This is a genomic window from Cutibacterium sp. (assembly GCF_030525615.1).
In the GTDB taxonomy this organism is placed as follows: Bacteria; Actinomycetota; Actinomycetes; order Propionibacteriales; family Propionibacteriaceae; genus Cutibacterium.
On record NZ_JAUNEJ010000003.1, the window covers coordinates 44,711 to 160,053 of the forward strand.

Annotated in this window: 87 protein-coding genes, 1 tRNA gene, 1 pseudogene and 1 riboswitch (1 of these 90 cut by a window edge); of the genes and pseudogenes, 40 read left to right on the forward strand and 49 right to left on the reverse strand. The window is 59.7% G+C overall.

Going from position 1 to position 115,343, the window contains the following annotated elements; translation table 11 throughout:
* The 9 genes from Q4B98_RS05770 to Q4B98_RS05810 form a co-directional block, all read right to left on the reverse strand.
* Window positions 1-2,558 (reverse strand): YPDG domain-containing protein (locus Q4B98_RS05770; RefSeq protein ID WP_303196177.1); only part of this gene is annotated, 2,558 nt, incomplete at its 3' end.
* A gap of 561 nt (window positions 2,559-3,119) precedes the next feature.
* Window positions 3,120-3,193: transfer RNA gene (locus tag Q4B98_RS05775), tRNA-Ile, on the reverse strand.
* 132 nt (window positions 3,194-3,325) lie between these two features.
* The gene (locus Q4B98_RS05780) at window positions 3,326-4,264 is read right to left on the reverse strand and encodes a ribokinase (protein ID WP_303196178.1); all 939 of its coding nucleotides are present in this window, start codon (window positions 4,262-4,264) and stop codon (window positions 3,326-3,328) included.
* Window positions 4,265-4,515: 251 nt separating this feature from the next.
* A complete protein-coding gene (locus Q4B98_RS05785; protein WP_303196179.1) occupies window positions 4,516-5,136 on the reverse strand; it encodes a DUF3566 domain-containing protein in 621 nt (206 codons plus the stop codon).
* Window positions 5,129-7,804, reverse strand: a complete 2,676-nt coding sequence (gene gyrA, locus Q4B98_RS05790) for a DNA gyrase subunit A (protein ID WP_303196180.1) — start codon at window positions 7,802-7,804, stop codon at window positions 5,129-5,131. The genes Q4B98_RS05785 and gyrA overlap by 8 nt, the downstream gene beginning before the upstream one ends.
* 45 nt (window positions 7,805-7,849) lie before the next feature.
* Window positions 7,850-9,907, reverse strand: coding sequence for a DNA topoisomerase (ATP-hydrolyzing) subunit B (gene gyrB, locus Q4B98_RS05795; RefSeq protein WP_303196377.1), 2,058 nt, complete (start codon window positions 9,905-9,907; stop codon window positions 7,850-7,852).
* 296 nt (window positions 9,908-10,203) lie between these two features.
* Entirely contained in the window at window positions 10,204-11,427 is a 1,224-nt protein-coding gene (gene manA, locus Q4B98_RS05800) for a mannose-6-phosphate isomerase, class I (protein ID WP_303196181.1), read from the reverse strand.
* 12 nt (window positions 11,428-11,439) lie between these two features.
* Complete coding sequence (locus tag Q4B98_RS05805; protein ID WP_303196182.1) at window positions 11,440-11,811, reverse strand: hypothetical protein; 372 nt, start codon at window positions 11,809-11,811, stop codon at window positions 11,440-11,442.
* Entirely contained in the window at window positions 11,811-12,725 is a 915-nt protein-coding gene (locus Q4B98_RS05810) for a hypothetical protein (protein WP_303196183.1), read from the reverse strand. The genes Q4B98_RS05805 and Q4B98_RS05810 overlap by 1 nt, the downstream gene beginning before the upstream one ends.
* A gap of 902 nt (window positions 12,726-13,627) precedes the next feature.
* Between Q4B98_RS05810 and Q4B98_RS05815 the strand changes: the two genes are divergently transcribed.
* Window positions 13,628-14,329, forward strand: a complete 702-nt coding sequence (locus Q4B98_RS05815; protein ID WP_303196184.1) for an ATP-binding cassette domain-containing protein — start codon at window positions 13,628-13,630, stop codon at window positions 14,327-14,329.
* A 1,701-nt stretch (window positions 14,330-16,030) separates the two neighbouring features.
* Here Q4B98_RS05815 and Q4B98_RS05820 read toward each other — a convergent pair.
* The 5 genes from Q4B98_RS05820 to dnaA all read right to left on the reverse strand — a co-directional run bounded on the left by Q4B98_RS05820 (window position 16,031) and on the right by dnaA (window position 22,726).
* Window positions 16,031-17,590 (reverse strand): ABC transporter ATP-binding protein, encoded by a 1,560-nt coding sequence (locus Q4B98_RS05820; RefSeq protein WP_303196185.1) that lies wholly within the window; start codon window positions 17,588-17,590, stop codon window positions 16,031-16,033.
* Window positions 17,591-17,762: 172 nt separating this feature from the next.
* A complete protein-coding gene (locus tag Q4B98_RS05825) occupies window positions 17,763-18,365 on the reverse strand; it encodes a DUF721 domain-containing protein (protein WP_303196186.1) in 603 nt (200 codons plus the stop codon).
* Window positions 18,358-19,542, reverse strand: a complete 1,185-nt coding sequence (recF, locus tag Q4B98_RS05830; RefSeq protein WP_303196187.1) for a DNA replication/repair protein RecF — start codon at window positions 19,540-19,542, stop codon at window positions 18,358-18,360. The genes Q4B98_RS05825 and recF overlap by 8 nt, the downstream gene beginning before the upstream one ends.
* 91 nt (window positions 19,543-19,633) lie before the next feature.
* Window positions 19,634-20,794, reverse strand: coding sequence for a DNA polymerase III subunit beta (dnaN, locus tag Q4B98_RS05835; RefSeq protein ID WP_303196188.1), 1,161 nt, complete (start codon window positions 20,792-20,794; stop codon window positions 19,634-19,636).
* A gap of 432 nt (window positions 20,795-21,226) precedes the next feature.
* The gene (gene dnaA, locus Q4B98_RS05840; protein ID WP_303196189.1) at window positions 21,227-22,726 is read right to left on the reverse strand and encodes a chromosomal replication initiator protein DnaA; all 1,500 of its coding nucleotides are present in this window, start codon (window positions 22,724-22,726) and stop codon (window positions 21,227-21,229) included.
* A gap of 364 nt (window positions 22,727-23,090) precedes the next feature.
* On the opposite strand from dnaA, the gene rpmH reads away from it, so the two are divergent.
* The 8 genes from rpmH to Q4B98_RS05880 all read left to right on the forward strand — a co-directional run bounded on the left by rpmH (window position 23,091) and on the right by Q4B98_RS05880 (window position 31,740).
* Window positions 23,091-23,225, forward strand: a complete 135-nt coding sequence (gene rpmH / locus Q4B98_RS05845) for a 50S ribosomal protein L34 (RefSeq protein WP_303196190.1) — start codon at window positions 23,091-23,093, stop codon at window positions 23,223-23,225.
* 7 nt (window positions 23,226-23,232) lie between these two features.
* Window positions 23,233-23,679, forward strand: a complete 447-nt coding sequence (rnpA, locus tag Q4B98_RS05850; protein ID WP_303196191.1) for a ribonuclease P protein component — start codon at window positions 23,233-23,235, stop codon at window positions 23,677-23,679.
* Window positions 23,676-24,149: a membrane protein insertion efficiency factor YidD gene (yidD, locus tag Q4B98_RS05855; protein ID WP_303196378.1), complete on the forward strand. Its 474-nt coding sequence runs from the start codon at window positions 23,676-23,678 to the stop codon at window positions 24,147-24,149. The genes rnpA and yidD overlap by 4 nt, the downstream gene beginning before the upstream one ends.
* On the forward strand, window positions 24,149-25,228 hold the full coding sequence (yidC, locus tag Q4B98_RS05860) for a membrane protein insertase YidC (RefSeq protein ID WP_303196192.1): 1,080 nt from the start codon (window positions 24,149-24,151) through the stop codon (window positions 25,226-25,228). The genes yidD and yidC overlap by 1 nt, the downstream gene beginning before the upstream one ends.
* A gap of 117 nt (window positions 25,229-25,345) precedes the next feature.
* Entirely contained in the window at window positions 25,346-26,074 is a 729-nt protein-coding gene (locus Q4B98_RS05865; RefSeq protein WP_303196193.1) for a R3H domain-containing nucleic acid-binding protein, read from the forward strand.
* A gap of 1,771 nt (window positions 26,075-27,845) precedes the next feature.
* Window positions 27,846-28,475 carry a 16S rRNA (guanine(527)-N(7))-methyltransferase RsmG gene (gene rsmG / locus Q4B98_RS05870; RefSeq protein WP_303196194.1) on the forward strand — a complete coding sequence of 210 codons (630 nt, stop codon included), beginning with the start codon at window positions 27,846-27,848 and terminating at the stop codon, window positions 28,473-28,475.
* A 1,355-nt stretch (window positions 28,476-29,830) separates the two neighbouring features.
* Complete coding sequence (locus Q4B98_RS05875) at window positions 29,831-30,823, forward strand: ParA family protein (protein WP_303196195.1); 993 nt, start codon at window positions 29,831-29,833, stop codon at window positions 30,821-30,823.
* Window positions 30,820-31,740: a ParB/RepB/Spo0J family partition protein gene (locus Q4B98_RS05880; RefSeq protein WP_303196196.1), complete on the forward strand. Its 921-nt coding sequence runs from the start codon at window positions 30,820-30,822 to the stop codon at window positions 31,738-31,740. Before Q4B98_RS05875 ends, Q4B98_RS05880 begins: the two co-directional genes overlap by 4 nt.
* Before the next feature lie 210 nt (window positions 31,741-31,950).
* On the opposite strand, the gene Q4B98_RS05885 is transcribed toward Q4B98_RS05880, so the two are convergent.
* The 4 genes from Q4B98_RS05885 to Q4B98_RS05900 form a co-directional block, all read right to left on the reverse strand.
* Complete coding sequence (locus tag Q4B98_RS05885; RefSeq protein ID WP_303196197.1) at window positions 31,951-32,505, reverse strand: DUF3817 domain-containing protein; 555 nt, start codon at window positions 32,503-32,505, stop codon at window positions 31,951-31,953.
* Between the two features lie 9 nt (window positions 32,506-32,514).
* Entirely contained in the window at window positions 32,515-33,231 is a 717-nt protein-coding gene (locus Q4B98_RS05890) for an SURF1 family protein (RefSeq protein ID WP_303196198.1), read from the reverse strand.
* Entirely contained in the window at window positions 33,224-34,171 is a 948-nt protein-coding gene (locus tag Q4B98_RS05895) for a D-alanine--D-alanine ligase (protein ID WP_303196199.1), read from the reverse strand. Before Q4B98_RS05895 ends, Q4B98_RS05890 begins: the two co-directional genes overlap by 8 nt.
* Window positions 34,172-34,394: 223 nt before the next feature.
* Window positions 34,395-35,792, reverse strand: a complete 1,398-nt coding sequence (locus Q4B98_RS05900) for a PLP-dependent aminotransferase family protein (RefSeq protein WP_303196200.1) — start codon at window positions 35,790-35,792, stop codon at window positions 34,395-34,397.
* A gap of 146 nt (window positions 35,793-35,938) precedes the next feature.
* Between Q4B98_RS05900 and Q4B98_RS05905 the strand changes: the two genes are divergently transcribed.
* Window positions 35,939-36,622: a hypothetical protein gene (locus Q4B98_RS05905; RefSeq protein ID WP_303196201.1), complete on the forward strand. Its 684-nt coding sequence runs from the start codon at window positions 35,939-35,941 to the stop codon at window positions 36,620-36,622.
* On the opposite strand, the gene Q4B98_RS05910 is transcribed toward Q4B98_RS05905, so the two are convergent.
* Both Q4B98_RS05910 and Q4B98_RS05915 read right to left on the reverse strand, forming a co-directional pair.
* The gene (locus Q4B98_RS05910; protein WP_303196202.1) at window positions 36,571-37,272 is read right to left on the reverse strand and encodes a (2Fe-2S)-binding protein; all 702 of its coding nucleotides are present in this window, start codon (window positions 37,270-37,272) and stop codon (window positions 36,571-36,573) included. The two genes, Q4B98_RS05905 and Q4B98_RS05910, sit on opposite strands and share 52 nt — an antisense overlap.
* Before the next feature lie 368 nt (window positions 37,273-37,640).
* Window positions 37,641-41,021, reverse strand: coding sequence for a hypothetical protein (locus Q4B98_RS05915; protein ID WP_303196203.1), 3,381 nt, complete (start codon window positions 41,019-41,021; stop codon window positions 37,641-37,643).
* 828 nt (window positions 41,022-41,849) lie between these two features.
* Here Q4B98_RS05915 and hisC point away from each other — a divergent pair.
* Entirely contained in the window at window positions 41,850-42,899 is a 1,050-nt protein-coding gene (hisC, locus tag Q4B98_RS05920; protein ID WP_303196204.1) for a histidinol-phosphate transaminase, read from the forward strand.
* A gap of 3 nt (window positions 42,900-42,902) precedes the next feature.
* Here hisC and Q4B98_RS05925 read toward each other — a convergent pair whose 3' ends face one another.
* Entirely contained in the window at window positions 42,903-43,781 is an 879-nt protein-coding gene (locus Q4B98_RS05925; protein ID WP_303196205.1) for a patatin family protein, read from the reverse strand.
* Window positions 43,782-43,848: 67 nt separating this feature from the next.
* Between Q4B98_RS05925 and Q4B98_RS05930 the strand changes: the two genes are divergently transcribed.
* The 12 genes from Q4B98_RS05930 (at window position 43,849) to Q4B98_RS05985 (ending at window position 54,385) form a co-directional block, all read left to right on the forward strand.
* Entirely contained in the window at window positions 43,849-44,421 is a 573-nt protein-coding gene (locus Q4B98_RS05930) for a GNAT family N-acetyltransferase (protein ID WP_303196206.1), read from the forward strand.
* A 19-nt stretch (window positions 44,422-44,440) separates the two neighbouring features.
* The gene (locus Q4B98_RS05935) at window positions 44,441-45,097 is read left to right on the forward strand and encodes a hypothetical protein (RefSeq protein ID WP_303196207.1); all 657 of its coding nucleotides are present in this window, start codon (window positions 44,441-44,443) and stop codon (window positions 45,095-45,097) included.
* Between the two features lie 194 nt (window positions 45,098-45,291).
* Window positions 45,292-45,582 carry a hypothetical protein gene (locus Q4B98_RS05940; protein ID WP_303196208.1) on the forward strand — a complete coding sequence of 97 codons (291 nt, stop codon included), beginning with the start codon at window positions 45,292-45,294 and terminating at the stop codon, window positions 45,580-45,582.
* Window positions 45,583-45,927: 345 nt separating this feature from the next.
* Entirely contained in the window at window positions 45,928-46,455 is a 528-nt protein-coding gene (locus Q4B98_RS05945) for an SAF domain-containing protein (protein ID WP_303196379.1), read from the forward strand.
* The gene (locus Q4B98_RS05950; RefSeq protein ID WP_303196209.1) at window positions 46,455-47,267 is read left to right on the forward strand and encodes a hypothetical protein; all 813 of its coding nucleotides are present in this window, start codon (window positions 46,455-46,457) and stop codon (window positions 47,265-47,267) included. Before Q4B98_RS05945 ends, Q4B98_RS05950 begins: the two co-directional genes overlap by 1 nt.
* A 278-nt stretch (window positions 47,268-47,545) precedes the next feature.
* Window positions 47,546-48,742: a CpaF family protein gene (locus Q4B98_RS05955; protein WP_303196380.1), complete on the forward strand. Its 1,197-nt coding sequence runs from the start codon at window positions 47,546-47,548 to the stop codon at window positions 48,740-48,742.
* Window positions 48,733-49,608: a type II secretion system F family protein gene (locus Q4B98_RS05960; protein WP_303196210.1), complete on the forward strand. Its 876-nt coding sequence runs from the start codon at window positions 48,733-48,735 to the stop codon at window positions 49,606-49,608. Before Q4B98_RS05955 ends, Q4B98_RS05960 begins: the two co-directional genes overlap by 10 nt.
* Entirely contained in the window at window positions 49,601-50,503 is a 903-nt protein-coding gene (locus Q4B98_RS05965; RefSeq protein ID WP_303196211.1) for a type II secretion system F family protein, read from the forward strand. The genes Q4B98_RS05960 and Q4B98_RS05965 overlap by 8 nt, the downstream gene beginning before the upstream one ends.
* An 84-nt stretch (window positions 50,504-50,587) precedes the next feature.
* On the forward strand, window positions 50,588-50,800 hold the full coding sequence (locus Q4B98_RS05970) for a hypothetical protein (protein ID WP_303196212.1): 213 nt from the start codon (window positions 50,588-50,590) through the stop codon (window positions 50,798-50,800).
* Between the two features lie 32 nt (window positions 50,801-50,832).
* Window positions 50,833-51,168: a TadE/TadG family type IV pilus assembly protein gene (locus Q4B98_RS05975; protein ID WP_303196213.1), complete on the forward strand. Its 336-nt coding sequence runs from the start codon at window positions 50,833-50,835 to the stop codon at window positions 51,166-51,168.
* Window positions 51,165-51,602 carry a TadE/TadG family type IV pilus assembly protein gene (locus Q4B98_RS05980; protein WP_303196214.1) on the forward strand — a complete coding sequence of 146 codons (438 nt, stop codon included), beginning with the start codon at window positions 51,165-51,167 and terminating at the stop codon, window positions 51,600-51,602. Before Q4B98_RS05975 ends, Q4B98_RS05980 begins: the two co-directional genes overlap by 4 nt.
* Window positions 51,599-54,385 (forward strand): LysM peptidoglycan-binding domain-containing protein, encoded by a 2,787-nt coding sequence (locus Q4B98_RS05985; protein WP_303196215.1) that lies wholly within the window; start codon window positions 51,599-51,601, stop codon window positions 54,383-54,385. Before Q4B98_RS05980 ends, Q4B98_RS05985 begins: the two co-directional genes overlap by 4 nt.
* Window position 54,386: 1 nt before the next feature.
* Here Q4B98_RS05985 and Q4B98_RS05990 read toward each other — a convergent pair whose 3' ends face one another.
* A complete protein-coding gene (locus tag Q4B98_RS05990) occupies window positions 54,387-55,730 on the reverse strand; it encodes an MFS transporter (protein WP_303196216.1) in 1,344 nt (447 codons plus the stop codon).
* A 204-nt stretch (window positions 55,731-55,934) separates the two neighbouring features.
* Between Q4B98_RS05990 and Q4B98_RS05995 the strand changes: the two genes are divergently transcribed.
* The gene (locus tag Q4B98_RS05995; RefSeq protein ID WP_303196217.1) at window positions 55,935-57,644 is read left to right on the forward strand and encodes a formate--tetrahydrofolate ligase; all 1,710 of its coding nucleotides are present in this window, start codon (window positions 55,935-55,937) and stop codon (window positions 57,642-57,644) included.
* Between the two features lie 112 nt (window positions 57,645-57,756).
* Here the strand turns inward: Q4B98_RS05995 and Q4B98_RS06000 are convergent, their stop codons facing one another.
* Genes Q4B98_RS06000 through Q4B98_RS06020 form a run of 5 tightly spaced genes read right to left on the reverse strand, consistent with a single transcriptional unit; the run spans window position 57,757 to window position 63,347 of the window.
* Window positions 57,757-59,235, reverse strand: a complete 1,479-nt coding sequence (locus Q4B98_RS06000; protein ID WP_303196218.1) for an arylsulfatase — start codon at window positions 59,233-59,235, stop codon at window positions 57,757-57,759.
* 18 nt (window positions 59,236-59,253) lie between these two features.
* Complete coding sequence (locus tag Q4B98_RS06005; protein ID WP_303196219.1) at window positions 59,254-60,111, reverse strand: carbohydrate ABC transporter permease; 858 nt, start codon at window positions 60,109-60,111, stop codon at window positions 59,254-59,256.
* Window positions 60,108-61,001: a carbohydrate ABC transporter permease gene (locus tag Q4B98_RS06010; RefSeq protein ID WP_303196220.1), complete on the reverse strand. Its 894-nt coding sequence runs from the start codon at window positions 60,999-61,001 to the stop codon at window positions 60,108-60,110. Before Q4B98_RS06010 ends, Q4B98_RS06005 begins: the two co-directional genes overlap by 4 nt.
* A gap of 5 nt (window positions 61,002-61,006) precedes the next feature.
* Entirely contained in the window at window positions 61,007-62,314 is a 1,308-nt protein-coding gene (locus Q4B98_RS06015) for an ABC transporter substrate-binding protein (RefSeq protein ID WP_303196221.1), read from the reverse strand.
* Between the two features lie 25 nt (window positions 62,315-62,339).
* The gene (locus tag Q4B98_RS06020; protein ID WP_303196222.1) at window positions 62,340-63,347 is read right to left on the reverse strand and encodes a LacI family DNA-binding transcriptional regulator; all 1,008 of its coding nucleotides are present in this window, start codon (window positions 63,345-63,347) and stop codon (window positions 62,340-62,342) included.
* A gap of 162 nt (window positions 63,348-63,509) precedes the next feature.
* On the opposite strand from Q4B98_RS06020, the gene Q4B98_RS06025 reads away from it, so the two are divergent.
* Window positions 63,510-63,920 (forward strand): hypothetical protein, encoded by a 411-nt coding sequence (locus tag Q4B98_RS06025; protein ID WP_303196223.1) that lies wholly within the window; start codon window positions 63,510-63,512, stop codon window positions 63,918-63,920.
* A gap of 99 nt (window positions 63,921-64,019) precedes the next feature.
* On the opposite strand, the gene Q4B98_RS06030 is transcribed toward Q4B98_RS06025, so the two are convergent.
* The 5 genes and pseudogenes from Q4B98_RS06030 to Q4B98_RS06050 all read right to left on the reverse strand — a co-directional run.
* Window positions 64,020-64,688, reverse strand: a complete 669-nt coding sequence (locus Q4B98_RS06030; protein ID WP_303196224.1) for a hypothetical protein — start codon at window positions 64,686-64,688, stop codon at window positions 64,020-64,022.
* A gap of 241 nt (window positions 64,689-64,929) precedes the next feature.
* Window positions 64,930-67,413 carry an ABC transporter permease gene (locus Q4B98_RS06035; protein WP_303196225.1) on the reverse strand — a complete coding sequence of 828 codons (2,484 nt, stop codon included), beginning with the start codon at window positions 67,411-67,413 and terminating at the stop codon, window positions 64,930-64,932.
* A complete protein-coding gene (locus tag Q4B98_RS06040) occupies window positions 67,413-68,423 on the reverse strand; it encodes an ABC transporter ATP-binding protein (protein WP_303196226.1) in 1,011 nt (336 codons plus the stop codon). The genes Q4B98_RS06035 and Q4B98_RS06040 overlap by 1 nt, the downstream gene beginning before the upstream one ends.
* Before the next feature lie 85 nt (window positions 68,424-68,508).
* Window positions 68,509-69,165, reverse strand: a complete 657-nt coding sequence (locus Q4B98_RS06045; RefSeq protein ID WP_303196227.1) for a response regulator transcription factor — start codon at window positions 69,163-69,165, stop codon at window positions 68,509-68,511.
* 586 nt (window positions 69,166-69,751) lie between these two features.
* Window positions 69,752-69,841: pseudogene (locus Q4B98_RS06050) on the reverse strand (carbohydrate ABC transporter permease); the annotation flags it as partial.
* 332 nt (window positions 69,842-70,173) lie between these two features.
* On the opposite strand from Q4B98_RS06050, the gene Q4B98_RS06055 reads away from it, so the two are divergent.
* The 3 genes from Q4B98_RS06055 (at window position 70,174) to Q4B98_RS06065 (ending at window position 73,593) form a co-directional block, all read left to right on the forward strand.
* Entirely contained in the window at window positions 70,174-71,514 is a 1,341-nt protein-coding gene (locus tag Q4B98_RS06055; protein WP_303196228.1) for a carbohydrate ABC transporter substrate-binding protein, read from the forward strand.
* 152 nt (window positions 71,515-71,666) lie between these two features.
* Complete coding sequence (locus tag Q4B98_RS06060) at window positions 71,667-72,707, forward strand: carbohydrate ABC transporter permease (protein WP_303196229.1); 1,041 nt, start codon at window positions 71,667-71,669, stop codon at window positions 72,705-72,707.
* 16 nt (window positions 72,708-72,723) lie between these two features.
* Window positions 72,724-73,593: a carbohydrate ABC transporter permease gene (locus Q4B98_RS06065; protein WP_303196230.1), complete on the forward strand. Its 870-nt coding sequence runs from the start codon at window positions 72,724-72,726 to the stop codon at window positions 73,591-73,593.
* Window positions 73,594-73,973: 380 nt separating this feature from the next.
* Here the strand turns inward: Q4B98_RS06065 and Q4B98_RS06070 are convergent, their stop codons facing one another.
* Entirely contained in the window at window positions 73,974-75,518 is a 1,545-nt protein-coding gene (locus tag Q4B98_RS06070) for a beta-N-acetylhexosaminidase (protein WP_303196231.1), read from the reverse strand.
* Window positions 75,519-75,675: 157 nt separating this feature from the next.
* Entirely contained in the window at window positions 75,676-77,046 is a 1,371-nt protein-coding gene (locus Q4B98_RS06075) for a sensor histidine kinase (protein WP_303196232.1), read from the reverse strand.
* 186 nt (window positions 77,047-77,232) lie between these two features.
* Between Q4B98_RS06075 and galE the strand changes: the two genes are divergently transcribed.
* Window positions 77,233-78,222: a UDP-glucose 4-epimerase GalE gene (gene galE, locus Q4B98_RS06080; RefSeq protein ID WP_303196233.1), complete on the forward strand. Its 990-nt coding sequence runs from the start codon at window positions 77,233-77,235 to the stop codon at window positions 78,220-78,222.
* A gap of 98 nt (window positions 78,223-78,320) precedes the next feature.
* Here the strand turns inward: galE and Q4B98_RS06085 are convergent, their stop codons facing one another.
* Window positions 78,321-78,941, reverse strand: a complete 621-nt coding sequence (locus Q4B98_RS06085) for a TetR/AcrR family transcriptional regulator (protein WP_303196234.1) — start codon at window positions 78,939-78,941, stop codon at window positions 78,321-78,323.
* Window positions 78,942-79,151: 210 nt separating this feature from the next.
* Between Q4B98_RS06085 and Q4B98_RS06090 the strand changes: the two genes are divergently transcribed.
* The 6 genes from Q4B98_RS06090 to Q4B98_RS06115 all read left to right on the forward strand — a co-directional run bounded on the left by Q4B98_RS06090 (window position 79,152) and on the right by Q4B98_RS06115 (window position 89,189).
* Complete coding sequence (locus Q4B98_RS06090; protein ID WP_368492321.1) at window positions 79,152-82,007, forward strand: MMPL family transporter; 2,856 nt, start codon at window positions 79,152-79,154, stop codon at window positions 82,005-82,007.
* Entirely contained in the window at window positions 82,004-84,379 is a 2,376-nt protein-coding gene (locus Q4B98_RS06095) for a YhgE/Pip domain-containing protein (protein ID WP_303196236.1), read from the forward strand. Before Q4B98_RS06090 ends, Q4B98_RS06095 begins: the two co-directional genes overlap by 4 nt.
* A gap of 39 nt (window positions 84,380-84,418) precedes the next feature.
* On the forward strand, window positions 84,419-84,574 hold the full coding sequence (locus Q4B98_RS06100) for a hypothetical protein (protein ID WP_303196237.1): 156 nt from the start codon (window positions 84,419-84,421) through the stop codon (window positions 84,572-84,574).
* A 134-nt stretch (window positions 84,575-84,708) separates the two neighbouring features.
* On the forward strand, window positions 84,709-86,166 hold the full coding sequence (locus tag Q4B98_RS06105) for an NAD-dependent succinate-semialdehyde dehydrogenase (RefSeq protein ID WP_303196238.1): 1,458 nt from the start codon (window positions 84,709-84,711) through the stop codon (window positions 86,164-86,166).
* Between the two features lie 245 nt (window positions 86,167-86,411).
* Complete coding sequence (locus Q4B98_RS06110; RefSeq protein WP_303196239.1) at window positions 86,412-88,778, forward strand: glycogen/starch/alpha-glucan phosphorylase; 2,367 nt, start codon at window positions 86,412-86,414, stop codon at window positions 88,776-88,778.
* Window positions 88,779-89,006: 228 nt separating this feature from the next.
* Window positions 89,007-89,189, forward strand: coding sequence for a hypothetical protein (locus Q4B98_RS06115; protein ID WP_303196240.1), 183 nt, complete (start codon window positions 89,007-89,009; stop codon window positions 89,187-89,189).
* A 628-nt stretch (window positions 89,190-89,817) separates the two neighbouring features.
* Here Q4B98_RS06115 and Q4B98_RS06120 read toward each other — a convergent pair.
* A complete protein-coding gene (locus Q4B98_RS06120) occupies window positions 89,818-90,030 on the reverse strand; it encodes a helix-turn-helix domain-containing protein (protein WP_368492322.1) in 213 nt (70 codons plus the stop codon).
* Between the two features lie 575 nt (window positions 90,031-90,605).
* On the opposite strand from Q4B98_RS06120, the gene Q4B98_RS10570 reads away from it, so the two are divergent.
* The 3 genes from Q4B98_RS10570 to Q4B98_RS06130 all read left to right on the forward strand — a co-directional run bounded on the left by Q4B98_RS10570 (window position 90,606) and on the right by Q4B98_RS06130 (window position 93,131).
* A complete protein-coding gene (locus Q4B98_RS10570) occupies window positions 90,606-91,094 on the forward strand; it encodes an MFS transporter (RefSeq protein WP_368492317.1) in 489 nt (162 codons plus the stop codon).
* Entirely contained in the window at window positions 91,036-91,770 is a 735-nt protein-coding gene (locus tag Q4B98_RS06125; protein ID WP_303196241.1) for an MFS transporter, read from the forward strand. The genes Q4B98_RS10570 and Q4B98_RS06125 overlap by 59 nt, the downstream gene beginning before the upstream one ends.
* Window positions 91,771-92,003: 233 nt before the next feature.
* Window positions 92,004-93,131: a 6-phosphofructokinase gene (locus tag Q4B98_RS06130; RefSeq protein ID WP_303196242.1), complete on the forward strand. Its 1,128-nt coding sequence runs from the start codon at window positions 92,004-92,006 to the stop codon at window positions 93,129-93,131.
* A gap of 50 nt (window positions 93,132-93,181) precedes the next feature.
* Here the strand turns inward: Q4B98_RS06130 and Q4B98_RS06135 are convergent, their stop codons facing one another.
* Together Q4B98_RS06135 and Q4B98_RS06140 are read right to left on the reverse strand one after the other, a co-directional pair.
* Window positions 93,182-93,793 (reverse strand): metalloregulator ArsR/SmtB family transcription factor, encoded by a 612-nt coding sequence (locus Q4B98_RS06135; protein ID WP_303196243.1) that lies wholly within the window; start codon window positions 93,791-93,793, stop codon window positions 93,182-93,184.
* On the reverse strand, window positions 93,790-96,522 hold the full coding sequence (locus Q4B98_RS06140; protein ID WP_303196244.1) for a multicopper oxidase domain-containing protein: 2,733 nt from the start codon (window positions 96,520-96,522) through the stop codon (window positions 93,790-93,792). Before Q4B98_RS06140 ends, Q4B98_RS06135 begins: the two co-directional genes overlap by 4 nt.
* 294 nt (window positions 96,523-96,816) lie before the next feature.
* Here Q4B98_RS06140 and Q4B98_RS06145 point away from each other — a divergent pair, with 294 nt between their 5' ends.
* Window positions 96,817-97,695: a Dyp-type peroxidase gene (locus Q4B98_RS06145; RefSeq protein ID WP_303196245.1), complete on the forward strand. Its 879-nt coding sequence runs from the start codon at window positions 96,817-96,819 to the stop codon at window positions 97,693-97,695.
* 72 nt (window positions 97,696-97,767) lie between these two features.
* Here Q4B98_RS06145 and Q4B98_RS06150 read toward each other — a convergent pair whose 3' ends face one another.
* On the reverse strand, window positions 97,768-98,049 hold the full coding sequence (locus Q4B98_RS06150; RefSeq protein WP_303196246.1) for a GNAT family N-acetyltransferase: 282 nt from the start codon (window positions 98,047-98,049) through the stop codon (window positions 97,768-97,770).
* A 135-nt stretch (window positions 98,050-98,184) separates the two neighbouring features.
* On the opposite strand from Q4B98_RS06150, the gene Q4B98_RS06155 reads away from it, so the two are divergent.
* Entirely contained in the window at window positions 98,185-99,636 is a 1,452-nt protein-coding gene (locus tag Q4B98_RS06155; RefSeq protein ID WP_303196247.1) for a catalase, read from the forward strand.
* A gap of 140 nt (window positions 99,637-99,776) precedes the next feature.
* Here the strand turns inward: Q4B98_RS06155 and Q4B98_RS06160 are convergent, their stop codons facing one another.
* The 10 genes from Q4B98_RS06160 to Q4B98_RS06205 all read right to left on the reverse strand — a co-directional run.
* Window positions 99,777-101,522: an ABC transporter ATP-binding protein gene (locus tag Q4B98_RS06160; RefSeq protein WP_303196248.1), complete on the reverse strand. Its 1,746-nt coding sequence runs from the start codon at window positions 101,520-101,522 to the stop codon at window positions 99,777-99,779.
* Window positions 101,519-103,153, reverse strand: coding sequence for an ABC transporter ATP-binding protein (locus Q4B98_RS06165; RefSeq protein ID WP_303196382.1), 1,635 nt, complete (start codon window positions 103,151-103,153; stop codon window positions 101,519-101,521). Before Q4B98_RS06165 ends, Q4B98_RS06160 begins: the two co-directional genes overlap by 4 nt.
* Before the next feature lie 134 nt (window positions 103,154-103,287).
* A complete protein-coding gene (locus tag Q4B98_RS06170) occupies window positions 103,288-104,280 on the reverse strand; it encodes an ATP-binding protein (RefSeq protein ID WP_303196249.1) in 993 nt (330 codons plus the stop codon).
* A 13-nt stretch (window positions 104,281-104,293) separates the two neighbouring features.
* A complete protein-coding gene (locus tag Q4B98_RS06175) occupies window positions 104,294-106,228 on the reverse strand; it encodes a magnesium chelatase subunit D family protein (RefSeq protein ID WP_303196250.1) in 1,935 nt (644 codons plus the stop codon).
* A complete protein-coding gene (cobN, locus tag Q4B98_RS06180) occupies window positions 106,228-110,115 on the reverse strand; it encodes a cobaltochelatase subunit CobN (RefSeq protein ID WP_303196251.1) in 3,888 nt (1,295 codons plus the stop codon). Before cobN ends, Q4B98_RS06175 begins: the two co-directional genes overlap by 1 nt.
* Window positions 110,112-111,209: a radical SAM protein gene (locus Q4B98_RS06185; RefSeq protein ID WP_303196252.1), complete on the reverse strand. Its 1,098-nt coding sequence runs from the start codon at window positions 111,207-111,209 to the stop codon at window positions 110,112-110,114. Before Q4B98_RS06185 ends, cobN begins: the two co-directional genes overlap by 4 nt.
* Window positions 111,206-112,204: an ABC transporter ATP-binding protein gene (locus tag Q4B98_RS06190; RefSeq protein ID WP_303196253.1), complete on the reverse strand. Its 999-nt coding sequence runs from the start codon at window positions 112,202-112,204 to the stop codon at window positions 111,206-111,208. Before Q4B98_RS06190 ends, Q4B98_RS06185 begins: the two co-directional genes overlap by 4 nt.
* The gene (locus Q4B98_RS06195) at window positions 112,201-113,274 is read right to left on the reverse strand and encodes an iron ABC transporter permease (protein WP_303196254.1); all 1,074 of its coding nucleotides are present in this window, start codon (window positions 113,272-113,274) and stop codon (window positions 112,201-112,203) included. Before Q4B98_RS06195 ends, Q4B98_RS06190 begins: the two co-directional genes overlap by 4 nt.
* Window positions 113,271-114,539, reverse strand: a complete 1,269-nt coding sequence (locus Q4B98_RS06200) for an ABC transporter substrate-binding protein (RefSeq protein WP_303196255.1) — start codon at window positions 114,537-114,539, stop codon at window positions 113,271-113,273. Before Q4B98_RS06200 ends, Q4B98_RS06195 begins: the two co-directional genes overlap by 4 nt.
* Window positions 114,540-114,618: 79 nt before the next feature.
* A riboswitch (cobalamin riboswitch) is annotated at window positions 114,619-114,740 on the reverse strand.
* A gap of 144 nt (window positions 114,741-114,884) precedes the next feature.
* Window positions 114,885-115,343, reverse strand: partial view of an AIR synthase related protein gene (locus Q4B98_RS06205; protein WP_303196256.1) — the 3' portion only. The gene runs 312 nt beyond the window's last position; only the last 459 of its 771 coding nucleotides appear in the window; its start codon lies off the right edge, out of view; the stop codon is at window positions 114,885-114,887.

Consider the following 115,343-nt stretch of genomic DNA (forward strand, 5'->3'; position numbering starts at 1 on the left):
GGCGTACCAGCGCACTGATCCTTATCATCGGCAACACCATCACCATCAGCGTCAGGCTTTTCACCCACAGTCACCACAGCGTTGGCGTTATCCGTGCCACCGTTATCCGGGTACGTCACCACGACGGGAACGGTGATCTTGTCACCCTTCTTCGCACCCTCAGCAACCGGAACCGTCACAGCACCAGTCTTCGGATCCACCGTCACACCAGCAGGAGCATCCTTACCGGCAGCAAACGTAGTCCCCTCAGGAGCCTTACCCTTCTCCACCTCATCAGTGGCCGGGTTATCGAACGTCGGGGCAGGAACAGTCGCATTCGTGCCAGGAATACCCTCAACACCGGCATACTTCGGATCATTCAGATCCGTCAAAGCACACCCATTCGCGTCCACCTTCAAACCGGCAGGCGTACCAGCGCACTGATCCTTATCATCGGCAACACCATCACCATCAGCGTCAGCCTTTGGCACCACGAAGCGGGCAGTACCACCCACATGCGTGTCGTCTTCGAAGGTGACAGTGACCGGCACATTCAGCTCGGTCTCCGGCTTGGCGTCAGCGGGGAACGTGGCGGTAACTTTACCGGTCTTTGGATCAACCGAAACGGTGTAGCCATCAGGCTGATTGAAGCTGTCGCTCAACGCGTAGCTCTTGACCTTGGCCTCCGTCAGATCCTCAGCGGCAATCTTTTCGACCTCTTTGGTCGTGTAGTTGTCGAACAGCGGCGCATCCGAGGTCACCGGCTTGCCAGGAGCAGCCTGAGTATCTTCATAAACAGGCTTGTAACCAACCAGCGCCAAGAACGAATCAACACTCAGGTAGTTATCCGACAACTGACCTTTATCATCTTCAGCGTAAAGGTAGGCAGTGTAAATAGTCGACTTATCCAGTTCCTTAGGCACCGTGAAGTCACACGACTGCAAAGTACCATTACTTTCAGGATGAAGACCCTTGCATTCGGCAATTACTTTGTCAGACCCTGCCGCTTTCCACTGAATACGGTAGTTCAGATTATCCGAGAACTTCGTCGGAATATTCACCGCAGTCGTATGCGCAGTATCTCCAGGATGAGCCGGCTTATCCGTGGTATTAAACGGCGTCACTTCAAAATCGATGTCACCAGCAGCGATAGCGAAATCAATATTCCGCATATCATAATTGGTGGTAGCCATATTAATGGTCGTCCAGCCAGCCCCGTGGGAATTCCAGTTACCACCAGAATACGACGAGTAGTAGTTCTGGTAGAACGGGCTAGTCTTGATGACACCCGGAATATCCTCAGTGGACACAAACAACCAATCACGATTGATATGCTTGTGATCCTTGTTGATATTCGGCAGAGTCCACGATCCGGCATCCGGATTATCGGCAATGGTATGCCACATATCTTCCGGAACGTTTCCACGCTCCGTTGCCGACTTCCCGTAAGTGCCATTGAACCGCAGCCGGTACTCACCATCCTGGCCGGTAAAACCACTGACAGTCTCAGCGATCCACTTCTCCTTGCCCTCCTGAGCCATCTTGGCGTGGATCCAGTTCTGCAGCTCAGCCTCTTTCTGAGCCGTCCAGTCAGAACCGCGAACATCCGGGTACTTCTTGTTGATCTGCTGCACCGCATAATCAGAAAGGTACGAAGCATAGACCTTCACATTCGGGGCAACAAAATCGCCGTTCTGGCTACGCGACGCGTACAACGCCCACGTCTCAGAACCATTCGCAATACCATAGTTCCACTGGACATGGCCCTGAACCTGGCCGCCCGTCTTTTCCGCCGGATTATCCTTAGCCAGGATCGAGCCATCAGGGTTAGTCAAGTGCATCACCGAATTATCGATGCGCTCACCAAACTTGAAGTCCGCCCCCTCAATAACATTCGAATCAATTTTCTGAACGAGGTTTCCAGACAAGTCATAGACGGCAGTCTTCGGGAACACCACAGAGTTACCCGGGGCAGACAGCATCTGATACGTGCCATCATCAGGATTAACAGCCCAGATACGCCACTTCTCAAACTCCGGCTTATTCGGATCAGCGTCAAACTGGACAGGATCACCCAAAGCCGTAAAGAAATTCTTCATATGGATAGCAAACGTGCCATCCGAGTTCGTCACACTGCTGTAGATAGGTGACGCAATTCCCTCAGACTTATCCTGGCTCTGGAACCACTGAGCGTACACACGTACGCCCTTCATCGGGATCGGCAGCGGCTCCTTCCTAGACTCACTGTTGACGTCATACTGTCCGCCACGCTGGAACACCACAGACCCACGAATAGTCTCAGTCGACTCCTGACTACCCGGAGACTCAATAGCACCATCAATCAACTCAGGAGTCGAATCGGAAAAATCCAACACCTGATCGTCAGTCGGATGCTGATACGCATCATACGACTTACCGTCTACCGCAACCTTAGCGATACCAGGCTCAGCAGCAAACGCAGAAGCAGACGGATACACCAAACCCGTCACAGTCAGCGTTCCACCGAGCGCCAACGCGCACAACCCTGCAACGGACCTACGCGCACGCTTACCCGTTGCGGACGTCGTCAAAAAACTCACGACACTCCTTTTATCGTTTCATTGACTTACTTGTTTGATTGGTTTGACTTAAGGTGCGTCACCCGACGGGATCGTGGCAGCCTGCACTTCGAACACCACCAGCATCCGTAACACTCCGGAGCGACGCCTCCATCACATAGCACGAACTTGTGGCTCGTCAGTACCCCCCCCCCCGCGTCATGGCCTCAACCTGAACCTGTAGCATACAGGCGTGACCTCTGTGTGTCTGGACGACTTAAGAGTGACACTCTTTATTCCGGACCCCAAATTCATCCCACCATCTGGACAGTGTTAGCATTGCGCTGTGTCAAGATTTTCTTGGCTGTTGCGTTTTGCCCGTAATAAATCAGACTATTGCGCGGTGTTGAATACCTTCTTCGGTTCTTGTCCTCACGTGACACGCAGTCGTGATGTACCCGCTGGACGTCTATGAGGACCTTCAATCAGCACGTGGACGCGGTAGCGGAATCCCTGGAAGTGCTGCAGTCCTCATGCGGACAGCAGTCGTCATAGATTGCTCAAGAAACCTCGGAATAGGACACCTGACTAGGTGATTTACGGTGGGCCTAACTGGACTTGAACCAGTGACCTCCGCCTTATCAGGGCGGCGCTCTAACCAACTGAGCTATAGGCCCGAACCTCGATCGGTTTCCCGACCGCGAGTAAGAACTCTACTGGATGACTCTCGGTGGGAGCAAATCAAGGCCCGGTGGAAGCGTCAGAACGCCACCCCACATTGCACGATGACGTTGGAGTACGGGGTCGTCTCACCCGTACAACAACCGAATGCCCCCGATCTCTTCAACGCTGGGGTATGAGGCTTGTGCCCCCGGCCTCGTGACCGTCAGAGCGGCTACCGCAGTAGCAAAATGACAGCCGTCGAGAAGGCTGCGCCCGCGAGCCAGCTCGGCAGCCAAGGCCCCTACGAAAGCGTCACCCGCACCAACGGTATCGACAGCCGCGGCTTTCACGGCGGGCACACGGTTACACCCCTCAGGTCCTCCAACGACACAGCCAGCCGATCCCAGGGTGATGACGACGCTGCAACACCCCCGATCCAACAACTCGCGCAGGGTAGCGTCAGGGTCCTCCTCCAGACCAGGCATCGTCGACCCCAGCGCAGCAGCGACGAGGGCCGCTTCATGCTCGTTGACTACCAACGGATCAGCCATCCGAATGACGGCTGAATCAACGTCAATGACCGGAGCCAGATTGAACACGAACCGGTTAGCCCGGCGCGCCGCCTCTGCGATGCCGTCTCGCGGGGTCTCACCCTGACATACCACGACGTCAGCGCCCTCAACCCGTTCAGCTTGGGCACGTACACTCTCGGCGTCGAGGGTCCCGTTCGCGGCCGCAATGACAATGATCGAGTTCTCCCCAGAATCAGCCACCATGACGACAGCTGTTCCGGTCAAGGTGTCTCGACGCGCCACACCGCCAAGGCCGACGCACTCCGAGAGTAGGGAGAGAGCCGTCTGGGCCGAAGGATCATTGCCGACAGCACCGATCATCTCCACCTGGGCCCCGCAGCGGGCTGCCGCAAGAGCCTGGTTGGCCCCCTTACCACCAGGGGTCAGGGTGGCCTCTCCCCCGGCCAAGGTCTCCCCCGGCCCAGGAAACCTCTCCACACCAACCCTCATGTCCGCGTTGATCGACCCGACGACGGCAACCTTTCCGGAGGTTGTCACACACCGATCACTCATTCGTAGCCCTTCGCGTTGTCCTTGGTGACTGGTCTCCCTTGACCATCCGTCACCGACCATAGGACGACTGTGGCGATCCCGCACACAATGCAGGGAGGTGCCATGTGAGGTGGCAGCTCAACTCATGTAGAACCCATATGCCACAGCAACACGACAGCACACGGCATTCGAATGCTCTCATGGTCGAAACCCCCACCAGCAGGCTCTCACGCTGGCCTGCCCGGAGGTTGGGCGCAGCCCCTGGACTGACCTCAGTCCTCAGCGAGGGTTACCTCCAAGCCCCCCATGATCTGCGCCGCCAAGTTGTACAAGAAGCTGAACAACGTCGAAATCGCCGTGAACAGCACCGCGTTGATCGCCCCGATAAGGGCCGTCAGACCCAGCACCCGCCCTGTATTAACGTAGTCAGACAACTGGAACTTGGAGTTCGAAGTCGGGGAACTAATGAGGTCATTGACCACCTTGTTCATCGAGTCGAAGGCACCCGAAGCACCGATAATGCCCCAGATAATCCAGGTCGCAACGAACAAGATCACCGCGCCGGCAACACCAAAGAGCAGAGACGTCTTCATCACTGACCACGGATCAATACGCGTCAAGCGCAGCCGAGCCTTCCGAGTACGCCTGACAGCACGAGCCGGCTGATGGGCCGGCCGAGACCCCGGCTGATGGGGTGCCCTCTCCCACTTGGTTGCACTCGAATCGGGGCGCTTAACAGCCGCCACTGTTGTTCGTGTGCGGTCAGGCTCTTGACGTGGATCGCGCCGCTGCTGACCTTTCTGCTGAAAAGTACGACGGGCGTCACCGGCAGTCCAGTGCGTCGCCTCTGGGTCATCCGGACCCGGATGCGTCACCTTCTTTTCGTCACTCACCGTTGTCCTCCGGCTTCATGTCGCTTTCCGCCGTATCGACGGCACGGTCATGGCCCAGGGTATCGCTTTGTGGACGCGCACCCCCGGATTGGGTGTGAGTGGCACCGCTTTCATCGGTCTCGACGGCCTTTTCCCCCACTTGTTCCTCGACGGCGTGCTCAGGGTTTACAGCGATAATCGACACTGCGTCGTCACCACGAACGGAGACGAACTTCACCCCCATCGTCGAACGCCCCTTGGCGGGAACCTCCGAAACAGCCGACCGGGTGATTTGGCCCGAGGTCTTTATGGCGATGATCTCGTCAGCCTCACAGACCACCAGACCACCGACGAGGGAACCACGCTCCTCATTCAAGGCCATCGCTTTAATTCCCAAGCCGCCGCGTCCCTGCTGGCGATACTCCGAGACAGCAGAACGCTTGGCGTAGCCGCCGTCGGTTGCGGTAAAGACGAAACGATCGTCCTCAGGCATATCGGCATGGATGATCGACATCGACAGCAGCTCGTCGTCACCACGGAACTTCATGCCGGTCACCCCGGATGTCGCCCGGCCCATCGGACGCAGCTGGTCGTCACCGGCGGAGAACCGTATCGCCTGGCCCTTGCGGCTGATAAGGAGAACGTCGTCGTCACCGGAGCACTGCTCGGCGCCAATGAGCTCGTCGTCCTCGGTGCGGAAGTTGATAGCGATGACTCCGGCCTGACGAGAGGAGTCATAGGCCTTCAGCGCAGTCTTCTTGACCAGACCCTTACGGGTGGCCAACAGCAGGTACTCGGCGTCGTCGTAAGAACGTAAAGTCATGACCTGGGCGATCTTCTCGTCAGGCAGGAAACTCAGCAGACCGGCGACGTGACCACCCTTGGCATCGCGACCGGCCTCCGGCAGCTGCCACACCTTAGTGCGATACACGCGACCCATATTCGTGAAGAACAGAATCCACTGGTGATTGGTGGTCGTGAACAGCTGGGCCACCTCGTCGTCAGCACGCAGGCTAGCGCCACGAACCCCCTTGCCACCGCGCTTCTGAACGCGGTACAGATCAGTGCGGGTGCGCTTGGCGTAACCGCCACGGGTGATAGTAACGACGACGTCATCGTCAGGAATGAAATCCTCTTCGGAGAAGTCCCCGTCAGCCGCGATGATACGGGTGCGACGCTCGTCGCCATACTTCTCGACGATCTCGGACAGCTCGGTCGAAATAATCTCGCGCTGACGATCATCGCTGGCCAAGATGGCCTTGTAATCGGCAATGAGACGCTCGAGTTCTTCCAACCGGTCGACGATCTTTTGACGCTCCAGGGCCGCCAGGCGACGCAGCTGCATATCAAGGATGGCGCGAGCCTGAATCTCGTCAATGCCGAGCAACTCCTGCAGCCCAGTGCTGGCAGCCTCGGTGGTCGGGGAGCGGCGGATGAGAGCGATGACCTCATCGAGCATATCGAGGGCCTTGACGAGGGCGCGCTGAATGTGAGCGTCCTTCTCGGCCTGAGCCAGACGATATGCGGTACGCCTACGAATGACCTCCATCTGATGGTCAATCCAGTAGCTGATGAACTGGTCCAGACGCAAGGTGCGCGGCACATTGTCCACCAGGGCCAGCATGTTGCAGCCAAAGGTGTCCTGCAACGCGGTGTGCTTGTACAAGTTGTTCATGACAACTCGCGGCTGGGCGTCCCTCTTGAGGACGATCACCAACCGCTGACCGGTACGCGCCGAGGAATCGTCACGGATGTCAGCGATACCGTTGATACGACCGGAGTTCACCAGATCGGCGATCTTGGTGGCGAGATTGTCGGGATTGCACATATAGGGCAACTCAGTGACGACCAAGCACTGACGCCCCTTCTTGTCCTCCTCCATGTCGATGACGGCTCGCATTGTCACCGAACCCCGACCGGTACGGTAGGCGTCCTCAATCCCCTGTCGGCCCACGATAAGGGCACCACCGGGGAAGTCCGGACCCTTGATCCGCTCCATAGCCGCCTCAAGCAGCTCCTCCTGAGAGGCGTCGGGGTGAGCCAAGGACCACTGCACAGCCTCGTTGACCTCACGCAGATTGTGGGTCGGAATATTGGTGGCCATGCCGACCGCGATACCCGAAGAGCCATTAATAAGAAGATTCGGGAATCTGGAGGGTAAGACGACCGGCTCGGTCTCTTTATTGTCATAGTTAGGTTGGAAATCGACCGTGTCTTGGTCGATATCGCGGACCATCTCCATGGCCAGCGGAGCCATCTTGCACTCGGTGTAACGCATGGCAGCTGCGCCGTCATTGCCCTGAGACCCGAAATTACCCTGACCCTGCACCAACTTGTGACGCATGGCCCACGGCTGAGCTAACCGGACCAGGGTGTCGTAAATTGCCGAGTCACCGTGGGGGTGGTACTTACCCATGACGTCACCGACGACGCGGGAACACTTGTTCCAACCGCGATCGGGACGGTACCCGCCGTCGTACATCGCGTAGATGACGCGACGGTGTACCGGCTTGAGACCGTCTCGCACGTCAGGCAGAGCTCGCCCGACGATGACGCTCATCGCGTAGTCGAGGTAGGCGTTCTGAATCTCGTCACGAATCTCGACCGGCTGGATTCCGACGTGACGGCCGGTCACCAGTCCTTGACGGTCTGCCTGATTCTGCTCGTCGGGCTTCTCGTCGTCAGCCATGGAGTGTCCTTTGAATAATCAGTGGATGGAGGGTTTGAGGAATGCTCAGATGTCGAGGAAACGGACGTCCTTGGCATTGCGCTGGATGAACGACCGGCGCTGCTCGACGTCCTCACCCATGAGGATGGAGAACATCTGGTCGGCGCGGGCAGCGTCGTCGAGGGTCACCTGGAGCAGCAGCCGCTTGTCGGGGTCCATGGTGGTGTCCCACAAATCCTCGGCGTCCATCTCACCCAGACCCTTGTAACGCTGAATCGGGTTGACCTGGGGCAGTTTCTTGCCGTGGGCCAGACCGTCGTCGCGCAGCAGGTCGCGCTCCTCGTCAGAGTAGGCCAGCTCGTGGGGAGAATTCGTCCAGCGCAACCGGAACAGCGGCGGCTGAGCCAGATAGACGTGACCGGCGTCGATGACCGGGCGCATAAACCGGAACAGCAGGGTCAACAGCAGGGTGCGGATATGCGCGCCGTCAACGTCAGCGTCAGCCATGAGGATGATCTTGTGGTAACGCAGCTTGTCGAGGTCGAAATCCTCGTGAACGCCGGTTCCCAGCGCGTTAATGATCGACTCAATCGTCTCCGAACTCAGCGCACGGTCGAGGCGGGCCTTTTCGACGTTGAGGATCTTGCCCCGCAGCGGCAAGATCGCCTGAATCCTCGGGTCACGGCCCTGGGAGGCCGAACCACCGGCGGAGTCACCCTCGACGATGAAGATCTCACACTCCTCGGGGTTAGTTGAGGAGCAATCCTTGAGTTTGCCGGGCAGAGACGTCGAACCCAGCAGCCCCTTGCGGTTGCGGGCCAGGTCACGTGCCTTGCGGGCAGCCACTCGGGCCTGAGCTGCGGCCTGGGACTTACGGACGATGTTCTTACCCTCGCTGGGGTTCTGCTCGAACCAGTCAGAAAGCTTCTCGTTGAGAGCCTTCTGGACAAACGACTTGGCCTCGGCGTTACCGAGCTTGGTCTTGGTCTGGCCCTCGAACTGCGGTTCAGTGAGCTTGATGGAGACGACCGCCGTCAGTCCCTCGCGAATATCGTCACCAGAGACGCGATCTTCGCGCTTCTTGATGAGTCCCCAGGTCTCGCCCCACCGGTTGACGGTGCTCGTAAGGGCGGCACGGAAACCCTCTTCGTGGGCGCCACCCTCGATGGTGTTGATGGCATTAGCGAAGGTATGGACACTCGTGACGTACGAGGTGTTCCACTGCATCGCGATCTCCAGGCCCATACCCTCATCGGGACGGTGGGCCTCCAGAGAAATGATGGTCGGGTTGATGACGTCACGGGACCCGGTGAGGAATCGGACGTAGTCCCTGAGACCCTCCTTGTAAAGGAAGTCCTCGTGAATAGGGTTGCCGTCCTCGCCGACATGACCTTCACGGCGGTCGGTGAGGGTAATCCGCAAGCCCTTGTTGAGGAACGCCATTTCGCGGAAGCGCGTCGACAAGGTTTCGTAGTCAAAGACGATAGAGTCGAAGATCTCGTCACAGGGCTGGAAACGCACCGTGGTGCCCTCCTGATCCTCGGGGCCTAGGGCCTCAAGCCGCTCCAATGGGCCGTCCGGCTCGCCCAAGCTGAAAGACTGACGCCAGTGGTAGCCGTCGCGTCGCACCTCGACGACGAAATGGGAAGCCAAAGCGTTGACGACCGAGGAACCGACGCCGTGCAAGCCGCCGGACACCTTGTAGCCGCCGTTGCCGAACTTGCCACCAGCGTGCAGTTTGGTCAGAACCAAGGTGACGGTAGGAATGTGCTCGACGGGGTGCTCCTTGACCGGGATACCGCGTCCGTTATCGGTAACCCGACACCAGTTGTCGTCAAGCAATTCGACCTGAATAGTGTCGCAGTAACCGGCCATCGCCTCGTCGACGGAGTTGTCAACGATTTCGTAGACGCAGTGGTGCAGACCGCGCTCACCGGTGGAGCCGATGTACATGCCGGGACGCTTCCGGACGGCTTCCAAGCCTTCCAAGACGGTGATCTGACCGGCGTCGTAGGACCCGTCGACGGTGGTCGGGGGAAGATCCGAATCGAGAACGTCAGGCTGATCGGTGGCGTCGATAAGTAGGTCCTCGGTGGTGTCCCCATCGGGCACGGACTCGGGCATCTCGGGCTGGCTCACGGGCAATGCGCTCCTGTGTTTCTATAGAGGTCACGGTGACCTCCGGGGCTAGCGTCACCGTCGGATATCGTGACCCGGCGGTGAGCTCAACGCTCCGATATTACCCCAATCCTGCGGGGTACCCGATATCCGAACCCGCGAGACGGACTGTGAGAGGGCCTGTAAGCGATTCGACCCCCACCCCCGACCACCGGGTCCGGAAGCGGGGGTCACGGCGTCAGTGGCGTTACGCCGTCTCGTGCGTCTTGGTCACCTTAGGGCTGTTTTACGTGCCGATCGCCTTAGGGCTGGTCGGTATCGACCCCGGCACTTGCCAGGAATCCACGCCCCTGACCAGTCGCCGTCACCTCGTCGCCAGCAGGAAGCCATACCGACTGACCCCGATGAAGCGCACAGTCTTTGCCGCTGCAATGAACTGTCAGCTGCCCCTGGGTGACCAGCAAAATCCGACCCAGATCGGTGGCGGGGAGGGCAAATTCGCCGTGGTGTCCGTCGAGAACCCACATCCGGAATTCCGGGAACTCAGTGCGGTACAGACCGACTCCCGGCGACACCTGAACCGGATACTCACCAACGCACGGCTCGGGAGCCATGATGGCGTGGTCAAGGAGGGCCTGGACGTCGATGTATTTGCTCGTCAGACCGCCACGCAGGACGTTGTCGGAATTCGCCATGATCTCCACGCCGGTGCCACTGAGGTAGGCGTGCATGGTGCCGGCTTGCAAGTGAATCTGCTGGCCAGGTGCCAGTCGCACCCGATTCATGAGCAGGGCCACGAGGATGGATGGGTCACCGGGGTGGTCCTCGGATAGCTCGACGGCAGTGCGGGCCAGGTTTTGAACAGCCGGGTCGGTGCCTTTGCTGGTGGCCTTGTCGAGGTCAGTGGCCTTGTCGAGGTATCTGCGACAGGTTGCTACCACGTCCTTGACGACGGCAGCCACCTTGTGCTCACCGGAGAGCACCGTCTTGACGACCTTGGCGAGTCCGTCAGTTTCGCGCAACGGAGCCAGGATGTCATCCAGTCCGTTGATCTTCCCGAGTCCCGACAACAGAACCAAGGAGGAGGACGGGTCACGGAATCCACATAGGGCGTCGAAATTGGTAAGGGCGACGATCATCTCCGGTTTGGGCCAGTCATCACGGAAAATGCGGTTGGGAGCATTCAGCGCTAGTCCGGCTGTGTTCTCAGCGGCGAAACCTTTCTCGGCCTGCTCCCGCGACGGGTGGACCTGAATACTCAGGGCACGGGCGGCTGACAGAATTTTCAGCAAGAAGGGCAGACGGTCACCAAAGGCCTGACGGCTGGCTTGGCCAAGTTCCTCGGGGTGGTAGGTCAGCCACTCATCCAACGGGGTGCCGTCAGAAAGGACTGCGGGAGCCTTGGGGTGGGCACCTAGCCAGTATTCGGCCCACGGGGTGCCGTCAGAATCCGCCCCAACGATGGCGGGAATGGCGTCACTGGAACCCCAGTCGTAGTGCTGCACATATCCGGTCAGTGGGTCCATGACCCAATTCCATCACGCCGATCGGGTGCGAGTCGCCTGAATGAGGATAGTTCCGACGATCATGCCGATCACGCCCACGATGACGGCGAGGAATCCAAAAACGTTGATGGACGTCGGCTCATCAAAGATGATGAACGAGGCCACTCCGACAATGAGGACTACACAGCCGATTCCGTGAACCCACCGTGACCATACAGATCCCGGCCCTTTAACGGCAGCTATCAAACCAAGTATGCAGGCGATAACAAGGAGGATCCCAAAGACACAGGAATAAAGCGAAGAACCACCGTATTGCCAATTGGGCCATGCGACGATCATGACGATGAGGGCTGCGATTTCTATGACAATGATTCCGCTGGACCATATAGACAAGTTATTTCTCATCAGCCGCACCTCTTATTAGAGCCAAATATAGACTTAATAGTTTGAACCGAGACGACGGTGCCGTAATAAACATCAGCTGTCGCCAAACATGAAGCCCTAAGAGGATTCAAACGTCCGTAAGTAGCTCGACAATTATTAGCCAAGCTTCGTTTTAATTGTTTATCACAACTAGCCGATGCGCATTTTTTCTTTTCGTAACACATGTCATGAAGTGCACACGGCCCTTTAAAGTCCGCACTCTTACCCGGAGCATAGAACTTATCGGGAGAATTTGTGCAGTAATCATGCAATGCTCCACGCGACGGATCGTATGCGTATCCCCTTGGAACACCAATAAGGGATTCTCGTGTCATTGTGTAATCTGTCAGGTGTTCCTTCCCGGTGGCATCCAGAACGTCTACTTCGACGCGCCCAACCACATCTTCAAGAAAAGATGCCGACAAGACTCCATCTACAACCTGAATTGTAACCGCCTGAGCCATGGAACCTTCAACAGTACTGGCAAAGACTCCATCCACCACGACAACGAGATCACCCTTATCATCAACCACCAGGAGTCTGTCTTTGCCTTGATTAGCAATAACCTTGTACCCCTCCGGGATATCTACAGGTATTTCTACATTCACTGCTTTGTCAGTTGAGAATATCTTCGGAATCTTTATCTGTGCTGGAGTCACACGCCTTACTACAACCCCATTATCGTAGTGAACGCCCATCTTCCTGGCAAAAACATCAGGAGATTCCCCCTCGCTTTTTACCTCCGGTTTCACCTTACATGATGCGCTATCATGTGAAACCGAGGAAAGTCCATTAATAACCGAGTCATGGCCCTCAGCCAGGGCCATAGGGGTAAAAGAAATAAATAAAGATGACGTAACAGCCAAGAGACTCCAAGAAAACACTGCTTTACGCATGGCTACTCCACTTTGATCGATCTAAAATCGCTCAAGTTGATGAACCAACTAACAGTCGATCATCACGTCTCCCCATCGAGACGGATACCAGTATACCGGCTCATCGCAATTGAGAGTGTAGTCGGGGTGTGAATCAGGCTCATCACAAACGAGGGTGTAGATGGGGCCTGAATCCTCCAGCCTCCAGCAGCGTCAACAACCTCATGAACCGCAACATCTAGATGAGGACACCGTGTCGAGTATCGGCCTCCCGAGCTGCGAACCGACATCTTCGAGCAGCTCGATCGCAGCGACCACCCGTACGCGGGAATCCTTATCCAGTGAAACGATTCACCCAGCGACCAGCCCGATGTCAACGCTCCACATGGCACCATGCATAGACCTTGCAGGGACTATTCGCGAGGTACGGTCCCTACTTCTTACGCGGGGACTTTCATGCGCAGGCAGGGGGTCTGACATGGGATGGCGTACGGTCCCTACTTACGCGGGGACTTTATGTGAGTGTTGTCTACTTGTTGTAGTACCACCGCGAGTCATGGTAGCGTTCTCCGCACCCCCGGCTGAACAACACAACCTAGGAGGAAAGATGAGACTACGCAGCGTTGCTAGTGCCGTCGTTCTGATGAGTTCATTTGTCGGAGCTCAGGTTATTTCAACCCCGTACTCTTTTGCGATTCCAAGTAAGTGTAATTACACAACGAGCAATAGAGATATTATTGGAACCTGCAAATCTGGAAGTGGGCAATTCAGAATTCTCTTAAATTGCAAACGCGCACCAGATCGTAAATCCGTATGGGCAAAGCCCGGTCAGATGGTTTCCGCTAGATGCTTAATTGGCCGCGCCTACAGAGTTTCGTTCGAGATTCGTGACTGAGCTGTATTCCTGGAGAGCCTGAATTCATATGTCGCTACTTGAGATCAAAGACCTGACCATCAGGTACGGTAAGAAACTTGCCGTCGACCATGTGTCGTGGTCAATAGGGCCTGGGTTCCATGCTCTGCTCGGACCTAACGGCGCAGGGAAAACATCTCTTATGAGTTCGATAGCGACGCTCTTGAGACCAACCTCAGGTTCAATCACGATTGATGGCCGTGAGGGAAAGGATATTCGAAAGAGCCTAGGCTATTGCCCCCAGGACAATCTTCGGAAGTCATCGTTTACAGTAGCCCAGCATTTGGAGTATATGTGCTGGCTGCGATGTCTTCCATCGGACCGTGTCGCTAGTGAGGTGAGCCGTATTTTATCGCTCACTTCACTAGCCGACTGCTCTGGTCAAAAGATCAAAACCTTGTCAGGCGGAACGCGGCGGCGCGTGGCCATTGGTTCAGCTCTCATTGGCCAGCCTTCCCTCGTTATTCTTGACGAGCCATCTGCTGGATTAGATATCGGTCAGCGCGATTCGCTGTCGACAATTCTTAGCTCCGTGGCTGAACAGGCCATTACCATCGTGTCAACACACCTTGTTGAGGACATCATCGACCATGCCAGCACCATCACTGTCATGAACAATGGTCGATTCTGCTTCGATGGTAGATTTGAGGATTTCTCGACATCGCGAAATCTCGACGACGTACGAGATTCTTACTTGGAGATTGTCTCGTGACACGTGGATTCCTACTATTCCTGAAACGTAACCATATCATCCCATGTTTTGCCATTTCTGTTGCAGGGACTTTGGTTGTTAACTTCCTTCTCACGCGTGATCCAAACCAAGTCACCGATGTGGCACCGTTGTGGTGTGCAGCAGTGACGACTATTCCTTTGTTGTTCACCATGATAAACGAGGACGACCTGGATCGCACCGCGCCCAGATCATTAGCGTTACGGCGCACGATTCTGTGGGCCATAACCTCAACAACAGCTCTCTTCCTGTCATGGCTGTGCTTTCCGGACGGCGGTGAATGGGGTTTCCAAACCATGATTCGTGACTGTCTTGCCCTGGCAGGTTTGGGTATAGCCAGCACGACCTTCTTTTCGACGTCCGCGATCTGGGTGCTTCCGCTACTGGCTACGCTCGTGTCATCATTGTTTTCGTGGCCTCTCTACCCGAGTATCGTCCACGGCACCGCAGGCTTTCTCAGAGCACCCTCGGGACTCACATTCTCCCCAGGGGTTCCTAACCTGGCCTGGCCCGTCGCCATCATCGTCGGTGTTGGCGGCGCTGGCTGGGGAATCATGCATACACCACACCGTCCCGCTGGTACGAGACGGAGCAGGGTAACGACTGTCTATAACAAACGTGATTTGGTCAGAGGGTTACGTCGCACGCGGTTGCAACACCTCTGTCTACTGGGATGTGCAATAGCCGAGGCGATTAGCTTGTTCTCCGCCTTGCGGTATTGGGGTGGCAGCGTACGAGCACTGTTAGTCGAGAACGTAGGTTGGCCACCGTTCCTTTACCTACTGTGCGCCGCCGCCACGGGCGCCATCGTTGCACAATCACGTTGGCGCACCGGGGTAGCGGTATGGGAACAGATTTCTCCGCGTCCACAGCCATCACTGTTCTGGCGGGCGGGTATGGCAGGTGCGTCGACATGTCTACTTGGTATCGGAGTCTCCGTTGGGGCCGCCGTTATCACTGCGGTGGTCGGCATGGCCCACGATGGTCTTCCTGTCGGCCTCATTTTTCTTGAGTTCGTGCGTGGTATCCCTGCACTCCTTTACCTCCTAGTAACCCTTCCCCTCGCTTCAGTAGCGGGATCGCTATGTGGATGGTTGTGGCGACGCCCTTGGGTGGTACCAGCGGTCGCAATTATCGCTGTTGCCTTGAGCTACGTCCCCATATTGCGCGGCGGGCACATTGTGGGTATCGAACAGCGTAACGATTACGGATATAAATCTTGCCGGGATGGCATGTACGTCAAAGTGTGCACCAGCACCCCCAACTCCGCTTACCTCCCAGCCGCAGTGACGACACTTGACCCTGTCTACCAGTCGTCACCCCACCGAGAGGTTTTACCCCGAACGGTCATCCTCACAGAAAGAAATCTCGATGGTCTCGACGGTTTCCCGGAAACACCAACCACCGTTCCCGCGGTCGGCGTAGCCGGATCCAGGAGTGTGTTCGCACCATCCTCGTTATCGAGATCGTATGTCATGGATTCACTCAGGTATTCCATACACGACTGGTGCCCTGAAGCGCAGCTGGGAGATATCGACAGCATTCTCGGAATCTACCCGGATCCCGATTCCGAGACGATGAAAGCCAGCCTCCAAGCATTGTCACGATGCCGCGCATGAGGCCGGTGATACTGCCTTTTGAGGAGAATGATCCTAAAAATGTCGACGTCTGATCTTGGTCGATTCACACGTTCACAATCCGCCAGTTAGCACTGCTACTCCACCTACCGTGATGGTCCACCACAATGATCGTCTTATCCTTGGCTAAATTCATAGTCCCGCGAATTATGTCCTGAGACGATTCATCATCAAGGGCGCTGACGGCCTCATCGAGCAATAAGACCGAGGACCCCGACAGGAATGCTCTCGAAAGCAGGATAAATTGCCGTTCTCCTCCAGATGCCGATGAAACATCAGTAACACCCCTCATGCGCTCATACAGTCCACTACCATTGGATAAGGCCTTTAGAATATCCTCATCCCAGTCAAAAGCACCAAACAACGTGACATTTTCGCGAAATGTTCCGTGGAAGATGGGAGTGGCAGATCCGACATACATAACGTCATCTCTGATATGTGTTGACGCGAGTTGCGGTACAGAGATTCCATGGTCGGGGCTTCCCGCATAAAATGCTTTCAATAACGTTGTTTTCCCGGCGCCAGATGCTCCGCGCAAGATGACTCTCTCTCCTAAATCTATAATGATATTAGGTACGTTTTTCTTGAGTGACGAGAATATTTCAGACATCCATTGCTCTGCTTCGCGTGCGGTATTCTTGTCACGGTCCTCGGAGGACAGCTCTCCGACTGATTTGTCATACTTGTCTCGGATCGAGCGAGTCGAGTTGATTGCGTTAAAGTCATAAAGCATATCGCCGAGAGGGGACAGGAATGCCTTGGCATATCCTAGAGAAGCTGCCACTGTCCCGACCGTCAGGTCGCCACGAAGACACAGAATTGCCGCCGCCGCAAATGTCGCGAACATGACGAGCTCCGTAGCGAGACCGGACACCCCGTCGGCTATTGTGGCCATGCGTCCGTACTCGTACCTGTCACGAAGAACTTTCGTCGCAGATTTCCAATGCTCTCCACGAATACTCGACCATGCTCGAGGAGGTATATAAAGCTTACCAGAAATTAATTCTTCAATATGTGAAGTGTATTTCTCTAAGGTGGAGTAATAGACGGAAGCTTTCGACGAGAGTCGTGACCTCGACGCTCGAGGCAAAGCTAGCGATAGCAACGAAAATATAATGACGATGGCCGTAATTAATGGGCTGGCCACGATAGCGAGAACAACCCCATAGACGATAAATGCGATGACATCCTTGATGATGGCTACCATCGGAGTCAAATAGTCCATCTCTAGTTTTGCTACTTCATTCGTAACTTTGGAGATCTCTTTACCCGCACCTTTTTCTGATCTCACATTAACAGAAGCGAGAAAAGATTCGAAGTAGCTCTGTTTCACAGATCGTTCGAACTTAACGAGTACACGCCACCATATTAATTGGGCACCAACTTCGAATCCGACACCGATGAGAAGGAGTACTAAGTACCATATAATGACGGTTGAAATCCGTATGGAGTGCTCCAATAAGACCTGATCTACCAGAATTCCCGTTAACGCTGGAATCAAAGCATATGCGACGCTTCCGACGGAATCACACGCGACGTTAAGAATGATGCCCGGACGAACAGCTTTGACTCGTTTCCTTAACTCATTGTTACGGTGATGTTTCATTATTCCTCATGAGCCAGTTTTACAAATCATCATATAACTTGATAACAGTATCATCTTTCATCGCGTCGTTATCCCTGTCCAGACAATGAAACCGCGACGGCAGTATCATGGATTCAATACGTCCCGTCTTCTAATTATCCGAGCCATGAAGGTCGCTTATGGTGGCTGTGAATCACCCGTAGGTATCGCGCGGCCCCCTGCCCGGCACAGATCTGGGACCGTGTTTCCAACTGGGAGCGGTCGGCCCTTTGATGATGACCTTGGTGACGGTCCCCTCCCCTAGCCGACGATTGAGTTCAGCAACCAACTGTGGGGCGATAGTGCGCAAGGAGGTCGCCCACACCGTCGCGTCGGTGCGGACGGTCAAAACCGTACCCTGATACTTGACCGGGCGAGAATGCTCGGCATTGGTCGGGCCGACGAGTTCTGGCCACCGGGAAAGCACCAGGTGCAGATTGACCTGACGTCCCCACCCCTTGGACTTCACAAGGCTGGTGAAGGCCTCTCCCAGGGGTACCGGGTCACGGGCGTCATGTCCCGGTCCAGACCATGCCGGAGTACTGGGGCGACGGTGACGTCTCCTCCCCGTGAAACGCCGAGGCTCAGGCAACAGCACTTCACGCGTACCGTCACGCGGACTTCCGGCCGGTTCCCCTCGGGCAGCCTGAGCGATAGTCAGCGCGACGTCGACCCCTTCATCATCATGGTCGGCTGCTATGCGACGGTCCTCGTCAGAAGGGACGACCTGATCGCGCCGACGACCTGCGTCAGTCATCATCCCTCCCCTCATGGGACAAAACCTGGCCGCCACCAACATCGAACCTCTCCCCGCGCAGGATTTCGGGAACGTCCGAGGCCACTGCGGCTGTCACCAGGACTTGATCTGCCGCAATGACCGACGACGCCAGCCGTCCACGCCGGGTGGCGTCCAATTCAGCGAACACGTCGTCGAGGACGAGAACAGGCTCGATACCGTCGTCACGTAGCAACTGAAAGGCTCCCAGACGCAAGGCCAGTGCTAATGACCACGATTCGCCATGGGAGGCATATCCCTTCGCTGGCATTTCCCCGATGTGCAAGATAATGTCGTCACGCTGTGGGCCGACGAGGGTGACACCACGGATAAGCTCATCGGCTCGCCGGGCCGCCAAAGCGTCGAGGAAACGATTGGCCAGCTCCGTGCGGTCGATAGGGTCGGCACTCTGGCCTTCCTGTGGAGGTGACCACAGTCCATCAAGGTCAATAGTCGACTTGTAGGTGGCCGTCGCCATGTCATTGACCGGGGCAATCTGGCGGTAGGCAGATGAGGTCAACGGCATGACAGCCGACAAGGTGTCCAGTCGAGCCGAGAGGAGTTCGGCACCGATGGTGGCCAACTCGTTATCCCAAATCTCCATGGTCGCGCCGATCTCGGCTCCCGCCGACGGTCCCTTGCCTGCCAGCGACTTGAGCAGGGCATTGCGCTGTTTGAGGACGCGCTCGTAGTCCGCCTTCACCCCAGCCATCCTCGGCCATCGCGTCACCACCAGGCCGTCCAGAAAAGCTCGACGATCTGATGGATCACCATGGACGATGGCTAGGTCATTGGGCGAAAACACCACAGTTCGCAACACCCCGAGAATCTCGCGGGGCCGGGTGAGTGGAGCACGATTGATTCGTGCCCGATTGGCACGCCGAGGGTTGATCTCGACCTCAAGCAACAGATTGCGCGCGTCCTCAGCCCCAGCGCGAACTCGACCACGCACCACAGCTTGATGAGCTCCTATCCTCACCAACGGGGTGTCATTGCTGACGCGGTGTGACGACAGGGTCGACAGGTATTCCACAGCCTCAACAAGATTGGTTTTGCCTTGGCCATTGGAACCGATAAAGGTCGTCACTCCCGCTGTCATGGGGACGTCAGCGCGGACATAGGAGCGGAAATCGACCAGTTCGAGACGTTCGACGAACATCCGGACCTCCCCCGCTGTCAGACGTCCGATTCAGGTTACCGGAGCGAGTATGCGCCAAGACGACGCAGCACTGTCAGCACTCAGTCAGCGCTCAGGAAGGAAGTCTCATGAGCATGATGACGTGGCGGTAATCCATCTCCGGCTTGCCGTCGAGGTTATTGAGACCAGTCACCAGGCAGGGCTTACCGGGAGCGGTAAACGAGAAATTGACATAGGGGGTGTCCAAGGCCCCCAGAGCGTCAGACAGGTAGTGCGGATTGAATCCGGCCGCAGTGATGGTGGGTTCCCCGTCAACATGATTGGTGACGACGGCTTCAATAGCCTCCGAAGCTTGGGCCTGGTCGCCGGTGGCCGCCGACAAAGCGACCGAATCGTCATTGATGACCATGCGCAGCGGGGTGTTGCGCTCAGCCACCAGGGAGACACGACGCACCGAGTTCATGAGTTCGTCGGTGCGGGCACGCACCGATCGGGTGGCCTTGATGTCCATGAGGTGACGGACTTTGGGGAATTCTCCACCGAGCAGACGGGTAGTCATACGACGCACACCATTGGCACCATCACCCTCGAAACCGACCAGGCCTTCGCCAGTGTCACCCGAGGAAAGGTTGACGGTGACGTGCTCTCCAGAGGTCATAGAGCGGGCGGTCTCGCTCATGACCTTGGCTGGCACCAGGGCGGTCGCCTCCGCGTCGGTGGCGGCCGGATTCCAGGTGATCTCCTTGAGGGCCATACGGTAACGGTCAGTGGCCAGCAGGGAAAGAACCTCGCCGTTGATCTCGACGCGCACACCGGTAAAGACCGGCAGCAGTTCGTCACGACCCGCAGCTACCACGACCTGAGCGACAGCCCGGGAGAAGACATCGGCGTCAACGGTTCCGGTAGCAGCCGGCATCTGCGGCAGATCAGGGTATTCGTCAACCGGCAGCGCCTGCAGGGTGAAGCGTGCCGACCCGCACACCAAATCCATCTTGGCTGGATCTGTGGTGATCTGGACTGGCTTATTGGGCAGGCTGCGCGCAATATCAGCCAGCAGCTTGCCAGAAACCAACGACTCGCCAGGCTCATCGATTTGAGCGGGCAGAGTGATCTGGGCGCTGGTCTCGTTGTCAGAAGCCGACATCACTACGGAGTCGCCCTCGGTGCGCACGAGCAACCCAGCCAGAATCGGCACTGTCGGTCGGTTCGGCAGGCTGCGGGCAGCCCAGGCGACAGCTTCGGCCATGACATCGCGTTCCAGACGGATTTTCACTGCGTCCCCTCGACTTGGCGTCTCGCACTCCATGGTGCCTGCACCCTGAATCATATCCATGACGCCGGTCGAATCGCACCTGCGCGATGACAACGGCGTCGTGGGAGGCTTTGTCCCCAGATCCACACCCACCAACTTGTAAGTGATGGAGATGTTTATCTTTTCTTCATAGTCATAACCCCTGTGAATCTTGTGGATACGCAGTGAAACCACTTGTCACAGAGATTTTCGGGCTGTGGACGACGACGTGGACCGGATGTGCATGGCGATGGGGTGGCTGTGGATGACTGATGTTGTCCCACGGTTATCCCCTGGCTATCCACTGGTTTTCCACATGAAGGGTGCAGAGTGATGGATGCCAGAGAGTGCAGGCCGGCAGGGCCAATGGGTGGCCGATAAGTGATAGCGCCGATAGGCGCCAAGGGCCGGTGTTCAGTACTGCTTGATTCGGTTGGTGATCTCGGAGACCTGATTGAAAATCTGACGCTGCTCACCCATGAGGGCGCGGATTTTGCGGTCGGCGTGCATGACCGTCGTATGGTCCTTGCCGCCGAACTCAGCACCGATCTTGGGCAGTGAGAGATCAGTGAGTTCACGGCACAGATACATGGCGATCTGGCGAGCGGTGACGAGGGTTTGGGCCCGCGAAGTGCCCAACAGGTCGTCGGTGGAAATGTCGAAGTAGCTGGCCGTCTCGGCAATGATTCGCTCGGGGGTTACCGGGGTCTCTCTGCCTTCCGGAATGAGGTCTTTCAGGACGACCTCAGCCAAGGAGGAGTCCACGGGCTGCTGGTTGAGGCTGGCGAAAGCCGTCACCCGGATGAGAGCTCCTTCGAGCTCACGGATGTTGGTCTGAATGCGGCTGGCGATGAACTCCAGCACATCCGGCTCCACCTCGATCTTCTCGGCTGCAACCTTGCGTCGCAAAATGGCGATACGAGTTTCCAGGTCTGGAGGCTGAATGTCAGTCAACAAACCCCACTCGAACCGGCTGCGCAACCGAGGTTCAAGGGCCTCTAACAGTTTCGGAGGCCGATCAGAGGTCATGACGATCTGCTTTTGGGCATTGTGGAGGGTGTTGAAGGTGTGGAAGAACTCCTCCTGGGTCTGAATCTTGGATTCCAAGAACTGGATGTCGTCGACCAGCAGGACGTCGACGTCACGGTAAGAGCGACGGAACTCTCTGGTGCGGTTAGTGCCAATGGCGTTGATGAAGTCGTTGGTGAGTTCCTCGGTGGAGACGTACTTCACCTTGACGTTGTCGTAGTACGACATGACGTAGCGGCCGATGGCATGGAGCAGGTGGGTCTTGCCGAGTCCGGAGCCGCCATAGATCAGCAGCGGGTTGTACGACTTGCCGGGAGCTTCGGCGACGGCGACGGCAGCCGCGTGGGCGAACCGGTTGGAAGCGCCGATGACGAAAGAGTCGAAGGTGTACTTCGGGTTGAGGCGATTGCTTTCGTCATCATCAACAGTGGAGGTCAGTTGGGTTGAAGGCTCAGTCGTTCCGACGGTGACCTTAGGGACGAATTGGGCCGGTGAGACGGGGGCCTCTTCCTCCTCGTCGTCACGCTCGGGGGCACCTAGAGCCAATTCAAGATCGGGGTCGATGGTGATGGCCAGATGAATGCCTTTGTGGAACTGGTCGGACAGGAGTTCCTCGAGCTCATGGCGCATCTTGGATTCGACGCGTTCCCGGGCGAACTCGTTGGGGACAGCAATCATAACCGTCGAGCCATGCATCGTTACTGGTGTGGTGTTGGACAACCACGCCCGGTTGGGTTTGGAAACCTTCTTGAAGATCTCGTCCCAGGCCTTGTTGAGAGCTTCGGTCGGATCGCTGTCGACCGGCTGCGAACTCATCGGTGGAGGCAGCACGGCGTCTGGATGGGTCCGGGGGTGGTCGGCCTTGCCGAGCGGAGTGTCGGACATTCCACCACCTGTTCCCTAGAAGTCATCGAGAGTTGTCCACACAGTTTTCCACAACCCGTGTGAGAAGGCACCTGAGGAGTGCCGCACTTGTGAACGCTAGTGAGTCATAGTTCTCTACGCAACCGGTTTGAGTGGCTTGTCAAGCGGGTCAGAGGACTACATGAGTGTGGTTTCACGAGTGTCATTTGATAGTCGCTCACGCTGGATTGTCGGTTTGCTGATAACGGGGTCGACAACGTAGAGTTATCCGGTCGCTGCCTTCAGCGTCCACTTCCCCTGCGCCCATCCGGGCGCCCCGGATTACATGGGATCGGCTCGCGTCGATCCCCCGGGTGATCCCCAAGACACAAGGGAGAATATCCCCGTGAAGCGCACTTTTCAGCCCAGCAACCGTCGTCGTGCCCGTAACCACGGCTTCCGTTCCCGCATGAGCACCCGTGCCGGTCGCGGCATTATTGCCGCTCGTCGTCGCAAGGGTCGCGCCAAGCTGTCGGCCTGAGTTTTTCATGCTGTCCGCCCGGTCGCGGATGCACCGTCCAGGTGACTTCCGTGCCGCAGTCCGTGGGGGCGTGAGGTCAGGTCGTCCCAGCCTCGTCGTCCACGTTGGACGACGAGAACAGAACGACTCTGACTCGACCGATATAGCACAGTTATCCACAGTCGTTGTGGATAACTGCGACACCGGTGGACCACCGCTACCCGACGGAGTGACGACTTCCCGACCCGAGGTTGCGCCACGGGTCGGTTTTGTCGTCTCCAAGGCCGTGGGCAATGCTGTCACTCGTAATCGGGTGAAGCGTCGCCTGCGGCATCTGTGTCGTCCCCTTGTCGATGAACTCGAAGATGGCACCGTCGTGGTTGTGCGGGCTTTGCCGACGGCCGCAACCGAACCGGACCGGGTTGCGAAGGATCTTGACGGTGCATGGCACCAGGCATTGCGGAAACTTCGATGATGGTTGCAGCGGTACCGGCACAGCAGCCACGACACAGCAGCAGCGTGTGGGGCACGCTGCTGCGTTTTCGTCCCCTGACATGGCTAGCAATTGGATTCGTCAAGGGCTGGCGGGCGGTCATCTCGCCGCTGTACGGAGACGTCTGCAAGTACCAGCCGAGCTGCTCGGCCTACGGTCTGCGAGCTCTGCAGGTACACGGAGTGTTTCGGGGCGCACCGATGATTATCTGGCGGATCCTGCGATGCAACCCATGGTCCCATGGCGGGTACGACCCAGTGCCGGGAACCCCTGAGGCCAGGCAATGGCGCGAACTCCACCCCGAACTCGCGCGATCAACACAAAAACCGACCGATGATCTGACGGGTGAGAACCCGAGGGATCACGGATCGGCGCTACGAACCATCCCCGGACACACCGATCCGGGGAGTACCCACATGGGTACCCCTTCCCACACCCGAGGTGAGAACTGATGCTCAACCCGCTGGTCATACTCGGCCTGGGCGACACCTTACATGCGATGGGTCACGCCATCATGGTGCCGCTGTACTGGGCTGTGTCCGGCCTGCTCGTCCTCTTCCATAACCTGTGGTCCCCGCTCTTTGGCGCTGACTCGGGCGTGTCGTGGACGTTGGCCATCATCTGTCTGACGATTTTCATCCGTCTGCTGTTGGTGCCGCTGTTCGTCAAGCAGATCAACTCTGCGCGATCAATGCAGCTCATCCAGCCCAAGATGAAGGCTATTCAGGAAAAGTACGGCGATGACCGGGAACGTGCCGGTCAGGAAATGATGAACCTCTACCGCGAGGAAGGGGTCAACCCGGCGGCGTCATGTCTGCCTGTGGTGCTGCAGATGCCAATCTTCCTGGCCCTGTTTCGCGTGCTCGATGGTGCTTCCCGTGGTATCGCTCGAGGTCACTTCTTCACCGAAAACCCTGGACTCATAAAATCCCTGCAGCACGCCAAGATCTTCGGCGCTGAGCTGGCCGGACGATTCCTACCGATGAACGACGGCTTCGGTGGTACCCAGATCGTCGCCCTCGTTCTCATCATCATCATGGTGGCGACGCTGTTCTACACCCAGCTCCAGCTGATGCGGAAGAACATGCCGCCGGAGTCTCTGACTGGCCCGATGGCACAGCAGCAGAAGATGATGATCTATCTGTTCCCGCTGATGTACCTGTTCACCGGTGTGAGCTTCCCGATCGGCGTCATGCTCTACTGGTGTACGTCGAACCTGTGGACTCTTGGTCAGCAGGAGATCCTCATTCGTAATAACCCGACGCCGAACACTCCGGCCTACATCGACTGGCGTGAGCGCATGATTGCCAAGGGCAAGGACCCCGACGAGATTGAACGTGCCCGTCGCGAAAAGCGTCGTCGCAAGGTCGTCGCCCCCACCCCGGTGGCAACTGTCGAAGATGGTGAGAAGCCGATGGTTGCGCGCCAGGGAGTGACCCGTCAGACAGTGCGCAAGGACGCCAGCGGTGGCCGTCAGGTCGTCCGCCGTCAGCAGCCCGCCAGACAGACGCGAGCCCAACGCAAGAAGTAAGGCCGGGAACCCGAGAAATGAGGCTGGGTCATAGGCCCGCCACGAAGTCATAGGCCCGCCACGAACCAATTCCACTGACCAGCATGGCTGGTTGATTTTGAGAGGTAACGAACAACGATGAGCGAGAGCAGCGAGCGCATCGAGGAGCTCGACGTCGATCAGGCTGAGAATCTTGATACCCAAGACGACGATCTCAATACCCAAGAGATTGAGGACGACCTCAATGAGACCGACGAGGACGTCGACAAGGGTGACCAGGAGGAAGTGGCTGAAGAGGGTGAGGAAGTTCCCGACGAGGAGGACGAAGTCGACGACAGGGATGAAGTCGACGGCAGGGATGAAGTCGACGAGGAGGACGAGCGAGGCGAGGAGGGAGACGAGGAAGAGTCTGGCGATCCTCTGGACGAAGAGGGCGACATTGCCGCCGACTACCTCGAGGAACTGCTCGACATCGCCGACCTGGACGGCGACATTGATACCTATGTGGAGAATGGGCGAGCTCACGTTTCCATCGTCACGGATTCTCAGACCCTCGTCGGTAAGGATGGCAAGGTTCTCGAGGCTCTTCAGGAGCTGTCGCGGCTGGCCGTCATGACCGAGGTTGGACATCGCTCGCGACTCATGCTCGATGTTGCCGGATACCGGGAGTCCCGTCGTAAGGATTTGGTGGCCCTGGCGACTGAGGCGATTCAGTCGGTTAAGGAGACAGGCGAGCCGGCTCACCTGGCCCCTATGAATCCCTTCGAGCGCAAAATCGTGCATGACACAGTTGCGGCTGCGGGACTTGTCAGTGAATCCGAAGGTGTTGAGCCTAAGCGGCACGTCGTCATTACTCAGGAGCAGTGACGCCATAGGTAGTCGTGCCATAGCTAGTCGTGTAGTCAGTTGTGGGGTTGACCGTAAGTTATCAAGGGTGAGCTCGGTGGGTGTAATGCCCACCGAGCTTTTTTGTGAAGTGTTCTGGGTTTTTGCTCCTACTTGTTTTTGGAGGGATGGGATCATGGCCAAGAGGAACTTCGAAGGAGTTTAAAGACCAGGCGGTTCGGAGTGTCTCAGAGGCGTGATTTGCTGTGGTGTTGACATGGTGAGACCAAGTCTCCCAACTACTGTTGGGATTCGCGAGTATTTCAAGTGATTCAGGACGTTTTTTTGAAGATGGGTGCACCGAATGGGTCGAAGTCGAGGGTTTTGATGGTTCAGAGAGGAATTACACGCGCCGTGAAAAACCGGTGATATACCGATAACTAGATGTATATCTGGAGATGTTTCACGTGAAACGGTCAAATGCGCTGGTATTCCTGGATGGTGTCGTTGGGAAGCGCGCCAAGGGAGCACGGGTGCATGGTGTCCACACTTTCCCAAACGATGCATGAAGGAAGCTTCGGCGGAAACGCAATGTAGCGGGAAAAGACCAAGTTGTGTGAGGTATCTGAAGTTGTGCGAGGTATCTGCGAGTATGAACACGTTAGTTTTAGATGTGAGCGGGTGTGAGAACTATCTGGATGTCCGCCGTGAAGGATTCAAAACGAAGGGCAATACTGAAAGCTAGCCAGTTAAGTTGTATCCGGGTGCGAGCTTGCGCGTGTGAGCCGCCGATCAATTGCTACATGCTGCTGTCGAAGTGTCATTACCAGCGAGTTCCGGTCAGAGATTGACCTTGGATATGTAGAACGGTGAGAAGCTGTTTAATCAGTCATCTGAGTGCTAGTAATAATACTTAACGCTTTCGTGTCGAGGGGCGCTGACGCTGATGGAATAAGTGATGACACCGTCGGGGTGTTGCTACAGTTCTCCATTCTCTGTGGGCCCATTCTCTGTGGGGCCGATGGGGTTGGTATGAATGATCAGTGTTGAGTGTGTGGTCTGAGAACTGGTTCGTCGGATGAACGACGCGCGAGCGTGGCGTGGAGTTCATTCCGGAGGCGGAAGTATGTTGAGTCTTGCTGACTCAAGATGTTGTAACAGATCGTGCTAGCAGCGGCGCTGCGGGACTACCCAGACGATACTGCCAGGCTGAACCGCGAGCCTGTAATCTTCTTGTGAACAAGTTGTTGAATACCGGCGGAATCTCCGGATTGGGGTTCGCGCAGGTGACGGACGGTACGAGGCCAATACGCCTGCTGTTGGTCGTGGACTCCCCCATTCACGGCTGGGGAGTGAGGTTGGATCAAAGGCGGGTTGGTGGCACTTTATATGTGACATGGCCCTCTGCGATCATGCCGTCAATTCGACGCGATCATGGACTTCACTAGGTTTGATGTCGATCCTGTCTGGGCATGCTGGTGACTTAGCTGAGGTTTTACAGCGGACAATTAGCGCGAAGAGATCCCAGTCAAGGTTGAGGGTATTTGGCGCAGCGGCTCTTAGGCGCCATGGCGATCGGCCGGGTGAACCAGATTGGGTTGTGGAGCAGATTGGGTTGTGGAACAGATTGGGGTTTAGTGAATCTGTCCTTAGGAGCGTGACGCGATTGTGCATGGATCGGAAGTGATGGCCGGAGCGCACTGAAAGAAGCTACGCCATGACAAGGGAGCTACGCCATTGCGAAGCGGCTCGGGCTGCAATGTCGCGTTGTGTATGAGCGTTACTAGTGTGCTGGCATGGCAGGATGTCTGACATGACCGAAGCGACTGACGATGTGATAGCCGAGCGACTATATGGAAACAGATATAAAACTATTAAGCAGTATGTCGATATATTGGCTAATCGCGGGGTCGAGTGGGGCTTAGTTGGACCGCGTGAGGTTGATAGGTTGTGGGAGCGTCACATCCTCAACAGTGCAGCATTGGAGAGTTTGATTCCGGAAGGATCAACAGTCGTTGACGTCGGTAGCGGTGCTGGCCTGCCTGGTATTCCGCTAGCGGTTTTGCGACCTGATCTTGAGATCACCCTTGTCGAGCCTATGTTGCGGCGGGCGAACTTCTTGATGGAGACCGTTCAAGAACTTGACCTTGGCGCTCGAGTGGCGGTGTTACGCGGGCGCGCCGAGGATGTCGGGATTGTTACTGATGTTGTTGTGTGCCGGGCAGTAGCAAAGTTGACGACCCTCGTCGGATGGACGGTGAGGCTGTTCGGACAGACCGGCTGTCTGTTGGCCCTGAAGGGACAATCTGCTGATGAGGAAGTAAGGAAAGCGAAAAAGGAGCTCGCAAAACACCATCTTTGTGCAGAGGTGCTGTTGGTTCGTGCGGACCCATCGTCGGAAGTGACACATGCAGTGCGCGTTCGACGATGTGACACGGTCTAAGAGGACGCGGTCGTATGGGTCACATGGCGGGAATCGTGGGTCGCAAGGCGGAAATCGTGACCAGGCCACATGCACTGACGACCTCATGAAAGACATAGGCGTAGGGGAAAACCATCCGGATAGGCTACGAGATCTAGGTAGGTGAGATGTTCCGGACCTGTCTGAACCGTAGACAGGAGTGGCTTTGAAGGTATGTAGATCGTTTCCTGCTGAGTGGATGAATCGAGTAGCGGGTGCCATAGGCCACAAGGACGCGCCTAGGATTGATTGCGAGGTCAGGTCGGTCGTTGGCTTTTCTGCGAAAGCGTGGAGTTTGTGGTGGAGCTAATAGGGTGTCGGTGGGATCTGCGCTGGTCTGGGTAGGGTATCCGGCCTGAGACATTTGACGTCTGCTGGTTCACGGTATTCGCGGTCGTTGCGCTTGACGATGGCGGTAACTCATGGAGTGTACGTGGCTGATTAGTGGCTAGGGTTTTCGGGTGCGGCGGTGAGGTTGATAGTTGCAACGGATGCTGATGGTCGTTGGATGGTTGTGTTTCACGTGAAACACGGATCTCGGTGGAACTTGACAGCGTTCTCAACCCAAGGGGTTGCCACCCGTCTCGCGCTCGGTGTCGCCGCGCCCACGCCCAGCACGAAGTAACGGTTCGGCGTTGGAGCTTTTAGCAACATCCCGTGATTTGAATGCGTTACCGTGACTGTGCTCTCGCACCATCAGTGTGTTTCCCATGGTGTTGTAGTACCGATGTGCTTGGTATCTGGCTGGCGCGATTCAGGTCGCCGCGCTTGACTTGTCACTGCGTTAGGTTTGTAGCGTCATCTACGGACTCTCACACCTGTGCTGTGCCAACTCAATCAACTTATGACTACAGGTACCGTGCGATGAGGGACGACGTTCTTTTATCTCGCTGTGTGCCATGACGAGCTTCGTCCCAAGAGGAGGTAGAACAGATGGCCTACGTGACCCGAATTATGTATTAGGCCACCTAAGTGATGGGCCCATCGACCTGGGCGCGCCAGTCGCGACGCTTCACTACGCACGTAGTGCTCAACACGACGTCTTGTCTTATTCCGGATGTGTCGAATAACTAACGGTTGAAGCAGGCCTTATGTGGATGTGGCCCTGGTCTGCACGTTGCTGACACGACTCGGAACAAAAATCCGTAGCAGCGGTCGCGGGTGAGCGCGTGAGTAGCACTGTTCGGCTCGTAAACAAGGTTATGCACAGACATTGGACCAATGAGGTTTGTTATCCACAGGACGGCAAATCGCCCTGGTTCTGAGGGGCTCGACCGGTAGAGTGACAAACCGATGGCGTTTCACGTGAAACACCGCTTCCGCTCGCGACTGAAAGGATGCGCATGACCGACGAGGTCCCCATCTATGACGGAGCACCTAAGCGGGCGGCCTTTGATGGGCCCGAGGTGCCTGATACGGCTGCTGACTCTGCTGATCGTGTAAATAACGTAACGGCGTCTGCTGTACCTCTGACCCTCCCCCGCCCTAACGAGACGACCACGGTAGCGGTGGCCAACCAAAAGGGTGGGGTGGGCAAAACTACGACGGCAATTAACTTCGCCGTTGCATTGGCCATGAGCGGCCTAAAAGTACTCGTGATCGACGCCGACCCTCAGGGCAACGCATCGACCGCCCTGGGAATCGAGCATGAGGAAGGGACACCCGGTACTTACGAGGTCCTTATTGATGAAGAAGATATCGCCCTCGTTGCGAAGGAGAGTCCGGAGGCGCCGGGTCTCGACGTCGTACCGGCAACGATTGATCTTTCCGGAGCAGAGTTGCAGCTCGTTGACGTGAAAGGACGGGAGCGTCGTCTGCGGAAGGCACTGCGCAAACACCTGAAGACACACACCGTTGACTATGTGATACTCGACTGCCCGCCATCTCTCGGGCTGTTAACCCTTAACGCACTCGTTGCGGCGGACGAAGTATTGTTGCCAATTCAATGCGAGTATTACGCTTTGGAAGGCGTCACCCAGCTCATGCGCACTATCGACGCCGTCCGTCATACGATGAATAAGGGGCTGCGCCTTGGCTCGATCCTCATGACCATGTTCGATGGCAGGACGAGGTTGTCCACCCAGGTTGACGAAGAGGTCCGAACTCACTTTGCACGTGAAACCATGGCGACGCGAATCCCGAGGTCAGTTCGTGTCTCGGAAGCTCCGAGTTATACCCGTAGTGTTCTGACGTACGAACCAAGATCAGCGGGAGCTGTCGCTTATCGAGAAGCAGCCGCAGAGTTCGCCAAGCGACACGCTAGTGAACCCAATTCGCCAGCATCGGCCGCGCAGCCGGTAGATGGTGCCTCGCAGATTAAGGAGCCGTGACGATGGCAGCAAAACACAGCGGTCTGGGTCGGGGGTTCGGGGAGTTTTTCCAGCGTACCGATCTCGACGATGATGACGAGACGATTGAGGGAGAGTTTGCGCAGGGCGATTCCGAAACTAACGTCCAAGGGTCACGGTATGCGCTCATCGCCGTCGACCAGGTGCGGCCGAATAGTCATCAACCGCGGAAAATCTTTGACGACGCGGACTTGGCTCAACTGACCGAATCGATACGGACAGTCGGCGTGTTGCAGCCGGTTGTAGTGACTCCAGCTGCCGAAGGGTATGAACTCGTGATGGGCGAGCGGCGGTGGCGGGCTGCTAGGAAAGCGGGTTTGGCAGCAATTCCGGCGATCGTCCGTACGACGGCCAACGAGGATATGTTACGAGACGCGCTGCTCGAGAATCTCCATCGGGTTCAGCTCAATCCGCTGGAAGAAGCCGCAGCCTATGAGCAGATGCTTAACGATTTTGGGTGTACACAAGATGAGCTGTCCGAGCGTGTTCAGCGGTCGCGTTCGCAAATCGCCAACACCATCCGTTTGTTGAAGCTCAGTGCAGGTGTTCAGAAGCGACTCCTCGAGGGAGATATCACCGCTGGGCACGCCCGTCCGCTCTTGTCAGTCGACGATCCTGATATTCAGGTCAAGATTGCTGATCGTATCGTCGATGAGGGACTGTCGGTACGCGCTACTGAGGAACTCGTTCGGCGAACTCTGGATGACACTACCGAGGTGAAGCCCCACCGGAGGAAGAAGCCCGGAAGAGACACCGTGGCGGTCAGATTGGGCGATGAACTTTCCCAGCGGTTCGGTACGGCCGTAAAAGTGAGGCGTCGTAACGGACAAGGAACGATTACGCTAGCGTTCAACGACGATAAAGAGTTAGAACGACTTATCGACATATTGTCAAAGTGACGATAACGGAACAAAAGCCTTCCGTTGATGCGTACGGGCCGGCCAAAGGTGTCGTCATCATCAATAAGTGATCGCGTGCTGAACGCCCTGTGACGTCATATGGGCTGCTGGATTCGACATGTCTACTAGAAGAAGGTGAGGGCCAACCCAAAGCCATAGATAAGGGCGCTCAGGCCACTTTCTGGCGTAAACATCGCAGTGGAGACCGCGTCACTTAGCAGGCGCTGCGTGATGAGCCCAGTAGTCCCTGGCGTCTTCGATACGGTGGTCGACGTCTTTGCGAGCGAAGTACTCGGCTACAAAAGATAGGAACGGCACGGTCCCGGCGAGGGCAATGATGAGCAGCCTGGTAAGGGGCCATCCGGCCTTGCGACCGAGGATGTAGGCCGCGATGAGCAAAACTGGGTAGAGCCATCCATGAGAGATACCTACGACATTGACCATGGTGGGCTTCCCGGCGGCGTACTTAAGGGGCATTGCCACGCACATAAGCACAACGAGCAGGGTTCCAACGATGTACGCCATAACGCGGTAGGCGGTCAAAGCCTTACGTACACCAGGGATGTCGTCAGGTTCGATCCAAGGCTCCTGCTCAGTCTCGGAATCAAACGTCGCTGCATCGGCGGTTGACCGACCATCGCGGGCGGTGCCATGTGAACCACCTCCACCGGCTGACTGCTTAACCGAAGGGGCGTCGTAAAAGTCATCGCTTGTCACGTCGTCGCTATGTTGCACGTGAAACAGAGTAGCCAACAGTGGCTTCATCGGCGAGACTTAGTCCCTGCGTTTTCCAGCTGCTCGAGCAAAAGCGATAGACATGGCGATGGTGAAGATTGCAAATACCCACCACTGAAGGGCATAGCCACGATTGCGTTCACCGCCGTCTCCCTTTGGGAGGACTGGTTCGGCAGGGGCTAGGCCCTGGGCGCGCGCGTCTTCCTCGTCGAGGGTCAGTGTCGCTGGGACCAAGGGCTGGGGCCATGTCTGGGCCAACACCTCCAAGCGGAGGGAGGGAAGTACGGCCGCCGGCATGTCGGGACCACGATCTGCGTCGTCGGACTCCGAGGCAGTCAGTACACCAGTCAGCGTCACCGTCCCCGTGGGCGGGGACGAAGGGTTCTGGTCCTCGGACACCTTGCCCCTGACGACAGCGATAGTTTCACCCGACCTGAGGCGTACTCCTTCAACGACCCTAACCGGCCACGACGTCCCCACCATCGTGGCAGTCGACGGTTCGAAAGTGCCGGTGATTCTCACCCGACGCCCGTACTGCGCCATAACATCAGCTCGCGTGGGTGCTTTGTCCCAGGTAATGACGGGTTGGTTAATACGCGCCTGGGTGGAGTTGTTTTGCTGAGACTCGAAGACATTCATCTGCCACAGTCCTAGGGCAACCATCACCCCGGCCAGCACGACGCCGACCACCATGATTAGCGCCTGCTTGACTCGAACAGAAACACCAGACCGTGCCGTCATGGTCCCCTTAGTCATGGTTGCTGGCGACGTCGGCAACGAGCTGTGAACACACCTCACCAAGATCCAAGCCAGCGGCCTCCATCGCAACAGGAACAAGGGAGGTGGCGGTCATCCCAGGAGCAGCACCGGCTTCTAAGAACACCGGACAGCCAGACCCGTCAACGATTGCGTCCACTCGAGAGATACCAGAAAACCCCAGCTCGCGTTGGACGATCCGGGCCATCTCGGTCGCAGCTTCGGCAGTCTCACCACTGATATCGGCCGGAGCCGTCAAGCGGGTCTCGCCACCTGTGTACATCGCCGAGTAGTCATAAACCCCGCCGACAGGCCTTATCTCAACGGCAGGTAGTACTCGTGTCCTCTCGGAAGTCGTGACCATGCCAATCGCCAGCTCGGTACCGGTGATGAATTCCTCAACGACCGCCATGTCGTCATAGGCGTAAGCATTTGCAATGGCCTGCGGCAGGTCAGCCACGTCATCGACCTTGGTGACGCCCAAGCTTGAGCCGCCGCGAGCCGGTTTCACGATGACCGGAAGTCCAAACCGTTCCGTGATGGATCGGATGACAGGCCTAGCCCCGAGCTCGCGGAAAATGTCGTGGGGGAGAGCTACTTGCTGCGGGGTGGCAACGCCGGCAGCAGCAACAATTCGCGAAGCAATGGACTTGTCAAAGGAAATACGACAGGTCGCTGGCCCTGAACCCACGTAAGGAATGCCCATGAGCTTCAAAACCTCGAGCAGAGCCCCATTCTCGCCTAAACCACCATGGAGCATGGGGAAGACAACCGCTCCGTCATTGGCGCGCAGAGTCTTGATGAGGGATGAGTCGATGTCGGCCTCCACCACCTCATGTCCGACTCGGCGCAACGCCTGAGCAACGGTGCGACCTGACTTCAAAGAAATGTCGCGCTGGTGGCTGAGTCCTCCGGCGAGGACGACAACTGGTTGCAACATGAGACTATTCAACCAGCGTCGCATAGTAACTGAAACATCGACGCTCCCAAGACAACCAGACGAGCACCTAACCGGCGTCACGGGAACCTCTCTCCTATCGGTTCAACGATAAATCGATAAAACGATAATTAGTCGCTTCCGCGTACATCCGTCCGGCGGTGCGTGAAGGCGGACTCGGAGTCAGAAAAACTCCCCAAAGACCGCAAGACCGCCGGTAGCCACGTCAGGCGACATCTGGTCCCGGTCCGAAATCACGAGCATGACGTGTGCCGTCAGCCAGCTCAAAGGTCTCGGCAATCTCGAGCTCCTCGCGCATGACGCCCGCCAATCGTTCGACCCCGACCTTGATCCGCTCGGGGGCGGGGTAACAAAACGACAACCGAATATTGCGCTGCCCGCGTCCGTCGGCATAGAAAGCCGTTCCTGGAGTGTAGGCAACGAGCTTGGTGACGGCTCGAGGGAGCATGGCTGCCGAATCGACCGCTCCCGGCATCGTCAACCAGACGAAGAACCCGCCAGATGGATGAGTCCACGTCGTCCCCTCGGGCATATTTTCGGCCAAAGCCGCCAGCATCGCGTCCCGACGGACACGGTACATCTCGATGAAGCTGCGGACCTGCCCGCGCCAGTCCCAGTGCGTCAGGTAACTAGATATCGCGAACTGGGAGAAGACCGGCGGGCACAAGGTCGCAGACTCTTGGGCGAGGACCAGCTTGTCGCGCACGAAGGAGGGAGCGAGCACCCATCCGACACGGAATCCCGGCGCGAAGGTTTTGGAAAACGAACCCAGGTATACGACGTTCTCGGGATCCGTCGACTTCAAGGTCGGGAGGGGGTCACCGTCAAGATTGAGTAAACCATATGGGTTGTCCTCGACGACGAGCAGGTTGAGTTCGTCAGCAACGGCCAAAACTTCGCGTCGCCTCTGGGCCGACTGAGATATTCCCGACGGGTTCGAGTGGTTGGGAATCGTGTAGAGGAACTTGACGGACTTGCCGTCACGACGAGCGACCGTCACCTTTTCTCGCAGCGATTCCGGCAGCAAGCCGTTCTCGTCCATGTCGACGTGGATGACCTCGGTCTGGTAGGAGGCAAAAGTGTTGAGGGCTCCGACGTAGGACGGCGACTCTGCCATGATGACGTCGCCTGGGTCGCAGAAGATTCGGGTGACGAGGTCTAGCGCCTGCTGAGAACCGCAGGTGACTGTCACGTCATCGGGGTCGGCGATGAGACCCTCCACGGCCATCACCTCGCAGATGTGCTCGCGAATCTCCGGCTCACCTTGACCCGACCCGTACTGCATGACGACGGCACCTCGGGTGTCGACAAGCTCCTGCAACGATTTGCCAACCACATTGAGGGGAAGATCGGCGATATTCGGCATACCTCCGGCCAGCGAGACAACTTCGGGACGGTTCGCCACCGCAAAGAGCGCCCGAACTGGCGATGTCTTGAGGCCCAAGGTACGGACGGAGTAGCGGTCATGGAATCTGTCGAAGGTGGTGTCGACGCGACGGTTTATGGAGGTTTCAGCGGTTTTTGGAGCAGCAGCGGCGGCAGTGATGCGCGTGTCATCGTTCGAAGGGCCATGCTGCCTGGTGATGTGGTCTATGCTGCTCACCCTCCCACTGTGCCCCACCAATGCCTCGGAAATCTAGAGTGACACTCGAACGAGTGTGGTCTATGTCACCAATGCGTCGGTTCAGAAAGCCTTGTTGGTAGTTTTCATCGCGGGGGACCATGGTCGGGCGTATCGGAGGAAACATCGTGCGAGTCAGACATCTAACGACTCTGACGAGGAAAGATGCCGCAGTTCTTGGTGCGTCCGGGATGCTACGTCCGTGGGGAATCGACGCTGACGTACCTCTTCCTGACTGGGCCGACGCCGCGTGCCGAACCTGGGGATTCTTCGGTGTCGCTAGCCGGCGCGGAGACGATGTCGAGGGGATCATTCTGGTGGCTCCCGAATCCTGCTTGCCCTCCGAGCACCCGATGTCGAAAATCCCCCGTACACCTCGGGGAGCAACTCTGGTGGGATTCCTGCCCCATCGAAGTGACGTTTCTTGGGGTCGAGCACGGACGTCGTTCTTGGCAGCACGTTTGCACGGGTCGGTCCCGGTGATCGAGGCTGGTGGTGTCGTGGGACCATGGGTGGATCGACGTGTTGCGCCGATAATCTGGTTGCAGTCGTGGGGATTCGAAGAGGTCGATCCCATGCGCGCGGGTGCCGTTCGCCGGATGAGGTTGGATTTACGCAGATCGGTCAAAGCTGAGAAAAGCTGGACGGAACGTTGGTTTGGGTGGTTGCGCGGTAACGAACTTGCTCCAGTTGACGTCGGACGATTGCGCTTGCCAACGGGTTCTCCGCGTTATCATCACGAGTCAACCGCAACCTGTGTTCAGGCCAAAACACAGTCCCCGCAGCAGGCGACTCGCGAGCCACTGACCTGATAGTAGAGACAGCAACTTCGACGATGGAACGCAGGTCCGGCGGTGATTCCGGGCCGCGGATCGACCAAGATCAACAACTCGGTCGCGGCGTCGATAGCGGCTTGGCGTAAGTCGGGACGGCAGCGAGAAATCATAATGACCGAGGTACTCACGGACGATGCAAGGTTGTCCCAGGCGACAATTTTGCTCAGGCCAGCCGCGATGAAGGCATTGGTGATCCTCTCGACCGCTGAGCCGGCGATTTTTGCTGGTCCCGGCTGCCATGCGACCGATACCGGAACTGGAGCGTGAAGCACATCGCGGAACCACAGGTCTTCCAAGCGGGGAAAATTGACATCGTGGCCCAGACTTCGCGCCGCGACCACTGGCACAACGAGCCTGGCGACAATTCCTAACTGGGTGGCCGACAGGGCGACGCGACGGGCGACCGGACCTGGGGCTGCCGCGACATCGTGACCGTGACCAGCCTTGCCCTGGTGACGCTGAATCAGCAGAGCCTGGTGGGTATGAGTAATGCGACGGTCCATGACTGCGGGCGTCACTAGGTGGGTGGCGGAAAGCCATGAATTGCCGGGAGTCTCGCCGGGCTGATGATTCTCGACCCTGACCCACTCGTCGAAACCCGCTGCTGCCAGATCGATGATGTCCACGTCTCCATCCTGCTTCCTGGCGGCACCGGCAGCAGGCCATTCGGGGGTTTTGCACTGCAGGTGGTGGGAAATAGCTGGAAACCCCGGCGCGATGGGGACAGCCGTCGCTCAGCAGATGGACGTCGGTTGAGTCCTACGCGCGAAAAACCCCACCCCGTCGCAGGGAGGAGCACTGAGGTGCTGCAACCCGGTGCGGGGCGGGAGTTTTCGTCACGGGGAACAAAGCCCGACCTACGCGGTGAAGCTAAATCAACCCGGCAACGCTAAATCCACCGGATGACAGGTGTGGAAAGGGAGGCAAGCTGACCGCCCTGGGTGATCTCAGGAAAGCGACCGGCCCCGGGCGAGATCACCCGGGGCCGTCAACCTCAGCGGAAGTTGACCTGTCGGCCGAGGGTTCCCACCAACTGCTGGCGGTACTCCTTGGTCACGGCCCGGTCATGGAACTTCCGGACGTGATCCAGGCGAGCCTGCACGTCGATCTCCTCGCAGGCAGCGGCGTTACGCGGATCAGCCATGAACTGTTCCAGTTGGGAGATACCACTCTCGGAGCGTCGGACATCCTCAGCCTGCTTGGCGTCGAGGCGCTGGGCGTACCAATCGGAGGCCAGCACGGATTCACGAGTGAACATTTCTCGCAGCTCGGGATCGTCAAGAGTCCAACCCTCGGAGGAGGTCCCGTTGGCCATGATTTCTAGCAGGGCCCGAATTGGCGGCACCGCAAGCGAGATGGTCCCGTCATCGAAGTAGGCCTTGGCCACCCGGGCGTGAGTCTTCGAGATCGTCCGCACGGAATCCGCGAAGATTTCGGCATCCTGAAGCTCTGGACGCAGCATCTCCGGGGTAAACACCGTGTCGGGGTGCAGGAAGATTCGACCGAAGTAGGCACGCATGAACTTTTCGGTCATGCGGTAGCCCAGACGGGACGCGAGGATGAGCTCGCCGTCCTTCTCGTAGTCCTCCATCTTCTCTAGGTAGCCGCCCTCGATAAGGGTCTTGGCGTCCCTCTCCTCTGGCGTCATCCGGCAGAAGATCTCTGGCACAAGCAGGGAGATGTCATGGGCCACTTCGACGTTGGGTCCAATGAATCCGGCCGAGGACAACCAACCGTCGTATCCAGACAGCACGAAAGACAGGAAGGAGGAGTTGAGGTCAAAGACCGCCGGCAAGGCGTTAAATGGGGCCTTCGTCAATGCACCCTCCGAGCCGGCACCCGTCGTCGAGGGACTCTTGCCGGTCATGGAGGAGATGAACTCCATGAACAGTTCGGGCAGCTCCATGTAATGAAGCGGGTTGTAGGCGCACAGGGCAGGAATCTTGTCCTCAGGAGGGTTGTTGCGTCGCCCAGCGGCAACGATGTCAACCGGCAGCGGCAGCGGCTCGTTGACCCGCCGACCGTAATACAGGTGGCTCGCCAACTTCGCGATCGCGGTTTCGCGTGGCTTGGCGATATCGGGACGAACCTGCAGATAACGCGGGTTGCGTGACCTCACCCCGTCGATAAGCCTCGGGTCCGCGCTGGAGACAACGTACTTCGGCTCCTCGGAAGGATCGGAGTCGGCGAAATTCGACAGGAAGGTCCGCATCGGCTTGGTGAACTTCGAGAAGGCCACCACGTCGTCGCGCATTGCTGTGACGTCTTCGCGGGTCAGGGGCTGATAGTTCGAGATGAACAAGTCACGCCCGCTCATGTCGTGCTCGGTCTGGGTGTCGAAGCCGCGATAAATAGCGTCATCAGGACGCTGGAAGAGGAGCGCCTCGCAGTTGGCGACCACCTTGCGCGACAGATTCTGCGGGCCGGTGACCATTCCGGGGGAGGTGACGACGGAGGCCGTCATGTCGTCTTCGGTCTGGACCTTGACGGCCGGGGCGTAGTCGTGGCGCAGGGTGAACAGACGCCAGGAACCGTCGGGCTGGAAACCGACGCGGGCCATGCTTACCAGAATCTTCTGACCGTCGAGGCGCACCATATTGCCGTGGCGGCCGTTCGTCGGCGCAACCGTAAAGTGGGAGCGCCAGTCGTCGCCCCATTCCGGCTTGTAGTAGCGCTTGACGGTGAAGATGAGCTCCTTGCGGAACGACGGAATGGAGTTGATCCACTCGTTGTACCAATCAGTAAAGTCCGAAGACGGGGTGAGGAGTTTGATGACCGACCCCACAGACCGCTCGGCCGACAGAATTGGACGATGGTCCTTGCCGTTGAGTTCAGGGTCGGCGAACCGGTTCGAGAAGTCCCGGTGCAGGATGTCCTCAACGGCGTCCATGTCAGCCTCGAAGTCCGGGACATAGGCGTTGCCCTGCAGGAAGGTGTCCGAGATAGCTTTGGAGATTTCTGACTTGCCACCGCCGGAGACGGTGCAGCACTTGTGCAAGGTCGTCGACTCACCGTAGGTGCCCTTGAGGTACCACTGGTCGCTGGCTTCGTCGTGGATCATTTCCATGCGGTAACCGTCAGGGGACAGATACACGGTGTCGGCTCGCATGGGGATGGACTGTGCGCCGTCGTCCCAGGAGACCGTGCCGTCACGCAGGCTGAATTTGGTTCCACCGGGCACTAGCAGGGCATTGTCGATGCCGAGGATCTTCGCCTGGCCCTTATCGAGCATTTCGAAGTCATCGGGGTTAGCCGCGACGACGTCGGCAACCGTCCGCTCGCAGGTGGGGGTGGCGTACTCCTGGCCCTGGTTGTGGGAACGGTAGGCGCGGGCACCGCCGGAGTGTTCCTCCTCGGCCAGGCCAAAGAGGTTCGCGGAGTAGGAGATCTGAGTCTTGACCTCCTTCTTGCAATAACCGAAGTAGTTGTCAGCGACGATGGTCAAGATGACTCCGGACTCGTCACGGGCGCACAGCTTGAACGGCTTGCCCTCGTTGTAAAGCTCGGATTCGTCGGACCAACACATACCGTCGCGACGCTGGCGATCCGTCGCCTGGTCGATATGAGGCAGGCCAAGGTCGACCTTGCGAATGAGATTGAGGTGCGGGGCCAGAATGACGCAGCCGCTGTGTCCGGTCCATCCGGAGGGGGCGAGGGCAGAATCATTGGCTGGCAGCAGCGGATCGCCGCCGTTGCCGAAGATCCCCTCGACGAAATCGAGGTTGGAGACGAGACCGCCGGGGGCGAAGAAGCGGATCTCCATCCGACGTTCCGAGACGAAGTCGGGAATTTCGGGGACTACGAGCGGGCGGAGCAGCAAGGACACCCAGGTGTGAGCTTGACGTTCGACCGGCTGTGTCGAGCTGTAGGGGAGCAGGGTGTGTTCCGGCGGGGCCTGGAACGCGAGGTCAAGAAGACGAGCGAAAACGTCAATCGGAACGGCTTTCTTGTCGTCTGGGATCGCCAGGCCGCCTTCGGCAACGTGGAAAACACCAGCCGTAGTACGACGGTCGTTGCGTGGGTTGTGCAATACGCCGTTGGCGACTCGGTAGCTTGCGACCAGATCGGAGGTGAACTCGTCAGCGTCGATAGGAAGAGAAAGGGCTCGGGCCAGACCGGGTTCGTCGAGGGTCAAGGTGGTATCAGGCAGGCGAGGATGGACGGGCGAGTCCTCACCGAGGTAGCGGTCGATGAAAGCCTGAATACGCCTGTCCGCCGGGCAAAGCAGCTCGGGAAGTTCTCGCCTGAGTTCCCGCTGACGGGCAAGCACCGGAGCAACGACGTCAATTTCAGAGGCACGCGCGGTCGTCGGCAGCGGCAGACCGTTGAGCGCCAATCTGAGGTTCACAGAGTCAGTATGAGTTTGGGTAGCCACAACTTCATTATGTTCTGAATTTGTGGGCTGTCTACGAAGAGTGGTCAGACGGGCACCTGGCTTGAGCGGCAATGGTCGTAAGAGCACGAGCCTGGCACACTTACCCGGCTAGGGGAACGTTTGATCCGGCGATAGTTCTGGTGAACCACTCGCACTCACTCGGCTGGGGACCGTAGTCGCTGCTCGGTGAAGCCCGGCAGCGTCAACAACCTCATGAGGCAGCCCTTGAGCACGGTGGGTACCCATGGGTGATCCGGATGGATAGCGGGTCCGAATTCGTTGCCGAGAAACTCGAACGTGGACGGGTGAAGATGAGCCGCATTCATCCCACCGGCTTAAGACGACCTAATTCCTAGGCCACTCCAGGAGTATTCAGACTCCATCTGAACCCTCGTTATTCGATCAGCCTAAAAACATCCGCCCGGTTCCCACGGGCGGATGTTTTTAGGAAACGGGTACGGGACAGACTCCGGGATCATTTACGACTCCCGCCATGACTCTGCAGTGGCGTCAGGTTGGGAGGAACCGCATGATTCACGTGTCACAGCGGATCAGACGTCTCATGAGCGTCGTCACGTCTTTGGTGTCTCTGGTGGGAGTGGTGTCTCTGGTTGTGTGTGGTGATTGGGTTACTTGCTGTGGGTGCTGCCATTTCTGGTGGCTCGGGTGCGGGGTATTGACCGTTTTTCCATGGCCGTGGGGGATAGCTAGTGGTGCCAGGTGCCGATAGGCCGTGTCGGCAGGTACTACTAGTGCCGCTAGACGGAACAGCGCTGAGCGTGGCGTCCGGGTGTGAGAGAGTTCCTGAAACGACGATGGGAGGACGACGTGGACCGCCGCGATGTTGTTCGAGGACTGCCGCTGTACAAGCAGGGGGCCGCTCCCGGGGAGGGAGCCGTCAAGCTGTCGTCCAACGAGAACCCGTTCGGGCCGCTGCCCAGCGTCGTCGAGGCTGTTAACCGTATGCTTTCCGGGTTCAACCGCTACCCGTCGATGAGCGCTACGGAAGTGCGTTCGGCCATCGCCGAACGTTTCGGTGTCGATACTGCCCAGGTAGCCGTTGGTGCCGGTTCGACCGAGGTTGCCAGCCAGCTCATGCACGCTCTGGCCGGTGCTGGCGACCAGATCATCTTCCCGTGGCGTTCTTTCGAGGCTTACCCCATCCTGACCCAGGTCGCGGGGGCCACACCTGTCCCAGTGCCTTTAACCAAGGACCTGCGTCACGACCTGAATGCCATGGCCGCCGCGATCACTGACCGCACCCGTCTCATCTTCCTGTGTACCCCCAACAACCCGACCGGAACCGTCCTGCACACCGAAGAGGTCGAGGAATTCCTGGCCAAGGTTCCTCAGCATGTCGTTGTCGTTATGGATGAGGCCTACTGCCACTTCAACAAGGAGCCGGGGTCTGTCGACGGACTCGACCTGCTCGACCGCCACCCGAACGTCGTCGCGCTGCGAACCTTCTCTAAGGCCTACGGACTTGCAGGTCTGCGTATCGGGTTTGCAATCTCGACTCCCGATATCAGCAACGACCTGCGTCGCGTTGCCACCCCGTTCACGGTGACCGCCCTGGCCCAGCAGGCCGCAGTTGCGTCGTTAGCGGTCGAGGACGAACTCAATGAAAGAGTCGATCGAATCGTCGCCGAGCGCACCCGGGTTTTCGATGCGTTGGTCGAGCAGGGCTGGAAGATCAACCCCTCCCAGGCGAATTTCCTGTGGTTGTCCACCGGGGACGACACGGATCGGGTCGACGAGGCCCTGACCTCCCGGGGGGTTTACGCCCGCTGCTGGAGTGGCGAAGGGATTCGGTTGTCGATCGGGTCGCCCGAGGAGAACGACCGGGCGATTGAGGCGCTGGCCGCTGCTGCTAACTGAGTCTCACACGCCTAGGAAGTCCCGCCACTTCGGGAGTTCGGTGTTGACCTGTGCCATGGCAAGGGCGTAGGCCCGACGCAGCTTGGTGACGTCTTTCTCCTTGTTGGTGACGGGCATGATGCGCGGGTAAAACACGTAAGCGTTGCCGTCGGCTTCGAGGTCACGCAGCATTTCTCGGGTGGCGTTGTATTTGGCTGGCCGGGAGATGATGGCCTCCGCGACAGCTGGGCGACGTCGGAAGAGTCCGTGGATCGCTCGAGCAGACTTAACCTCACTCTTGATGTAGTCACGTGGCCTGCTGCACACGACGAAGAACCGGTCGTAGCCATCGAGTTGGGCCGCGTCGATCGGGATACCGCCGCTGGTTCCGATGGCACCGTCAACGTACTCAACCCCGTCAATAGTGACAGGGGGCATGAATCCTGGCATTGTCGAGGACGCTCGTACCCGAACCATGAGGTCGTCCATGGTGGTCATCTGGTCACGGGTGAACCACTCCTGCTGGCCGTTGTCGGTGCGGGTCGCGCCGATACGAATCCGCTGGTCAGACGCGGCGAAGGTCTGGAAATCGAAGGGAAGGGGCTTATTGGGCGCGCAGGCGCGCTGGTAGATGTACTCGGCGTTGAAGAACCCGCGCCCGGTGATCCAGGTACGTACATTGCCGAAATGGGGGTTGGCGGCGAAGTCGGTAAAACACTGCCGGGTACGCCACAGGTCGCCGGAAATGTAATTGGTCGCATGGGATGCCCCGGCTGAAATACCGGAGACGTGCGGGAATTCCCAACCCATCTGCAAGAACTTGACGACGACGGCGCTGGTGTATGAGGCGCGCATCCCGCCCCCCTCGAGAACGAGGGCTGTACGTTCTATCGGAGTGGTCATATACCCAGCCTGCCACGCCCGAGGGTTGATGGCGGTGGGCACAGATGGTGACGGGCACAATAGGGGAATGGCTTCTGCACTCGACTTCCCCTTTCACCGCGACTCACAGTCGGGCGGCGAGGTTGACGTTCGACCACTTGTCGAAGAGGACCTGGAGTGGCTGTGGCATTGGAACGTCGAGGTCGTCGATCCGCAATGGAAACACTGGGATGGGCCATATTTCGGGGCCGATGACGACCGCAGCTTTGCAGAATTCGCCGACGAATGGCGCTCGGGTCTCGTGAGTGGCCATCGAGCGACGGTGACGGTGAATGGAAGCCGCATCGGCTTCGTCTCTCGGTTCGAGGAACCGCCCGCTGGCGGTGGCTGGTGGGAGATCGGAATCGTGCTGTTCCAGCCTGTCTGGTGGGGCAGGGGAGTGGGACGGCGAGCGCTGCGGTTATGGACCGAGGACACCTTTGCGACCACCGACGCCCACGTCGTGACTCTGACGACATGGGGTGGTAACGGCAGAATGATTCACTGCGCCAATGCCGTGGGATACCGCGAATGTGGCAGAATTCCCCAAGCACGGTCGTGGCAAGGACGTCGTTGGGATTCAGTGAAGATGGCCCTGTTGCGCGCCGAATGGACGAGATGAATGTGGTGGAGGTGAGCACATGCGGTGCGGTGCGGTGGCATGTGCCCTGTTGTGCTGTGTTCTCATGCCCGGGTGCAGCACCCTAGAACCGTTAGATCCACGGCCCACCCCGACATTCTCGGCCAGCACCCCGACGGCGGGCACCGACGCCAATCCGGCCTGGGCCGTTCCGGTGGTGAGGTCAGGCAAGAAACTGGGAAGTTTTGGCGACGACCGCATTCGTATCGAGGTCGAGCAAGTCGCTGTCGCGAAGGCTCCTGCGGATTCGGTCATGGTGGACCCGGACGACGGCACCCCGGTAGTGCAAAAGGGTTCCCCCATTGTATTGGTGCGCTATATCGTGACGAATATCTCCACAGCCCCGATTAATTTGGGCTTGGGAACGGTAACGATCGCTGCCCGTTACCCAGACTGGAGTTGGCGTCAGCCCCTGGTATCCGTGCCAGCTCCCGAAGCTGATGACGCGCACAAGGTGGTGACAACTCCTTTCGCCCCTGGAACTGCTAGGCCGCCGTATGTCCTAGGCCCCGGAGAATCATTCATGGTGGGGGCGAATTACCCCTATGAGACGGCTGAACAACTCGACGTGAAAGCCACGGTCGTTGTGTGCGATTCGGCGGGGTCGGTGGACCCTGGGTTGGGGTGGTCTGTTACCGGCCAAGTTCACTTGACATAGTGGGAAAGATGCAGCCATCATTATGGCCACCAATCGTACGGAACTAAGTATCCCGTACTATTGAAATGAGGTGAGTCAGATGGAGGAGGGATGGTAAAGCGTCGGAGTGCAATCCCGGTAAGAGCGCTACGAGGTGAGGGTAATTAAGGGCTAGAGTAATGGCTGTTCACAGTTCAGCGAGTGGGAGGTAAGGAATGTTCGGTTCTCGGAAATCAAAAGATGAGTTACTGGCTAACTTGCGCGATGTCGATTTAAAACTTGCAGCTCTCCCAAGCCAAACTAAGGAAAATATACAAGCACAAGAAGTTATCGAGCGCTTAAAGGCTGACGGAGTTCCGGTGGAAAAGATCAATATCGAGTTAGCTCGGAACGATCTTCCAAGTGTTGATGAGGTTGGTAAGAACACTGCGGCAAGTTTGTTTCCTACCTGGAAGTTGAATCGGCAACGGCGCAAATTAGAAAAACAGCTGTCAAAGTTTGATTAGCGGCTCTCCACAGTTGTCGGCTGGCTGAGCGAGGTGGCCGCTTGAGCGAGGTGGTTGGCTGATCGGCTGACTGCGTGGGTGTGGCCGCGGTGGGGACGAGCACCCGTTGTCCCCAGGTTTGTCCACAATGGGTGTGGACAACTGTGGATGGCGGCCGGATGAGGTGTGGTTCGCAACACCGCAGAATCATTGTCCCCAGATTATCTGTGCGTCTCTTGTGGGGAGTCTCGGCGTACCCATAGCTTCGCGGTCATGTCCACTCCTGCACATACCGCGACGACACCCCGGCTACGTCGCTCACCGCGTCTTATCGCCATCGGGGTCCTCTGTGCCTGCTTGGGTGGCCTGGGTGGAGCTTTTGCCTGGCATAGCGCGTCACATACCGATCAAGTTCTCGTCATGACGCGGGCTGTGGGGCAGGGCGAGATCGTCCGCAATACCGACGTCGGTCTGACATCGGTGGCCGTCGATCGGGCGGTGGCGACTATTCCGGCCTCTCAGCTCGACAAGATTGTTGGTCAGCACGCCCTGGCTGACCTTTCAGCCGGTCAACTGCTCGGCTCCCACTCAGTCGGCAAGCTGCGGGTGGCGTCGGGGCGTGCCCGGGTTGGACTCAAGCTGGCTGCCGGGCGATTACCGACCGTTTCTCTCCCAGCAGGAGCCCAGGTGACCTTGGTCGAAACCAGCTCCGACAAGGACTCAGAGACGGTCTCTGAGCTTTCGACCTTTGATGCCGTCGTCGTCGCGACGCCGAAAGCTTCCGGCGATCACGGTGGCTGGCTGGTCGACGTCGAGGTGGACTCTGGCAGTGCCGCCCGACTCGCCGATCTGGCCTCACTGGACCGCATTGCGTTGGTCGAGAGGGGGCGATGATGGCGATCCTGCTGCTTACGAGCCCCGGCGGAGCCCCCGGCTTGACGACCACTGCTCTCGGGCTGGCGCTGAGCTGGCCGGGCGACGTCATTCTCATCGACGCTGACCCGTGTCCAGGCCACGCGATTGAATCGGGGTTCCTGGCTGGACGTATTCCACCGGGTGCCGGAGTGATGGGATTGGCCGCAGCCTGTCGCGACGGCGCTGATCTGGTCCGTGCCATGTGGGACGAGATCATCCCGTTGCCCCACGATGACGAGAACACGACGGTAGGACTCATCAGCGGCTATGGCCACCTCGGGCAGGCGTCTCTTATGGGTGCGGCCTGGCCCGGTCTCGTCAGCGCCATGATCGATCTCGGTCAGGCAGGGGTGGACGTCATCGTTGACGGCGGCCGCCTGGGTCCAGAAGCGTTGCCAGACAGTCTTGTTTCCCGCTCTTCACTCATCGGAATTGTGACCGGATCTCGGTTACGACATCTGGCGGCATTGTCCATGAGGTCCACGGAGGTTGAGGCCCTCTCCTCGGCCACCACTGGCACTGTTGGACTGGTCGTCGTGGGGCCTGGCCATCCCTACAGCTCGCGCGAAATTGGAGGTCAGTTTGGCCTGCCAGTGCTGGGAGAGGTGATCCGAGACGCTCCAGCTGCCGCAGTGCTGTCAGACGGTGATCGCGCCGGCAAAAGATGGTCTCGCGGACGGTACGCCACCAGTGTGCGAACCCTGGCCGAGGCGATGGAAGTTAAACTCCGTCGCTCCAGCGAGACCATTACCGCACCGCAAACCCTGACCCTAACAAGGGCGGCGTCATGACGATCAATGAGACCGCCCCAGCAGTATGCCGCTACGGCGATGACACCCCGGTGTCCACCATCGGCACCAAGGAAGATCTCGCCGGCTTGTTGTCGCGGATGTCCCCGTCAGCCTCGGTTTCTCCGAGGGTTCTTACCCCACCGAGACGATGTGAGACTACTGACGTCGACTGGCGTACCGTCGTCGCCTTGCGGCGCACGGCGTCAGAACGCATTTCCGCAAAGCGTGCATCACATCGCGAACGCAGTGGAGCCGATCTCAACGGCGATGACCTGAGGCTGCTGGGTCGGTCAGTTGTACGCCAGGTCGTCGAATCCCACGCCGAGAAGCTGACAGCCGAAGGCGAGGCGTTGTGGAATACACGAACCAAAGAGTCATACGTCGACGCCGTGGTGGACGCCATTTTCGGATACGGGCGGCTGCAACCGCTGTTCGAGATCCCCGACGCCGAAAACATCGAAATCAACGGCTGTGATCGGGTCTTCATTCAGTACGGGGACGGTCGACGTGAACCGGGTCCGCCGGTCGCCGACAGTGATGACGAGCTAGTTGAGGCAATCCGCTTTCTGGGTGAGTCCGCCAACCCGCCGCGACCCTTTGATGACGCCCATCCCACGATGACGGTGGCTCTCGGTTCCCAGTACCGTCTGCACGCCATCGGTTTTGGGCTGTCCTACCGGCCTTCGGTCGTCATCCGGCACCACACGTTGACGACGGTGACGATCGACGACCTCGTCGCAACCGGGATGATGCCCCACCACGTCGGTGTGCTGCTGCGTGCAGCCGTGCTGGCTCGACGATCCATCGTTATTGCAGGCGACCAGGGAGCTGGCAAGACGACTCTGCTGCGCGCCCTTGTCGACGCGATTCCAGCGACGGAACGGTTCGGGACCCTCGAAACCGACTATGAACTGCTGACTCACCTCAACCCAGACCGGGACAATATGGTCGCTCTGCAGGCCACCGTGGGGCTGGGAGAAAAAGTGGACGGACGATCCCTCGGCGAATTCACGGTCGCTGACCTCATTCCGGAAGCCCTGCGTCAGAATCTGTCACGTCTGATTGTCGGCGAGGTGCGTGGCGTGGAGGCCGCCGCCATGTTCGAGGCGATGCAGGCCGGGGCTGGGACCATGAGCACCACTCACTCCCACTCGGCGACCTCAACCATGGACCGGCTGGCAGGACGAGTCGCCATGGGCGGCGTCATGTCGATCGAAGAGGCCTACCGCCAGATTGCTCACAACATCACGTTTCTCGTTCACGTCACCTTGGTAGACGACACGTGGCGAGGAGGAGCGCGGACTCGTCATGTCACCGAAATCCGACAGTTGACGGGGGCGCTGGAAAATGGCCGTCCCATCACCCACCTCACCTACGCTGCTCCCACCCCTACTAGCCCTGGCGTCTTCCACCCCGATCCGGCCCTGGTAGCCGAACTCGCTCACTACGAGCCGGAGGTGACGAGATGGGCATGAGCACACCGGTCGCAGCACTGTTGGGAGTCCTACTGGTGGGAGGGGTGATGATGATCGGTATCGGGGCGGCCCCGATCCATCAGTTATCCACAACCCAATCCACAAGCTTGTGGACAACGGTGGACAAGTGGTTCTCCCGAGTGCCCCGTCGCCGTCGCCTACACGCCCTGACTGGTCTGGGAATGGGTGCTCTTGGCTACCTGGTGACGGGTTGGGCGGTCTTGATTCTCATCGTGCCGGTACTGGCGGTTGCTGTTCCGGCCTTGCTGGCCGGTCCGCCACGCCATGACCTCGACGTTATGCGGGCATTGGAACGGTGGGTGCGTCTGGTAAGCGGTTCTGCCTCAACGGGAAAGTCGGTCATCGACGCCATCCGGGCGACTCGTCGTCAAGCCCCCGAGGTTCTCGCTCAACCGCTGACACGCATGGTGGCTCGGCTGGATTCCCGATGGAACACCCAGGCCGCACTGCAAGGACTTGCCGATGACCTGGACAGTGCCGACGCCGACCAGGTGATCGCTGCGATCATGATGGCTGCGGAAAGAGGGGGGACGGGAGCCACCACCACCCTCGACGCACTGGCGGCGTCACTGCAGGAGCGGATTCGCGCATACCGGGAAATCCGGGCCGAACGTGCCAAACCCCGAGTTGTTGTTCGTCAGGTCAGCACCATCATCGCCGTGGTGCTGACTGGCGCTTGTGTCCTGGGTCGAGAGTACTTAGCTCCCTATCACACTGGGGTAGGCCAGGTGCTGCTGTGCGGCTACGCCGGGCTGTACCTCGCGGGTCTCGTCGCTTTGTCGCGACGCAGTAAACCTCGACGTCGTGCCCGGATTCTGTTGCGGCAGGAGTCCTACCATGATTGAGTCCACCCTTGTCCTCGCCGCACTGTGTGGTGGTCTGCTGGTATCCGCGCCCATTTTCGTCATTGCTGGTCGGCGCGGCGCTCCGCTGAAGCTGTCTGACGCCTTGGCCGGGTTGTCCGGGCACACGGGCCAGGACATCGTCGTCAATCCAACCATCGAAAACGGACGGTTGGAGACCTGGGGAGCACGTGCCGCAGTCCGGTGGCCACGCCTGGTCAGTGGGCGGACCCGCCGAATCCTTGCACTGCAAGGCCGGACCCCTGGGCACCTGGTTGCCGAAAAAGCCGTCATGGCAGTGGGCGGAATGATGATTCCGATTCTGGCTCGGGTGGTGGCAGCGATGTGGGGTGACACCCTTCCCGTCACTCCCGTCGGGCTGGCTGTGCTGCTTGCCATTGTCGGATGGTTCATTCCTGACACCCGGGTCAGGTCACGCTCCAAGGCAGTGCGTCAAGACGCCAGCGAAGTGGTACTGGTGTACATCGACCTCGTGACATTGGCGAGGCTGGCCAACCAGTCGGCGTCGCGAGCCCTCGTCGAGGCCGCGCGCATGAGCGATCACCCCGTCCTGACTCGGATTCGTACCACCTTGGAACGCTCCCGGCTGGAACAGCAGTCGCCGTGGACTGGCCTGGAGAGGTTGTCTGAGGAATTAGGGCTGCCAGAACTCGCCGAACTCGTCGAGGTCCTTCGGCTCGACGATCAAGGGGCTTCTTTAGCCGGAGCTTTGCGGGCACGGGTGAACGAGATGAGAGACGCCCACCTCAATCGCGAAAAAGTCGAAGCTCAGACGACCTCGGAATCCTTGACGATCTGGATGGTCATCCCAGTTCTCGTCTTGGGGCTGGTGCTCATCACCCCGCCACTTCTCATCATGGCCGGGGTGGCGTCATGACCGGATTCTTCTTCCCTCAGTCCCCGAATATCCCTCAGTCCCCGAATAACGGGGCGTGTGACGTCACCGGAAAGGCCGGTGTGAATGACCAAGGAGGTCGCTATGAAACATCTCAACACTGTTGCGTCCGTAGTCCTGCCACTCATGGCCGGCGTCCCACCGGTCGACGAAAAACACGACGAAAGAGGACTCAGTCAATCGACCGAAAACGCCATCCTGCTGGTGGGGGCGGTGTCCATTGCCACTGTCGTCGTCACCGTCATCAAAGGATATGTGACGTCAAACCTACCGAAGTGAGGCAGGCGCACCGACGAGTCCGAGAGCGCGGAGTGTCAGAATCTGTGCAGTGGTCGCTGGTTTGGCCGGTGGTTCTGCTTGTCGTGGTCGGGGTCGTCCAGACAGCAGTCGTGCTGCAGGCCCGGGCCACAGCCACCGAGGCGGCCCGGGCAGCGGTTCGCGTGCAAGCCCTACGTGGTTCCCACCCCGGTGAGGCTCACAATGTCGCCCGTGACATGGTTCAAAACTCTCCATTGGTCGGTGTCACGGTACGGGTATCGCGCACGGATTCCCTGGTGCGTGTGGATGTCGAGGGCAAGGCGGCGACCGTGTTTGGTGCCGTCGTGCCGGTCAAAGGTCACGCCGTCGCTGTCGAGGAGGAAACATGATTCGACCTGCTCAGCTGCGGGGAGCCCAGCGCGGTGCGGTCGCCGTCGAGGCCGCGCTCATCTTGCCCGCTGCGCTCATGATCGCCGCAGTCACGGCCGGGGGTTGGCGGCTGTCTGAAGTGCGGGCCGATGCCCAGTCAGCGGCGGAAGTAGCCGCTCGCGCCGGGTCTCTCGCCCCGACAGTCAGCCAGGGCAATGCGGTGGGTCAGCGCGTCGCACAAGCCGAGCTTTCCGGTACGCGGTGCAGTGATTCCGTCATCACCATCGATTCATCGGCTCTTACCCGGCCCGTCGGGTCCACCGGATTCACCTCGGTTCGGGTGAGGTGCACCGTCAGGCTCTCTGACCTTCTGGTTCCGGGAATGCCGGGAGCTGTTCACGTCGAGTCGACGGCACGGTCCACCGTCGACAGTCATCGGGAGCGACACACATGAAGATTCTTGCCGCCCGACTGCGCGGACTCGCGGCTTTCATGGCCCTCATTGTCCTTGTCGCAGGTTCCCCGGCCGCCCTGGTGGCCTGGGGACGCTTCGACGCCGCCACCATGCTGCGGCCATCAAGGTGGCTCACACCTGATGACGGGACGATCTTTCTGGGAATTGCCACCATCGTCGGCTGGCTGGCATGGACAGTTTTCACGGTATGTGTGATTGCCGAGGCCGTCGGGTTGGCGACCAGTCAGCGTCATCACGTCAAGCTTCCCGGACTTACCACGGTTCAGGGCATTGCCGCAGGACTCCTGGTCGCGAGTTTGACGGTGCTGTCCCCTTTGACGCGCTCAACCGTCCCTCCTGCTGCGGTGCCGATCGTGGCTGCGGCCAGCGCGGCACCCCAGCCTGCCGAAGACGTGCAGACGGCCACGGAATCCGCCGAGGTTGACGAAAAAGTCATGACGGTCACCGTCGGCCCCCATGACGACCTGTGGAAGATAGCCGAAACCTGGTACGGCGACGGCACGTCCTGGCGGCGTATCGTGGCCGCCAATCCCGGGATCGACGTCGATCACCTAACCGCCGGTCAGGAGCTTGCCCTACCGAGGGTCACCATGAGAGTCCCCACCGGGCATACGGGTGCCGGTCGGCCCCTCGACGCCGACGAACTCGACCAGCTGGCCCCGAGCGCTGACAGCCGTGACGTCCACACTGTCACCGTGAAAGAGGGGGACACCCTCAGCGGGCTTGCCCGAGAGTGGCTCGGTGATGCTTCAGCATGGCCGAGTCTCTGGCACGCCAATGAGGGAATCATCGCCGATCCCGGACACATCGAACCTGGCTGGAAGCTCATCGTGCCAGGTTCACAGGCTACACAAGCAGAGCCTAAACAAGCAGAGTCAAAGCAATCAGCGCCCGCACAACCAAGGTCAAAACAAGCACGGACCACGCAAGCACAGTCGAGATACGCCGCCTCGTCGCCAGCACCCATCAAAGCTGCCGTAGACGAGCTGGGGGAGCACGATGAGGCGGCCCTCGAGGCCGGTGACACGGCCCTCGACCGCGGCGAGTCTGGCAGTGAACCGCATTCGATCTCACAACCGGAGCAAGTGATGGCCTCTGCCGCGAGTGGTCAGGACCCTGCTGAAATCCTTCGTACTGGGTTGGCTGGCCTGAGCCTGTTCCTGGCCGGGGGTATTGCGGGCACGCTCGCGTCTCGACGCCAGCAGCAGCTTTTCATCCGACCCCTGGGCCGCCGGATTCCCGCCGTGTCAGGAGCGCCCCGTCGAGCCAAACACATACTCGACACCGCAGCCGATCAAAGGACATGCGGCGACGACAATGCCGACTCCATGACGCCCACAACCGTCGTGTTGGGGACCATCGATCCACGCACACCAATGTTGCTGGACCTCGCCGATACCGGTGGCCTGCTGGGGATTGACGCCGACGCCGAGGTGGCCAGCGCAGTGGTGGCTTCGATCAGCTTGTCCCTTGTTGCAGCACCATGGTCTGGCGGAATCGACATTGTTGCAGTCGGCGACGACCTTGCCTGGCTCTCACGGGCCGGAAGTGACGACGTGCAATGCGCCGATGCCGACGAAGTTGTGGAAGGATTGTCCGGTCTGGCTGATATTTCCCGGCACCCATCCATCACCAGGGTCGTGCTGTCCTCCCAGCCGCTCGACCTTCCAAATCCGTCGTCCCTGGCCGCAGCCGGAATTGTCGTCGTCATGCCAAGTAAACGTGGTTGCAGTGTCGTCGTCACCGATTCTCATCATGCCGAAGTGGACGGCCAGGCTTTCACACCCCAGATCGTCACCACGCCCATGCGTCGCGCTGTCGTCGAGCTGCTTGAAACCACCGCCAGAAGCGACACCGAGGCCGCCGGTTGGTGGGAGCCCCGGCGAGGGGAGGATATGTCCAGCCCTCCGACGGTGATGGCCGAGACCTGCACCGTCTCCAGTGATACCCACACGACCGTCGAGGAGGAATACGTGCTCACGCCAACTGCTCCCAGTGATGTCGCCCGGTTGCCCGTCCCCGCCGGTCAGGTGCCCTTTCCTGTCCTGCGTCTGCTCGGCCCGGTCGATTTGGTGGGAGCTCGAGGAAACCCTCCTACCAAGGCGCGGCGGCAGTGCCTTGAATACTGTGCCTGGCTGCTGTGTCATCCCGGGGCACGGTCGGTTCAGATGGCTGATGCACTCATGGTTGCTGAGCCGACGCGACGATCCAATGTTTCCCGACTGCGGCGCTGGTTGGGAACCGACGACGACGGCCAGCCGTACCTGCCCGAGGGCTACGACGGTTCCCTGCGTCTGGCAGAGGTCGTCAGCAGCGACTGGGAGCGGCTTGAACTCCTCGTCGCCGGAGGAATTGCGACGGCTCCGCTAGCCAACCTCATGTCGGCCTTGGATCTGGTTCGAGGTGCCCCGTTGGCTGATGCCGCTCCCGGTCAGTGGCACTGGGCTGAGGAGTGGCGTATCGACATGATTCAGATGATTCGCGACATCGGCGTGGAAGTTGCCCGTCGTGCCATGGACGCTCGGGACTTTGACCTGGCCGCTCGGGCGTTGGCGCGTGCCACGGTCGCTTGCCCTGAGGACGAGGTGCTGTTGGTGGCGCGGATCAAACTTGCCGACGAACTCGACGATCGCGGCGAGGTCGAACGGCTGGTGTATGTGTTGTCCCGGCAAGCTCGCCGACTCGGCGTCGATCTGTCAGAGGAGACGATTTCGGTACTGCAGGAGGTGATGGAAGGCCATGTACGGGCCCGGGTGGTGTGAGTTACTGTTCCGGGTTGCGGGTGGAGAGGCCTCCCATGGCGCTGCCCTTGTCGAAAACGTCGTCTCCATGTGCGCGGGTGGCTAGGGTGAAGACCCCGGCCACCACCAGATAGGCCAGTGCCAGGCCGATCATGTGCGGCCCAGATAATCCATGCACCGGCAGTACCAAGGCTGCCAGGGCAGATCCAGCTACGAATAAGGCGTTGTAAACCATGTCATAGGCGATGAAGACCCGGCCTTTGTAACCGTCAGAGATGTGGGCTTGGCATATGGTGTCGGCTCCGGCCTTGAGGGATTGGGCGAACAGACCGATGAAAAAGCCGGCGACCAGCAGACCCCAACGGTTCGCGATCGCACCCGGGAAAGCCTGGATGACGGCGGTGCCGACCAGCAAGCTGATGAGGGCTTTCCTCATGCCGAACCCGTGTACCAATATCGGCATGAATCCGGCTGACAAGACGAAGCCGGCCCCCATCGCGACCGCCCACACCGTCATGTCAGCCATGGCCCCGTTGATGTCGGATTGCACATGGAAACGGTTTCGGTAACCGAGGATCATCGCCACCGAGTACACCCCGAACAGTGCCCGCTGGGCACCGATGAGTGTCAAGGCGTGGCCGACCAGGGGTACTTTGCCCAGGTATCGGAATCCGTCCACGATCTCTCCGGCGACGGCACGTATCGTTCGGGAGCGGTCTACCAGCGGCGGCCCGAGTTCCCGTCGTGAGAACTGCAGACCGAGTGCCACCGAGATCGCGAAGAGCACTGCCGAGATGCAGAAGATGATGGTGTCGGCGTGGTGAACCGGCATGTAGCGCCCCGCAATCATGCGGACGGCCGCTGCGACGACGGCGCCGATCATGAGTCCCAGCGGGCCGATTGTCGGCATGATCGACGACGCCGTCAGGTAGTCGCGTTTGTCGATGGTGTACTCCAGCCCGGCCACCAAGGCGGTCAACAGGAACCGGTTGAGGCTCATCGCGATGAGTAACCCGATGAGTAGGGCTAGGTGGGAGGGTCTGTCGCGGGCACCATCCCAGACCAGTATTCCCAGCCCGATCGCGATGAGGCAGCGCAGACCGTCGGTGTAGACAAGGATTCGCTGGCGTGACCATCGGTCGAGGACGACAGAAACAAAGGGTCCGATGATGCTGAAAGGCAGCAAGGTGATGGCCAGCACCATCGCGATCGACCAGGCGTCGGGCTGCTGTTCAGGGGAAAGCAGAACATAGGAGGCCATCCCGACTTGTAGGGTGCCGTCAGCCGCCTGGGTGGCTACGCGGACTCCGAGAATCTTTCGGAAGTCGTGGTGTCGCCACAAGTGGCGCAGGTTCTGCCAGAACACATGGTCTCCTTCAGGGCCGGCCTGTCTCGATCCTAGAGGGTCGTTTGACGCAGACCTGAATGCACATTGCTGCCTGTGACCGTAAGGAGAATCTGGACCATGATCGCTCGCCGAGTGTTTCGGCGCCAGGGCATGGCGGCCGGTAGGTAGTGGTGCCATAGAGTGGTTGTCCATAAGAACGTTCCGATGACCTGACAGCGCGCGATGATTGGAGCTATGACAATGAAGTCGGATCTGGACATTGCTCGTGAGGCCCACCTTGACCCCATTGAAAAGGTGGCGGCCCGAGCCGGTATCGACGAGAAGTACCTCGAGCACTACGGGCGTGATGTCGCCAAGGTTGATCTTGAGTTCATCAAGGACAACAAAGATCACCCGCGCGGCAAATACGTCGTCGTCACGGCTATCACCCCTACCCCTCTTGGCGAGGGTAAGACGACCACCGCTGTGGGTCTGGCCCAGGGGCTGGAAAGAATCGGCAAGCGCACTGTGTTGGCTTTGCGTCAGCCCTCGATGGGTCCGACCTTTGGTATCAAGGGTGGTGCCGCTGGTGCCGGGTATTCCCAGGTGCTGCCCATGGAGAAGCTCAATTTGCACCTGACCGGTGATTTTCACGCCATTGGCGCGGCCCACAACTTGCTGGCTGCCATGATCGACAACCATCTGCACCACGGCAATGATCTCGACATCGAGCCGCACTCAATCTCGTGGCGTCGCGTGGTCGACATCAATGATCGTGCCTTGCGCAATGTCGTCGTTGGTCTGGGATCGCGGATTGACGGTGTACCTCGCCAGAGCGGGTTTGACATCACCGCAGCCAGCGAGGTCGGCGTCATTGTGGCACTGGCTACCTCGTTGTCGGACCTGCGCGCCAGATTGGGCCGCATTGTCATCGGATACACCCGCTCCAAAGAGCCGGTGACCGCCGAAGACCTTCATGCTGCCGGATCAATGGCCGTCATCCTCAAGGACGCCATCAAGCCGAATCTGTTGCAGACCACCGAAAACAGTCCGGTACTTGTCCATGCTGGGCCTTTCGGCAATATCGCCACGGGGAACTCGTCGGTGATCGCCGACCGCGTTGGTATCGGATGTGGTGATTATCTTCTGACGGAGGCCGGGTTCGGTGCGGACATGGGGGCTGAGCGGTTCTTCAACATCAAGTGCCGAGTTGGAGGAATGCGTCCGGACGCCGCCGTTCTTGTTGCCACCGTGCGTTCCCTCAAGACCCATGCCGGCCGCTACAAGGTCGTTCCCGGAAAACCGCTACCCCCGGCCATGCTCGAGGACAATCCCGACGACGTTCTCGCTGGTGCCGCGAACCTGCGCAAACACATTCAGATCGTCCGCGATTTCGGCGTCTCTCCGGTGGTGGCCCTCAACGTCTTTCCGAGCGATCATCCCGACGAGATCGACGCTGTTCGCGCGGTTGCTGAGGGTGCTGGTGCCCACTTTGCTGCTTCGACCCACGTGGTCGATGGCGGCGAAGGTGCCGTTGATCTGGCTCGCGCAGTCGTCGCGGCGTGTGAGCAGGACACCGACTTCCACTACACCTACGATCTCGAGGACTGCCTGACCGACAAGCTCGCCAAGGTGGCCACCAAGGTCTATGGGGCTGACGGGGTTGACGTTTCCACGGCAGCTGCCAAGGAACTGGCCCACTTCGAGGACCTCGGCTACGGAAACTTCCCGGTCGTCATCGCCAAGACCCACCTGTCCCTGTCCCACGATCCGTCCCTCAAGGGGGCACCGACCGGGTGGCGGCTGCCCGTCCGCGAGGTCAGGGCCGCTGTGGGCGCGGGGTACATCTACGCGATCTGTGGTGATATGCGCACCATGCCGGGTTTGGGCCGTCATCCAGCTGCCGAGCGTATTGACATTGACGACAACGGCGAGACGGTCGGGCTGTTCTGATCGACCGGGCTGTTCTGATCGACGCCGATAGGCGGGGCTGAGGACATCATTCCGCAGCCCCGATGTCATGTTGAAGGAAGTGTCGTCGGGGAAGTGTTGTCGTGCTGGGGAATCAGCGTCCCTCGGCAGGTGGGGGAGTGGGATGTTCCAGCACACAACCCACGGGACGTCCGGTTACGAGGGAGCCGTCATGGACGAACCCCTCTTCCCGGCCAGTGAGTTCGGCAATGAGAAGACGGCGACCGTGGTCGAGCTGATGGGCATGGCTGGGATCGTCGGACAGGTCGTGGAGCTGGCGCGGGTCCGCTTTGAGGTCGAAGAGTTGCTCCTTGCCGGACCCGGACATCCAGATGTACTGGTAGTTGTCCCACCAAATCCACTGCAGCGACTGGTTGAGCAGGAAATGCTCGCCGTGAAGGTGGGTGCGCCACGACGACTCGTTGCGCAGCAGCGGCAGGATCGAGCGTCCCTCAACACTGTCTGGGATGTCCACTCCCGCGCAATCGAGCAAGGTGGGCATGACGTCACGGAGCTCAACCAGCTCGTCGACCTTGGTACCAGGGGTGATACCCGGCCCTGCTAGCAGGAACGGGATATGGGTCGACCCCTCGTAGGGGTAGCCCTTTCGCCACAGATGATGGTCTCCCATCATGTCTCCGTGGTCGGAGATGAAGGCTATGTAGGTGTTGTCAGCCACCCCGAACTCGCCCAGAACCTGGCGCAGCCGACTGATCTGGGCGTCGATGTGGGTCATATTGCCGTAGTAACCGGCCATGGCTCGGGCGATGTCGCGGGGGCGGTACTGAGCGACCAGGCTCGTCGGATCGGCGTCGTTGCGCCAGGTGTTGAAGGTGTCCGACCAGTCTCCGACCGACGGTGGTCGCAGCGGAGCACCGTTGTAGCGGTCGAACGCCCACTGCGGCGGATCGTAGGGGGCGTGGGGACGGTGGAAGGACAGGTAGAGGAAGAATGGAGTCGTGGGGTCGCGGCGGTAGAGCCACCGGGTTGCCTGGCTGACGGCCCAGTTCGTCGGGTGCAGCCGTTCGGCCTTGTCCCAGGGGCGGGCCACCATGGAATTGCACTCGACACCATCGTCGATGTAGTCCTCGTCACTGGCTGTGCCGGTCTGGTCGCGCAGCCACACCAGGTAGTCGTCGTAGCAGGCGGGGTCACGATGACGCTTGCGGGAATAGTGCAGGTACCCGTCGTGGAGCTCAACCTCATCGAATCCAATGCGATTGCGCTCGGGCCAGTAGTGCATTTTCCCGATAGCGCGAGTCTGGTATCCGGCTTGCGAGAAGGCCGAGGGCAGGGTGTCTTCGATGTCGAAGGGGACACCGTCCTGGTAACCGACTCGACGATGGGACCCAGCCGAAAGCCCCGTCATGAGGGCCATCCGGGCCGGGACACACGTCGGGGTGGCTGAGTAGGCCCGCTCCACGACAGCTCCCTGAGTGGCGAGTTGGTCGAGGTAGGGCGTTTCGACGTCGGGGTGGCCCTGACCAGATAGGCAGTCACCCCGCCACTGGTCGGTACAGATGAGGACGACATTGGGGCGGTCAGCCGGTGATTGTCTGTGGTGGTTGTTCATGATGTGCCTAGCTTATTCTCACTTAATTCCGGTCATCGTGATGCCCTGCACGATGTAACGCTGGGTTGCCACGAAGAGGGCACACACCGGGACGAACAGCATGAGGGAACCCATGGCCGTCAGGTTCCACAACGTGAAACTCTCGCGGTTGAAAGACGACAGCCCAATGGTGATGGTTCGCATGGCTTCAGACTGGGTGGCGATCAGAGGCCAGAGGAACTCGTTCATCTGGAAGACGAATGTGAACAGTCCCAACACCATCAGAGACGGCTTGTTCTGGGGCAGCACGATCGACCGATAGATACGGAGTTCTCCGGCGCCGTCGACTCGGGCTGCTTCAACGAGGGAGTCTGGAATGCCTGACATGGACTGGCGCATGAGAAAGATCGAGAATGCGCTCATCAAGAAGGGCGTGACGAGACCTTGGTAGGTGTCTAACCATCCAATCTGACTGAATTTGACGTATAGCGGGATCATTCGAACAAAGAACGGAATCATCATCGTCGACAAAATGAGAACAAAGAGAACGTTCTTGCCAGGGAACTGAAATTTCGCGAAGGCATAGCCGACCAATGGCGCGAAGATGAGGTGTGACAGGGTGATGAGGCCGGCGACGAGGATTGAGTTGAAGAAGAACCTGCCGAATGGGGCAGCATCAAAGAGGCGAGTGATGTTAACCCATTGCCACGAAGATGGGATGATAACCGGTCTTCCTCCGGTCGCCTCCGAGTCTGACTGGAAAGCCAGGCTCACCATGTACACGAGTGGGGCTATCGCGATGAGTGCTGCAATCCACACGAGAATGAGCGAGATAACTCTCGCCCCGGGGAAGAGTTGCTCGGATCGGTGTCTAGCTTGGGCTGATGTCGTGCTCACAGGATTGCCTCCTTCTTTCTCCCTACCCGCAGCTGAACCATCGAGAGAGCGATGATGACAACGAGCAGCAGGAAAGACATAGCAGACGCATATCCCAGGTTTCCGCTGGTGAAGGTCTCGCGATAGACCTGATACACGTATAGAGATGTCTCATTTCCCGGTCCGCCATTAGTGACGATGTATGGCAATCCGAATTGCTGGAGTGAACCGATCATTCCAACGAGAACAACAAATAGCGTCGTCGGTGCCAGCATTGGAAGAGTGATTTTCCAGAACTGTTTTGAAACGGAAGCGCCGTCAATTCTTGCAGCCTCGTAAAGCTGGGGGTCAATCGACTGAAGGCCAGCTAAGAAAAGCAACATGGAGTAGCCAGACTCTTGCCATACTGCGATGCAGACGAGGGTGGCCAATGGTGCGGTCGTCAGCCAGTTTTGCTGCGGTAGTCCGAGACTACCGAGGATGGCATTCAGGACACCAGTGTTTGAGTCCAAGATGTTCCTCCACATCAAGCCAATGATGGCGACCGAGGTCATGTAAGGTGTCAGAATTGCTGTCCTCGCGATGGTACGGCCCTTGAAATTTTGATTGAGAATCAGAGCCAGGAGGAGGCCGATAATCGAGGACAGAATGAGACAGGAGAAAGCGTAGATGACCGTGATCCCAAAGGAATGCCACACGTCAGCGTCGCGGATGATGTCTACGTAGTTCTTTCCGCCCACTGGCGTCAGTTTGGTGAAACCCGTCGTGAAGGACAGCCTGAACTCGTCGATGATGGGCAGGAAAAAGAACAACGTGAAATATATCAAAGCAGGCGCTATGAACAGATACGCTGTCCGATAGCGACGCCAGGAGAGCTTGCGCCCACGTGGCTGCAAAGATGTCCCTTTCATTAGATTCACCTACTGAGAAGATTTCCCACCGTCTTGTTGTAGGTGGCGACCTCCGATTGGGGATCCTTATTGGACAAGATAACGTTTTCGTACATGACCTTGCCGGCGTCAGCAATCTTGGCCATGTTCTTGTTCGACCAGTAGGGCCGGTCTGCAGCAACGCCGATATTTCGAGCAGCAGCGACAACGCTCATGTTGGGGTCATTCTTCACGATGTCGGATTCTGCCCACGAGTTGCGAGAACATGGCATGGCGGCTTCCTTCGTCACCTGCTCTTGTACCTCAGCAGCAGTGAGAACCTTGATAAGTTCCCAGCACAGATCGGCGTTTTGGCTCTTGGTGGGGATCATGAGGCCAGAGCCGGCAATGGTGGTCTTCTGCTCCTTGTGTTTGAGAGGAGAACCAATTGTCAGTGGGAAGTTCTTGTCTTCAGTACGGACGGCTGATATGTCCCACGGGCCTGTGAGGATGAGGCCGCACCTCTTGGATGTGAAGAGCTTGCGAGAACCTGAGTACTCGCTGGATGCCACCGGTGCCGGGGAAACCTTGTGCTTGTAGATGAGGTCGCGCTGGAATGTGAGGGCTTCAACGGCGGCGTCAACAGGTTGCATCGGCGTTGACTTGTCCATTGTGTAGGTGACTCCGTTTTCCAGCAGCCACGGCGTACCGTAGGAACTGTCGTTGTTGAGGGCGCACCCGTATTCGACGCCCGTGGCCTGGATGCGTTTGGCGGCTTCCAGGAACTCCTCCCAGGTGGTGGGCATCTTCACTTTGGCCTTGGCAAGCATTTCCGAATTGGCGAAGACCAGTCCGCCCATAGTCAGATGCATCGGGATGGCGTAGGTCTTCCCGTCGGCTTGCCGGACGTCGAGGCCAGCAGGAACGAAGTCATCCAAGAATCCCTCCTCTTTCTTGATGTAGTCATCGAGGGCCATGATGTTGCCGTCGTTGCCGAATCGGGTCGCCCAGAATGTGCCTGGCTCCTCGGTGATGTCCGGGGTGGTACCGGAGAGGAAATCAGCGGTGAGCTTCTGCTGTAGATCAGACCACTGGAACGTCTGGATGGTGACTTTTACGTTGTGATCTTTTTCAAACTTAGAAATTACTCGCTTGTATGGCGGATAATCATGGCCGGCAGACAGGTAGAACAAGATTTCCTTGCCGGTTCGCTCACCTGAGTGCGAGGAGGAATCGTCAGACGAGCCGACTCCTGCGGAGGGGGAGCACCCAGTGAGGTTGCCGACTACGGCGGTTGAGCCGAAGGCAACAGCTCCGGCGAGAAGGGATCGGCGGGACAGGGGAGCGTGCAACATTGCAGTCTCTTTCGTGAGGTGATTCTTAGTTCGAGGTGCTTCCTCGAGAAAACAGCTTCCAGGGGACAGAAACCTGGCTGGCGTCAGCAGTCCCTTCGATTCGGTGCCAGAAATGGCGCATGATGTCGTCAATTTCTGAGACATCAAGGCCCAGCGAGCTCAAAGAGGGATCCATCTGTGTCGCTTCGGTGGAATTCCCAGTGCCGATGACGGCGATGTCTTTGGGGACCTCGATGTTGAGAGATTGAGCCGCAAGTATGAGGCCGATCGCAGTGCGGTCTGAAGCGCAATAGACGGCCTCGGGAAGAGGACTGGAGGTTTGAAATGCCTGAACTGCGGCGCGGAAGACGTCTCCTACGAAGGCGCTGGACGTAAAGAGCAGCTGAGGAACACGTCCATGGCTTGTCTGGAAGTCCCGGTACATCTGCCAGCGGGGATCACGTTCGCACTCTTCGCGTGTGCGGTCCTGGCCGGCGAAGGCAATGGAGGTCCTGCGAGCGTCCGCGAGAGCAGTCATGGCGCACGACACACCGTCGCGCTCATCGATGATGACGTGATCGTATCCTTTGGCACCGGGTTCACTACCGATGAGGAGAGTTGGTACCAACGCTTCGGGTTGGGCCTCGATGACCCGGGAGATGCCCGGGCGTGAGACGGCAACGATCGCGGCATCACACGCACGCGCCCTGATGAGCTTGTTGATGGGACTGATGTCACCATTGACGATCGCTACGGTGACGAGCTGGTAATCGTGTTCGGACAACCTTTGCGATGCCCGAAGTTGGAAACGTTCGACGTAGCGGTTCAACGGGGCGTCATGGAATAAGGCCACCGTGCGGGTTTTGCCCAGTCGCAGTGAGCTCGCAGCACGATTCCGCACGTACCCCAGCTCGCGGGCGGCTCTTCGGACCCGTTCTTGAGTTTCCGGGGTGAATCCCTCGGAGTGACGACTGTCTGACAACACGTATGAGGCCGTCGACACCGAGACCCCGGCACGGGCGGCTACGTCAACGAGTCCGATATGTGATCCCATGGGATGTCTCCTGCAAATAATCGGTCACCACTATGTGTCCAAGACTCAGAGTAGAGAGGGTAAAAGGTGTTGGTCAATCGTTTGAATCAAACGTTTGACCAAATGTGAAAAAGTAAACACTGTAACCAAGGTGTTCAGGGGGATACCGGCCATTTGACTGGTATGTCGTACCCTCGTCCCGTGACCAGCAAACGTGCCCAGGACGCCAAACGCCGCATTGACCTTGAGGAAGGGGAGCGACGTCAGGAAGCTGCCCGCGCCCAGCGGCTTATCGACGACTTCCTTGCCGCCGCCCGGTCCAAGGGCATGACCCCAGAACCGCTGCGTGCCCGGCTCATGGATGGCCATGAGGCGCGAACCGATAAACGAGGCTGGTACCTCAACGTCAAGCATTCCCTGGCCATCGGCGAGAACGGGGAGTACTACCAGCTCGTCGTCCCGGGCGGATTTCGGGAGCGGATACGTGGGGTCACGTTGGAACCATCGTTGCCTCCCATGCATATCGGACGTGGCGGACGCGACGGCGAAACTGGTGATCTCAAGGATTTTCTGGGTCGACTGCTGGCCGACTGAGGGAGGAATGTTGGCGTCCGGGGGCGGGTCGCTGCGAGGGTTGCGCAGATGATTCGAACCACTCCTGGCAGCGCAAACCCCGCTGCGGCTAACCGCCTCTCATGCTGCGGCGAGCAGCTCAGCACGATGGGTCCGCATGGCCCGACTCGCTCGTGAGCATTGGGCTCGCACCGCCTCTGGACTGGTGTGGTGGCGGCGCGCCGCAGAGGCGGAATCCAGGGCGTCCACCCACACACTGCGCAGCACCGGAGCACTGGTGGAGGTGATGATTCCCAACTCCTCGGCTGCGGTGAGCAATCCCGACGCCATCTGACCGGGACTCTCCGTCATCTCTGGCGCACTGATCTCCACGGTCTTAACCGGGGTTTCCTTGCTTGCGCTGCGTCGTTTCGCTGAGATGACGTGCAGGCACTCCAAAGCCATATTCATACACACCTTGTGGCTGCGGGTCAGGGGGAAACTGACGATAACCAGCCACGCCTGACTAACGTAGTCGTCCAGAGATGCCCGCCGATCCTTACTCGCCATGACGGTAAGGGCTGGCAGAACAGCCTGAAGTAACGCCATTCCGGCGAACTCCGATATGTGGTCAGCACCACTGCGAGCAGCGATGAGGGCGCGGACGGCAGCGGCGTCGTCGTCACGCAGTGTCGTGGGAAGCTCCTCGGGCTGGCACCCAGCGCAGATGAGACTGGCGTGCCAGGTGGCTCGTGAATGGGTACACAGCTGGACCCAATGGGAATTCAGACGGCTACGGATCGTTGTCATGGCAGCACCTTTCAGGATTGGCGGTGCCCCAAGTCCATCGAGGCGACGTTGCCCACGGTGTTGTCTGGCGCGGGAAAGGTGTTGTCCGTATCGACCCGAGTGTTGTCCGTATCGACCCGAGTGTTGTCCGGTGGCCCATCCCCAACACGACGACCGGCCGCGCCCAAACAGGTCACGGCCGGTCCTATTCACGAAGATCGTGAGATGGAACCCCGTCACGAAGATCGTGAGATGGAACCCCTCACTCGTCGGCTAGTGCTTCAGTGGGTGCGGCGACGGCTGCGCGCCGGCCCGGAAGAACCGAGGCAAGACACGACGCCACTAAGCAGATCGCGATGAGGCCGAGGGTCCATGGCCAGTCGATTGAAAAGCGCACTGAAATCTCCTGCGAGGCCGCCCGGAATACCGACCGAATACCCAACCAGGCGAAGTAGAACCCGGCCACCATGCCGACGATGACACCGACCATGCCGACCTGGATCGACTCGTAGAGCAGCATGAGTCGTAGCCCACGCCGCTGCATGCCCATGGCTCTCAGCAGCGCCGACTCGCGGCGTCTCTCCAGCACTGACAAACTCAAGGTGTTGGCCACACCGATGAGGGCGATGAGGACGGCGACGCCCAACAGAGCCGTCATGACGATGAGCAAGGCCTTGAGAATCAGCTCGATAATTCCGCCGATGAGGGCACCGCCATCAATGTTTGTGTGCTGTGAAGCGGAGACTGCATCCATCGACGACATCATCGCCGTCAGCACCGAAGCTAGATTGCTGCGGTCTTCAAGGTGAATCCAGATCGCCTGGTCGTCCACGGAAGGAATGATCCGGTTCAGGTCTTCCCCGCTCACCAAGATGCTCTTGTAGGGAAGCCCATTGACCTCCTTAACTTTGAGAGTCACCTTTCCGTTGCCGGACGGGAAGTCCATCGTCGTGGGCGTGGTGCCACCCATAGAGGTCATCAAGGCAACCCCGGACTCCATTTCCTGAGCAACCGAGGGCGCAACCTTGGCAATCTCATCCTTATCCGCCGAAATGACCTGGGTTTGGTCAGAGACGCCAGTCTTGACGAATCCGCCCTCGAGAATCACAGAGTCCCGGACGTTCGGCAGGTCATGCACGGCCTTGGCGGCTGACGGGTCTAAGGCCCCTGCCACTGGCTGCTGAGTATTGGGGTCAATGTCGGGAACGTTCGTGAAGGTAATGTCGATCGGGAAGTATTTGTTGATCTGATCCATGACCGTCGTGCGCGTCGTGGAGATACCAACCTGCAGGGTCACCGACAGTCCGATTGCCAGCATGAGGGCCACCGCTGTCAGAGAGGTACGGGTCGGATTGCGCGTGGCATTGGAGGTCGACAGCCGCGCCGTCGGCCCCAGCGGACGCAACAGAAATCCAAACCCCTTGATGAGCCAAGGCACATACAACGGCGCAGCGATGAGGACGGCCAAAGACAGGCACATGGCCGACACGATGGCCCAGCCGATAACCCCATCGCCTTCACCAGTGATTGCCTTGACAGAGGTGATGATTCCGATCACCGCGAGCACGGAACAGATGATGGTCCTCGCGACACCGATCTGACGCTTCTGCTCCACCGTCGGTACCGGGCGCAGCGCCTCCAGGGGAGCAACACGAGTCGCCCGAAGTGCCGGCAGGAAAGCGGCCAGAATGGTGATGATGACGCCGATGAGGAACTCAACAACGAGGTCTTTCCATGGCCATTCCAGCCCGAAGGCCAACGCTCCGGTATAGGCAGTACCGGCGACCGTCAGCACAATCCCGAGCACAATACCCAGGGCCGATCCGATAACGCCGAGCAGGATTGCCTCACCGAGAACTCGTCTCCTCACCTGGCTGCTCGACGCTCCGACAGCTCGCATGAGACCGATCTGACGGCGCCGCTGGGCCAACAGAATGAGGAAGGTCGTCGTGATGATGATTGCACCGACCAGCAGAGCAATCGCCCCGAAAACCATGAGCAGATACTTGGTGACGTCGAACCCTTCAGCCAGATCGGTGATGGTCTTCTTCTGATGATCGGCTGCGGTCAGGATCGTTGAGCCATGCTCCTCGCCGGTATTGAACTCGGGGGCGTTCTTGACAGTTGGCAGGGTCTTTTCAAGATTGGTGACGACCTGCTCGGGAGTCGTGTCGTCCTTGACCTTGATGACCCAGGTATCAAGGAGCTGGGTGACGTCCTCACTGCTGTAGCCCGGAGCGGTCTGCAAGGAATCCGAATCATCGGTGATTCCGACCACCTTGGTGTCCTGGCCGGTGATGTCGATGGTGTCGCCGACGCCCACGTGGAGTTTCTCAGCCGCCGCCTTGGACAGCGCGATCTCACCGGGGCCAGACGGCCAGTTACCTGAAGTCACCGAAGACCACCGGAACGGCTCAGCGGGGGTCTTGTGGATGTTAATCATCAGGGAATCGCGGCCATGAGAAGCCGCCACGGTGGTCGATTGAACGACGTCGACGTTCTGTACCCCGGAGGTGTCGCGGATCGCCTGGGTCATGTCCTCGGGATCAGCGTTGCCCGCGATGGCGTACACCACGACGTCGGCCTTCGAGGTGGCAACCGCCTGTTCCTTACCCAGAGCCATCCCCTGGGTCCGAATGAACATCGAGATACCGACCAGGAACCCGATTGACACCGCGATGGCAATAAGGGTTGCAGCCATCCTTCCGGGATGTTGGCGCAGCTGTCTGAGAGCCTCGTTGAACATCAGCCCTCCAATCCGGCCATCGCCTCGTTGACCGCTTCGGCGGTGGGGGATGTGATGTCGTCGACGATACGGCCATCAAGCAGCATGAGGACCCGGTCGGCATAGGACGCTGCCTTGGCGTCGTGGGTGACCATGATGATCGTCTGGCCCAGGTCGTCGACGCAGTGGCGCAGATAGCTCAGCAGATTCGCTCCCGACTTGGAGTCCAGGGCGCCAGTGGGCTCATCGGCAAAGACGACGTGCGGCTTGGTAATCATGGCTCGAGCACAGGCCACGCGCTGCTGCTGACCGCCCGACAGTTCGGAGGGACGGTGCTTGAGACGATCAGCGATACCCAGGCCGGTGATGAGCTGGTCCCACAAGGCCGCGTCGGGCTTGCGCCCGGCCAGGTCGAGGGGCAGGAGGATGTTCTCCTCGGCGGTCAGCATTGGCAGTAGGTTGAACGATTGGAAGATGAATCCTACGTTGTCGCGACGCAAGGTCGTCAGTTTGGCGTCGGGAAGGTTCGAGAGTTCCTGGCCAGCTAGGAATACTCGACCGGAGGTGATTCGGTCCAGACCGGCCAGACAGTGCATGAGGGTGGACTTGCCAGACCCGGACGGCCCCATGATCGCGGTGAAGGTGCCACGGGTGAAACGAACGTTGACCGAATCCAAGGCAGTGACCCGGGTCTCCCCGTCGCCGTAGACCTTGGTGAGGTCGATACCAGCGGCAGCGTCCGTTTCGACGGGAGTGTTCAACAGCCCGGGGGCCACAGAACGGCTTGCGGAGGCAGTACTGGAAGGGAGTGCGGCCGGGACGGCTTCGGCGGCACGAGCCGGTTTGTGATCTGGCCGTCCCCACGGCTGACTCGGCGGTTGCCCCTGCTCTTGGGGCGAGGAATCGGTCCACTCCGAAGGAACAGCGCGTCGCGGCGGCTGGAAGAACCCCGACTCGTCTGGGGTCGTGTGGTGTCGCCAGGGTTCTTTTGATTCGTAGGGTCGGTTCTGGTCGCTCATGATGCCTTTCATAGTTCCCGAAGAGACGTCGGCGGATGGACACCCCTGCACGCCTTGGGTGACATATATATATGTGATGTATTCGATGTCTTTGATGTCAGATGAGGCCGACGTCGTGGGCAAAAAGCACAAGCCCGACGCGATCTCGGCACTCCAGTTTCGATAATAGTCGACCAATGTGAGTTTTCACGGTGCCCTCTGCCATGTAAAGGGTTTGGGCGATTTCGGCGTTCGTCGCCCCCTTGGCGATTTCCACCAGTACCTCTCGCTCGCGGTCCGTCAGCACTGACAGTCTCTTGTCGGCGGCTTTCGGGTCATTGGGCAGGGTGGGGACAACGTAATCCAGCAGGCGTCGAGTGGCAGAGGGGGCTACGACTGCGTCACCAGCAGCGACATTGCGGATCGCGCTGAGCAACTCGGTGGGCCGGGCGTCCTTGAGAAGGAATCCGGAGGCACCGGCCTTGAGGGCGGCGTAGACATACTCGTCGAGGTCGAAGGTGGTGAGAATCAGTACTTTCGTGTCCAGCGGAGATGCCGTGATACGTCTCGTGGCCTCGACGCCGTCCATCTGCGGCATCCGGATGTCCATGAGAGCGACGTCAACTGGCATTCGACGCAGCACATCGAGAGCCTGGACTCCGTTCGACGCTTCCGCGACGACCTCCATGTCATCCTCGGCTTCGATGAGCATACGAAACCCGGAACGGACCAGAGATTGGTCGTCAACAAGGATGACGCGGATCGGGTCAGGCATGGCACCTCCATCTCATTGTCAGTAATGCTAGGGCCCTATGACGTTCTGTACCACCGAGGGGTATGGCAGCTTGGGGTCAATGCCCGATCGTTGGCATGGCGGACCATTATTCAGGTGTCCTCCACTTGTCAGTTGAGACTCGAAGAAGGCGTGCCATGGATGAACTTGTCAACCTCTGGGTCCGCAGGATTGTACTGGTCGCCGCACCAGGCTTGGGCGAAGCGCTCCAGACGCTGTTCAGTGGGACAAAAAGCAGGAAGCCGGTGACGGCACAGGCAATCTCGCCAACGGCTAGAGATGGGCCGGGTAGATCCGCCACGAACGCAACGATGAACACAATGAACGCAGGGAACAACGTCGTACCGGCCCCGATAATTGTTCTCGAGGTGATGACGCGTCAGATCACCCCCACGCATAGTCCCATAAGCGCCCACGCGCCGTTTAAAGCTAGCGTTATCACGGTAGGCACGTACAGATCCGTACGATTTAACACAGCGCGAACCTACCGTATGTCGGGACGATCGCGGGTCCCACGGTATGTTCGGACGTATGTCCGCAAGTGGTCGAGTTTCTTCTCCGATGCATCTTAATTCTTGACAGCCCCCTCTGAGATACCGGCGATGAGCTGTTTCGCGCCCACGGCAAGCACTGGAACGACGGCTATCAGCGACGACGCCGTCGGATGTGGCTCGGGTGACGTCCTGGCGGCAAGCCATAAGGCATATGTTTCATAGGCGGTATCGAACGCGCAGCTTTCTTGACCGTATCTCCACTAGAACGCAAAACCGCGTGTATAAGCGTATTGAGGTAGTATCGTGTAGGCGAGCGTGGGACGGTGTGAACAACGCCACTCACGTCCACATGATGGTCGCTGAGATAGCCACGGAGGTTCGTCTTCAGTAAACTAACTAAGACAGTACTCTGGTATCGATAATCCAATGATTCGTATACCACTGGCTAATTCTGTACTGTGTATGTGACTAAATTGGTCTCAAAGAGGAGGAGCACATGGGTATGCGAAAGCGCCTAGTTGGCGCGACGGCTGCTGTTATTGCGGCAGTTGTCGGATTGACGGCTTGTTCGGGCGGCGGTGGCGGCGCTGGTAACGAGAAGAAGGAAGCTTCCGGCACTATTGAGGTTGCCGCGATTGAAACTGCTTATGGTCAAGATGGCTGGAAAGCGGTGACAAAGGCTTTCACGGATGAGACGGGCATCAAAGTTGATCTTGTCATGGACAAGAAGCTTGAAGATGTCATTGGACCCAAGATGAAGGCAAATGACTACCCTGACGTCATTCATCTGGCCCAGGGGCGTGAAGCCGGACTTACGGAAACCTTCATCAAAGACAAGGGAATTGCCGATATCACGGATGTATTTTCGTCCAAGATTCCGGGCGAAGATGTCACAGTGAAATCAAAGCTCGTTGAGGGCTTCACGGGTAACACCCTGACAGATCCTTACGGTGGCGGTAAGACCTACCTTGCGCCGATGTTCTACACTCCGACCGGTTTGTACTATGACGCAAACCTCCTCAAGGAGAATGGCTGGGAGGCACCCAAGACCTGGGATGAGATGTGGGCTCTAGGCGATAAGGCCAAGGCCAAGGGCATCTACCTGTTCACCTACCCCACGGCAGGTTACTTTGACGCGTTCTTCTATGGTCTGCTCTACACCGTTGGCGGCCAGGAATTCTTCGACAAGGCCACGCACTTTGAAGAAGGCGTCTGGGACACCCCAGAGGCGCAGCAGGTGTTTGACATCATCGCAAAGATCGCCAAGTACACCAACCCGGTGACTCCATCGCAGGCCAACTCAGAGAACTTCACCGCAAATCAGCAGCTTGTTCTCGACCATAAGGCCATCTTCATGCCGAACGGTGACTGGGTCGTCGGAGAAATGGCTGACGCACCGCGCGCGAAGGGCTTCGAGTGGGCTAACATTCCGCTGCCCACCCTGAAGGCCGGCGATCAGCAGTACGCCTACACCTTCTTCGAGCAGGCCTGGATCCCCGCAAAGGCCAAGAATCAGGACGCGGCAAAGAAGTTCATTGCCTTCCTGTACAGCGACAAGGCTACCGAGGCGTTTGCCAAGGTCGGCGCTATGCAGCCCACCAAGAACGTCCAGAACTACATGGATGAGTCCAAGAAGGCTGTCTACGGCGTGTACGAGAATGGCGCTAAGGCCGCTATGGGAAATATGGCCTCGTTCAAGCAGATTGAGGGACTCGATTGGAAGGCTGTCTGGTTTGAGCCTATTAACTCGTTGGTCAGTGGCGACATGACTAAAGAACAATGGGTTAAAGGCATCAAGGAAGCCAGTGATAAGATCCGTCCGAATGTGCAGAGCTGAATTATGCCTGATCTGCTGATCGGAAGTTGCTGATCGCGCAGGTGTAAAGCATGTACGACAATGGGGGTGTTGAACGCATTTCGACAATACGTTATGTGTTCAGCACCCCCGGGTCGTGTCACTTTTATTTATTCATGTCATAAGGAAATTTGATGACGGACGACATTCACGCGGCGACATCGGGTTCACCGGATGAGCCGGCTTCACATCATGATCCATCCCCCGCTCGTGCCGCAGTTACGGAGCAAGCTACATCATCATCAGTGGCACCGACCTCGAATGTCGCGCCGCATCGCACCCGAAAGAGTCACGGTCACGCCAGACGCAGGTGGTTCGTTTCCCTCTGCGTCGCTCCTGCCACGATTCTGTTTCTCATCGTCCTGGTGTATCCGACGATCAAAGTGTTCTGGATGTCGTTCTTCCAGCGCACCGCGTATTCAGACACGCAGACATTCGTCGGTTTGTCGAACTTTCAGAAGCTGTTCCACGATCCAAACTTTGTGCGTTCGTTCCAGAACACGATTCTGCTACTCGTAGTTGTCACAATTGTTACGTTCGCTTTTGCGCTAGTGTTCGCCGCTATCCTTTCGCGGGAAAAGGTAAAAGGCGACAGCTTCTTCCGGGTTATCTTCTATATTCCTAATATCTTATCCATCGTTGTCGTGTCCGCGATATTTTCCGCGATCTACAAACCCGAAAACGGGCTTCTCAACACCATCCTTTCGTTGTTCAAGGGCGAACCGGTGCAGATCATGTGGAAGAGCGAGCGGCTCGTGATCTTGGCGTTGATTATCGCCATGGTGTGGCAGGCCATTGGTTATTACATGGTCATGTACATGGCGTCGATCTCTAGTGTTCCAGAGAGCATTTACGAAAGTGCATCGCTAGACGGTGCATCAAACTTTAAGCAGTTCTTCACGATCACTATCCCGATGATTTGGACGAACATCCGGACGACGCTCACGTTCTTCATCATTTCGACTATTAACATGGCCTTCTTGTTCGTGACAGCCATGACCGGTGGCGGACCAAACGGGGCGTCTGAAGTTGTTCTGACGTACATGTACACTCAGGCCTACACGAATGCGTCCTATGGTTACGGCATGGCGATTGGTGTCATGGTGTTCCTGTTCTCGTTCATCCTGGCTGCTTTGGTAAATAAAGTGACCGAACGCGACGTGCTCGAGTTCTGAATCGATAGAGTCCAACATGAAACGTATCAAGATTTACCGCATCTTCGTCTATGTGGCGCTAATTCTTCTCGCGATCTCGATCATTATTCCAGTGGCGTGGGTGTTCTTGGCATCCATTAAGCAGAACAAGGAATTGTACGGGAACCCGTGGACCCTCCCGGAAGGCTTCTACTTTAGAAACTTCGTCGAGGCATGGACAAACGCCCGTATGGGTGACTACATGTTCTCGTCGGTCATAGTCACCGCACTGGCGCTGGTACTGCTGCTCGTGATCGCGCTGCCTGCCTCGTATGTTATTTCTCGCTTCCAGTTCGCTGGAAGGCGGATTCTTCAGGTCGCGTTCATGGCTGGCCTGTTCATTAACATCAACTACATTGTCGTTCCGTTGTTCTTGATGCTGGCCGACGCAGATACGTGGCTGACGTCATTTGGATTAGACGGGTTCTTCCTCAATAACCGGTTTATTTTGGCATTGGTGTACGCGTCAAACGCGTTGCCGTTCACTATCTATCTGCTGAGCGGTTACTTCCAGACCCTGTCTCATGCGTACGAGGAAGCGGCATACGTTGATGGTGCCGGTTATTTCCGGACCATGGTGCAGATCATGTTCCCCATGGCGAAACCAGCTATCATCACCATCATCTTGTTCAACTTCTTGTCGTTCTGGAACGAGTACATCATTGCGATGACGTTGCTGACCGATCCCCATGGAGCCAAGACGCTTCCTGTCGGACTGCTTCAACTTACTCAGGCGCAGAACGCCAAAGCCGAGTGGGGCTATCTGTACGCTGGCTTAGTCTTGGTAATGCTACCTACGCTTGTTCTCTACATGTTGGTGCAAAAGAAGCTCACTCAAGGTATGACCCTGGGTGGCCTCAAGGGTTAGTTCAATTTGAGAGGACATTGAGATATGAGTAATTTCGCGAAGGACCACCCTAAGGCCCGACAGGTATACATTCTCGTCTTTTTCGTAGTGGGTTTATTTTGCGTCATTTTCGGGTGGACGTTCACCGGTGAAATGAAAGGGCTAGTTATCATGCTAGTGGGCACGGTGCTTTTGCTCGCGTCCCTCTTCGTGTACAATTCTGCCTTCAAAGATCGCAAAGTTAAGTAAGAACATCACGACAAGCTATGAGTTGTCGCGTAGCAAGACACCGGCGACTTCTAATGAGAAGCGCCTGACCGCATGACACCAGCTATGAGTCCGCGCGGGTACCACCTCGAATCAGAAGTGGTACCCGCGCGGACTTATGTGCGCACGTGGCCTCATACCCGCGTCATCCGGTGCCAGTTGACCCCCATCGCGGTCAGTCGGCGAGTTTGGGCCTCCAGGTCTGAGAGTGGTCGTGCGGGGTTGCCGGTCCACAGTTGTTCGGCGATTGATGTGCCACGGGGAAAAGCGGCGTCCTCGACTTGGGCGGGGGTTCGCAGGTATTCGGTCCATAGTTGGAACTGCCCGCCGAGGAGGTGCGGGGAGTCGACTGCCGCCAGGACGTCATGGAGTCCAGCCACGTCGTCCATGGTTGTGGGGGCGGCGATGGTGACCGGTGCTTGGGGTCCTGTTTCGATTCCGTAGTCAAGGTAGGTGTGGCGGACGGGTGCGGCAATGACGTCGTGACCGGCCGTGGCGGCGCGGGCGATGTCGTCGGCGTTGCGCCAGACCATGACAGTGACGTCTTCGGGAGCGCCGGCTGCGAGAACCTCGTCCCAGGCGATGACCTGGCGACCTGCTGCCGCGAGGTAGTCACAGATGTGGTGTTCGAACCATGCCTGAGCTTGCTGTGGCGTTGTGATGTCAAGTGTGGCGAGTCGGGTACGAGTGGGGGCGTGGGTGAACCATTCCTTGCCCGGGCATTCGTCGCCGCCGATGTGGATAGGTGAGGTCGGGAAGATGTCCATGACGGTGTCTAATGCGTCGCGGCAAAAGGCGAGTGCGTCGTCGGTGAGATTGATGTGATGTTCGGATACTCCGAACGCGGTGCGTGGGTGATCTATCGGCGTCCCGCAGCCCAACGCGGGGTACGCGGCGACTACTGACTCAGTGTGACCGGGTAAGTCGATTTCTGGGACGATCGTGATGCCGAGGGAGCGTGCGTGCCGATCGATGGCACGCAGCTCGTCGATGGTGTAGGCGCCGCCGTGGGGTATCTGGTCGTGGTCGGGAACGTCGTCACAATCGTTGGTGTCGGGTGGTGGTTGGTGGCCGCGTAGCGTTCCTGGGCGCCATGCTCCGACGGTGGTTAGGCGCGGCCAGCCACATACCGGTAGACGCCATCCTTGGTCGTCGGTGAGGTGGAGGTGCAGCCGGTTGAGTTTGTGCATGGACAGTACGTCAAGGAAGCCCATGATGAATGAGGCGGGCATGAAGTGTCGTGAGACATCTAGATGGGCTCCGCGCCAGGGGTAGTGGGGTTGGTCGACGATGGTTCCTTGGGGGAGTTGCAGGTCGGCCAGCCGCAGTGGGCCGGGACCGTATACCCATGGGGTGAGTAGTTGGAGCAGGGTCTGTATGGCCCAGCGTGTGCCTTGGGCGTCGCCACAACTGATGTGGATGCGGGTGTCGATGTCGATCCGGTAGCCCTCTGGCGGTTGGGCGGGATCGACGGTGGCGGTGAGGAAGGCGTCGTGTGATGGTGCGGGTACAACGTCGAGTGCTGGGGCTAGCCGTCTGGTGAGGAGGGTTATGGCGTCGGTGATTTCGGCGGGGCCGCTCCACGTCAGTACTGGTGGCAGCGGGCAGCGGTCCTCGGATAGTTGCACCTGGCGGGGCTGAGGGCATAGGCCTCGGATTACGTCGTCGGTAGTGGGCATCGTTGCTCCTTGCAGTATCGTCACTCAAGCTTACTGACAGAGGCCCTGTGTCGGGACTGTGAGTACGGCATGTGCGGCAGAGGTTACGCGTGGCACCCGGTTGTGTGGCACATGGTTACAGCTCCTCATTGACCCGGTAGTAGCTGGGGAGTAGGAATCATCTTTGCCGGGAATCGGACTGAACCGGCAGCTTCGCCCTCACGCAAAACCCGCTCTCTTTGCGAGGCCCGGCAGATAGTTGCCCACCCATCGACGTCACACGCTCCCGCATTCCCTGTAGACCGTGTCCTCGACCGTCCCCCTGGACAGCAGCCCCGTACCCGTTATCGAGGATTTCGACGTAGATGGCAGTGGGCGAGTAGGCCAAGGTTACGGTGGCGCGGGCACTGGGACCGGCGTGTTTGAGGACGTTGGTGAGAGCTTCCTGAACGACTCGGTAGATCACAAGCCCGAGGGCCTGGGAGACCACCGGTTCATCTCCGGTCACCCTCAGCTCAGCCTTCACTCCGGACTTCTCGACGAGTTCGGGAATCTCTGCCAGCCCAGGGGAGGGTGAATACTCGGCGTCAGCGTCTTGACGCAGCACCCCGACGATTCGCCTCATTTCAACCAGGGCTTCACGGCCGGTCTCAGCGATGGTGTCGAGGACCTCGGGGGCTTTCTCTGGTTTCTTCGTCGCCAGCGCCTTGCCACCCTCGGCCTGCACGATCATCACCGACAAGGAGTGGGCGACGATGTCGTGGAGTTCACGGGCAATCTCATTGCGGGTACGTTCCTCAGCGACCCTGGCTTGCTGCTCGCGTTCGGCGAGGATAGCCCGGTACCGTTGCGCTTTGACAATGCGCTGTTGAGATTCGATGAGGGCGGACTCGCGTAGCCGTCGTCCCACCGCATAAGGGGTCAGGACCAGGCCGGCACAAACCGTCATGGCAAGGATGAGCAGTACCCACGGGGTCCCCGAGGTGGGGTCATATCCGATAGTTATGGTGGGTTGCCACCTCACTGGGCCGATGACTGACCCCAGAGCCCCAATCCACAACACCCAGCGAGATTCTGGGCCATCGACCCATCTGGCCACCGAGTACGAGGCGATCGGGACGATGAAGATACTCAGCACCGGGAAGGGGACGAAGGTGAATTGGATGGTGGCGCCCAAAGCCACCAGAACCATCATGAGCAGTGGCTGGTCACGGCGAATCGGCAGCGAAGCCACCATGATGACCGAAGAAATAAGGGCGGCGGCGTACTCAGGAAAGGGTCGTTCGACCACGCTGACGAAGTAGGGGACGATCGTCACCACGGCCATGACGAGGGTGAGGGTGACGTCTCCCCACCAAGCTCGTTCAGTATCTGCCGGACGACCGTCGTCAAGCTTGGGGTCCAGCACCTCTTCCATGCCTGGGATGGTGATCTGCGGGACGTTGTTGCGAGCCGGGTTGAGTCGGTTGAGGCGGGCGCGCATTCCGGACCCGCGGGACTCGGCGGAACGGTTGTCCGTAGTCGACGTCTGCGAGCCGGTCTCCTCCATAACCGCCAGTCTAGGAAGGTGGACCAACTGTGGCGGAATGGTTTCTGATGTCAGGTCATGACACCTGGCGTGGCAACGCGCACCGTCTGTGACCACTTTTCCACACACCGTCTTCGCCCCCTGCTCGGGCCGGTGAGCCGCACTCTAGAATTGAGACCGACGATCACGGCGACAAGGAAGGTTCCCATGAAAATTCTCATCACCGGCGGGGCCGGTTACATCGGATCGACTGTCGGTTCGGCGTGCGAGGAAGCAGGCCACGAGGTCGTCGTTCTCGACGACTTGTCAGCGGGACGCCGCGAATTCGTCCGTGACCGCACCTTCTACGAGGGCGACATCGCCGATCAAGATCTGCTTGACCGCGTGTTCACTGAGAACCACATCGATGCCGTTGTGCATTGCGCAGCCAAGATCATCGTTCCGGAGTCGGTCGACCAGCCGCTGAATTACTACGACAACAACGTTGGCAAGACTGTCTCCCTGCTCAAGGGCATGGAACGCAACGGTGTACACCGCATTCTGTTCTCCTCCTCGGCCTCGATTTACGCCACCGATGAGGAGTTCAAGGTGACCGAGGAGTCCGCCCTCGACCCCGGTTCCCCCTACGCCACCACGAAGTTCATGGTGGAGTTCATCCTGCGTGATGCCGCCCACGCCTCCGACCTCAAGGCCCTCAGCCTGCGCTACTTCAACCCGATCGGTTCGGACCCGAAGCTGCGTACCGGCCAGCAGATTGAGCACCCCACCCACGTGCTCGGCAAGATGATCGACGCCTGGCTGGAGAACTCCACCTTTACCGTCACCGGCGTCGAATGGCCGACCCGGGACGGTTCGGGCATTCGTGACTTCATCCACGTCTGGGATCTCGCCCGCGCCCACGTCGCCGCCTTGGAGCACCTCGACGAGGTGACGGCCGAGGATTCCTACCAGGTGTTCAACATCGGCACCGGAAATGGCGTCACCGTCAAGGAGCTGGTCAAGGCCTTCGAAGAGGGCACCGGCAAGCCCCTCAATGTCGTCTACGGTCCGCCGCGTCCCGGTGACGTTGCTGGTGCGTACACCGTCTCCAGCCGGGCCAAGGACCTCCTTGGCTGGAGTGCAGAGCTGACCCCGGCCGATGGCATTCGTGACGCCATCGCATGGCTGCCCGAGCGCAAGAAGATCTTGGGTTACTGATCTGTCGAGTTTTGATCTGCCGCCGGCCTCGCATTCCTGCGAGGCCGGTGCTGTTTCCCCGGGATTCCTCGACGGGAGAAGATCCCAAGGGGGCCAAATCAGACGGGTCGGATGAAAGCCATCACCATCGTCGTCAACTGGTTGGTCATTCGGTCGATGTCGGCCTTCCTCCCCGACGCCATGGCCGCCAACATCCGAGAGTCAAAGACGGCGCGGGTCACTTCGGTGAGGTCGTCGACGCTGATCGTGGTCGTGACGTCGTGGTCGCGCAGGGCCTGTGCCACCATCTCCCTCAGGGCAGGGGTAATGGTTGACGCGACCTGCTGGTAGGCCTGCCGTAGCTGTGGATTCCGTGCCGCCTCAAGAGTGATCTCCATAATCGCCATCACCGTCGCCGGGTCAGAGCCGACTGCCGAGGAAAACAGGGCGATGATGTCATGAATCCGATCACGCAGTGGGCCGTCGTTGGGGAAGTCAAGTGAGGAGCTGAGGACAGCAATGTTCTTCTCGACGTAGCGGCTCAGCACCGCCATGCACAGCTCGTCCTTGGAATCGAAGTTGGAGTAAAACGCCCCCCGGGTGAACCCCGCTTCCTCGCAAATCTCCTCGACGGTCGATCCGGGTACTCCCTTGCGGGCAAAGACGGCGACGGCGGCGTCGGCCAGCCGAGTCCGGGTGGCTGCGCGGCGAGCCGAGACCGGAGTGTTAGTGGTGGACATGACGCTCCTGGGACACTCAAACATTGAATACGACGATGTATCGGATACGATACTGCATCAAATACACACCTGTATTGAGTGGTGTGCTCACGAGTTCATTGTGGGGTGATGATGTCCTCCTTCCTTCACGACGTCGGAGCGTGGTGTTTCCGCAGAGCGAAGACCGTCGTCGCCCTGTGGCTAGGCCTGTTGGTCCTGCTCGGGCTGGGCATGGTGGCCTTGCAAAGCGACTATGACGACTCTTTCACGATCCCGGGTGCACCTTCTCAGGTGGCCTACGACAATCTTCAGGTGACCTTCCCGCAGGCGTCCGCGCTGAGCGCCAACGTCGTGGTTACCGTCCCCGATGGCACCGACATCTCCTCAAAACCCATTCGCTCCCGAATTGAGAAAGGGATCGAGGACCTCAAGGACCTCAAGGACGTCACCGGGGCGACGTCACCGTGGAGCAAGTACGTCACCGGGATGGTCAACGAGGACCGAACTGCGGTCGTTATCCAAGTGGAACTGGGACAGGTGAGTTCGGTGACCTTCCCCGATTCCGGACGTGACGACCTGCAACGAGTGGGTCACGAAATCGAGGCCGACTTGCCGTCGGGGTCACACGTCTACGTTGGTGGCGCGGCTTTCGAGGCCATGCTGCCGTCGCTGTCGATTACCGAGGTCATTGGCGTCGGGGTGGCCCTTGTCGTCCTCGCTGTCACCCTGGGGTCCTTGGTGGCAGCCGGAATGCCAATTATTACAGCCGTCCTCGGGGTGGGAATCACGTACTCGATCATGGCGATCCTCACCCGGTTTACCACGGTCAATTCCGTCACCCCAATGCTGGCCGTCATGCTGGGTCTGGCCGTGGGGATCGACTACGCCTTGTTCATCCTTTCGCGTCATCGGGACCAGCTGCGCGACGGCTTCGAGGTGCAGGAATCAGCCGCCCGAGCCGTGGCAACCTCGGGTTCAGCCGTGGTCTTCGCAGGAACGACGGTCGTCATCGCCCTCATTGGGTTGGCCATTGTCAAGATCCCGTTCCTGACCGTCATGGGGATGTTTGCAGCCATCGGTGTCGCCCTGGCCGTCGTCATTGCCCTGACCATGCTCCCTGCCTTTATGGGTCTCATGGGCGACAGATTGCGTCCGCGGAAATCTCGTCGCGAACGCGGGTCGAAGGCAGCTGCGGTGGCAGCCGGACCGGGTTGCAGCAACAATGCCACAGCTGACGCGAACACGGCGGCTGACATGAACCCGACATCAGCGGGCGCGTCGGCCACTGGCAAGGGGGAACGTTCCGGCGGCGTCTTTGGGTGGTGGGTGCGCACCGTCACCCGGGTTAACAATGCCACAGCTGGCGCGAACACGGCGGCTGACATGAACCCGACATCAGCGGGCGCGTCGGCCACTGGCAAGGGGGAACGTTCCGGCGGCGTCTTTGGGTGGTGGGTGCGCACCGTCACCCGGGTTCCGTTGGTGACCATTCTCGTTGTCGTGGTGGGGCTGGGGGCTCTGGCTGTCCCCATGAAAGACCTCCACCTTGGCCTGCCCACCGCCGCCGAGCTGCCCGCCGCCGACACCGCTCGGCAAACCTACGACGCCTTGGAGGACAAATTCGGACCGGGGTTCAACGGCCCGGTTATCGTCACCGCTGACATCGTTACTTCCACCGACCCAATGAAGATCGTCAACGGGCTTAAGGCCGACATCGAGAAGCTCCCGGGTGTTGACAAGGTGGCGTTGGCAGTCCCGAACCAGAACGCCGACACTGCCATGGTCCAGGTACTGCCGACCACGGGTCCTACCGATGAGGCCACCAACGACCTGGTTCGCGAACTGCGGAACCACGAGGCGCAATGGCACGACAAATACGGGGTTGACACTGCCGTCACTGGGTTGACGGCTATCAAACTCGACGTCTCCGATCGCCTGGGCGACGCCCTGCTGCCGTTCGGCGTTTTCGTTGTCGGATTGTGCCTGGTGTTGCTGACGGTGGTGTTCCGTTCCATCGCGGTGCCCATCAAGGCGACCGTCGGCTACCTGCTCTCGGTGCTGGCCGCTTTCGGGGCGGCGCAGCTGGTCTTCAACCGAGGTATCGGCCTGTCGGTGGTGAACCTCGACCGCACGGTCCCGATCATCTCCTTCATGCCGATCGTCGTGATGGGTATTCTCTTCGGTCTGGCGATGGACTACGAGGTCTTTCTGGTGTCGCGAATGCGCGAGGAATACATCCACACCGGTGACGCTAAGGGCGCGGTCGTCAAGGGGTTCATCGGTTCAGGCAAGGTCGTCACGGCTGCCGCCGTCATCATGTTTTCGGTCTTTGCCTTCTTTATTCCACAAGGTATGAACGCCATCAAGGAGATCGCCCTGGCGCTGGCTATTGGCATTCTTGCTGACGCCTTCCTGGTAAGGATGACCCTCGTGCCCGCCGTCATGGCCCTGCTCGGTGACAAGGCCTGGTGGCTGCCCGGATGGTTGGAGCGCTGCTTGCCCCGACTCGACATTGAAGGTGAAGGGATCGCCCACGAGGAGAAACTTGCCAAGTGGCCCACTGCCGATCACGTCGAGGCGGTCCACGCCGAGGGAATCGGGGCTAAAGGCCTGTTCACCGGCCTTGACCTGCATGTCGAACCTCATGAGGTGCAGGCGGTGGTGGGGCCGCAGGGTCCCGTGACAGCCGTCCTGCTGGCGATTGGGGGGAGGCTGGCCTTTGATGAGGGCCGAATGCGATCGGCAGGACGTCTGCTTCCCGAGCGCGCCTCAGCGGTGCGTCGGGCGGTGTGGGTCATCGACGCAACCGATACCAACCTGTCGGAGGAATTGCGGGCTGCCACCATGACCCTCACCCGTCCGCCCCGACATCGCCCCCGTCTGTTCCTCATTGACCACGCCGACCAGATCGTCGAGCAGTCCCACCGCGACCAGCTGGAGTCCCTCGTCCGTGAGGTGAAGCAGGTCGGTGAGGCCGCTGTGATCCTGGGGGCTCAGCGAGCCGGTCGAATCGACTGGTTGCAGCCGCAGGCTGTTCACGACCTCAACGAACACCAACCCGAGCTGTCCCTCGGAGGTACCCGATGATGACCGAACGTTCCCACTCCACAATCAGGCTGCGGTGGCCGGCGGTGGCCGCCTTGATCCTCGTCCCGCTGCTAGTGGTGGCGGGCCTGGTCGGCACCACCTGGCGGACTACCGACCGGCTGGGTCAGGTGAAGGCGGCTGTCGTCAACGAGGACAAGGCCGTCACGATCGGTGGACAACTGGTTCCGATGGGCCGCCAGCTCACCGCAGAGTTGGTCGATTCCGGCTCTCACACCACTGATGGCCATACTGTCGACTGGATCCTCACCGACGCCGATGGGGCAGCAGAAGGGCTGCGCGACGGCACCTACTCGGTGGCCGTGACGATCCCGGAGTCCTTCTCGGCTGACGCCACCTCCTTCTCGGCCAATGACGCGGCGAAAGCCAAACCGGCCATGATCGACGTCACCACGTCGCACGCCTCGCCGGTCTCTGATAGCACTATCGCGGCCCTGACTGCCCAGGTGGCGCGGCGCTCCCTCAACACCACGTTGACCTCGCAGTATCTCGATAACGTTTACATCGGCTTCAACCGATTTGCCCAGCAGATGGGTGCGATGACCGACGCTGCTGCCAAAATCGACGACGGGGCGACAAAACTTGCCGACGGCACGAAGCAGTCCGCCGCCGGAGCCGGGACTCTGGCTGCCGGCATGACGACGCTCAGCCAGGGAGCCCAGCAGCTGCAGGCCAACGGGGGCAAGCTCACCGATGGCGTATCTCAGCTCACAAGCGGCCTTAATACCCTGTCGGATAAGGGCAAACAGCTCAATGATGGCGTGAACGAGCTGGCTGGTGGGGTGACGACCTACACCGATGGCACCGGCAAAGTCGTCGACGGAATCGGTCAGCTGTCCGCAGGTTTGGCCACCATGGACGACAAGGTCAGCGCAGCCATCGGCGACCTCGACCCATCTCAGCTCAACCAGCTCACCGACGGTGCGAGCCAACTTGCCGACGGTATCGATCAGTTCACCGGCGGTTTGGTGGGATACCGCAGCGAGATCCGGAAGTACGCCTCCGGTGACAAAACCGCAGAACTTAGCAAGGAGGCGCTGTCCCAAGGCGAGGCGGGCTTCCTGGTGCGCTGTCAGCAGAAGCACACTGCGCAGGATTGCCAGAAGTTGGTCCCCCTGATTCGTGACATCATGACCGATGGGTACGCCCTCGGGGTGCAGGCTGGATCGACAGTGGCCGTCAAGGCGATGGCTATCAAAGACCCCGATTCCGGCATGAGCATTGACGACGGTATCAATCAGCTTGCTGACGGGTCCTCCCAGCTGTCTGAGGGGGTCGACAAGTTCACCGCCGAGATGCGTACCGGACTTCCCAAAGTGGTCGGGCAGATCACCCAGCTGCGAGACGGTATCCACGAGGCCGCCACCGGTGCCCAGACCCTTGCCAGCCAGTCCCAGGCGCTCAAGGCGGGTGGGGAGGAGCTTTCCGCTGGGGTCACGACCCTGGCCAGCGGTGTCGGCGCGTACACCGCTGGAGTCTCCCAGGCTGCCGCCTCGACCCCGGAGCTTGAAGAAGGGATCACTCAATATGTCGGCGGGGTCAATCAGCTTGCTGACGGGGTGACGAAGGCATCGGCGGGGGTCGGTACCTTCACCTCCGGTATGACGAAACTCAACGAGGGTGCCCAGCAACTCACTGACGGCACCGGCACGTTCTCCAGCCAGCTTGCGGCCGGGGCCAAGAAGGTGCCGACCTACTCTCAGGACGACCGCACCAAGCTCGCAGACGTCGTGTCCACCCCGATCAACGGAGAGGGGCCTGCCATTGCGACCTCGGTGGCCGCCGTCGCGGTTCTGCTCATTCTCGGTGGCTGGCTTGCCGCCCTGGCGACCTGGATGGTGGCCCGCACGGTTCCCTCCCGAGTACTCAGTTCGGCACGCTCGACGCTGGGTCTGCTGGCTCGCACCATGTCGGTCGGGGCGATCGTGACCGTTGCGGTGAGTGTCGGTCTGGCCGTTATCGGCGGAGTGGCGTTGGGTCTCTCAGTGCCCCGGTCGATCGGTTTGGGTGGAGTATTGCTGCTTGTCGGGGTGATGTTTGGCCTGGTTAACCATGCCCTGGCTGCCTGGCTGCACGGTCTGGGGCGGCTCATCAGTGTTGTCCTGGTGACGGCGAGTGTGGCTGCCGGTTTGGCCAGTACTGTTCCGGCCCCGGTCCACTGGGTTGACGTCATTTCCCCGCTGCGCCCTGCCTTACACGCAGTACAAGCCGTGGTGGCCGGGAACAATCCCAGCTTCGGATCCCTGCTGGCCATCGTGATATGGGCTGTGGCAGCTCTCATCGCAAGCTTGCTGGCGGTGGGACGACGACGGCAGACCAGTGCCAAGAATCTGCTGGCTGGTGCCTCCGCCTAGCGAAGTGGCATTCCTGCCTAGCCGATCTAGAGTGGCACCATGAACAAGCCCCTGCTCGCGAGTCTTGCCGTTGTGGCCACTGCCATTGCAGTGGTCAGCCGGGTCCGCTCGATCCGACGGGGCTGGATCGACGAGGTGTGGCGATTCGGTATGGAAGGGATCGACGCGAGTCCCGACGACCAGCAGTGGGATTGATCGTCGTCAAGACTTCGTGCTTGTTTCCCCGTCGCAGATCGTGCCGGCGAATGGGAGAGTCCTCCCAGGGTGGTGTCATTCCTGTGAACACGGAACTCGCTCACGGCGTCCGAATCCCGTCGTAGGGTGGATTCATGACGACCACCGACCGCTCGCTTCCTGCAGATCTCCCCTCCCAGCTGCTCATGGACGGAGCATGGGTGGACGCCGAGGCATCCCGAACCTTCGACGTCTTCGACCCCTCCACTGAGAAGCCCCTCGTCGCCATCGCCGACGCTTCCGTCGACCAAGGCACCGATGCCCTCGACGCCGCCGTGCGTGCCCAGGAGTCGTGGGCCGACACCGCACCGCGTGAGCGCGGCGAAATCCTGCGCCGGGCCTTCGAACTCGTCACCGAGCGCAAGGACGACTTCGCCAAGCTCATGACCCTTGAGATGGGCAAACCGCTGGCCGAGTCCTACGGAGAGGTCACCTACGGTGCGGAGTTCCTGCGCTGGTTTTCCGAGGAGGCAGTGCGTATTCGCGGTGACTACGGTCTCCTCCCAGAGGGCAAAGTTCGCCAGCTGGTCACCAAGCGTCCGGTCGGTCCGTGCCTGTTCATCACCCCGTGGAACTTCCCGCTGGCGATGGCCACCCGCAAGATTGCCCCGGCTCTGGCTGCCGGCTGCACCGTCGTCATTCGACCGGCCTCGGCCACACCACTGACCACCCTGCTCTTCGCCAAGGTGCTGGTCGATTCCGGTCTTCCTGCCGGGGTCGTCAACGTCATCACTGGCCGTGACCACGCCGTCACCGCCGCCATCCTGGAAGACCCGAGACTGCGCAAGCTCTCCTTCACCGGGTCTACCGGAGTCGGCGTCAACCTGTTGGGAAAGGCGGCCACGCACGTCTTGCGCACCTCGATGGAGCTGGGCGGTAACGCTCCCTTCATCGTCTTTGAGGACGCCGACCTCGACCAGGCCATCGCCGGAGCCAAGGGGGCCAAGATGCGCAATATGGGCGAGGCCTGCATCGCGGCCAACCGATTCATCGTCCACGAGTCGGTGGCTAAGGAGTTCACCAACCGGATGGTCGAGATGATGTCCGGCCTTGTTGTCGGGGATGGTCTGGACGACAAGTCCGAGGTTGGACCGATGATTACCGAGAAGGATCGCGCGAAGGTTGACGCGTTGGTTCATTCTGCGGTTGAGGCCGGTGCGACGGTCCGCTGTGGCGGCGAGATCCCCGAGGGCAAGGGCTGGTTCTACCCTCCGACGGTGCTGTCCAACGTGCCCGCCGACTGCGAGATCATGCAGACTGAGATATTCGGACCGGTCGCCCCGATCACCACCTTCCGTACCGAGGAAGAGGCCCTCGCCATCGCCAACTCGGTCCCGGTCGGGCTGGCTGGCTACGTCTTCACCGGGGACACCGCCCGCGTTCTGCGGCTGGGCCAGAAGTTGGAGACCGGCATGATCGGCGCCAATCTTGGCGTGTTCTCCAACGCGGCGGCCCCGTTCGGCGGTGTCAAAGAATCCGGGCTGGGACGAGAGGGTTCCTACCAAGGCATTGAGGAATTCTTGGAGACGATTTATGTCGCTCTCCCGACGTGAGTCACAAGACGTGATGGCGGGAAGGTAGCGTCATCCAAGCCCTCATGTGACGCTGGTTAGCTGCTGAGGGTCTGTCCGACGTTTTCCGTGTTGACGCCGCGACAAGACGACTCCTGTTAGTCAGCGCTGCCAGAGCCGGGCTGGGGTCCCACGGCAGCATTGGTCAGGCCCCGGAGATACCTCAGATTCGCGGTATTCTGACCTCGCTGTACCAGCCGCTGCGCGGCCCTAACCAAGGAAGGCACATGACTCACGATCTGGCTTCAGCAATCGCATTCCAGGTGCGATCGACCTCGGGACGTTCCGTCGCCGCCTCGACGCCCATGGAGGTGTGGCAGGGACTGTCAGCCTCCGTCGTGGGTCGTCTTGCCGATGACTGGGAGGCCACTGACTCCGCGTACAAGGCCGGGCGTCAGGAGCACTACTTCTCCGCTGAGTTCCTCATGGGCCGCGCTTTGCTCAACAACCTGTCGAACCTCGGCTTGGTCGACCAGACCCGTGAAGCCTTGGCCAGCTTCGGCATTGACCTGTCCCAGGTGCTCGAGCAGGAGCCTGACGCCGCCCTCGGCAATGGGGGCCTCGGTCGTCTGGCCGCCTGTTTCCTCGACTCCTGCGCCACTTTGGAACTGCCCGTCACCGGCTACGGCATTCTCTACCGTTACGGTCTGTTCAAGCAGCTCTTCGACAACGGATTCCAGACCGAGCACCCAGACCCGTGGATGGAAGATGGCTACCCCTTCGTGATTCGTCGGGAGGAGCAGCAGCGCATTGTCCGCTACGCCGATATGTGGGTGCGAGCCATCCCTCACGACATGCCGATCACCGGTTACAGAACTCGCAACGTTGGGACCCTGCGGCTGTGGAAAGCCGAGCCGATGGAGCAGTTCGACTACCAGGCTTTCAATTCCCAGCGTTTCACTGACGCCATCGTGGAGCGGGAGCGCACCTCGGACATTTCGCGGGTGCTTTACCCCAACGACACCACCTTTGAAGGCAAGGTGCTGCGCGTTCGTCAGCAGTACTTCTTCTGCTCGGCCTCCTTGCAGGAGATCGTCGACAACTACGTCAAGCACCACGGTGAGGATCTCACCGATTTCGCCAAATACAACTCGGTTCAGCTCAATGACACCCACCCGGTGCTGTCCATTCCCGAGCTGATGCGCATTCTGCTCGACGAGCACGGTATGGGTTGGGACGAAGCGTGGGAAATCGTCACCCACACCTTTGCCTACACCAACCACACCGTGCTGGCCGAGGCGCTGGAGAAGTGGGAAATGCAGATCTTCGATCGTCTTTTCCCGCGTATCAGTGAGATTGTCCGCGAGATCGACCGCCGGTTCCGGGAGGAGATGGACAAGCGCGGTGTGGACGGTCAGACCATTGAGTACATGGCTCCCGTCTCGGGCAATCAGGTGCGGATGGCGTGGATCGCCTGCTACGCCTCTTACTCGATCAACGGTGTCGCGGCCCTGCACACCGAGATCATCAAGCGCGAAACCCTCAAGGAGTGGTACGCGATTTGGCCCGAGCGGTTCAACAACAAGACCAACGGCGTCACCCCGCGCCGCTGGCTCAACCAGTGCAACCCGCGCTTGGCAGCCCTGTTGACCGAGGTCACTGGGTCTGACGCCTGGGTGAAGGACCTCTCGGTGCTGGCCAACTACACCGACTCCGTTGACGATTCGGTCTACGACCGTATCAACGAGATCAAGCACGCCAACAAGGTTGATTTCGCGGCCTGGGTGGCCGAGCGGGAGGGCGTCGAGATCGATCCGGACGCTATCTTTGACGTTCAGATCAAGCGTCTGCACGAGTACAAGCGCCAGCTCCTCAACGCCTTTTACGTGCTGGATCTGTACTTCCGCCTCAAAGACGACCCGACCCTCGACGTCCCCAAGCGAGTTTTCATCTTCGGCGCCAAAGCCGCTCCCGGCTACATTCGCGCCAAGGCAATCATCAAGTTCATCAACGAGGTGGCTCGGCTGGTCAACAACGACGAGGACATCAACGGTCGTATCAAGGTCGTTTTCATCCACAACTACAACGTCTCGCCGGCTGAGCACATCATTCCGGCTGCTGACGTTTCCGAGCAGATCTCGATGGCCGGCAAGGAGGCCTCGGGCACCTCGAACATGAAGTTCATGATGAATGGCGCGCTCACTCTGGGAACCCTCGACGGGGCTAATGTTGAGATCCTCGACGCGGTTGGCAGCGATAACGCCTACGTCTTTGGTGCCACTGAGGAAGAGCTGCCCTCCCTCAAGCGCGGGTACGACCCACGCTGGCACTACGAGAATGTGCCGGGCCTCAAGCGAGTCATCGACGCCCTGACCGACGGCACCCTTGACGACAACGGATCCGGCTGGTTCCACGACCTGCGGCAAAGTCTTATGGAGCCTGGTTGGGAAGGTCCCGACGTCTACTACGTGCTGGGTGACTTCGAGTCCTACCGCACCGTCAAGGACGCCATGGCTGCCGATCATGCGGACGCTCGTGGCTGGGCTCGCAAGGCTTGGGTGAACATCACCAAGTCTGGCCGGTTCTCCTCGGACCGCACCATCCGTGACTACGCTGAACAGGTGTGGAAGCTGGACCCGACCCCGATCGGCTGAGTCACGACTGCGGAAGCCGGGCTGCCTGCGGGCGGTCCGGCTTGTGTCGTGGTCCGGGGTGTTGCTGGTTCGCAGGTGGGGCCAGCGCCGCAAGGCCTTGGCAGCTATGCGAGCCAGACGGCTCATAAGGCTGAGGTCATTGTGATGAGTCCTTTATGTGAGTGTCGTTGATAACAGCTATGACCTCATAAGTTATACTGATTAGCAGCCATACAAGGAGGTATAGGCATGGACACTGCTAAGAGATCAGCAACAATCATCGCAGCCATCACCGCGTTCTTATCGATTTGTTGCAGCACCCCTGGAGCAGCTGCGCAAGAGTTCGAGCCAGAGAGTCGAGAGCAGAGTACTCCAAACCCAAGCGAAGCCCTTGATTTCTTTGCAGCAATCTCCACCCCGGTTCAACACTGATGTGTGCACCATTTTCCGGTCCTGCAGCGTGGGGCTGCGCCGTAGCAATGGGACTACTTGGGATGATGCCGAACTTCAACGACGCATGCGATTGAGAGGGCGAAATGAAAAAATACATCAATCCAGATAGTTTTTTTGTTAGATTTCTAGCAAATTTTGCACTATTCTACTCGGCTGCCATCGTAGTGATGGCTGTCGCATTTTTGACGGGGCATTGGAATACCTTAATATGCTTTGTCGGATTGTTGGTTTTCAGCGTACTTGCCGCCCTATTAAGGGCAGCAATTTCTAAGCCAGGAGAACCATTCATGAAGTCGCCTGTATTCAGAACTGATCGGTAATGCATTCTCCATTAATTCTGTAGTTTCGGGGGTTCGCTTCACAAAGTGAACTTCCGAAACTATCTCCTAGGTGTAGTTGCGCATGACGTTGTTTACGCCTGTGGGGAGTAGCGAGGTGGCTGGTCTGGTGAGGCGGTGTGGGGTCGATGATAGGTGTCGGGGATGTTGCCTACACCGATGGTGTGGACTGGTTCAGCTTCCCAACGGTAGGGGCGGGCGTCAAGAAGCTCCTCAGGGCTTGATCCGGTTATACCGTTCGACGGTGCAGCCCAAAGTCGGCGTAGCCATCACCCGACCGTGGCCTGAGAAATCCGGATACCACGATCTGCCAGGTCGATACAGATCAGCCGGGCCGACCACTGTCGTTCCCGCCCCAGCCTAGCGATGGTCTCGACGACCCCAGTAGGGGTTTGATGTGGGTGGGGCTGGCTGGTCCGATCAGTCAGTCCGGCTTCTCCGAGGCGGCGGTACCGGTTGACCCATCGATTAACGCCCAGCAGCCCACCAGCACATCGATTACGTCCTGGTTGTAGGTCATTCTGGCTTGCGTGGTTTGCGGGGCTTTGGTTCGACGCCTGCCACGTGTTGGCGGATCATTCTGCGGGCATGGTCACGGTGCCGTCTGGTGACCTGACAGATCGCGTCTAAGATCTCGCTTTTCTCCCGCCGGGTCGCCTTCGGCCACTTCGCTACCTTAGAGGCCAGGATTGCCGTACGCTGAGTCAACTTCAACTGCATCCACTTACTCTGACTGACGCAGGCACATTGAGATGAGTTAATGAAGAACTCCACGCGGGCATTCAGGATGAGTCAACGGGTCATCTTGACAATCGAAAGAACAAATGATGAAGTCCCCGCACAATTTTGAAAAACTAGAAAATACTAGGGAATACAATGAGAACTGAATAGATATTCAACAATGTGCTCGACTTGCCAGAGCGAATCCGTGCGAGGGATGTACAAATCTCTGCTATCGCGTATTGTTCGTCTGCGCGCATCTGCTTTAATGATGCCGTTGAGGTGAAGCGTTTTGAATTCTCAGAGGTTATTGTTTCGGAAATTATATAGCACGACGTTGATTAATTTGATTGGAGATGCTATCGCACAGCTTGCGCTTCCTCTAGCATTTCTTTACGCAACAGGCTCGATCAAGTTAGCCTCAACACTCGCTGGCGTCACTTTAATGACTCAGTTAGTTCTATCTCTGCCTTTAGCGGCGGTATCTGATCGGTTACCTCGAAGAAGGATTGTCTTCGCGGGATATCTGGTTGAAGGCATTTGCTTAACGGTCCTGGGGTGGTTGCTGTTGGGCGGTTTTGCGAATTTCGTACTTGTGACATTGGTAGGAATTATGCGCGGAGGTGCGAGTCAATTTGGTGTTGCCGCAAGTTCTGGATATGTTCCCCAACTGTTGGGGAGAGACGCAATGCTGAAGTTCAACTCCCGAGTTGAGACAATAGAGGGAGTGGCAGCGATTGGCGGGCCGTCGATATCCGGGGGGGATAGTGGGATTATTCGGTGGAGCGTACGCCGTATTTATCCCCGCCCTGTTGTCGTTTGTTAATGGTGCTATCTATTCCAGACTTCCAGACAAACCGGCGCCGCGCGCCGATGAAAATGAAAAGAGTTTAACGCTGCTCGTTATTGTGAACGATATACGTGAAGGCATTGGCTACGTGTGCAAAAGCCGAACGCTTGTCGCGATGATGGCCGTACAGTTTGCTCTGGGGGCGACGACTGCAGGATACGCGTTTGGGGTCGTCGTTCATCTTAGCGTCCATATGGGACTAAGTCCGTGGCATGTTGGTTTCACCATGGCCGCCTCTGGCGTCGGAGGGATCACTGCTTCTATTTTGCTCGAGCGGTTAGTCCCGTTGAAACAGTATCTTGCTGTACTCCTCATTTCTCTCATTGGCGTTGGTGTTATCCTTGCTACGTATTCAGCTATTCACTCTGTGCTTTTGGCGGCGGCATGTTTGTTTGTTCTTGATTTTTGCTGGGTTGGTATTTTCATTTATTCGGGAACGCTAAGCCAATATGTAACGGACGATGCGCACCTCGCACGTGTGGATTCGGTGGCTGATCTGGTGTTCCTTGGAGCCTCGTCGATTTCTGCACTGTTAGCGGGCGTATTAATTAGTGACGGACATGTGGCAAAGTATCTTTGTGTGCTGGGGGTTTCGGTTGTTCCAGCGCTCGTGGCTTTGCTATTTATCAAGCGGGCCGACGAAACGGAATGACCACCTTGTCATAGGCAGGGCCGATTCGTCACGGTCGACAACCGGATGTCCACGGGCGTGGATGACGGTGGCCGGGTTGATTGTGAGGGCCTGGGACCTCGTCTCCGGCGGTGCGTTCGGGTGGAAGTGTCCAGATGGGGGCGCTGACGCGGTAATCGGTGGGGCTGACAAGCAGTGCCGGAGAGGCTGTTCGTGGGAGGATGGAGCACACCCGAGACGTATCAGGAGTCGTCATGTCCAAGAAGAAAAAAGTCGGCATCCTCACCGCCGGTGGTGACTGCCCGGGACTCAATGCCGCGATTCGTGGATTCGGCAAAGCGGCCATTCGGGATCACGACATGGAGCTGATCGGTATTCAGGACGGCTTCCTTGGCTTGGCGGAGAATCGCACCGTCACCCTTGGCCCGCGAGCCCTTTCGGGGATTCTGACAGTCGGTGGAACCATCCTCGGAACCAGTCGTGACAAGGTCAATCGTATGGTTATCGACGGTGAGGAAAAGGATATGGTCCCCACCATCGCTGACACCTATGACAAGCTGGGTCTCGACGCCCTGGTAACCATCGGCGGTGGCGGCACCGCGAAGAATGCGCACAAGCTCTCCAAAGCTGGGCTCAACGTCTTGCACTTGCCCAAGACCATCGACAACGACATCGTCGGGACTGACGATTCCTTCGGATTCTCGACGGCACTCGAGATTGCCACGGACGCCATTGACCGACTGCATTCCACGGCCCACTCCCACCACCGCATTATCCTGGCCGAGATCATGGGACACCGGGCTGGCTGGCTTGCGCTGGGATCTGGTATCGCGGGAGGGGCGGACGTCATCTTGCTGCCCGAGGTGCCCTACAAGCTCGACTCCATCGTTGCCGCCATCGAGAAGAGACGTAAGCAGGGGCTGAACTTCTCCGTCATCGCGGTGGCTGAGGGAGCTCGTGACGAAACTGATTCGGCCGCGCTGGCCGGAGCTCAGGCCCTCGTCCACTCCTCGAAGACCCCGGAGACGAAGGCGGCGGCCAAGAAAGCCAAGAAGGATCTCGAACATTCCATGCGCGAGAACACTCTCAAACTTGCTGCCCAGCTGGAGGAGGCCACTGGCCTGGAGTCACGGGTATCGATCCTGGGCTACGTGCAGCGCGGCGGTATCCCGTGCGCCCATGACCGTATCCTGGCGACCCGGCTGGGAACCATGGGTGCCAAGCTCGTTGACGACGGCGAGTTCGGGATCATGGTGGCCTCCCAAGAAGGCGGCACGACGACAGTTCCTCTTAAGGAGGTCGGCGGCAAGGTCAAGTATGTGCCGTCAGACCACCCCTGGGTGAAGGCTGCCCGCGAGGTCGGAACGGGCCTTGGCGACTGAGTAGCGCTGGCGATTGAGCCGCCCGCCCATTGAGTAGTGCTGCCCTGTGCTCACGTGTTTCTCGTTGAGACTGGTCGTCGAGCGGCGGTGTGGACCACGCACCTGTCTCCCGGGTTGGGGTCAATCGTTGCCGACGTCCCCGTCACCCCCTCGATGACTCCGCAGTGCAGGGCACAGACCACCTGCGGATGGTCAAGGGCCAAGTCGAGGAACGGGCAGTGGCGAAGCACGATTTCTCCCGCGTCGTAGGCCGGCGAGAATCCCATCTCGTCGAGCACTGTGACGACATCGCCACGATGGCGGCGTCCCCAGCGTCGACCAATACGGGCGGCAGTCGCGGTCGGATCGTCGCTGGCGGCAACCTCTTCAACGAGCATTCGGGCCAGCAGCCGGTAGGCGCGAGGTCCCTCATCGTTGACCACGGTGAAGACGGTATGCGGACGCCCGCGAGCAGCCCGGTGTCGACGGGTGGTTTCCGCTCGTCCCTGCTTGACGAGACGGTCGAGGTGGAATCGCGCCGTTGAGGGGTGAATCCCCAAGTCGGCGGCCACCTCGGCGCTGGTGGCAGAACCGCCGCGTTTCTGCAAGACGCAGGCCACCTCGTCAATCCTCTGCTGAGATCCCGGGTCGATCAGACTGTCGTCAGTTATGTGGCCTCTCATGCTGTCACCTGGATGATTCCTCGCGCCCCGCGCTCCATCTCCACGAAAGAGTGGTTGACGAAGGTGTAGCGGCCCGGCTCTTCGAAGACCATCTCGACGAAACCTCCCTGGGCGCTGGACAGGTCGAGGGCCTGACAGCCTCCTCCCTCCGGATTGCCACGCCTGAGGGTGTAGGCACCTTCCTTGAACACGGTGTCGAACTGGGTTCCGACGACGTGGAAGGAGCACCCGCGACTCGGGCCGGCTGCCAACACCCAGATACGCACCCGCTCTCCGACCTTGGCCGTGAGCGGCGCGAAAACGTACTGGTTGGCGTGACCGTTGAACATCGTCAGGTCCGGGGTTTCGTTGGCGATTTTGGCTGTGTTGACCTCGCCGCCGTTGTGCTCGCTGAGGTAGGTCTCCGACTGCACTAGGTAATACTCACGATCGGCCCGTGGCAGGTCGTGGGGAGGGACGATGACAGCGCCGAACATACCGGCCGCGATGTGGGCCGACATTGGCATGGTGGAGCAGTGATAGAGCCAGATTCCAGCGCGAGGCAGGGTGAAGTTGTAGTCCAGTTCCTGTCCCGGGGCGATGGTACGCATGACGTCGTCAGGGGAGACGGTGCCGGCATGGAAGTCGAGGGAGTGACCCATACTCCCGTTGTTGACCAGGTGTATCCGCATATGGTCGCCGATTCGGGCGTGGATAACCGGGGCCATGTAGCGGCCGTTGTAGGTCATAGCGGCGATGGTGGTGTCCGGGGCGATTTCCTGCACAGATTCCTCGACGGTCAGGGCCATCGAGTGGACGCGCCCAGTCAACAGCGCAGGCACGACAGCGTTGCGGGTGGTGAATCCCTTGCCAGGAGCTTTGGTGAGATCGATCGAGCGACGAGGGTTCGCCGAACCGCTGTGGTTATTGTGCTCAGTAGCCCCCGAAATGCCATTGACCGTGACTGTAAGCACCATTCCTGCCGATTTGTGACCGACAATGGTGCACCAGCCCTCGGTTGGGTCCGTGATGACTCCGACCTTGACGGTGGCGCGGGCCCCGGGGTCCAGACGTGGCGAATGGGTGCCGTTGGCAAAGTGCAGGTCGTGGACCTGGTTGGGGTCCTTGTTGGTGACCTCGACGACCAGTTCGTCACCGGCGGGCACGGTGATAGTGCTGGGGTGGTACTTCATTCCCTTCGCCGTGATGGCGACTGTCGTGGTGTGGCCGATGGGGGAGACGGAGCTTTCCGGCGCTGCTGTGCTTACAGCGTCATTGTGGTCAAGACGGTTACCGACGGCGGCTGCCGTGAGAGCGGTGGCGAGTCCGGCGAAGGCTCCGACGAAGGATCGCCGGTCGGTCGGTGCGATGGGAGCTGGGTCGATGGTCTTGCTGGTGACTCCAGCAACGACGGATCGATCCGGGATTTTTGAGGCCTTCGAGGCCGCTGGCTTGCCAGGGAAAGCCGCAGCGGTTTCTCCTTTTTCTGCGGCAGCTTTCCGGGCTGCCATCTGGCGTCCTTTCTCCTTGAGCATGGGAACGCCGGTACGCACCATCGCTGCGGTCGCAGGTAGGAAAGTCGCCAGTCCGACGACAGCCATCACCATGCCAATGCGGCGGGTCCAAGTACCGACCGCGAGCACCCACAGCAGCAGACCAGCGTTGGTGACTGTCGCGCGCAGCGCCCCGAAGGCGTGCATTTTGGCATTGGTGGCTCGCACGATTCTGGGTCCTCCGCCCATGACCATCGGCATGAGGTAGCTCATGGCACCGATGAGGAGCTGAAGCAGGAAACCGACGATGACGGGAACCGAGAGGGTGAAGATGTCGTCAGCCAGTAGTCCGGTGCCCGTGGAGGCGAGTTTGCAGACCAGCCACACGAGCCACACCAGCAGCCAGAAGATGGCCGCTCCCATCGTGAATCCGGGAAAGTCACGCGGCGGCTTGTGGACGGCGCAGGCCACGAGGTCTGCCAGCACAATGCCGATACCTACGATGTAGGCCGCCACGCCGATGGCGGTCAGCCACCACAGTCCGCACAAGGCTCCTGCGGTGGTGACGGCGACTGCGGCCGCCATGACGTAGAGGGAGTGCGTGCCATGACGCTCCTGGGCCGGTCGCATGGTGGTGCGTAACACAGTCGGCCACAAGGTGATAAGGGTGCCGATGACGGTTAGACCGACGAATCCGAGCAGGTTGAGAGCCTGGTGAGCGACAAGCAGACGAGTTCGCCACGGCTCGATGGGGGAAAATGCCATGATCGCGCCGAGGGTCGCTCCCAACGGCAAGAGGCAGGCAGCGGCGCAGTAGAACCTGACTGTCGAGTCGAAGCGACCGGGCAGGGCGTGGCGAACTTGGTTGGCCAGGGCAAAGGCGTACCAGGTCAGCACCGTCCCGACCACGACGGCACCGGCGACTGTCACCCACGGCCAGGCTGCCACTATGCCGACGCAGGTGACGACGATCCCGACCGTCAAGAGCCGGATTCGCAGCACCTGACGGCTGCGGTCGGCTCCAGTGAGGTTGTTGTGCAAGATCGCCTCGGTGAAGTACTGGCCCCACACCATGATTGAGGTTGTCGCAACGCCGAGGGTGACCATGTGTACCAGCAGCCAGTGGGACTGTGGAATCCACCGGCTCGCGATCGCGACGATGGGCAGAGCAACGAGCCACCCGGAGACGGGACGAGACGCTTTGCGGTGCCAGCTGCGTTTGTTCGTGTCGGGCTTGTGGTCGGTGGTCTTAGACATGGTGCCTCCTAAGCAGGAGCGCGATGTGCAGCGGGTATCGGACGGTTCGGGTGCGCGACCGGGCGTGAGTGCTGGCCTTGAGTGCGAGCCAGCCCCGGTGAGAGCCGACGGAGGGCGCGAGCATGGACGAGTCCTTTTTGATGATGAATTCCTCAAAATTCTATCGCGTAAGGCGGTCTTTTCGTCTGGGGGTCGCTACGCCGGGATGTTTTTTGTTGGCTACGTCGGGGGGTGGTTTTTGGTCACTTCGTGACGTGGTGTGGGGCTGGTCGCCCCTTTCGATAAACTGACCGTATGTCCACCGTGCAGCCCGGCATCCTTGCCCTTGGTTCCTCCCATCACTCCTACCTCATGTGGGACCTCGTCGATGGTGTCGATGAGCGTCAGGCCGTCCAGCGTCTCCTTGAGGTGGCAGCAGCCGCAGGGTCCCCCGCGAGCACCCTGGTTGTCGTCGGATTCCGTCCCGAGCTGTGGGATCGCCTTGGTGAGCAGGGTATTGACGGACTTACGGGGTTTAACGAGCCGGTCGTTGGGGACGACGGGTTTACCATGCCTGCCACCCAGCACGACGCCGTGGTGTGGATTCAGTCCAGTTCCCGCGATGCTGTTTTCGACCGTGGCATGGGCATCCTTCAGGCTCTTGACGGACTGTTTCAGCTGGTCGACTGCACCGACGGCTGGGTCTACTGCCGGAACAAGGACCTCACTGGGTTCGTCGATGGGACCGAGAATCCGGCCATCACCGAGGCTCCCGGAATCGTCGCTGGCGACACCGGCAACAGCGTCCTGCTGATCCAGCGCTGGCCTCACAAGGCCCGTCGTTGGACCTCCTTGCCGACTGGGGAGCAGGAGAAGGTCATTGGTCGCACCAAGGGCGGCGACGAGGAGCTGGATCCCCAAGTTGAGACTTCCCACGTTGCTCGCACCGACCAGGAAGATCACGGCGACATCCTGCGTCGCAACACTGCCTACGGTGACGTCGCTCTGCACGGGACGATGTTCGTCGGGTTCGCCTCATCGAAGGACCCAATGCAGTCCATGCTTGAGTCGATGGCAGGCAAGGGCTGTCCGCGCGACGCCCTGACCCGCTACTCCTCGGTGGAGACCGGCGGCTACTACCTCATCCCATCGGCTGAGCGGATTGCCCAGGAGCTTCCAGAGGACGACGACTGAGGTCGGTCTCCCTAGTCAGGGGCTTATTGGCGATGATGGTCCGGGGCCTAAACGGTCTCGGACCTGGTCGTCTCAGGCGACCTTCACCGGGTGGTCTGGGTGGTTGTCCAACCATCCCTTGATGAAAGTACAGTCCGGGCGCACCGGCAGGTTGTGAGACGCGATGTCGTCGAGAGCACATCGTGCCAAGGCGCTGCCAACCCCCTTTCCGCTGAAGGGGTCGAAGACTTCGGTGTGAGGCATGACGACAATGTTCCCTTCGCGTCGAAAATCTGCGAATCCAGCGAGTTTGCCGTTGACATGAGCCTCGTAGCGTGACTGCTCGTCGTTTTTGGTGACAGTCGTATCGTTCATGCTCCCAGTGTCGAACCAGTGTGGTCTTTTTCAAGGCGCTTTGCAGCTGCGTTCACCGATGGCGACATCTGCTTGAAATGGCGTTGCCAAGGGGCAGTTTGGGAGTGAGTCCATAACGCATACGGAGGTTTCGTCATGCCCATTGATCCCACTAAGCCGTCGACCAATACGAATGGTTCCCCGGCTCCCAGTGATGAATTCTCCCTGACCGTGGGTGCCGACGGCCCGGTGCTGCTCCATGATGCCCGCCTGGTTGACACCTTGGCCCACTTCAACCGCGAGAACATCCCCGAGCGCAAGCCGCACGCTAAAGGGTCGGGAGCCTTCGGACACCTCGAAATCACCGCCGACGTCTCGGAGTACACCAAGGCTGGGTTCCTGCAGAAGGGCAAGGAAACCCCGATGTTGGCCCGCTTCTCCACGGTCGCCGGTGAGCTCGGCAGCCCCGACACCTGGCGTGACGTCCGTGGGTTCGCGCTGAAGTTTTACACCGACGAAGGCAACTTCGACATGGTCGGCAACAATACCCCGGTGTTCTTTATGCGCGACCCGATGAAGTTCCCGCACTTCATTCGTTCCCAGAAGCGCCTGCCGAATTCCGGCCTGCGCAGCCCCAACATGATGTACGACTACTGGAGCCTCTCCCCGGAGTCGGCTCACCAGGTTGCCTACCTCATGGGTCCACGGGGTATTCCGCTCAGCTACCGCACCATGAACGGCTACTCCTCCCACACCTACTCGTGGGTGAATGCTGAGGGGAAGATCACGTGGGTGAAATACCACTTCATCAGCGATCAGGGCGTCCACAACATGACCGCCGACCAGGCCAAGGCCGTTGTTGGAGATCATCCGGACATCCACCGCGAGGATTTGTTCAACCACATTGCCGACGGCGACTACCCGTCGTGGACCGTCAAGGTGCAACTCATGCCTTACGACGACGCCAAGAATTATCGCTTCAACCCCTTCGACATCACCAAGGTGTGGCCGCACAAGGACTACCCGTTGCACACCATCGGCAGATTCACCCTAGACCGCAACCCGGAGAACTTCTTCGCCGAAATCGAGCAGGCGGCCTTCTCCCCATCGAACACCGTCGAGGGCACCGGTTTGTCTCCTGATCGTATGTTGCTGGGCCGCGTCTTCGCCTACAACGACGCCGCCCGTCATCGTTTGGGAGTCAACTACGAGCAGTTACCCGTGAATCGTCCGACCGTGGCGACGAACCAGTACACCTTCGACGGCCAGATGGCCTATGAACATTCCGGGTCCGCGCCGACCTACGCCCCGAACTCCTACGGTCGGGCTTACACCACCGGCTACCGTGCCGGATCGGAGACCACGTGGGAAACCGACGGTGAGCTCGTCCGCGCCGCCCAGACCCTGCACCCCGAGGATGACGATTTTGGTCAGGCCCACACCTTGGTCCACGACGTCTTTTCCGACCAGGAGCGCGACGAGCTCGTCGAGACCCTTGTTGACCTGCTGACCAATTTCGACATGGAGGAGCCGGTGATCGGCAACACCCTCACCTACTGGCGCAACATCGACGCCGGTGTAGCCGACAAGATTGAGTCCGCCATGTGATCTGATTCAGCTACCCCGGGCGGTACTCCAGTACCCGTTTCCCCAGTCGCGCCAGTTTTGTGCAGTTGCGCCGCACATACCTGGCGCAGCTGTACAAAACTGGCGCAACTGCCACCCAACTGCCAGGGGACGGTTTAGGTTTAGTGCTGACTTGACCACACCTGCCACAAGCGGGCGAAGGGGCCGTTCCCGTGGCGCAGCTGATCGGGACGTCCGACCTCGACGATTCGACCATCCGCCATGACGGCGACGTCATCAGCCATCGCCACCTGGGACAGCCGGTGGGCTACCACCAAAGCTGTCCGTCCCTTCACCACCTGTGCAGCGGCGCGATCCAGGGAAGCCGCTCCCGAGCTTCCGGCCTCTGCCGTTGCTTCGTCCAGGAGGATGACCGGGGGATCGGCCAGCAAGGCCCGAGCCAGCGCCACGTGCTGAGCCTGGGCAGGTGAGAGCTTGATTCCCAGCCGTCCCACCACGGTGTCGATCCCATCTGGCAGGTTCTCCACCCACTCGGCACCGACCTGGCGCAAGGCTTCCAGCACCGCGTCACGGACCCGATCGGCGGGCCAATTGTCGGCGGTGGTCGGCAATCCAAGGGCCACGTCGTCGAGAAGACTGCCGGAGAAGGTGTGGATTTCCTGGCTGATGAGTACCGTTCGAGCCTTTTCGGGGGACATGACAACCTGGCCACACCGAGGTTCCAGCAGCCCCGCGACCAGTGCTGCCAGGGTTGACTTGCCAGCACCGGACTCACCGACCAGAACCATGGTGTGTCCGGCAGGAATGTCCAGGCTTACCCCGTGGAGGACGTCCGGGCCGTCCTGGTAACCGAAACTCAGTCCTTTCACGTGAACCGAGACCGGACCATGGTGAATGTGCTCGACGGCGACCGGTTCCTTCTGACGGGCGTACATCACGCCGACTACTCGTTGCAGACAGACCCAGGCGGCTTGCAGGTTGTTGAGGAACATCAGGAGGAACCGCACCGGGGAGAACAGCCTCAGCAACACCAGGACTGCCGTCGCCGCCGCACCGACGCTGAGACGGTGAGCGGTGACGAGGAGATACCCCGTCCAGGCGACGCCGATGGTGGCGACGGCCTCCCCGACCAGCAGCCTGACGATCAAGGTGTTTCCAAGGAATCGCCCGCGCAGATTCCAGCGGATCGCCTGCCACGATCCGCCCGCCGCTGTCCGCGTGCGTAAATTCTCCAGCCCAAAAGCCCGTACCACGTCAAGGCCGTGGATCGTTGAGAGGATGTGCTGGGACTGAGTTGTCGAGGCCCTTCTTTCGGCACGATAAACGGGCGGAGCAGTTCGCAGAAATTCCCTGATGGCCAGGCCGTAGAGAATCGCAGCGAGGGCTACGGGAAAGAAGAAGGCCGGGTGCAGGCTGGCCAGCGCTCCCACTGACACGAGCACCAGGATGATGGTGTTGACGAGGCGTGGCAGTGCGCCATTGGCAGCGTCGCGGACGGCGGTGACGTCGTCAGAGGCACGCGAGACAAGATCGGCTGTCCCTGCACGCTCTACCCGCTGTTGGTCCAGACCCAACCCGGATTCGATCATCGGCTCGCGTAACCGGGTGACAATGGTCGTGAAGAAGGATGGCGTCAAGACCTGGGCGGCACCGTTGCAGATCCCTGACCCAATCACTGCGGCCGCCATGACGAGGGCCGGGGTGAGCAGTGAGGAGGATGGACGATCAGTGCGGGCCGCGTCGATGATCCATCCGGTCGCCATCGGCACAGCCAGGTCAAACAAGGCGGCTGCCGTGATGACCACGATCGCCCCGGCGAAGTAACCGCGTACCCCACCTGCCGCCCGGTGGACCTCGTGACGAACTTGGGCGGCAGTGGCAAGTGGAAGCCAACGAGGGGTACTCATGACAGCATTGCCTGGTAGTCCTGGCGGGCCAGCAGTTCGCGATGGGTGGCGCGGGCGACCTCATGGCCGTCGTCGTCGAGCATGACTACCTCGTCCATGCAGTCCAGCAGAGCAGGGGACGTGGTGGCAATGACGGTGGTGCGCCCCCGCCTCAATTCCTGCAGCCGTTGCGCGATGGTAGCGGTTGTGACGGCGTCGACGCTGGTGGTGGGATCGATCAGCACCAGGCCATCAGGGGAGTGCAGCAAGGCTCGGGCGAGAGCCAGACGCTGACGTTGGCCTCCGGAGACGTGACGACCGCCCTCCCCAACCTCCGTCTCGAGACCTCGTGGCAGCACTGTGGCGACAGTGTCCACAGCGGCGGCGTCAACGACAGCGTTGAATCTCGTTACCGTCGCCTGGCGATCCAGCACGATGTTGGCCCGCGCGGTGTCGTCAAAAAGCTCGGGGAAGCGGGGCGCCACCAACACCAGACGACGGCGCTGAGATGGGTTGAGATGGCTGGCCGACACCCCGTTGAAGAGGGTTTGCGGCCCGTGGTCGATGGCGTCGGCCAGGGCGTCGCACACCTGCTGCGGGGCGACGATTCCTAGATGGATACCGGCGGGGATGTTGAGACAGAACTCGGGTTTCTCGACCGGTACCTGCAGCGATACCGCGCCGTCTCCGGGAGTCGTGCGGGTCCCGTCGTCGGGATGGACTGGCCAAGCGGCTGGACTGTTCAGCAGCTCGCAGAACCTGTCTCCGGAGGCATTCGCGTTGGCCAGCATAGTTGCGGTGTCCACGCCGAGGGCACGAAGTGGAGGCCCGAGGGTCTGCGCCAGACCCACCACCGTGACAAGTTGTCCCACACTGATGAGGTTTTTGAGAGTGAGCCACCCGGACAACACGGTAAGAACGGTGATGAAAACCCCGACAGAGGCGTTGATAGTGCCGGTGTAGACACCCTTGGCCCGGCGGTTGCGCAATGTGGCTGCCAGCCCCGCTCGACTTGCCGCGCGAAACCTTTCGGTGGCCCGATGTCCAGCCGACAGCCCCTGAATGACCCGCAATCCGCTGGTGAGATCGGCGGCGGATCCAGCCACTGCGGCTTCGGCTCGCCGCTCCCGGTGGGTGCTGCGCTTGACCGGGGCGACTCCCTTGACCGACAACAGGATCAGCAGTGGCACTATGCACACCGTTGCCAGCACTAGCCAGCCGTTGATGAGAGCCATTGAGATTAGGGCGCCGAGCAGGGTGACGATGTTGCCCGGGATCGAGGTCAAGGCGATGAAGGCTCGTGACACTGCCCGGACGTCGGTGACGACGACTGCAAGAAGGTCACCTGGAAGACGGGACTTTCCGCCGATTCCCTGCGGGGCGGTGATCCGGTCCAGGGCTTGGACGCGCAGATCATGTTCGGCCAGCCCGGCACCGACGTTGGTCTGCATCCTCACCGTCTGGGCGACTGCGCGAACCACATAGGCCAGTGCTACCAGGGCCAGCCAGCCAGCGAGGGCTGCCGCATTGGCGGCGACGACTCCATCATCAATGGCATGGCCTAACGCAACAGGCACCCCGATGTTGACCAAGCTGACGAAAGCCGAGGCGATTGACCCGGGTAGCAGCCAGCGTTTCCCGTCGCGAGCCATGTGACGCACCACGGCCCGACCGTCGTGGACCTCGTGCAGGTCAATGAGAGCGGTGTCGATGGGTGGCGGAGTCTGTTTTGGGACGTGCGGTAGCCACCGCAGCTTCGGCTGCCAGTGACGGTGGGGAGTTCGTATCACGCTGCTCCCGGAGCGCCGACCGATTCGAGGGGACGTCGCCTCATACGGTGTGGCAAGACGAGCCGGGCAGCCTGAGTGAGGTCGTCAGCGGTGATCGTGGTGCGTCCGTTCCACGCCGCCAGGGTGCGTGCAGCTCTCACCATCATGATGTCGGCGCGGTGCCCGTCGACATGGGCGTTGATACAAGTGCGGGCGACAGTCATCAGAGTCTCGTCGTCGATGTGGACCTCCTTAACAAGTGCGGTGGACCGTACGATTCGTTCGCTGATGTCGTGGCTCTGGTGTTCCCACCTGCGAGAGAAGCCACGTGGGTCGTCTTCGAAGGATAGTCGCCGCCGGATGACCTCGATACGTTGCTCGGGGTTATCCTCCCCCTCGACGCTCACGCACAATCCAAACCGGTCGAGCAGCTGAGGACGCAGTTCTCCTTCCTCCGGGTTCATGGTGCCTACCAGGGTGAATCGTGCCGGATGGGTGACGCTGACCCCCTCACGCTCAACAGTGTTGACCCCCATGGCCGCTGAGTCCAGCAACAGGTCGACGACGTGGTCGTCGAGGAGGTTGACCTCGTCGACGTAGAGGATCGCGCGGTGGGCGGCGGCCAACAGGCCAGGTTCAAAACGGCGTCGCCCCTCGCGAAGGGCCGTCTCCATGTCAAGGGTGCCCGTGACGCGATCCTCGGTGGCACCAACCGGAAGCTCGACGACAGGCACCTGGACGGTGCGGGGGGCGGGCATATGTTCGGGCAAACCAAGTTCGGCGGCGTGGGCCGAATACTCCTCGGGGGACAGGTGGTAGGCCCCAGGGATCTCCTGGTGTTCGGGAAGGAGAGCTGCCAGGCCGCGTACTGCAGTGGACTTGGCAGTTCCCTTTTCGCCGCGAATGAGCACCCCGGACAGGTCGGGGCTGATGGTGGCGAGAATGAGCGCCAGCTTCATCTCCTCCTGTCCGACGATGGCGCAGAAGGGGTAAACAGGGCCATGTGCCATGTCAGCGGTCCTTTCAGGGTTGGGTCGGGTCGAGCTGGGAGACAATATTGACAAGATCGTCGGCACGCAGGTCGTCGATACGTAGGCATGGTCCGCCCAGAGCCGTCGCGATGTCTCTGGCCCGGGACAGCCGAATACCGCGAGGATCTTCGGTGTCGATGACGACCCAGCTGAGGCGTCGATCGGCACCGATTTCGCCGGCTACCCGAATCGCCTCGTCGGTGGCGCGGGCATTGGGGCTGCCATCCAGAGCGACATTGCCCCGCCCGTCGGTCACAAGCACCAGGAGTGGACGGAGATCAGGATCCTTCAGCAACAGCGGCCGGACGACCTCACAGGCTTTGACAAGACCTGCCGCCAAGGGAGTGCGGCCGCCGATGGGAAGCTCGGACAGGCCACGCTGGGCCACCTCCACCGAAGAAGTCACCGGGACGAGCACCTCGGCTCGTTCGCGGCGGAAACCGATCAGACAGACCCGGTCACGCTTGACGTAAGCGTCAAGCAATAAGGAGAGGACTGCCCCCTTGGATGCGGTCATCCGGCCTCGTGCCCCCATTGATCCGGAGGCGTCGACAACAAAGATGACACAGGAAGCCGATCGGCCACTGCGCACCTTGGCCCGCCAGTCCGCAGGTTCAATGTGAACCGCCATCGCTGAACGGTGCGGGTCAGCACGCCGTGATTTCTGGTGGATTGCGGCGGCGCGCAGGGTGGCGTCTAGAGCGAGGTCATCGGGGACGGTGGTGGGGCGTGCCGAAATGTAACGGCCACGTCGATCCTTGCTGAGGGTGCGCAGACGTCGGCCGGAAGCACGGCGGGCCAGACGATCCTGGTCGGGTTCCAGCGGTCGGACGGCGAAGGGGTCCCCGACGGCAGCGACCTGATCGGCAGGGGACTGCTGGTCTGGCTGGTGATGTTGGTCGGCGTCGGAAGCACCGTCCGTGTGGTTATCGGGTTGCTGATCGTCCTGGCTGCTGGGTGGGGAAGCAGATCCCTCCCCTTCCAACCCGTTTTCCACATCGTCACTGGAGTTCTGGTTGGGATGGTCCGGCTGCTGGTGTTGCTGGTCGTCGGTCGTGTGGTGTTCTGGTTGGGGAGGTTCTGATGGGGTTTCGTCTCTGCGACGATGCCGTAGCACCATCTCGCTGACTGCCAGCACGTCATCTTCGGTGGCGATCCCATGGCCCGCCAGAGCGGCGTGTGCTCGGGTGGCCTCGGCCATGACGATGTCGGCGCGGTGCCCGGCGACGTGGTTTTGTCGGCACAATGAGGTAATGAGTTCGGTGACAATCTCGTCGAGATGAACCCCATCAACTACCTTGCGGGCCGTCTCAATGGTGGCTGTTTGACGACTCTCGGCTTCCTGCCACGTGGAGAGAAAAGCGGTGGGGTCGGCGTCATAGCACAGTCGCCGCCGGATGATCTCGGCGCGAGTTTCCGGGTTGACCTCGCCATGCACGTCGACGCACAGTCCGAACCGGTCCAGCAACTGGGGTCGCAGTGCCCCCTCTTCCGGGTTCATGGTTCCAACCAGGACGAATTGGCTTGTCATAGCCGCCGTCAGCCCCTCGCGCTCGACCCGAACGGTTCCCGCGCAAGCGTCGATGACAAGGTCAACGAGATGATCGTCAAGGAGATTGACCTCATCGACGTAGAGCACTCCGCCGTCGACTTCGCTCAGCAACCCCGGCTGAAGTATCGGTCGTCCCGACGCCAACGTGGCCTCAAGGTCGAGTCCACCGACAAGGCGATCCTCGGTGGTCCCCAGGGCTAACGTCCTCATCACCTGGCCCGGTAGCAGTTTCGCCAGTCCACGGACCACCGTGGACTTCGCGGTCCCCTTTTCCCCACTGAGCACAACCCCGCCGATACGCGGGTTGACCGCGCACAACAGCAAGGCCAGTTTTGTCTCCTCCTGCCCGACGATGGCGGTGAACGGGTAGGCCATCAAACCAACCCCAGCCCGGCGAGGTCGATTCCACCATCGACAGCTGCGGGGGCCGACGCGGCAACGGACGGTTGCGGATCGTCAGAGACCTCCTCAATGGTTCCCTCGATGTCGGCGTAGGTGTTCTGCAACTCCTCGACAGTGCTCGGGTCGGCCTGCCAGACCTCACGCTGGGCGGCGTCAAGGAGCTTATCGACGATGTTGTGCAAGGCGTGTGGGTTGACCTCCCGGAACCACTCCTGCATGGCGGGGTCTAGGGCGTAACGACGTGCCACTTTTTCCCACAGGCCGTCATCGACGACATCTGCGGTGGCATCCCAGCCGATAAGGATGTCAAGCACCTTGGACAAGTCCCCGGCCCCCTTGTATCCGTGCCGTTGGAGTCCCTCGATCCACGACGGGTTGAGGATCCGGGAGCGCAGGATGAGCCTGGCCTCTTCGGTGGTCGTCCGGGTGGCGATCCGCGAGGGGTCTGAGGAGTCGCCTACGAAAGACATCGGAGCCTCGCCCCGAACTGTCGTCGCAGCAGCGATGAGTCCGCCGTAGTAGTTGTAGAAATCGGTGCAGCTGAGCATGTCGTACTCGCGAGTGTCCTCATTCTTGACGGTGACGTCCATCCGTGACAGAGCAGCGGTGAATCTCTGCGTCTCGACGTCTCCGAACACCCCTTCACCGTAGGCATGGGAGGAGGCGGCGATGTAGGCCCGACCCAGGTCGGCCTTGTCCTGCCATGCCTTGGTCTCAATGAGTTCCTCCACGCCGGCACCGTATCCGCCGGGCGGGCAACCGAAAATACGCAAGGTCGCTTTCCGACGAGCCTGCTCGACGTCGACGCCACGAGCGATCATGTCGGCGGTATCAGCCTCGACGTGGGCGCGCAGCATGTTGTCACCGTCAGCTTCGGGTAGGGCGGCCACCATTCGCACGGCTCGGTCGACCATCTCGACGAGGTTGGGGAAGGCATCCCGGAAGAGACCCGAGATACGCGGGGAGACGTCGATGCGAGGGCGGCCCAGTTCGGTCGGGTCGATGATCTTCAGCCCGCTGACAAGGCCTGACGATTCCCAGACCGGACGTACCCCCATGAGGTACAAGATCTCGGCGATGTCGGCGCCGCCGCTGCGCATATTGGCCGTTCCCCACACTACGACCCCGACGGTGCGGGGCCATGGCTGATCGGGGTGGGCCTCGGCGTACCCGGAGAGCAACTGGTCTGCGAGTTCGACGCCTTCCCTCCACCCGGTCGGCGTCGGCATGGTTTCTGGGTCCAGGGAGAAGAAATTCCGCCCGGTCGGCAGGATGTGGGCGTTGCCTCGGGTAGGCGCTCCCGACGGTCCGGGGGAGACGAATCCGCCATCCAGAGCCGTCATGATTGAGTCGATCTCGTCATGGGTGGCGTCCAGGCGGGGCATGAGATCGGTGATGACCCAGGTGAGGGTTTCGACGACGTCACCTCGTTGGGTACCGAGCTGCTCTTGGCACAGCTGGATAGCTAGGTCGTGGGCCCGGTCGGCGTCCACGCACCCCTCGCGTTGAGCGGCGATTGCTGGGGCCAGCAGATCTACACACTGCTGGTGGGCCGCCGCCATGATTTCTCGTCCGGTCCGAGGCAGGTCGCCGGTAATGGCGACAGGCTCACCGGCCTTGGCGCTGACCTCATCGAGACTCGTCCCCCAAGCATTCAACACCGCTTCTCGTAGCGACGGCACCTGGCCATTGGGCTGTCGGGTCAACTGGGCGACGTACTCCACCACTTCGCCCGGGTCATCCTGGTTTGCGACGAGGCGTCCCAGCACGTGCAAACCGTCGGAGATCTCGCGGTCTTGCAGCTCGAGCAGGTGATGGTGAACCTTGTTGAGCAGTTCCACAGGGTCGGTGTCGATGTCGTCGGCTGTTAAGCCAAGATCGGTGTTCAGACCGGCTTCGACGACGGCGTCCCATATTTGTTCGGCGACGAGTCGGGCGCGCTGAGGGCTTTGTGATTGTGCGCCGGCGTGTTCTCGCAGAATTCGGTCGATCTCAGCGGTGGAGTCGTACAGACCGGCCTGACGCATGGGCGGGGTGAGGTGGTCGATGAGGGCGGCCGCACTGCGTCTCTTGGCTTGGGTGCCCTCACCAGGGTTGTTGATGATGTACGGGTAGATGTTGACCATCCGGTCGAGGGCGAGTTCCGGGTAGCACTCGTCGGATAAGCCCAAACCCTTACCGGGAAGCCATTCCAGGCTGCCGTGGGTTCCGACGTGGATGACGGCGTCGGCCTTGAAGACGTCACGAATCCAGCGGTAGTGGGCCAGGTAGTGGTGTGGGGGAGGCAATAACGGGTCGTGGATGGCGGAATCCGTGACGGCTTCGAAATTCCCGCGCGGCGGCTGGATCGTCAGCAAGATGTTGCCGTCAAGGTGACCGGCGAAAGAGAACTCGTTGTCATGGACGAAGAGGGTTCCCGGGTGCGGTCCCCAGTTGCGGTCCATGCATTCCCGTACGGACTCCGGCAGCGCCCGATACCAGGGGCGGGATATTTCTAGGCCGGCATGGGCTTCGGCTCGGTCATGCATTTGTTCGGGGGTCAGCCAGCGTTGATCGCAGGTCAGGCAGGACAGCAGGACTTGGGCGATGTCGTCTGCTCGCTCGAATTGCTCTGGGACGTAATACCCTTCTTCGGCCATCCGGATGAGCAGTTGGCGCACGGATTCGAAGGTGTCCAGGCCACTCGCACAGCCGATACGGTCATTGCGGGGCGGATGGTGGTGGAAGACGATGGCGATTTTGCGCTGGCTGGCCGGGGTGCGGGCTAGATGTGCCCAGGACAGTGCCAGCTCAGCCATCGCTTGTGGACGGCCCGGTACCGGGATCATGCGGGGGACGACTGCCCCGGTGAGTTCATCGACCTCGTCGGCCTCCCGGGTGGCGAGAAACTTGGTGATGAGGGCGCCATCGAACTCCGGTTGGGCGGCTTGGGTCGCGATGTCCATCGATCCCATCCCCCGGGCCTCCCACATCTGTCGAGGCTCGTAGGAGGTAAGGGCGTGCAATACGCTGACGCCGAGGTTCGGGTAGGCGTCGGCATTGGCCGGGACACCAGCTGTCATGGACATCCCGTGGACGTCGATGAGGGTGTCGATGACCCGGGTGCCCTCCTCGTCATAGAGCAGGGTCTGGAGGGTTTGGGCCATGCTCATGTTGCCGCGCCGGGAGTCGGGCAGGCGCAGGCAGAAGAAAGGGACAGTGTTAGCGTCAAGACTCTCGACGGCCTCGACGAGAGCTTCGATGTGCTCGGTGTTGTGCTCCAGCCAGTAGCTGCGGGGGAAAGTGATTCCGACGGTGGGACGATCAGGATTGAGGTAATGCTGATACTCAGCGAGGCTGGTGAATAGACCGTGACGCGGGTGCCAGATCCCCTCAGTGGGGGCAGGGACGGCCTCAGGGACGGGCGCGTTTCCGCCTGTCGCCCGGTCGACGAGGACCCGTAGTGCAGCTTCGACGTTGTCTGAGCCTCCCATTCCCAGCAGGCTGAAAACCCCTTTCCAGGTGCCGTCGGTCAGGCCGCTTACCCATTCCTGAGCTGCGAGTAGGCCGTCGTCATCACCGGAGGTGGGTTGGATGTGGATCCATGGCTCAGACAGTCCGGACTTGCGGCGGTCCTGCCAAGCTCCAACGAGGTCAGGCCATGCCGGGCAGGACCCCGTCCCACCGTGGAAGCTCAGCACAACCACATCGCTGCGAGCCGCCGCACGGGCAAAGGCGCTTGTCATCTGCGGGTCGGCGAGCTGCTCCTTGGTGCGGCCGAAGAGGGTGACGTCGAGGCCGTCGGCTTTCATCCGGGAGAGGGCCTGGCTGACGAGGGTGAGTTCCCCTCCGGTGGCTGAGAAGAAACACAAAGTAGTCATGAGGCGGTTTCCAGACGGGCGAGGGTGTCGTTGATGAGGCAGGTGAGTGGGGTCCGGCTGCGCTCCGGATCAGCAAGGTTGTTGGCTTCGACGCGGGAGGGGCAGTCGCCGGGGCAGCGTCCGGCTAGGGTACAGTGACGACACGGCCCTTTCAGGGTGTGGACATCCTGGGAAAAGCGCTCCTTGAGGCGGTGCCAGTCGACATGGTGGACGGTTCCGGCCCGGGATGCTGGATCTCCCACGGATTGAGAGCAAGGGTAGACGCTGCCGTCCGGGGCGACGGCCATGGATTCGCCAACTGCAGCGTGGCAGTAGGGGCGATTGGGTACCGACAGCGGCAGCAGAGTGCGACCGGAAGGGTCGACCGTGGTGACGCTGGCGCAGGAGCGACGCAGCGCCGCCCGGACGGTTTCCAACTCACGCCAGACAAGGGGTTTCGCGCGTATGGCATTGACCTGAGCGAGGCGTCGATAGAGGGCGCGGATTCCGGTGACGACAGCGTCATCGGTGGGGACGAGGTCTGCCCGACCGGCTGCACTGCCGAGGCTCACCAGCGGGTCAATGCCGAACCCGGTGACGTTGGGGAGTCCGCCCAGGGTGAGGGCTAGGTCGCCGAGGTGCTCGACGTTGAAGGCCGAGAGCACAGTTGTCACTCGCACCGGGACACCAGCCCGGACTAGGGCCAGCAGACCCCGAAAGGTTTGGGCCGCTGAGCCGCGAGCCTTCTGCTGTACCGACGGTGGGCCGTCAACACTTACCCCGACCCGGACACCACGCCGTTTGAACATGGTGGCCATGTCGTCGTCGAGACGCGCGGCATTGGTCTGGATACCGCAGGTGACTCGACCGCCCCGGATGCCTGCAACCCGGTCGGCGACGTGCTCGATGAGGGAGGGCACCAGGGTCGGCTCCCCGCCTGCCAATTGCACATGGGCCGGTTGGCCGGTGGTGCGGACTCCCTCGGCGAGAAGATCTATGGCAGCGTCGGCGATGTCAGACGACATCCGACCTCCCCTCCGATCACGTCGGTAGCAGTAGGGACAGGACAGGTCGCAGGCAGCAGTGGGCCACAGTATGAGGTAACGGACGGTCATGGCTGGCTCGCCTCCTGCTGGCCGACGAGATGATCGTGCAGCTCGGACAGGGTTGGTATGACCCGGTTGTTCACCGACCAGCCGTCGTCGGTAACGCTGACGGTCACACCGGCATCCTCATCGTCCTCGACTACTCGATATCCAGACCGCGTCAGGGTGTGACGGGCCAGGTCAGCGTCCGTCCCCGATCCCAGGATTCGCGCGGTGGGCCGTCCGTTGTCGCATTGCCAGAAGGTGAGGGTGCGCAGATCAAAGGTGATTCCGTCGGTGCGAAAGGCTTCTTCTAGGGCACCGCTGCGGGCCAGGTCCTCGGGGGCGCCGATTTTCACGTCCGTGCCACGCCCGGCCACCCACAGAGTGTCGGTGTAACGCATGACCGCTTCGATGTCGTGACTGCACACCACGACGGCAATCTTCCGTGTGGTACACACCTCGCGCAGCAGCCCGAGTAGGGCAATACGGCCCGGTGGATCGAGGAAAGACGTCGGTTCGTCGAGCAGCAGAATGGACGGCTCTTGGGCGAGTGCCCGAGCCACCATGACGCGCTGGCGTTGTCCGTCTGATAACTCTCCGACGAAGGAGTCGGCCAACTCTGCAGCTCCCACCGCCGTCAAAGACTCGTCGATGACGGCCTGGTCGTGGGGCCGCAATCGTCCTCCGATTCCAGAATGCGGATGACGTCCCAACGAGACGACATCCCTGGAGGTGAGGCGGGCCACCGAGACTCGGTCGGTTAATACCGTCGAGAGGGTCTGGGCGATCTGGCGACGCGACATGGTCGAGGTTGGGGTGCCGTTGAGGGACACTTCGCCCTCCAAAGCGGGCTGCAACCCGGCCACCGACCGCAGCAGGGTCGACTTGCCGGCCCCGTTCGGTCCGACCAGTCCGACCATCTGCCCGGCTTTCACTGTTCCCGTCACCCCCGACAAGATCGTGGTGACGTGGCGGCCTGAGATATACCCGACGGACAGGTTGTTGAGGGCTAAACCGATCATGTTGCCTCCGCGTCTCGATACCAGCGGATGAGGATGACCATCACGACCGGAGCCCCAAACACCGCATTGACGGCATTGACGGGCAGCACGTCGTCTCCTGGTAACTGGGCCAGAATGTCGGCCATCAAAGCCAAGGAGCCACCTGTGAGAATGCATCCGGGCAGCAGATATCGGTGATCTGCCGTCCCCAGTACTCCGCGAGTGAGGTGGGGGATCGCGATGCCGAGGAAGCTGATCGGTCCGCAGAAGGCAGTGGCGGCCCCGGCGAGGATGGCGGTGCTGGCCACCAGTAGGGAGCGCACAGCCTTGAGGTTCATCCCCATCGTTTGGGCGTACCGTTCCCCCAGTAGCAGGGCGTTGAGGGGTTTGGCGAGCAACATGCTGGCCAGGATCATGACGACCATGATCGGAACCATCACCTTGAGGTTTTCCCATGTCACGCCGTGGTAGCTGCCGAACTGCCAGCTGGTGTATTGGGCTACGAGTTCCGGACTGGCTCGTGACAACAAAACGGTGACCCCTGAGGACACGAAGTATCCGATCATGACGCCGAGCAGCAGCAGAATCGTCGACGAGTGGATGAATCGTCCCGCCAGCATCACGATGAACAACACCACGGCCGCTCCCAGCGCGGCTGCCACCATCACCAACAGGTCAGGTCCGATACCCAGTCCGGATGCGAAGGTCGCGGCCCCTGTCGACGACGCTGTGCCGAGCACGACGAGGGCGACGCCGAGGCTGGAACCTGAGGAGATACCGAGCACGTAGGGGTCGGCCAGCGGGTTGCGGAACAAGGTCTGCATTTCCAGGCCAGCGATTCCTAGGGCTGCGCCAACGAGCAGGGCGGTGATGGTGCGTGGGGCACGGACGTCCTGGATGATCGTCTCGGACACTGGGTCGACGGTGGTGTTCCCGGTGATGGTCGCCATGACGTCACCGATAGGGATATTGACCGATCCCAAGGCTAGTCCGGCGATCGCCACCAGGATGAGGACCACGATGAGGAACGCGAAGCGGACGGGCAGCGGCAGCCCGCGCCGCCGTTGCACCGTCCGTTGTCGTGTGGTCACTTGGCTGGGGCCTTCTTGTAGAAGGTGAATTCGTGGTTCGGGTTGAGTTCAGGGTGCAGGATGGCAGACAGGTCTGCCAACACCAGGTCAGGGCGGACGACACCGGTCTGCCAGTAGTCGTTTCCGTGCTTGGGGTCGTCGCGCAAGACGCCGTTCCAGACGTTGCCGGTGCCGACGGCCTTGAGATTCTTCATACGTGGATCGTCTTTAAGGATGGCCGGTATGGACGCCTTCTCCGACTCATTGATCTGACCGTCAATCCAGAAGTCCGCGTCGTGAGCCCGCTTGAGGACCTTTTCGGTGTCCAGTTTCGACGAGCTGACCCCGTGGACGTCGTTGAAGACGTAGTCGCCGCCAGCGTCACGCAAGAACTGGATGGAGTAGTTCTCGTTGGACTTGATGTACCAGACCCCCTTGAACTGGTAGCCGTAAAGCACACTGGGTCGTGTCTTCACCTTGGCGGTGAGCTGTGTCGTCTCGTGGTACTTCTTGGCGATGTCTGCGTACTTTTCGTTGGCCACCTTCTCGGCATTGACGAACAGTGCGTCGTACTTGAGCCACTCAGCTCGTCCCAGCGGGGTGTTCTCGAGGAAGCTGGGTTCCGCGACGACGGGTATGCCCATTTCCTGGACCTTGGCGAACTTGCTGGGGTCGTAATGGCCGCTGATGATGAACAGGTCGGGGCGTAGGGCGATCAGTTTTTCGGTGTTGACCTCGGTGGTGCCGTCACCGACACCAAAATCAGCGACCTTGCGTTCCTTGAGGGCCTCGCGGGTCTTCGGGTCACCGACACTGTCGACGCTGGCCATTCCGACCACGGCGTCCAACTTGTTCATCATCTGGTACTTCATCGGCTCGGTCGTTGATCCGAGGGCAATCCTGGTCGCGGGGATGGTGATCTTCTGTGCCCCGGCGAGGTCTCCGTCCAGCTTCGGTTGTGGGGCACCGCACTGCACTAGGACGTACTTGATCGCCTTGGTCGAGGTGTTCGACGGGTTCTTGATCGTCACCACTTTGTAAGACTTGTGGTAACTGACGGTCAGACCCTTGGCGTCGCTGAACTCCGCCTTGTCGGGGAAGTAATCCTTGTTTTTGTCAAAGGACCCCGACTTGATGCATCCGCCGGCGGTAGCAGAGGAGGATGCCGTCGGTTTGTCGCCAGATGTGGGTTTGTCGCCAGAATTTGAGCATCCTGCCAGCGCGAGGCTAGGAGCAATGAGGAGGGTGATGAGGGCCGAGACCTTCCTCGACGTGGTCTTATTCACGCGGTTCTCCCTGCGGTTGTGCCGCAGGACTCGCTATGACAGGCACGACGTGTGTCTGGCAGACCCCTGCGGCGAGAGTCGTTATTGCCACTCCGCAGGGAGTCGACCGGACTGAGCCCATGAGGCATTACCGTTGCGCGACAGTGTCGGATTCCCACCGACTTCGCTCACTGAGGAGTACCTCGAACCGAACCCGATTCGAGGCAGTCGAAGATTAGCACCTCACGGCACAGTGGCGCGCGGTACCTCGGGTACTCCCTTCCTCAGTTGCGGCATTTTGTGCAGCTGCGCCGCACATACCTGGCGCAACTGCCACCCAACTGCCAGGAATAGTGCTCAAGATTTTCACGCGAGTCCGCCGATGACTTCCCATGGCCGTTCCGGCGTAACCAAACCGTGCAGTTCCTTGACGTCATAGGGTGCGCAGGCCAGCACGATGCAGGTCGACGGGCCGCCCGAGTGGGCCAGATCAACGTCCGTAGTGCGGAAGGTGGCCCGCAGGCCAGTAGTAGCGGCGAGTTGTTCGGCCTCCCATGCCACCCCATGAGAACCCACCGGGGCGCAGTCATGGACTTTTCCTGAGTCCACCAGACGACGCACTTCCTCAACAGTTACGATCTCGCGGCGACCAGGGGAAACGTCGTCGTCGGGGGCGGAGATGGGTGCTCCGAGGCACACCAGCGCGTCACCATGATGGGTCCGGGGGAACTCTCCCTCGGGCATGACGCCAATGATCGTTACACCAATCCCGGTTTGGGTGGTCACAACGTTGTCCTCGGTCGATCCCGTCACAGCCTCAGGGCC

What these genes read in the sequence shown, in the direction of transcription:
- galE (WP_303196233.1), top strand. Translation starts at nt 77,233, where the DNA reads ATGAAAATTCTCATCACCGGCGGGGCCGGTTACATCGGATCGACTGTC.
- Q4B98_RS06010 (WP_303196220.1), bottom strand. Translation starts at nt 61,001, where the DNA reads ATGAAAGGGACATCTTTGCAGCCACGTGGGCGCAAGCTCTCCTGGCGT.
- Q4B98_RS06075 (WP_303196232.1), bottom strand. Translation starts at nt 77,046, where the DNA reads ATGGAGGAGACCGGCTCGCAGACGTCGACTACGGACAACCGTTCCGCC.
- Q4B98_RS06025 (WP_303196223.1), top strand. Translation starts at nt 63,510, where the DNA reads ATGTCGTACCCTCGTCCCGTGACCAGCAAACGTGCCCAGGACGCCAAA.
- Q4B98_RS05935 (WP_303196207.1), top strand. Translation starts at nt 44,441, where the DNA reads ATGCGGTGCGGTGCGGTGGCATGTGCCCTGTTGTGCTGTGTTCTCATG.
- Q4B98_RS05895 (WP_303196199.1), bottom strand. Translation starts at nt 34,171, where the DNA reads ATGTTGCAACCAGTTGTCGTCCTCGCCGGAGGACTCAGCCACCAGCGC.
- Q4B98_RS06040 (WP_303196226.1), bottom strand. Translation starts at nt 68,423, where the DNA reads ATGAAAGGCATCATGAGCGACCAGAACCGACCCTACGAATCAAAAGAA.
- Q4B98_RS06030 (WP_303196224.1), bottom strand. Translation starts at nt 64,688, where the DNA reads ATGACAACGATCCGTAGCCGTCTGAATTCCCATTGGGTCCAGCTGTGT.
- Q4B98_RS05980 (WP_303196214.1), top strand. Translation starts at nt 51,165, where the DNA reads ATGATTCGACCTGCTCAGCTGCGGGGAGCCCAGCGCGGTGCGGTCGCC.
- Q4B98_RS06190 (WP_303196253.1), bottom strand. Translation starts at nt 112,204, where the DNA reads ATGATCGGTTTAGCCCTCAACAACCTGTCCGTCGGGTATATCTCAGGC.
- dnaA (WP_303196189.1), bottom strand. Translation starts at nt 22,726, where the DNA reads ATGTCCGACACTCCGCTCGGCAAGGCCGACCACCCCCGGACCCATCCA.
- Q4B98_RS06140 (WP_303196244.1), bottom strand. Translation starts at nt 96,522, where the DNA reads ATGTCTAAGACCACCGACCACAAGCCCGACACGAACAAACGCAGCTGG.
- Q4B98_RS05885 (WP_303196197.1), bottom strand. Translation starts at nt 32,505, where the DNA reads ATGAAGCCACTGTTGGCTACTCTGTTTCACGTGCAACATAGCGACGAC.
- Q4B98_RS06155 (WP_303196247.1), top strand. Translation starts at nt 98,185, where the DNA reads ATGCCCATTGATCCCACTAAGCCGTCGACCAATACGAATGGTTCCCCG.
- rsmG (WP_303196194.1), top strand. Translation starts at nt 27,846, where the DNA reads ATGACCGAAGCGACTGACGATGTGATAGCCGAGCGACTATATGGAAAC.
- Q4B98_RS06020 (WP_303196222.1), bottom strand. Translation starts at nt 63,347, where the DNA reads ATGGGATCACATATCGGACTCGTTGACGTAGCCGCCCGTGCCGGGGTC.
- Q4B98_RS06145 (WP_303196245.1), top strand. Translation starts at nt 96,817, where the DNA reads ATGTCCACCGTGCAGCCCGGCATCCTTGCCCTTGGTTCCTCCCATCAC.
- Q4B98_RS05865 (WP_303196193.1), top strand. Translation starts at nt 25,346, where the DNA reads ATGAGCGAGAGCAGCGAGCGCATCGAGGAGCTCGACGTCGATCAGGCT.
- Q4B98_RS06045 (WP_303196227.1), bottom strand. Translation starts at nt 69,165, where the DNA reads ATGCCTGACCCGATCCGCGTCATCCTTGTTGACGACCAATCTCTGGTC.
- Q4B98_RS06065 (WP_303196230.1), top strand. Translation starts at nt 72,724, where the DNA reads ATGAAACGTATCAAGATTTACCGCATCTTCGTCTATGTGGCGCTAATT.
- Q4B98_RS05995 (WP_303196217.1), top strand. Translation starts at nt 55,935, where the DNA reads ATGATTGGAGCTATGACAATGAAGTCGGATCTGGACATTGCTCGTGAG.
- yidC (WP_303196192.1), top strand. Translation starts at nt 24,149, where the DNA reads ATGCTCAACCCGCTGGTCATACTCGGCCTGGGCGACACCTTACATGCG.
- Q4B98_RS06185 (WP_303196252.1), bottom strand. Translation starts at nt 111,209, where the DNA reads ATGACCGTCCGTTACCTCATACTGTGGCCCACTGCTGCCTGCGACCTG.
- recF (WP_303196187.1), bottom strand. Translation starts at nt 19,542, where the DNA reads ATGTTCGTCGAACGTCTCGAACTGGTCGATTTCCGCTCCTATGTCCGC.
- Q4B98_RS06070 (WP_303196231.1), bottom strand. Translation starts at nt 75,518, where the DNA reads ATGCCCACTACCGACGACGTAATCCGAGGCCTATGCCCTCAGCCCCGC.
- Q4B98_RS05805 (WP_303196182.1), bottom strand. Translation starts at nt 11,811, where the DNA reads ATGAGAAATAACTTGTCTATATGGTCCAGCGGAATCATTGTCATAGAA.
- Q4B98_RS06165 (WP_303196382.1), bottom strand. Translation starts at nt 103,153, where the DNA reads ATGGCTCGCGACGGGAAACGCTGGCTGCTACCCGGGTCAATCGCCTCG.
- Q4B98_RS06015 (WP_303196221.1), bottom strand. Translation starts at nt 62,314, where the DNA reads ATGTTGCACGCTCCCCTGTCCCGCCGATCCCTTCTCGCCGGAGCTGTT.
- Q4B98_RS05930 (WP_303196206.1), top strand. Translation starts at nt 43,849, where the DNA reads ATGGCTTCTGCACTCGACTTCCCCTTTCACCGCGACTCACAGTCGGGC.
- Q4B98_RS05925 (WP_303196205.1), bottom strand. Translation starts at nt 43,781, where the DNA reads ATGACCACTCCGATAGAACGTACAGCCCTCGTTCTCGAGGGGGGCGGG.
- Q4B98_RS05950 (WP_303196209.1), top strand. Translation starts at nt 46,455, where the DNA reads ATGGCGATCCTGCTGCTTACGAGCCCCGGCGGAGCCCCCGGCTTGACG.
- Q4B98_RS06130 (WP_303196242.1), top strand. Translation starts at nt 92,004, where the DNA reads ATGTCCAAGAAGAAAAAAGTCGGCATCCTCACCGCCGGTGGTGACTGC.
- Q4B98_RS06105 (WP_303196238.1), top strand. Translation starts at nt 84,709, where the DNA reads ATGACGACCACCGACCGCTCGCTTCCTGCAGATCTCCCCTCCCAGCTG.
- Q4B98_RS06095 (WP_303196236.1), top strand. Translation starts at nt 82,004, where the DNA reads ATGATGACCGAACGTTCCCACTCCACAATCAGGCTGCGGTGGCCGGCG.
- manA (WP_303196181.1), bottom strand. Translation starts at nt 11,427, where the DNA reads ATGGACCCACTGACCGGATATGTGCAGCACTACGACTGGGGTTCCAGT.
- Q4B98_RS05940 (WP_303196208.1), top strand. Translation starts at nt 45,292, where the DNA reads ATGTTCGGTTCTCGGAAATCAAAAGATGAGTTACTGGCTAACTTGCGC.
- Q4B98_RS06150 (WP_303196246.1), bottom strand. Translation starts at nt 98,049, where the DNA reads ATGAACGATACGACTGTCACCAAAAACGACGAGCAGTCACGCTACGAG.
- Q4B98_RS06090 (WP_368492321.1), top strand. Translation starts at nt 79,152, where the DNA reads ATGGTGGCCTTGCAAAGCGACTATGACGACTCTTTCACGATCCCGGGT.
- Q4B98_RS05985 (WP_303196215.1), top strand. Translation starts at nt 51,599, where the DNA reads ATGAAGATTCTTGCCGCCCGACTGCGCGGACTCGCGGCTTTCATGGCC.
- Q4B98_RS05890 (WP_303196198.1), bottom strand. Translation starts at nt 33,231, where the DNA reads ATGACTAAGGGGACCATGACGGCACGGTCTGGTGTTTCTGTTCGAGTC.
- Q4B98_RS05970 (WP_303196212.1), top strand. Translation starts at nt 50,588, where the DNA reads ATGACCAAGGAGGTCGCTATGAAACATCTCAACACTGTTGCGTCCGTA.
- Q4B98_RS06000 (WP_303196218.1), bottom strand. Translation starts at nt 59,235, where the DNA reads ATGAACAACCACCACAGACAATCACCGGCTGACCGCCCCAATGTCGTC.
- Q4B98_RS05815 (WP_303196184.1), top strand. Translation starts at nt 13,628, where the DNA reads ATGTCGCTACTTGAGATCAAAGACCTGACCATCAGGTACGGTAAGAAA.
- gyrB (WP_303196377.1), bottom strand. Translation starts at nt 9,907, where the DNA reads ATGCCCGAGTCCGTGCCCGATGGGGACACCACCGAGGACCTACTTATC.
- Q4B98_RS06035 (WP_303196225.1), bottom strand. Translation starts at nt 67,413, where the DNA reads ATGTTCAACGAGGCTCTCAGACAGCTGCGCCAACATCCCGGAAGGATG.
- Q4B98_RS06055 (WP_303196228.1), top strand. Translation starts at nt 70,174, where the DNA reads ATGGGTATGCGAAAGCGCCTAGTTGGCGCGACGGCTGCTGTTATTGCG.
- Q4B98_RS06100 (WP_303196237.1), top strand. Translation starts at nt 84,419, where the DNA reads ATGAACAAGCCCCTGCTCGCGAGTCTTGCCGTTGTGGCCACTGCCATT.
- cobN (WP_303196251.1), bottom strand. Translation starts at nt 110,115, where the DNA reads ATGACTACTTTGTGTTTCTTCTCAGCCACCGGAGGGGAACTCACCCTC.
- Q4B98_RS06160 (WP_303196248.1), bottom strand. Translation starts at nt 101,522, where the DNA reads ATGAGTACCCCTCGTTGGCTTCCACTTGCCACTGCCGCCCAAGTTCGT.
- Q4B98_RS06135 (WP_303196243.1), bottom strand. Translation starts at nt 93,793, where the DNA reads ATGAGAGGCCACATAACTGACGACAGTCTGATCGACCCGGGATCTCAG.
- rnpA (WP_303196191.1), top strand. Translation starts at nt 23,233, where the DNA reads ATGCTGTCCGCCCGGTCGCGGATGCACCGTCCAGGTGACTTCCGTGCC.
- Q4B98_RS05960 (WP_303196210.1), top strand. Translation starts at nt 48,733, where the DNA reads ATGGGCATGAGCACACCGGTCGCAGCACTGTTGGGAGTCCTACTGGTG.
- Q4B98_RS05810 (WP_303196183.1), bottom strand. Translation starts at nt 12,725, where the DNA reads ATGCGTAAAGCAGTGTTTTCTTGGAGTCTCTTGGCTGTTACGTCATCT.
- Q4B98_RS06170 (WP_303196249.1), bottom strand. Translation starts at nt 104,280, where the DNA reads ATGGCACATGGCCCTGTTTACCCCTTCTGCGCCATCGTCGGACAGGAG.
- Q4B98_RS05825 (WP_303196186.1), bottom strand. Translation starts at nt 18,365, where the DNA reads ATGACTGACGCAGGTCGTCGGCGCGATCAGGTCGTCCCTTCTGACGAG.
- Q4B98_RS05820 (WP_303196185.1), bottom strand. Translation starts at nt 17,590, where the DNA reads ATGAAACATCACCGTAACAATGAGTTAAGGAAACGAGTCAAAGCTGTT.
- Q4B98_RS05965 (WP_303196211.1), top strand. Translation starts at nt 49,601, where the DNA reads ATGATTGAGTCCACCCTTGTCCTCGCCGCACTGTGTGGTGGTCTGCTG.
- Q4B98_RS05780 (WP_303196178.1), bottom strand. Translation starts at nt 4,264, where the DNA reads ATGAGTGATCGGTGTGTGACAACCTCCGGAAAGGTTGCCGTCGTCGGG.
- Q4B98_RS05875 (WP_303196195.1), top strand. Translation starts at nt 29,831, where the DNA reads ATGCGCATGACCGACGAGGTCCCCATCTATGACGGAGCACCTAAGCGG.
- Q4B98_RS06110 (WP_303196239.1), top strand. Translation starts at nt 86,412, where the DNA reads ATGACTCACGATCTGGCTTCAGCAATCGCATTCCAGGTGCGATCGACC.
- Q4B98_RS06060 (WP_303196229.1), top strand. Translation starts at nt 71,667, where the DNA reads ATGACGGACGACATTCACGCGGCGACATCGGGTTCACCGGATGAGCCG.
- gyrA (WP_303196180.1), bottom strand. Translation starts at nt 7,804, where the DNA reads ATGGCTGACGACGAGAAGCCCGACGAGCAGAATCAGGCAGACCGTCAA.
- Q4B98_RS06175 (WP_303196250.1), bottom strand. Translation starts at nt 106,228, where the DNA reads ATGGCCTACCCGTTCACCGCCATCGTCGGGCAGGAGGAGACAAAACTG.
- Q4B98_RS06115 (WP_303196240.1), top strand. Translation starts at nt 89,007, where the DNA reads ATGGACACTGCTAAGAGATCAGCAACAATCATCGCAGCCATCACCGCG.
- Q4B98_RS06085 (WP_303196234.1), bottom strand. Translation starts at nt 78,941, where the DNA reads ATGTCCACCACTAACACTCCGGTCTCGGCTCGCCGCGCAGCCACCCGG.
- yidD (WP_303196378.1), top strand. Translation starts at nt 23,676, where the DNA reads ATGATGGTTGCAGCGGTACCGGCACAGCAGCCACGACACAGCAGCAGC.